Origin of the sequence: Aphanothece stagnina RSMan2012 (assembly GCF_046764815.1) — a bacterium.
Lineage (GTDB): Bacteria > Cyanobacteriota > Cyanobacteriia > PCC-6307 > Cyanobiaceae > NIES-981.
This window is the reverse complement of record NZ_JBKOUC010000008.1, coordinates 1-109,215: the sequence shown is the minus strand read 5'-3', so window position 1 is coordinate 109,215 and position 109,215 is coordinate 1. Positions and strand designations below refer to the sequence as shown.

Genomic DNA, 109,215 nt, shown 5'->3' with positions numbered 1-109,215 from the left:
CTCCATCCATGAGCATTCGTCTCTACGTCGGCAACCTGCCGCAAACCTTTGATGCCAAGGAGCTCGAAGCTCTGTTCACCGCTGTGGGCGAGGGGGTGCGCTTCAAGGCGGTCAACGACCGGGAAACGGGTGCCTGCCGGGGCTTCGGCTTCGCCAACGTGGATGACCAGAAGCTGGCCGAGGCCGTGATCGCCCAGCTCAACGGCCGCGACTTCGGCGGCAACAGCCTGCGCATCGAGATCTCCGAGCGCAAGGATGCCCGTGGCGGCGCCCAGCCGGATCGCCGCGGGCCCGGCGGCTCCGCTCCGCTGCGCAAGGCCGTCAACAAGGTCGTCCATGCCGACGAGGTCGACAGCCAGGCTCCGGATCCCCGCTGGGCCGGTGAGCTGGCCAAGCTGAAGCAGCTGCTGGACAACCAGAAAGCGGCGGTCTGAGCTGCCCGCCCGGCCACACCGATGGCTCACGGGAGGGAGGGCCATCGGGGGCGCCCCTCCCCCTCGCCGGGGGAGGCGTGGATCGCTCGCCCAGCCGGAACCCCCGTGATCCGATCCCATGACCCTCTACCCCTATCCAGCCGACTGGCTGGGTGCCTACCGCTGGCAGGGTCTGGATGTCAGCTTCATGGCCGCACCGGGCCCCTGCCTGGGCGATGCCGAGCCTGCTGAGGATCCAGGAGATCCCCGGCCCGCTGCCGTGGTCCTGATCCACGGCTTCGGGGCCTGCAAGGAGCACTGGCGCCACAACGTGGCAGCGCTGCGCCGTACACGGGCGGTCTACGCCCTCGATCTGATCGGCTTCGGCGCCAGCAGCAAACCCCGCTCCTGCCTGCCCCACGAACTCCCCGAAGCTGGGAGCCTCTGCTATGGCATCGACCTCTGGGCAGCCCAGGTAGTCGCCTTTCTCACCGCCCAGCAGACCGGCGCGGTGCAGCTGGTGGGCAACTCGATCGGGGGTGTGGTCGCCCTGGCAGCGGCCAGCCGACTGGAGGCGGAAGGCCGGCCCTGCCGGGGCGTGGTCCTGGTCGACTGTGCCCAGCGGGCGCTGGATGAGAAGCGCCTGGCCGAACAACCCACCCTGCTCCGCTGGGCACGCCCCGGGCTCAGAACCCTGGTGCGTCAACGCTGGCTCACCCAGCTGCTGTTTCGATCCCTGGCCAGACCGGGCGTGATCCGCCGGGTGCTGCTCCAGGCCTATCCCTCCGGGGCCAACGTGGATGATCAGCTGGTGGAGCTGCTGCTGCGGCCTGCCCTCCAGCCGGGTGCCAGCGAGGCCTTCCGCGGATTCATCAACCTGTTCGAGGACCGGCTCGCCCCCGATCTGCTGGCCACCCTCTCCACGCCGGTGAGGATGATCTGGGGGCAACAGGACCCCTGGGAACCCATCGCCGAGGCGCGCCGGTGGACGCACTTTCCCTGTGTGCGGGAGTTGCATGAACTGCCCGGCCTGGGCCACTGTCCCCACGACGAAGCGCCGGCGCTGGTGAATCCCCTGCTGGCCAGCGCCCTGGCCGAGGCCGACACGATCAGCTGAGCGGTTTGCTGAACCGAACTGAACTCAACTGAACTGAACTCAACTGAACTGAACTCAACCGAACCGAACCGCCGGGCCTGGGGCCTCGACGGCCGACGAGTCAGCGCACCTGGGCCACCACGAAGCTCAGGGGAAGATCGAGCAGCTTGCCGCTCCGGGGCACGAAGGCCCGTTTGTTGAAGACGTCGTAGTCGTGCTGTTCGATCACATCGAGGATGCCGCGATAGAGGCGCAACGAGGCCCAGACGGGCCAGCGGGCATCCGGAGCCAGCCAGCGCACACCCTCCTCAGCGCGGGCGAACCACCGGCGGGCGCGCTCCACCTGGAAACGCATCAGGGCACGCCAGTTGTCATTCAGCAGACCCGCCATCAACGCATCCTCGCCGTAATCGAAACGGGCCAGGTCTTCCTGGGGCAGGTAGATGCGCCCGCGGCTGCGGTCCTCCCCCACGTCCCGAAGGATGTTGGTGAGCTGGTTGGCGATCCCGAGGGCAACGGCGGCATCGGAGGTGTCCGGCGCGTCGCTCCAGGGGGCGGATGTGTAAGCCGCGTCCCGCCCCATGACTTCCTGCGTCATCAGACCCACGGTGCCTGCCACCCGGTAGCAGTAGAGCGCCAGCTCCTTGAAGGTGCCGTAGCGGTGCTGACGCAGATCCATGCGCTGCCCCTCGATCATGTCGAGGTAGGGCTGCAGCGGCTGGGGGTAGCGCTGCAGTGTGTCCTGCATGACCAGATCGAGACCATCGCGGACCACCCCGTCGAAGAGGTCCCGGGTGCGCCGTTCCCACTGGTCGAGCCGGGCAGCCAGCTCCTCCACCGGCCGGGCCTGGGCCTCGGCACTGTCCATCAGCTCATCGGTCCGGCGACACCAGACATAGATGGCCCAGATCGCCCGGCGCTTGGCCGGTGGCATCAGCAGCGTGCCGAGATAGAAGGTCTTGGCCCACTGGGCGGTCTCCTGCCGGCATTGCTCGTAGGCCTGGTCGAGGCTGGGCAGCACGACGGGGTGACCGGGGCGTTGGCCATGCTGGCAGAGCAGGGTGTCCATCATCCAGACACCTGGCTCAGCGGGGCCGGACCGCTGGGGCCTCGGCGGGATCCATCGCTCGAACGGTGGGGCGGGATTCGGTGGGGACGGATGACGATGGCGCTGTCCTGGGGGTGACGTTGGCTGGCCGGGTGTCGAGCCCCCGAGGGAGCCCCCACGCCGTGGCTGGAGTGCCATCCTGACCCAGATCCAGAGGCTCAAGCGCCTGAGCTGGGCCAGGGGAGTGGAGACAGGGGAGGAGCGGGAGGCGGGCCGGGATCAGCCGGCCGGGGTGAGCACCAGCTCGGCCGGGGTGGGTCCGAGCCGCTCCGCTGCCGCGGCCACCGCCTTGGCGCACTGCTTGCCACTCAGCACAGCCCCCTCCATCGACGCCAGGTAGCGCTGCATCGTGTAGTCACCGGCCAGGAAGAAGTTGGCGATCGGTGAGGTCTGATCCGGCCGCAGTTGCTGGCAGCCGGGCACGGTCTTGTAGACCGAGAGGGGTGTCTTGACGACGATGGCCTTGCGCAGCTGGGCCTGATCCTCCCCGGTGAAATGCATCGGGAAGAGGCGCTTGAGTTCCTCCAGGGTGGCCGCCACGATCTCGTCATCGGATCGGCCGATCCAGTCCTTGGCCGGGGCGAACACCAGTTCGAGCATGGAACGCTCGGGATCGTGGTATTCGCGGCAGGTGTTGCTCATGTCGGCATAGACGCTGAGCAGGGGACTGCGGCTGAACAGGAGGTGGTCGATGTCGGTGAGCTTGCGATCAAACCACAGGTGGATGTTGATCACCGGTACGCCGTTGAGACCCTCGAGCTTCTGGAAGTAGGGCATGGACTTCCAGGGCTGGGGCAGCAGTCGCTTGAAGGGGTCAACCGGCAAGGCGCTGACGTAGGCATCGGCGTTCAGGGTGAATCCCTCCTTGCCCTTGATGCCACCGATGCGGAAGCCGCGCACGGTGCCGTCGGCGTTGAGCTCGATCTCGCGCAGGGGAGCCTCGAGGTGCACCTCACCGCCACGGGCGGTGACGTAGTCGACGATCGGCTGGCACAACCGCTGGGGCGGGTTGCCGTCGAGGAAGGCCATCTTGGAGCCGTCCGCCTCCTGCAGGAAGCGGTTGAGGGCCGTCAGCAGGACGGTGCTGGAAATCTCGTCGGGATCGATGAAGTTGAGGGCCTTGGCCATGGCGATGAACACCTCGTCGTTCACCCGCTCCGGGATGTTGTGGAGACGCAGCCATTCGGTCCAGGAGTACTGGTCGCACTCCTCCACGTACTGCTGGCCGCGCAGCATGGCAGGCACCAGACCCAGTCCGAAGGCGATCTTCTCCGGCCAGGTCAACATGTCGTTGTTGCCCAGGATCGCCGCCACGCCATTGAAGGGGGCCGGCAGGTCGGGGAAATCGAAGCGGCTGTAGGTGCCGGGATGGTCCTTCTGGTTGAAGATCATCGAGTGGCTCTTCCACTGCAGCCGGTCCTCGATGCCCAGCTCCTTGAACAGCTGGCGCATGTTGCGGTAGGCACCGAAGAAGATGTGCAGGCCGGTCTCGTACCAGTCACCCTCCTCGTCCTGCCAGGCGGCGACCTTGCCGCCGAGCACGTCCCGCGCTTCGACCACCACCGGGGTATGACCGGCGTCGCACAGGTACTTGGCACAGGCCAGTCCGGCCAGTCCGGCACCGGCGATCGCGACGCGCATGGCCACTCTGAAAAGGAAAGGCAACCTTAAAGCTGGCCTCCCCATCGGCGCGAGGGGAGCCGGCCGCGGGGCTACCGCCGGCTGGTTCCGCTGTGCTGTTCCTAAAGTCCCGGTGACGGGTGATCTCCACGCCAAACCATGGCTGACTCCAGCGCTGCTGCGACCCTTCTCAAGTCCACCACCCGCCACGTGCGCCTGTTCACCGCCCGGGTGGAGGGTGCCGAGCTGGTCCCCGACCGCGACCAGCTCACCATGGACATCGATCCCGACAACGAATTCCTCTGGGACCAGCCGGTTCTGGAGAAGGTTCAGCAGCGCTTCCAGGACCTGGTGAACGCCCATGCCGGAGCGGACCTCAGCGAGTACAACCTGCGCCGCATCGGCTCGGAACTGGAAGGCCTGATCCGGGAACTGCTGCAGGCGGGTGAGCTTCGCTACAACCCGGACTGCCGCGTGCTCAATTACTCCATGGGCCTGCCCCGGACCCCGGAAACCCTGTGAGCCGTTCGCGCAGTCCCTACGACGACCCCCGCCCCAGCGGCTACCGGGGTGGGCGCGGCCGCTCCGAGACCGGCTACGACCGGGGCGACGACGGCCGTTCGGAGCGCTACAGCCGTGCGGAGGGCTATGGCCGCTATGCCGAGCCCCCCCGCCGCCGGGGGGGACCCGGCGGCGGGGGCCCGACTGATCCCGGCGGACCGGGAGGGCCGATCTCCTTCAACATCGGCACCCTGGCCATCCTGGCCGGCGTGCTGGTGGTGGGCATCGGCATCGGCACCGCCATCTCGAGCACCACCCAGGGCAACCAGGGCAACATCGCCAGCTCCCAGCAGCTGGACATGGCCGTGCCAGACCCCGAGTTCTGCCGGCAGTGGGGGGCGAGCGCCTTCGTGATGGACATCGAGCTCTACACCACGATGAACCCCAGTTCCAGCTTCGTGACCCAGCCCTCCCTCAAGCCGGGCTGCGTGATCCGCCGCGAGAACTGGAGTGTGCTGCAGCAGCAGGGCGCGGTCACCTCCGAACAGATGCGCCAGTGCAAGCAGCGCATGAACACCTTTGCCTACATCGGCTCGGTGAAGGACAAACCGATCGTGCGCTGCGTCTACCAGACGGACATCACCGAGAACAAGTTCATCACCAAGGGCATCGCCGACGACAGCGTGGGCATCACCCCCGAGGCCGACCAGTTCTGAGCTGGATCCTCCCAGGACCGTGATCGCTGGTGACCCTGCCGATGGGGGTGCCGGGAGGAGGTGCCGACAGACCCTCAGCGCTGGGGGTTCTCCACAGGGGCGGGCGGGGCTTCCGCCGCGGCTTGCTGCAGGGGACGGCGCAGCGGACTGTCGGGGCTGGCGAAGACCGGCAGCACCTCGCGCCGGAAGGCATCGGACGCCCGTGAGCAGTAGCGGGCCGGATGGCTGATCAGCTTCAGCTGACGGCGCACCAGCAGATCGGCCACCTGGGGGCGGTGCAGGCTGCCGGCAGCGAGCTCCCGCTCGATCGAGACCACCGGCAGGAAGGCGGCGCCCAGGCCGGACTGCACGGCATTCTTGATCGCCTCGAAGGAGTTGAGCTCCATCTCGATCTTGAGCCTGCCCAGGTCCAGCCCGGAGCGGGCCAGCAGCTGGTCGACCATCTTGCGCGTGGTCGACTGGGCATCCAGGCAGACGAAGGAGAGGCGGTAGAGGTCCTCCTTGGTGAGTTCAGCCAGGCGGGCCAGGGGATGCTTGGTGGGGAGCACCAGAGCCAGCTCGTCACTGGCATAGGGCACCACCTGCAGCAGCTCGGCCAGCTCAGGTGGCAGCTCCCCGCCGATGATGGCCAGATCCAGTTGACCGTTGGCGACGCTCCAGCTGGTGCGGCGGGTGCTGTGCACCTGGAGCTGCACGGCCACATCCGGGTACTTCTGCCGGAACAGACCGATCATCCGGGGCATCAGATAGGTGCCCGTGGTCTGACTGGCCCCCACGAGCAGCGAGCCCCCCTTGAGATTGTGGAGGTCCTCAAGGGCGCGACAGGCCTCCTGGCACTGGCTCAGGATCCGATCGCAGTAGCTCAGCAGCAGGTGGCCGGCCTCGGTGAGCTGGGCCTTGCGGCCACCGCGGTCGAACAGGGAGACACTGAGCTGCTTCTCCAGGTTCTGGATCTGCAGGCTGACGGCGGGCTGGGTGACGTAGAGGCTGTCGGCAGCCTTCTTGAAACTCCCTTCGCTGGCGATCGCCCGCAGGATCCGCAGCTGGTCAAGGGTGAAGGGCAGATCTGCCATAGGGCCCGCTGGCCAGCACCGGGGTGCAAGCCCAGACTCTAGGGGGACCGGCCGGGGCCAGAATCCGGTGCTTCACAACTTCGTTCTGGCCTTGCCCTCCGGCTCCCTCCACCACAGCAGCTGGGTGATGCTCGGCCTGCTGCTGGCCTTCGCCGTGGTTCACAGCGGTGGTGCCTCCCTGCGGTCCTGGGGGGCCGCGCGCCTCGGCGAGCGGGCCTGGCGGCTCCTGTTCGCCGGCATCAGCATCCCCGCGGCCATCGTGGTGATCGGCTATTTCCTCGCCCACCGGTACGACGGCATCCGGCTCTGGAACCTGCAGGAGCAGGGCTGGATCGTGCCCGTGGTGTGGGTGGGCACGGCCATCAGCTTCCTGTTCCTCTATCCGGCCACCTACAACCTGCTCGAGATTCCAGCGGTGCTGAAACCCCAGGTGCGTCTGTACGCCACGGGCATCATCCGGATCAGCCGCCATCCCCAGGCGGTGGGGCAGGTGCTCTGGTGTGCGACCCACCTGCTCTGGATCGGCAGCAGCTTCATGGTCGTCACCAGCGCCGGCCTGATCGCCCACCACCTCTTCGCCGTGTGGAACGGCGATCGGCGCCTGGCCAACCGCTTCGGCCAGGCCTTCGAGGAACTGCGGGCCAGCACCTCGGTGCTGCCGTTCCGGGCCGTGCTCGACGGCCGCCAGCAGCTCGTCGCCAGCGAGTTTCTCAGGCCCGCCCAGCTGGGCATCGCCATCGCCGTGGGGGTGTTCTGGTGGGCCCACCGCTACATCGGTCTCGCCGCCACCACCTTCTCCCGCACGGCCCTGGCCCACTGGCTGGGGTAGGCCTGCTGGCTGGGTGAGCCCTGCTGGCAATTCCCCATCTGGGACAGGGGGGATGGGTGGATCTGCCTACACTCGGCCCAGCCCGCCCCTGCCGGATGCCCTCAACCGCTGAACTCGCCTGGTTGATCCCGGTGCTGCCCCTGGCGGGGGCCTGTCTGGTGGGCCTGGGGCTCATCAGCTTCAACCGCACCGTCAACCGCCTGCGCAAACCCGTGGCGCTGCTGCTGATCAGCTGCGTCGGCGCCGCCGCGGTGCTGAGCTACGCGGTGCTGTTCCAGCAGCTGGCAGGGGCCGGGCCCACCGAGGTGCTGTTCAACTGGGCCAGCGCCGGCAGCTTCAACCTGCAGATGGGCTTCCGTGTCGATGCCCTCGGCGCCGTGATGCTGGCCCTGGTCACCACCATTGCCCTGCTGGTGATGGTGTACTCCGATGGCTACATGGCCCACGACAAGGGCTACGTGCGCTTCTTCACCTACCTGGCCCTGTTCAGCAGTTCGATGCTGGGCCTGGTGATCAGCCCCAACCTGCTCGAGATCTACGTCTTCTGGGAGCTGGTGGGCATGTGTTCCTACCTGCTGGTGGGCTTCTGGTACGACCGCGACGGCGCCGCCAATGCCGCCCAGAAGGCCTTCGTGGTGAACCGGGTCGGCGACTTCGGCCTGCTGCTGGGCATCCTGGGGCTGTTCTGGGCCACGGGCAGCTTCGGCTTCGAGGAGATCGGCACCAGGCTCAGCGAGGCCGTGGCCGGCGGCAGCCTCAGCAGCACCGTGGCCGTGATCCTCTGCCTGCTGGTGTTCATGGGGCCGATGGCCAAATCGGCCCAGTTCCCCCTTCACGTCTGGCTTCCCGACGCCATGGAGGGGCCCACGCCGATCTCCGCCCTGATCCATGCGGCCACGATGGTGGCGGCCGGGGTGTTCCTTGTGGCGCGGCTGCAGCCGGTCTATGAGCCCTTCGCGGCGGTGCAGCTCACGATCGCGGTGATCGGCACGATCACCCTCTTCCTGGGGGCCTCGATCGCCCTCACCCAGATGGACCTCAAGAAGGGTCTGGCCTACAGCACCGTCAGCCAGCTCGGCTACATGATGCTGGCGATGGGCTGCGGCGCCCCGGTGGCCGGCATGTTCCACCTGGTGACCCATGCCTTCTTCAAGGCCATGCTCTTCCTCGGCTCCGGCTCGGTGATCCACGCCATGGAGGAGGTGGTGGGCCACGAACCCGTCCTGGCCCAGGACATGCGGCTGATGGGAGGTCTGCGGCGTTACATGCCCGTGACCAGCGCCACCTTCCTGATCGGCTGCGTGGCGATCAGCGGCATCCCGCCCCTGGCCGGCTTCTGGAGCAAGGACGAGATTCTCGGCCAGGCTTTCGGGTCCTTCCCCGTGCTCTGGGCCGCCGGCTTCGTCACCGCCGGCATGACCGCGTTCTACATGTTCCGGCTCTATTTCCTCACCTTCGAGGGCGAGTTCCGCGGCAACGACCAGGCCATCCAGGCCGAACTTCTGGCGTCCGCCGGCAAGGTCGGCGGGGACGACCAGGGCGACGAGCATGCCCACGGCCACGCCGACCATCCGCACGAGTCCGGCTGGCAGATGGCCATGCCCCTGGCGGTGCTCGCCGTTCCCTCCGTGCTGATCGGGCTGCTGGGCACCCCCTGGAACAGCCGCTTCGCCGCGCTGCTCGATCCGGCCGAAGCGGCCCACATGGCCAAGCATTTCAGCTGGTCCGAGTTCCTGCCCCTCGCCGGAGCCTCCGTGGCGATCTCCGTGGCCGGCATCAGCCTCGCCGTGATGGCCTATGCCCTCCACCGGATCGACCTGGGCGCGGCGGTGGCGGGACGGTTCCCCACCCTGAACGCCTTCCTGGCGAACAAGTGGTATCTCGATGCCATCAACGACAAGCTCTTCGTGCAGGGCAGCCGCAAGCTGGCCCGCTCGGTGCTCGAGGTGGACTCGAAGGTGGTCGATGGCGTCGTCAACCTCACCGGCCTGGTGACCCTCGGCAGCGGCGAAGGCCTCAAGTACTTCGAGACCGGTCGCGCCCAGTTCTATGCCCTGATCGTGTTCGGCGGCGTGATCGCCCTGGTGGTGCTCTTCGGCTCGCTGGGGTGAGCCCTACGGACTGTGTGCCTCCCCCCACCGTAAGAGTGTTTACCTAGCGGGGATTTCTACACTCCGGCCAACGGAGCCTCTTGGATTCAGTGCCTTTCCCCTGGCTGAGCGCCGCGATCCTCTTCCCGATCGGTGCGGCCCTGCTCATCCCCTTCGTGCCCGACAAGGGCGATGGCAAGCAGGTGCGTTGGTACGCCCTCGGGATCGCCCTGGTCACCTTCCTGTTCACCGTCGGCGGGTACCTCAACGGCTACGACCCCTCCGTGGAGGGACTGCAGCTGGTGGAGCGGGTGACATGGCTGCCGGATCTGGGCCTGGCCTGGTCGGTGGGCGCCGATGGCCTCTCGATGCCCCTGATCCTGCTCACCAGCTTCATCACGGCCCTGGCGGCCCTGGCGGCCTGGCCGGTGAGCTTCAAGCCGAAGCTGTTCTATTTCCTGCTGCTGGCCATGGACGGCGGCCAGATCGCCGTGTTCGCCGTGCAGGACATGCTGCTCTTCTTCCTGGCCTGGGAGCTGGAGCTGATCCCGGTGTATCTGCTGCTGGCCATCTGGGGCGGCAAGAAACGGCAGTACGCCGCCACCAAATTCATCCTCTACACGGCCGGCAGCTCGCTGTTCATCCTGATCGTGGGCCTGGCGATGGCCTTCTACGGGGGTGACACGAGCTTCGAATACACGGCCCTGATGGCCAAGGAGTTCGGCACCAGGTTCCAGGTGATCTGCTACGCCGGCCTGCTGATCGCCTTCGGCGTGAAGCTGCCGATCGTTCCCCTCCACACCTGGCTGCCGGACGCCCACGGAGAAGCCACGGCGCCGGTGCACATGCTGCTGGCCGGCATCCTGCTGAAGATGGGCGGCTACGCGCTGCTGCGCTTCAACGTGCAGCTGCTGCCGGAAGCCCACGCCCAGTTCGCCCCCCTGCTGGTGGTGCTCGGGGTGGTGAACATCATCTACGCCGCCCTCACCTCCTTCGCCCAGCGCAACCTCAAGCGCAAGATTGCCTACAGCTCGATCAGCCACATGGGCTTCGTGCTGATCGGCATCGGCAGCTTCAGCGACCTGGGCACCAGCGGCGCCATGCTCCAGATGATCAGCCATGGCCTGATCGGCGCCAGCCTGTTCTTCCTGGTGGGCGCGACCTACGACCGCACCCACACCCTGCAGCTCGATGAGATGGGGGGCGTGGGCCAGAAGATGCGCAAGATGTTCGCCCTCTGGACCATCTGCTCGCTGGCCTCCCTGGCCCTGCCCGGCATGAGCGGCTTCGTGAGCGAGCTGATGGTGTTCGTGGGCTTCGTCACCAGCGAGGCCTACACCCTCAGCTTCCGGGTGGTGATGGCGATCCTGGCCGCCGTTGGGGTGATCCTCACACCGATCTACCTGCTCTCGATGCTGCGGGAGATCTTCTTCGGCAAGGAGAACGCCGAACTGGCCTCCCACACCCATCTGGTCGATGCCGAACCCCGCGAGATCTACGTGATCAGCTGCCTGCTCGTGCCGATCGTGGGCATCGGCCTCTACCCCCGGATCATGACCGACAGCTACCGCGCCTCGATCGAGGCCCTGGTTCAGCGGGAGACCACCGCCATGGCCCGGGTGATCAACCCACCGGCCGGAGACCTGATCCGTCAGCCCCTGCTCAGCGCCCCGGCCCTCCCCGTCTGAATCCCGATCGCTGGGCGTGGTGCTCGGCCTTGCCGCAGCCGTAACAGAACCCTGCGGATGGCGGCCCCGATCGACGTCCCAGCGCCCTTCTGCCTACGCTCCTGATCCCTGTGCTGGGGTGCCCCTGATGAAACAGCTGAACTTCCTGCTGATCTTCAGCTTCGGTCTCGCCACGGTGATGTTCACCCTGGAGAACACCGCCCCCACGACCGTGCACTTCCTGCCCGGCCTGAGCGCCACCATGCCCCTGGCGGCCCTGCTGCTCGTGGTGGGCGGTGTGGGAGCGACCGCGGCCTGGGTGTTCGCGGTCTGGACCGGTGTGGTGCGCAAGGTGGAGGCCATCCAGAACCAGAGCGACTACGACGCCCAGCAGGTTCGGATCCAGGAACTCGAGAACGACCTGCAGCGCTACCGCGCCACCGTGGATGCCCAGCTCGGTCTGCTGCCGGCGGCGGGTCAGAGTTCAGCCCAGCCGCGACCGGACGACAGCGGGTCCGTGATCGTCGAAGACGCCGATGCCGTTCCGAGCTGAGCGGCTGCTCCCAGCAAGCCGCGCCATGGCCACCCGAGGGATGTCCCATCATCGGTGGGATATGCGATCGAGACTGGTGGCCGCGGATTGAGACCGCGGATTGAGAGTGGTGGCCACGGGCCGTCACCGTTACTTTGACCCTACGGATCCTTGGAGCGTTCGGGAAGGATTGGCTGAAGCGGGCGCCAGGCTGGCCATCCGGTTGCTGCAGGATGCAGCGGAGCGGGGGGATCTCGACCCCTGGGACGTCGATGTGATCGCCGTGATCGACGGGTTCCTGGATCAGTTGCGTCAGCGCATCACGGTGCCGCGGCTGGTGGCAGAGGCCCGGCCGGGCAGGGGCGGAAGCTACGAACAGGATCTGGCGGAGGCCAGCGAGGCCTTCCTGGCCGCGTCCGTGCTGGTGAGCCTGAAGGCGGAGGTGCTCGAGGCCAGCACCTTCCCCCCGGAGGTCGCCCTGGAGGACGCCGAGGAGTTCGGTTTCGAGGCTGACGGCCAGGGCTGGCTGATCGGAACGGCGCTGGAACTGCCACGGCGCCCCGAACGGCACCTCTGGCGACGGCCCGTCGCCCCACCGCCGCTGCAACGCCCGGTCACCCTGGGGGAACTGATCCGCCAGCTCGAGGACATCGCCGAACGGCTCGAGCAGGAGGAAGGGCGCCGACAGGTGCGCCAGCGCCCCCGCCGCTACAGCGACCGGGCGGCCATCGAGCAGGTGGCGACCCTGGCGCACCGGGAGAAGCTTCCGGAAACCACGGCGGCCCTCAGCCAGTTCCTGCTCAGCTGGGATCCGGCCCAGGACTGGGTGGGTTTCGAAGGTCTGGTGGAGGCCTGGGCCGTCACCGTCGAGACACGGCAGGCGGAGGCGGACCTGGATCGCGATCGCGTCGGGGTCTTCTGGGCCCTGCTGTTTCTCTGCCACCAGGGCAAGGTGGAGCTGGAGCAGCCGGGCGGCCTGTTCGGCCCCCTCAGCCTGCGGCGTCTGCTCGACAGCGGCGAAAGCCGTCAGCTGCCCCTGGTGGCCACGGCGGGGTCAGCTCCCCTAGCGGCCGTCGAACGGCTTGCCGCCTGAGTTGGCGCCTAGGCTGGAGGCTCCGACCAATGTGAGTAAACGCCGATGAAGGCGATGATCCTGGCGGCCGGGAAGGGTACGCGGGTGCGTCCGATCACGCACACCATCCCCAAGCCGATGATCCCGATCCTGCAGAAACCCGTGATGGAGTTTCTGCTCGAGCTGCTCCGCCAGCATGGATTCACCGAGGTCATGGTGAATGTGTCCCACCTGGCCGAGGAGATCGAGAACTATTTTCGGGATGGTCAGCGCTTCGGTGTCGAGATCGCCTACAGCTTCGAAGGCCGGATCGAGGATGGTGAGCTGATCGGCGATGCCCTCGGCTCCGCCGGGGGCCTGAAGAAGATCCAGAACTTCCAACCCTTCTTCGACGACACCTTCGTGGTGCTGTGCGGGGATGCCCTGATCGACCTGGATCTCACCGAGGCCGTGCGGCGCCACCGCGAGAAGGGCGCCATGGCGAGCCTGGTCACCAAGCGGGTTCCCAGCGATCAGGTCAGCAGCTACGGGGTCGTGGTGACCGACCCGGAAGGGCGGGTGCTCTCGTTCCAGGAGAAGCCGGCGGTGACCGAAGCCGCCAGCGACATGATCAACACGGGCATCTACATCTTCGAGCCGGAGGTGCTGGATTTCATCCCGAGCGGTCAGCCGTTCGACATCGGCTCGGATCTGTTTCCGAAGCTGGTGGCCGCCGGGGCACCGTTCTATGCGCTGCCGATGGAGTTCGAGTGGGTGGACATCGGCAAGGTGCCGGACTACTGGCAGGCGATCCGCAGCGTGCTGCAGGGTCAGGTGCGCCAGGTGCAGATCCCTGGCAAGGAGGTGAGGCCCGGCATCTACACGGGTCTGAACGTCGCCGCCAACTGGGACAAGATCCACGTGGAAGGGCCGATCTACGTGGGGGGGATGACCCGGATCGAGGACGGCGCCACGATCATCGGACCCGCGATGATCGGCCCGAGCTGCCTGATCGGGGAAGGGGCCACGATCGACAACTCGATCATCTTTGATTACTCCCGGATCGGCCCCGGGGTGCGCCTGGTGGAAAAGCTGGTGTTCGGCCGTTACTGCGTGGACCGCAACGGCGACCACTTCGATCTCCAGGAAGCCGCCCTCGACTGGTTGATCACCGACGTGCGGCGGCAGGACATCGTGGCACCGTCCCCCCAGCAGAAGGCGATGGCCGAACTGCTCGGCAGCGACCTGAGCCTCAGCCAGCCAGGCTCCTAGGCCGGAGCTGGGGCTCGGCTGGGACAACCCCGGCCGCGCGCAGGATCTGGGGGATGCGCTCCTCCGCCTTGATCGCCATGAGGTGCACCCCCTGGGCCACCTCCAGGTAGCGGGCCACCTGCTCGGCCGCGATCGCCACCCCTTCCCGCGCCGGGTCCGCAGCGGCCGCGAGACGGTCGATCAGGGCCTGGGGAATGTTGGCCCCGGGCACCACCCGGTTGATGAACGCCGCGTTCCTGGCCGACTTCAGCAGAAACACCCCGGCCAGAACCGGCAGGTCCAGGGGGGCGGCGATCTCCTCCACAAAGCGGCGCAGGGCCTCCGCGTCGGTGACCATCTGGGTCTGCACGAAGCGTGCGCCGGCCTGCTGCTTGCGGCGCAGCCGGGCCTTGAGACCACTCCAGCTCGAACTCTGGGGATCGGCCGCAGCACCGGCGAAGAATGCCGTGCCGCCATCGGGCAGGGAGCCCTGCACGGGATCCTCGCCCTGGTTGAGCTGACGCACCAGCTGCAGCAGCCGCACCGCCTCGAACTCGTTGACCGGGCGGGCGCCGGGCTGGTCGCCGGCCCTCACCGGATCGCCCGTGAGACAGAGGAGATTGCGCAGACCGAGGGCATGGGCGCCGAGCAGATCGGCCTGCAGGGCAATGCGGTTGCGGTCGCGGCAGGCCATCTGCAGCACCGGTTCGACGCCCTCGTCCAGCAGCAGCCTGCACACCGCCAGGCTGCACATGCGCATGACGGCTCTGCTGCCGTCGGTGACATTGACGGCATGGACCCAGCCGCGCAGGGCTCGTGCCGCCTCCAGGGTGCGGGCAGGATCTCCGCCCCGGGGCGGGGTCACCTCGGCGGTGATGGCCGGTCTTCCACTGGCCAGAACCTGTTGGAGCAGCAAGCCGACCCTTCCCGTGTCAGGCCCCATCATGCGGCAAGGCCCTGCATAGAGTGGAGAGACCCCGAGGGGCCAGGCCGATGGTCAGAGAGCTCCATGCCCATGAGCCGCCGGAGCGCCATCTGTCCGAGCGGGAAATCGAGATCATCGGCTTGGTCGCCGAGGGGCTCACCAACCAGGAGATTGCTGAATCGCTCACGATCAGCAAGCGCACGGTGGACAACCACGTCAGCAACATCTTCACCAAAACGGGCGCGAAGAACCGCGTGGCCCTGCTGAACTGGGCGATGGACCACGGCAAGATCTGCCGGGATGGGTTCAACTGCTGTGCGCTGGATCCCGCCCTCAAGCGGGAGCATCCACACCAGCGCTAGACGCGGAAGGGAGTCGGCTGAGCCAGCGCCTGAACCGCGACCGTGAGACTCTCGAGGCTGTAGGAGCCCTCGCTGAGTTCGAAGAGTTCGGCATAGGCCAGGCAATCCTGACTGTCACGCCCTGCGAAGCGGAGGACGCCCTGGCTGTCGTAGAGGCCGGTCAAACCCCGCTCCTTAAGGATTTCCTCAGATTGTATCGGATGTGACGTCCGCCTCCCCCAACCAGGCGAGGAGGGACTGGCGACGTTCGACGCTCCAGCGGCTCAGCGGCTCCCGGGCCAGGGCGGCATTGCTGAGTTCCGGACGCCCCGTGACCTCGTGGACGCACCAGGAGGGAAGCGGCACAGGCTGCTCCGCCGAGGCCAGTTCCACCTCTGCGAGAACCAGCGGGGCGTTCTCCCCCTCAAACACATCCAGCACCCAGTCGCCACCGGGCAGTTCAAGCCCATGGCGCCACTTGGCGAGGCGATGGGGCGCCAGCGCCATCAGCGCCGCCGCATCCTCCAGGGGGATGGCATACTCGAATTCCTGGCGCACCAGGCCGTCGCGGCCCCCGGGGGCCGGGGCCTTGAGGGTCAGCCAGGCCTGGCCACCCGGCTCCCCATCGGCCTGGAGCGCTTGGGCTCGATCGGAGCGGCGCACCCGCACGGTGAGGCCGTCCCGAGACCCCACCAGGTAGGCCTGCTCGAGGTGGGCACGCCAGCCCACGTGCTGGCGCCAGCCCTCGCCCCGCACCAGGAAGCGGCGCTCGATCTCCAGGCCCACAGGCTCATCCCGGCAAGACTCGACTCAATTGTGCGACGGCTCGGCGGCGATCAGGCTGCCGGCCCAGTGGAGCTTGTGGGTGAGGGTGCGGTAGTAGGAGGGGCTGTGCTCCAGGGCCACCATCAGGGCCGGATGACCGGAACGCCGGACCAGGGCCCGATCACCGGGCTCCAGCGTGGTGGCATGGGCACCGTCCTTCCAGAGCTTCACCCGCCGGCTCGACTCGCCGAGGGGCCAGACCGAGAGCTGGGCCCGGGGCGGCACCACCACCGCCCGACTGGAGAGGCTGATCGGACAGATCGGGTTGACCACGATCGCCTCGATCCCCGGATGGAGGATCGGGCCTCCGGCCGCCATGGCGTAACCGGTGGAGCCGGTGGGGGTGGCGATGATCAGGCCATCACCGCGGTACTGGTCGACCACTTCGCCATCGATCTCCAGTTCGAGCACGCAGGTGGGCGAGAGTTCCTCGAGACCCGGGCGGAAGTAGAAGTCGTTGAGCGCCAGGTGTTCGGGATCCGCGGAATCCTCCACCCCATCGCCGCGATCGATGCGGGCCTCGAGCATCATCCGGCTCTCGAGGGCGAAGCGATCATCCCGCAACCGCTGCCAGAGGCTGCGGTCATCCTCGAGGCTGCTGCCGCGGGGTGGGGCCTCACCGCTGAGCCTCAGCAGGCGACGGTCGTGGGTGAGGAAGCCGAGATGCCCGCCGACGTTGAAACAGAGGATGGGAACACCCAGGGGGGCCAGGTGACGGGCCGCCCCGAGCACGGTGCCATCGCCGCCGAGCACGATCGCCAGGTCGGGAAGCTCCGCCTCGGTGGCGAGAAGTCCCGGATAGGGATCGGCGGCCAGCCCACTGGTGGCGGTCACGACCACCACCCCCTGGGAGCGCAGATCCGCGGCACAGCGGCTGCCCTGCCGCTGGGCGGCCTGGCTGCCTGAGCGTGCGATCAGCCAGACCCGCTCCAGGCGCATCGAATCGACGCCCTACCAGCGGAGCAGGTTGAAGCGCTCCATGTCGACCGTTTCGCGGTTGCGGTACAGGGAGAGCAGGATGGCCAGACCCACGGCCGCCTCGGCCGCCGCCACGGTGATCACGAAGATGGCGAACACCTGGCCGCGAATGAGCTGGCCATCCAGATAGCTGGAGAAGGCCATCAGGTTGATGTTCACGGCATTCAGCATCAGCTCGATGCTCATCAGCACCCGTACGGCGTTGCGGCTGTTGATCAGGCCCCAGACCCCGCTGCAGAACAGCACCGCCGCCAGCACCAGGTAGGCCTGCAGAGGGATGGCGGAGGGAAGGTCGAGGTCCATGACGTCAGCGAGGGGGATGGCAGCAAGGCGGAGGGGGACAGGGGATCAGGCACGGTGGCCCGGCTGATCAACGGGCCGTCTTGTCGATCAGGAGGGGGGTGCGGGCCTTCTCGATCAGCCCCTGATCCACGGCCTCGCCGGTGACGATGTCGGAGCTGAAGACATCCCGGCGGGCCAGCACAATGGCGCCGATCATGGCCATGAGCAGCAGCACCGAAGCGAGCTCGAAGGGCAGGAGATAGTCGGAGAAGAGGTGTTCACCGATGCGGATGGTGGCCTCCTCGCCGATCGGCATCGGCCCGGGCAGGGCCCAGGGCGTGGTGAAGGCCACCCGGATCAGCAGAACGAACAGCCCACCGCAGACCAGGCCGGAAAGCAGGCGACGGACAGCCAGGCCGGGAATGGCGGAGAGGTCCTCGCGCTTGTTCACGAGCATGATCGCGAACAGGATCAGCACGTTGACCGCACCCACGTAGACCAGCACCTGGGCCGCGGCCACGAAGCTGGCATTGAGCATCAGGTACAGGCCGGCGACGGAGAGGAACACCCCGGCAAGCAGGAAGGCCGAATAGACGATGTTGGGGAGCAGCACCACCCCCAGCGCTCCGAGCACCAGGGTGGTGGAGAGCACGGCAAAGCAGATCTGCTGGGTGCTGGAGGCAATGGTCATCAGGCGTCTCCCTGGGACTCGGCAGTGGAGGTCTCGGCGGAAGCGGACTCGGGCATGGCGGCGAGCACCTGCTCGGGCAGCTGACCGGCCCTGGGGGCCGTGTCCGGCACCCCATGGGGATCCACGGCGCCCTTGGGCAGGTAGGCGAGCTCGCGCAGGGCGACCACCGCCGGATCGCTGGTGACGCTGGTGGGCAGGCGACCCAGGGCGATGTTGTCGTAGTTGAGGCTGTGGCGATCGAAGGCGGCCAGCTCGTACTCCTCGGTCATCGAGAGGCAGTTGGTGGGGCAGTACTCCACGCAGTTGCCACAGAAGATGCAGACGCCGAAATCGATCGAGTAATTGCGCAGCTCCTTCTTCTTGGTGGCCTTGTTCATCACCCAGTCGACCACCGGCAGGTTGATCGGGCAGACCCTCACGCACACCTCACAGGCGATGCACTTGTCGAACTCGTAGTGGATGCGGCCCCGGTAGCGCTCGGAGGGGATGAGCTTCTCGTAGGGATACTGAACCGTCACCGGGCGTCGCCGCAGGTGATCGAAGGTCACCGCCAGACCCTGGGTCATGTACTGGGCGGCGCCGACGGCATCGCGCGTGTAGTCGGTGACTTTCTTGAGAAACCCGAACATGAGCTGGTACTTGGGACGGAGCGTGGGAGACCAGAGTCAGGCCGGAACCATGATGGCTCAGCCGGTCGGAAGCTGAAGGGTCAGCCGCCGAAGAAGGCAGGGAAGGCGAGCTTGAGGCCGGCGGTGACGAGCAGGTTGACCAGGGCAATCGGCAACAGGAACTTCCAGCCCAGATCAAGGAGTTGGTCGATCCGCACCCGGGGGGTGGTCCAGCGGAGAAGGATCGCCAGGAACACCAGCAGGTAGGCCTTCAATACCGTCATGACGATGCCCACGCACGCGGTGATCACCTGCACGAGCGGGGCATCGATGGGCTGGCCCAGCCAGCCGGCCAGCCATTCCACCGGCAGGGGGAAGCCCCAGCCGCCGAGGTAGAGCACCGACACCAACAGGGCCGAGAGCACCAGGTTGATGTAGCTGCCCAGGTAGAAGAGGGCGAACTTCATGCCGGCGTACTCCGTCTGGTAGCCGGCCACCAGCTCCTCCTCGGCCTCGGGGAGGTCGAAGGGAAGGCGCTCACATTCGGCCAGGGCACAGATCCAGAAGATCACGAAACCGACGGGCTGGCGCCAGATGTTCCAGCTGAGGATGCCGGCACCGGTCTGCTGATCGACGATGTCGACGGTGCTGAGCGAGTTGCTCATCATCACCACCGCCAGCACGGCCAGGGCCAGGGGGATCTCGTAGCTGATCGACTGGGCTGCGGCGCGCAGGCCCCCGAGCAGCGAGTACTTGTTGTTGGAGGCGTAGCCGCTCATCAGCAGACCGATCGGCTGGATCGAGCTGAGGGCGATCCACAGGAAGATGCCGATGCCCACATTGCTGATCAGCAGGTGCTGGCCGAAGGGCACCACCAGCCAGCTGAGGATCACCGGGATCAGCACCAGCACCGGGCCGAGGGTGAACAGCAGGCCATCCGCCCGGGCCGGAATGATGTCCTCCTTGAAGAGCAGCTTCAGACCGTCCGCCATGGGCTGCAGGATCCCGAGGGCGCCGGCGTATTCGGGTCCGATGCGCTGCTGCACGGCCGCGGAGATCTTGCGCTCCAGCCAGACGTTGACCAGAACGCCCACCACGGCGGCGACCAGCACCAGCAGCATGGGCAGCGGCAGCCAGAGCAGATGGGCGGCACCATGGCTCAGGCCCAGGCCCTGGAGGGCCTCCACGAAGCTGGACTGGAGGTCCAGACCAACAGCCCGGTCCAGACCGACGGCCGGATCGCTCAGCATGACGGCAGCTCAGATGGGGGAAACTTAGCGGGCTTCCAGCGGCACCCACTCGCGAGGCTCGGCACCGGTGTAGATCTGCGAGGGGCGGAAGATGCGGTTGGCTCCCAGCTGCTCCTTCCAGTGGGCCAGCCAGCCGGCGGTGCGGGCGATGGCGAAGATCGGCGTGAACAGATCCCGGGGGATGCCGAGCTTGCGGTACACGAGGCCGGAATAGAAGTCGACGTTGGGGTAGATGCCCTTCGGGCCCAGCCGCACCGCTGCCGCCTCCTCCACCCGGCGGGCCAGGTCGTAGAGGGGATCGTGGCCGAACCGATCGAACAGCTGCTCGGCCAGGCCCTGCAGGATCACGGCCCTGGGGTCCTTGACCTTGTACTCGCGGTGGCCGAATCCCATGATCTTCTGCTTTTCGGCGATGGCCTGATCCAGCCAGGGCTCCACCTGGTCCTCGCTGCCGATGGCCTCGAGCATGGCCAGCACATCCTCGTTGGCGCCCCCGTGCAGCGGGCCCGCCAGGGTGCCCACCGCCGAAGCCACCACGGCGTAGGGATCGGTGAGAGTGCTGGCGGTGACGCGGGCGCTGAAGGTGCTGGCGTTGAGGCTGTGCTCGGCGTGCAGGATCAGACAGGCATCGAAGATGCGGGCCGCCAGGGGATCAGGCTCCCGCTCCGTGAGCATGTACAGGAAGTTCGACGCGAACGGCAGGTCGTCGCGGGGCTGGATCGGATCCTGTCCTTTGCGGATGAGCTGGAACGCCGCGACCATCGTGGGGATCTTGGCGATCAGCCGCACCACCGCCTCGTAGATGTATTCGGGGTTGTCGAGGGCGCGGCGGGAGTAGAAGAGGCCGAGGGAAGCGGCACTGCTCTGCAGCGCGTCCATCGGATGGCCGGAGGCCGGGAAGCACTTCATCATGTCCCGGATGCGGAAGCTCACCCGCCGGTGCATCTGCACCTCCTGCTCGAACTCCCGCAGCTGCGCCGCGGTCGGCAGCGCGCCCCAGATCAGCAGGTAGGTGGTTTCGAGAAAGGTGCTGTTGGCCGCGAGCACATCGGCGCCATAGCCCCGGTAGGTGAGCAGACCCCGCTGGCCGTCGATGTCGCAGATGGCCGACTGGGTCGCCGGCACCCCCTCCAGCCCCGGCCGGAAGGGGGGGACGGACGCCGCTCCATGGGCGCCATCGACGCTGCCCTGGACACTGCCACTGACCCTGCCTGCCATGCCAACGGAGACCACTGGGCCAGAACCTACGGCTGGAGCCGCCCGTCCCGCCGTAGCGCTAGTTGCCGCCCAGCAGCTGGCGGGGGGCCAGCAACAGCCGCAGGCAGGCCTGGCCAGGGGTGCGCGGCGTGGGCAGGTCCAGCACCGCCAGACCGGCCTTCTTGAGGGCGATGCTGCCCGGCGGGGCACCGATCAGCCGCGCGGCCAGGTCCCCCAGGTCGGGCTCATGGCCGACCAGCAGCAGACGCCCGCCGGCGGCCAGATCGGCCAGCAGAGGCAGGGGATCGCCCCCCGGTGCGAGGGCATCGGTGAGGGTCACGGCCGGCGCCAGGCCCGCCGCCACGGCCAGCTCGGCCGTCTGGCGCGCCCGGACCAGGGGGCTGCTCAGCAGCCGGTCGGCGCCGACCCCGAGGCGGTGCAACTGGCTCAGCACGGCCGCCGTGCGCTGGCGTCCTTCAGGCGTGAGCGCGCGGGCCTGGTCCGGGTGATCGGGGCGGCGCTCCGCCGCGATGCCATGACGCAACAGCAACAGCTCAGCCATTGGGTTCATCCGTAATGGATCCTGGCCTGGAGATGCAGCCCGCCGGCATCGGGTTCGAGAGCCAGGGCCAGGCCCTCGACGTCCTCGGCCAGGGGCTGGCCCGCCAGAGCGGAGAGCAGCCGCCAGGACGACCAGCTCCGCAGCAGGGCGCGGGCCGGATCGGCGGCGACCGCCCACTGCAGGGGCGCCTCCGGCAGGCCGAGCTCGTCGAGGGCCCGGCGCAGCGGCCGCGGCCCGCTGCCGGCACTGCGCCGCTCCTCGAGCACAGCCAGGGTCTGGCCCCACCAGGCCCGCTCGCCATCGGCAGCCCGGGCACCGGCCAGGCTGACCTCCAGCTGGGAAGTCGCGTCGCCCCTGCGTCGCGACGCGCTCGTGGCCTCCAGATGGGTCCACACCTGCAGGCCCTGGCCCGCGGCGGGTGCGGCCAGGGTGGAGGCCACCAACCCCAGGTCCTCCAGGGCGGGCTGGAGGGCGGCCGGCGCGGGCTGGTCGGCGCGGGTGCCCAGCAGCCAGCCCAGGGGGCCCTCACTCCACAGCAGCGGGCCTGCATCCAGGGAGGCCACCAGGGTGGGCAGTCCCCCCCCCTGCCCCAGCAGGGCCTGCTCCAGCAGGGGGCGCCAGGCGTCGGGCCAGTGGGCCGGATCCTGCAGCAGGGCGAGGCGGACGACCTCACCACGAAGACCATCGAGCAGGGCCTCGGCCTCGGAGGGATCAAGCCGCGGTGTCCAGGGTCCGCTCGGATCGTCCGCCGCGGTGGACGCCTCCTCGCCCGGCGGGATGGCGTCGGACTGGATCGACTGGATCAGGGCCTCGACGGCCAGCTGCCGTCCCTGGGGGCGCAGGGAGGCCACGAGGGAGCGCAGTCCGCCAGGGGCTCCACCCGGAAAGCCCAGCCAGGGCTCCAGGCCGGACGGACGCAGGGTGAGCAGCACGGCCCCCTGCTCGAGCCTGGCCAGGGCCTGGCGAAAGGGGGGGTCGGCGGCCTGGTTGAGCTCATCGATCTGGGAGACGTCCAGGGCCTGCTCGAGCACGCCGCGGCCCGAGGCGAGCAGCACGAGGTCATCGTCGATCAGGGCGGTGGCGACCGGTACGGGCTCCTGACCCACCAGGGCCGCCCGGCCGCTGATCAGGCCCATGCCCCGGTAGCTGCTGACCTGCAGCCCGGTGCCGGCCAGGCTGCGGGTCTGCCAGAAGCGCTGCAGGAAACGGCGAGCGCCGTCTCCATCACGGCTCTGCAGGGCCAGCAGCCACCCCCTGGGCTCGCCGGCCCCATCGGCAGCGAACAGGGCCAGGCCCGTCTCGGGCCCGAGCCAGCCGGCCAGCTCGTCGCGGTAGTCGAGACCCGCCGCGGCGAAGGCCCCGTCCCGCAGCCGCGCCACGGCGTCGGCCGCCTGCCGGCGCTGGCGGGTGGGGGCCACCGCCCGGGCATAGCGCACCGGCTCCTCCGCATCGGTCAGCAGAAACAGGCTGAGGGCGGCCTGCCGGGGCACGAAACGGGCCGACCGGGGCAGGATCAGACCCTGATGCTGCAACTGCAGGGGAGAGCGCTGCCACACCAGCCACCAGCCTCCGAGGGCCAGACCCAGAAGCAACAACGTCGCCGCCAGCACCACCGCCACGAATCGGCGGGCCTTCATGCGCCCAAAGCAGGATGGGTCCATCCTGCCCCGAAGCCCCACCCGTGCAAACGCCCGAGAGCCTCCCCAAGAGCATCACGGCCCGTGAGCTGCAGCAGCGCCTCAGCGACGGGGAGGCGATCCAGCTGGTGGATGTGCGCGAAGCCATGGAACTGGAACTGGCCCGCCTGCCCCATGAGGTCATCCACCTGCCGCTGAGCTGCTCCAGCGCATGGCTCCCCACGCTGGAGCAGCGGCTGGAGCGCGACCGGCCCGTGGCGGTGATCTGCCACGCGGGGGTACGCAGCTGGCAGTTCGGCTGCTGGCTGATGGAGCAGCAGGGCTACGGGCAGGTGTGGAACCTGCTGGGGGGCATCGACGCCTGGAGCGTGCAGGTGGACCCGTCGGTGCCGCGCTACTGAAGACGGGCCACGAGCCTTGGGACGAGCTGTGCCACGAACCGTGCGGCGTGAAGACCCCGTGACTCCGCCGCTGGGTCACCGGCGCAAACGTGGCGGCTGCTCTTACCATCCGGCCTAGCCTTCCGGGCAGCTGCCTTGGCGCAGAACCTCTCCCAACGACAGCAGGAGGTGCTGCAGCTGGCCGTGCGCCACTACGTCGACACGGTGGAACCCGTGGGCAGCAAGACCCTGGTGCGGCGCTTCGGCCTACCGGCCAGTTCAGCGACGGTGCGCTCGGCCATGGGGGCTCTGGAACAGCGCGGCCTGCTGACCCAGCCCCACACCTCCGCCGGCCGCATCCCCAGCCAGCAGGGATACCGGGTCTATGTGGACCGGCTGCTGCCGGCCCCGGGCGCGGCGGCCCAGCAACTGGAACGGGAACTCACTGGGCTCAGCCTGCATTGGTCGGCCCTCGATGACCTGCTGCTCCATCTCAGCCGGCGCCTGGGGGACTTCACCGGCCTGCTCAGCCTGATCACCCGGCCCCAGAAGCGTCAGCAGCGCCTGCAGGAACTGCGTCTGGTGGCCAGCGGCGATCGGCTGCTGGTCTTCCTCGTGGCGGGCTCGGCCGGGGCCGGCAGTCTCAACCTGCGCCGACCGCCCGTCGCCCCCCAGGAGATCGAGCGACTCGAGCGCTGGACCAACCACCAGCTCCGCGCCCATCCCGACCATCCGATCCCGTGGCAGCAGCTGCCGCAGGAACTGCGCCATGGCGGCGATCTGCTACGCCAGGCCCTGGAGCGCCGCCAGCCCCTCGCCCAGGAGAACCTGCAGGCCGTGGCCAGCGGCCTGGGGGGCCTGCTGGCCCAGCCGGAATTCAGCCAGACCGCCAGCCTGCGCCCGCTGCTGCAGCTGGTGGAGGACACCCCCCAGCAGGTGCTCGGTCCCCGGGCCGACGCGATCTGGATCGGCCGGGAGCACCCGCACGGGGCCCTGGAGCGCTGTGCGGTGGTGCAGGCCAGCTACACCACAGGCGATGGGGCCCAGGGCCAGGTGGCCCTGGTGGGACCGATGCGCATGGCCTACGCCACCGCCAGGGCCGCCGTGCACTCGGTGGCGGCGACCCTGTCCAGGCTGCTGAGCTGAACTGATGGAGCACCCAGGGCCGACCGGTGGGGTGATCGTTCAGGATTCCTTCCAGGGAGGCTTGGAACGGACATGACCTACTGCGTCGCATTCCTGCTCGATGCGGGCCTGGTGTTCGCCTCCGATTCGCGCACCAATGCCGGGGTCGACTACATCTCGACCTACAGCAAGATGCATGTCTTCCAGCCGGCGCCGGACCGCATGTTCGTGCTCCTGGCGGCCGGCAACCTGGGCACGACCCAGGCGGTGCTGAACCAGATCCAGCGGGAACTGCGCCGCCAGGGGGTGGCGCCGACCGGGCCAGCCCGGCCCGGCACACCGGTGGGCAGTGGCCCCGGCCTGAGCGGCGAAGCGGGCAACCCGCCGCTGCAGACCTCGGTGTTCGTGGGGGTGCCCGAGGCAGGTCAGCCCCAGAGGTCCACCATGCTCGGCTGCGATCCGGCCGCCGCCCCGGCCAGGGGCGCTGTGGCGGGCGATGCCCGACACGCCACCCAACACGCCAAGGACCGCAAGGAGGAGGAGAAGCAGCTGCCCAATCTGCTCACCGCCGAGTATCTGTTCGAAGCCGCCGACTATGTCGGACGGATGAGCGTGGCGGTCCAGGACCAGCACCGGGCCACGCTGCACCAGTCGGGAGCGAGTGCGGAGGCGACCTTCATCCTGGGGGGCCAGATCGAGGGAGATCGCCATGGCCTGTACCTGATCTACCCGCAGGGCAACGCGGTGATGGCCACCCGCGAGACCCCGTTTCTGCAGATCGGGGAAAGCAAATACGGCAAACCCCCGCTCGACTTCGTGGGCCACTGCGGCCTGTCCCTGGAGGATGCGGCCCGGCTTTGCCTGATCTCCCAGATCATCACGCGACGGTCCAACCTCTCGGTGGGTCCGCCGTTCGAACTGGCGCTGATGCCGGCCAACGAGCTGCGCATCTCCCGGCGGATCAAGCTGGGGAAGGGAGCGCCGGAAATCAGCCGTTCGATGCAAGTGTGGGCAGGGTGCATGCAGGAGGGCCTGCGGCGACTGCCGCGCTTTGCCTGGGAGGAGGATCCGCTCTGAGCCGGGCGGATCCACGGGGGGTCACCGGGCCAGACGGCCCCCCAGCTGGTCCCCCAGGCGATCGGCCACCGTGTTCACGTCCTTGTCGCCACGGCCCGAGAGGTTGAGCACCACCTCGGTGCCGGGGGGCAGGGTGGGGCAGAGCTGGTCGAGGGCGGCGAAGGCGTGGGCCGTTTCCAGAGCGGGAATGATCCCCTCCAGTTCGCTCACCAGCCGCAGGGCCTGGAGGGCCTGCTCGTCGGTGACGGCCAGATAGTCGGCGCGGCCGATCTCGCGCAGGTAGCTGTGCTCCGGACCGACGCCGGGGTAGTCGAGGCCGGCGCTGATCGAATGGGCCTCCTGCACCTGGCCCTCGGCGTCCTGCAGCAGCAGGCTCATGGCACCGTGCAGCACACCGACGCGGCCCTCGGTGATCGTGGCGGCGTGGCGGCCGCTGGGAACGCCCTCCCCGGCCGCTTCGACCCCCACCAACCGCACGCCGGTGTCCTGCACGAAGGGGTGAAACAGCCCCATGGCGTTGGAGCCGCCGCCCACACAGGCCACGAGCACATCCGGCAGGCGGCCGAAGGCCTCCTGGCACTGGGCCCTGGCCTCCTTGCCGATGCAGGCGTGGAAGTCCCGCACCAGCATCGGGTAGGGGTGGGGGCCGGCCACCGAGCCGAGGATGTAGTGGGTGCTCTCCACGTTGGTCACCCAGTCGCGGATGGCCTCGCTGGTGGCGTCCTTGAGGGTGGCTGTACCGGCGGTGACGGGCTGCACCGTGGCACCCAGCAGGCGCATGCGGAACACGTTGAGGGCCTGACGGCGCATGTCCTCGGCGCCCATGTACACCACGCACTCCAGGCCGAAGCGGGCGCAGACGGTGGCGGTGGCCACGCCGTGCTGGCCGGCGCCGGTCTCGGCGATCACCCGCTTCTTGCCCATGCGCAGGGCCAGCAGGGCCTGACCCAGGGCGTTGTTGATCTTGTGGGCGCCGGTGTGGTTGAGGTCCTCGCGCTTCAGCCAGAGGCGCGGTCCACCCTCCGGACGGGCGTAGTGGGCCGTGAGCCGCTCGGCCTCATAGAGGGGCGTGGGGCGGCCCACGTAGGTGCGCAGCAGGTGATCCAGCCGCCCGGTGAAGGCGGGATCGGCCCAGGCCTCGGCGGCGGCGACCTCCAGCTCGGCCAGGGCCGGCATCAGGGTTTCCGGCACGTACTGGCCGCCGAAACGTCCGAAGCGACCAGCCGGGTTCGGACGCACCTCGGGCTGGAGGGAGGCGGGATCGGGCTGCCCGGGGGCCGGGTTCGCCGCGGGAAGGGTGCTGGTCACCGGGGACTGGGCAGGGTGTGCTCAGGGTAGGAACCTGGGCGCCTCAGGGCCGGCCGCAGGGGCGGTGCGGGATGATCCTGGAAGGTTCGGGCGCATCACGATGCAGCGGCAGCGCGGCTGGCAGGAGTTCAGCCCGCTCGCCCGGCCCGCCAGCGCGTCGAGCCCGCAGCAGGAGCCGACCCCCAGAGCCCAGCAGCGCGTGCGGGTGCAACGCAGCAAAGCCGGCAAGGGCGGCAAGCTGGTCACGGCCATCACCGGCCTGGAAGCTGAGGAGGGTGAGCTCAAGGCCCTGCTGAAGCAGCTCAAGGCGGCCGCCGGCACCGGCGGCACCCTCAAGGCGGGGGTGATCGAACTCCAGGGGGATCAGGTGGCCGCCGCCCTGACGGCCCTCCAGCAGGCGGGCTACCGGCCCAGGCAGGCCGGGGGGTAGGCCCCGCGGGGCTCCAGGGCTAAGCCACCCGCGTCTCGATCAGATGGCTGGCTGAGACCCACTCGCCACGGTCGTTGTAGCGGCGGATCAGGCGCTGGCGTTCGGTGGGGGAGCTGAGCCAGCCGGCCTCGACGCTGAACGCCTCCCGGTGGCTCACCTGCAGCGGCACCCGGCTGGATCCGCCGTCGGGCAGGAGGTTCAGCAGCTCGGGGGCGGGACCGTCGAAGCGGATGGTGCGGCCCTGCAGCGAACCCTGGCGTTCAGTCTGATCGCTCCCGATGGTGGTGAGGATCCGCACCTGATCGCCGCCGCAGCGCTCGATCCGGCTGGCGCAGGGGCTGAGGGTGGGTTCGGGCCAGTCGGCCTCCACCGTGGCGGCCTGGCCCTGCCAGGTGCCGACCAGCTGATCGAGCTCCAGCGGTGGGCGCTCCGGTGCGTTGCCGCCGGCCCGGAACTCACGGATCAGCACCAGGGACTCGAAGCGACCATCCTCGCCGTGGAGCTGCACCAGCCGCAGCCGACGGTCGGGACCCACGAAACCGTATTCGGCCCCGGAGCGGGTGCGGGGCGCGATCTGGAGAGACCCCTTGGCGAAGGCGCCGGTCTCGAAGAACACCACCTGCCGGCCGAGGGAGCGGTAGTCCTGGCGGTGGTCGCTGGTGGGCGGGGTGTCGGTGCCGCCCTGGCCGAAGCGCCGCAACCGGAAATGGACGCAGCGCCCCTCCTCGCTGGCCTCGAGGCTCAGGATCGAGGGGGTGGAGCGCAGCACGGAGCCCTGGATGTCCAGGTCGGCAAAGGAACCGTGCCACTCACCCAGGTTCCTCAGGAAGTTGTCCCACTGGCTGGACATGGGTCGGCGGACGGTCGGTGGGAGGGCGCGGATGCTAACGATGGGTTCCGGGGGCACCGCAGCCGATGGCCAGGGTCCAGCGCCTGCGGCGCCAGCACGGTCTGCTCACCGCCCAGGAACGGACTGGCGGCTGGCGCCACTGGCGGGAGCCCTACCTGCTGGCGCTGGCGCTCTCCTGGCCGCTGTTCCTGGGGCTGCTGGCCCTGGTGTACCTGGCGATCAACCTGCTGTTCGCCCTGCTCTACCGCCTCGATCCCGGCGGGCTGGCCGGGACCGTCGGCGGCCGGGCCAGCTTTGCCGAGGCGTTCTTCTTCAGCGTGCAGACGCTGGGCTCGATCGGCTACGGGGCCCTGCATCCGGTGGGCCTCGTCACCAACCTGCTGGTGACGGCCGAGTCCCTGGTCGGGCTGCTGTTCATCGCCCTCTCCACCGGTCTGGCCTTCGCCCGCTTCTCGCGCAGCAGCGCCCGGATCCGCTTTTCGGCGCTGGCGGTGGTGCACCCCTGGGACGGCACCCCCACGCTCAGCTTCCGGCTGGCCAACGAGCGCGGCAACCACATCCTGGAGGCCCGGGTGAGGGCCTACCTGGCGGAGGATGAGATCAGCGCTGAGGGCCATCGGATGCGCCGGCTGCGGCCCCTGCCGCTGGAACGCGACCAGGGCATCGCCTTCCTGCTGATCTGGACGGCCCAGCACCGCATCGACGCCAGCAGCCCGCTGCACGGTCTGGGGCCCGACGAGCTGCTCGCGCGCAACGCGGAGCTCGTGGTGGCGTTCAGCGGCATCGACGAGACGATCGAACGGCCGGTGCACAGCCGCTCGAGCTGGCCGGTGCAGCGGATCGGCTTCGGGCTGTGCTTCGTGGACATGGTGGAGACGGAGGGTGACAGCCACCGGATCGACTGGTCGGCCTTCGACCGCACCCGTCGCTGCCCGCTGGCTCCGCCTCGGCCGGACCCTGGGGCATGAAAAAGGGCGGTTGCAACCGCCCTCGTACACCCTTTCCCCCCTTCAGGAGGTGGGAGAGTTGTAGCGGCTTGAACTCCGCGACACTGTTCGGATCGAACGGTTTTCTAGCCTGAACCCCAGGCGTACACAGGCAGGCGATGGGCATTCACGGTCCAGGGCGGTGGGCGGGCTGCCTGGTCGGATCCCTGACGGCCCTGCTGATGACAGGAACCAGTGCCCCAGGCCAGGCCCAGGGCCGTGACGACGGCCTACCGGCGGCCCTCGCCGGCAGCCACTGGGAGCTGATGGAGATCCAGTCGATGGACGACGCGATCGGCAGCCGCCGTCCGGAGCAGCCGGGCCTGTACACGTTGGCCCTGGGGGCCGATGGCCGGGCCGCACTGCGGCTGAACTGCAACCGGGCGATGGGTCGCTGGTCCGCCAGCCTGGCCGGGGATGGCCGCAGCGGCAGCCTCCAGTTCGGCCCCCTGGCGATGACGCGGGCTCTCTGCCCACCCCCGAGCCTCGACACGCAGCTAGGGCGTGATCTCGGCGCCGTGCGCGGCTTCGCCCTCCAGGAGGATCGGCTGACCCTGAGCCTGATGGCGGACGGTGGCCTCCTGGTCTGGCGGCGCCTGGATGGGGAACCGCCCAACTGAGGAGGCCCGGACGACCCTGCTCACTTCGCCAGGGGGGACCAGGCCATGGTGGCGTTGAACTGCTCGCACCAGATGATCACCGAGCCCTTGTCGGCCAGCTCGATCCCCTTGGGCAGCACGTAGGTCTGGCCTCCTCGGGCAGCCCGCAGCGGGGCGATCACGGTGTAAGTGCCCTCCCGAAGCGCATAGGCCGGGGGCTTGCTCCCGGCGATCGGGTTGGCGGCCTTGCCGATGGCGAGCTTGAGGTCAGGCGCCTTGGGATTGGTGCTGAAGTCATCGCTGAGCACCAGCAGGGTGCGCTGGCCATCGCGGCGGATGGTGTAGCTGCCCTGCACGGGGGCCTCGGCCTGGCGGAAGGCGCCGCGGTAGAGCACCCCCTTGTCCATGGCGACGGTCATGGCCGGGGGCGAGGCCAGGGCAGGGGCGGGAGCCAGGGCGGTGGCGGGGGCCTGAGGGTCTTGGGTGGCCATGGCCAGGCCCACGCCACCGGAGGCCAGAAGGAGGGTGAGCAGGACGCCGGTTCGGGAGACGGAAGGCACCGCGAGATAGCGGAGAACAGTGGGAATACCGGCCAGCGTGTCGACTGGATCCCCGGGCTCCGGATCGACGGGCTCTGGATCGAGGGGCTCTGGCTCGCCGGGATCAGTAGGAACTTTCCTCACCGAGCAGCTGATCCACGAAGTTCTCGGCGGCCTCCTGGGCCTGCTCGAGGCTGGGGAAGGGGTTGAGGTCGAGCTGCTCCTGGAGCACCACGTCGGCCACATGGCCGGCAGGGTCCTCGATCCTGGCTTCCCACCCTTCGGCACAGGGCTCGACCACCAGGCCGTAGCCGCGGTGACTGGTGCGTTCAGGTGCGGGGCTGGCGGATTCCGGGTTGGTGGATGCTGGGCTGGCAGATGCGTCCATGGCAGTCTCCAGGGCTCTCTGTCTCCAGGGTGCACCCGTCAGCCCGAAGCTGCCCAGGGGGTCGCTCGCAGACCATCGCCCTCCTCGTCACTCCCGGTCACTCCCGGTCTGTACGTTCCGGTCTCTGCGAGGCTTCCCGACAGCCCTGTCGGAGGGTGGGGACGGCGGGAGTGCTCCCTGGTGCAGGCGCTCGGTGTAGGCAGGGTCTTCGGTGCCGAAGAGGCGATCCCAGAAGGTGAAGTAGAGCCCGTAGTGCATCTGATGGCGGCGGTGATGCACCGAATGGTGCGCCGGACCGATCACCCAGTGACCGAGCCAATGGTGGGGAAAACGCAGCGGCAGATGGTCGAGCCCCAGGTGGTTCACCATTGCCCACACCGTCATCGTGCTCAGCACCGCCAGCAGGGTCCCCCGATGCAGGGGCAGCAGCACCACCACGGCGACGAGGAACACCGCCTGCACCACGGCCTCGAGGGGATCGAAGGCGAACGAGGTCCACGGGGTGGGCTGGCGCGAGCGATGGTGACCCTGGTGGAACCAGCCGTAGAGGGCGCGGTGGTGGAAGAGGCGGTGGGTGGCATAGAAGAAGCCGTCCTGCAGCAGCAGCACCGCCAGATAACTGAACGCGAGGTACCACCAGCCGTACTGCTGGGGCTGGCTGTAGAGACGCGTGAGGCCGAACCCCTCGAGCGTCAGGCCGCCGGCCGTGGCCAGGGCGAACACGCCGGCCGAGAGCACCGAGAGGCGGATGTCGTACCGGATGCCCTCCCCGAGCCGGCCTGAACGGGCGTAGAGCAGCCACCAGGAGCCTCCGGCCACGAGGAAATAGCGGGCCAGGATGATCACAAAGAACGGAAGGCCGGAGACGACCAGGGACGAGGGGATCCCAAGCCAGGGAAGCGCCGCCAGGGGGTTGGTCCAGACCTGGCCCATGGCGCTCTCTTCCCTTGACCACGTCCTAGGAAGCAACCTAGGGGGTGCGACGGGGCATCGACCGAACCCATCCAGGCCGGCCCGCGCGGCACCTGCCTCAGCGGGGCTCGCCCGGTGGCACTGCCTCCGGCCAGAGCCGCGTGATCGCCAGCGCCACGCCGATGCCGATCGCCACATCCACGAACCGGAACAGCGCCATTCGCCAGACCGCATCGCCCGGTGCGGCGGTGACCACGATCGTGAGGGCGATGCCACCGAAGCGGTAGGCGCTCTGGTGGATGCGGCTGAAGCCACACACCAACCCCAGCAACAGGATCGCCAGGGCGTAGGACAGCACCCCCTTGGGGAGCAGCAGCACCTGCAGCGCACCGATGGTCACCCCCAGCAGGGTGCCAAGCAGGCGGCGGCGGGAGATCAACCAGGAGTCGGCCACGCCCGACTGGGTGACGATGATCGTGGTGATGGGCGACCAGTAGGGATCCGGCACCCCCAGGGCCGTCGCCAGCGCCATCGACAGCCCTGCGGCCAGCGCCGTACGGACCGCATGCAGCGTCCAGGATCGGCCGCTGGGTGCTGGTTGCTGGGGACGAGCTGGCCGTGGCTCTGGAGCTGGAATCATCTCAGCGCCCCAGCAGCCAGCGCAGGGCCGACAGGCCGATGATCAGGCCGACGCCGCTGTTCCAGAGCACCGCCTGGTGGCGCCGCAGACGTTCGAGCCAGGCGGGCAGAGGGCGCTCACTGCGGAGCAGCAACGCCGTGGCCAGCACCAGCAGGGCCAGAGGAAGTCCGAGGGCCAGGAGCAGATCGGCAGCCATGGGAAGCGGACCTGGGGATCGGGCCGCTGCGCTCGCACCAGCATCGCGTCCAGGACCGCCAGCCGCCACAGCCCGGAGCCGTGGGCACACCCACTGGGAGAATGAATGGCCTTGCCCGTCGTTGCCGCGCCGCCATGACCGCTTCCCCTGCGTCCAACCCCGCCTACGGCGCGCTCACCAACCAGGGGAACTCCACCAACATCGTCTGGCACCACTCCACCGTCACCCGCGAGGCGCGGGCTTACCAGCGCGGCCACCGCAGCGCCATCCTCTGGTTCACGGGGCTGAGCGGCTCGGGCAAGAGCACCCTGGCCAATGCGGTGAACTCCGCCCTGTTCGAGCAGGGCATGGCCTGCTACGTGCTCGATGGCGACAACATCCGCCACGGCCTGTGCAAGGACCTGGGCTTCTCCGATAGCGATCGGGAGGAGAACATCCGGCGGATCGGCGAGGTGGCCAAGCTGTTCCTCGACGCCGGTGTGGTGGTGCTCACCGCCTTCGTGTCGCCGTTCAAGGCCGACCGGGATCGGGCCCGGGCTCTTGTGGGCGAAGGCGACTTCATCGAGATCCACTGTGCCGCCGACCTGGGGGTGTGCGAGGAGCGGGACACCAAGGGGCTGTACGCCAAGGCCCGGGCTGGGGAGATCAAGGAGTTCACGGGGATTTCCAGCCCCTATGAGGAGCCTGAGTTACCGGAACTAAGGGTGGATACAGGTGGGCAGGGCCTGGAGGAATGTGTGACGCATATCATTGGATATCTGCAAGGCCAAGGCATCATCCCAGAGCTGTCATGAGCCAGGGCCTATTTGTAAGTTTCCCCTAGTACGTCTAGCGGTAGCGCCACGCGTAATGTGACGTGCGCGGAACACGCTTCCGCCCCTTGACCTAATAACGCCGCAACCACGCCTGCTGCTGCAAGCGATCTGATCAGCATCCTCAAGGCGCTGCCGGACCGCCGGATGCGCCGGGGCATGCGCTTATCCACTTTACCTAGTGGTGAATGCTGCTGGTGTCGATCCTGGCCATCCTCAGCGGGCAGGGCTCCCTGGTGGGCATGGAGCGGGTTACCCAACCGCACCGCCTGACGCTCAACGAGCTGCAGGGCACTGCTTTCGGCAAGTCGCCGTCAGATTCCACATGCCAGCTGCTGCTGGCCCAGCTGGATCTAGCGGGCTTTGAAACCCTGCTGCAGGACTTGATGGCGGCTCAGCCCGGTGTGGCCGCAGAGCTCGACCGCCTGGTGTGTGACGGCAAGACGCTGCGGGGCTCCATCGATGAAACTGCTACTGGCGCAGCGCGCTTCATCGCCCAGGCGAGCCTCTACTCCCAGAGCCTGGGTGTGGCGATCGCCCAGACCATCTACGCCACCGATGCCAGCGGCGAAATCCAGGCCCTATGCAAGCTACTGGAGGCGGTGGAGCTCGAGGGTGTGCTGGTGAAGGCCCACGCGCTGCACGCCAACCGCCCTTTTCCCTCTACCTCGCCCAGCGGAGCACCGACTTCCTGATCGCAGTCAAACACTATCGCCGCATGAGATTTTGGCTGATTCGCGACCGGCTCACCTACGGCCGGAGGAGCCGATGGCGCAGAAGCAAACGGGACGTGCATCTGGGCCGTGACATCACCTGGACCCTGCGGGCGATGCCGGCGCCGGAATGGGTGGTGGAATAGTGGCCGGGCAGTGCCACGATCATCGCCGTGCGCAGCCATGGCTACCGCGAGGGCAAGCCGACCGACGAGACGAGACCCGACACTACGTCATGAGTTTGTGAACTCGAGCCGATGCCCTGCTGAGCCATGTGCGCCAGTGCTGGTCGATCGAGAACAGCTGGCACTGGGTGCGTGGCGTGCCGCTGCGGGAAGACGCCCACCGCTCCCGAGAGAACAACGGCATCCAGATCTTGGCCATCCTCCACAGCCTGGCGATCAATGCGCTGCGACTCGATGGGATCTAGTCGATCAGCGGGGCCTCGCCGCCCTGGCTCACCACATCAAGGGCCTGCTGAGGCCGTTGGGTGGCGGGAACCTGCGGCGAAACAACCCTCAGGATAACTTCTAATAGACCCTGAGTCTTGAGCGGGGTTCAGGGAAAGGGCCAAGCACTATAGTGGATGAAACCGACAATCAGGATGGCAAGGGGAGGGGAGGTGCACCCTGCCATGCTTCCCAGGATCAATCGAAATGTCATTTTCGTGCGTAGCAGTTCTTTGTGTGCGCAACGAACTTGCCCACCTGCCGCGAGTGCTCGGCGACTTTTACTCGCAAGGCATTGATGTCGCCATTATTGACCACGAATCAGACGATGGAACCCAAGAATACCTGAGATCTCAACTTGGCACACAGCTATTTCATCTCGAGTCGCTGGCATGGCGCGGCGAGTTTGATCTAACTGCACAGCTACATGCCAAGCATGCACTAATCCAAAAACTTCAGCATGACTGGGTAATCCATAGCGACGCTGACGAGTGGATGCAAAGTCCGCGCCCTAATGAATCCCTCAAAGAAGGACTGGCGCGACTCGACAAAGAAGGCTTTAATGTCGCAAACTTCAACGAATTTGTGTTCGTGCCATCGCCCAAACAGCATGCGAAAGACTGCCGACGAGAGTTGCTCCACTACTATTTTTTTGAACCGAAGCCAATGCGCTTGATGCGGGCATGGAAACGGGAAGCCAACCTATCTAGCGTAGAGCACGGCGGACATATACTTAAGGGGCCGCATATGAAGGTGGCCCACGAAGACTTTATCCTTAGGCATTACATTGTCCTGTCACAAGCCCATGCAATATCGAAATATACTGGCAGGGTGTTCTCCAACCGAGACATAAAGCGCGGTTGGCATGGCAACCGCATGGGCCTGAACCCCGAAAGCCTGCGACTGCCAGACAATAGCTTGTTAAAGGTTTTGCCTAACTGGTCTAGCGTAGAGTTTGACAAGACAAGCCGAAGAGATTTACACTTTTGGCATTGGATTGCTGATTGGCCCGACAGAGCGACAGAAGATGCGTACGTTAATCAGGAGGATTACTAACACCTTTTGGTTCCTTCGGGCTATGGCCGGCTTCAGGCCTTACTGTGAAACGCTAGTCTGCATCTACACCTGTGAGGCCCATCGCGGTATCTTACGTGAATTCCACCTCTCTCCGCTCGGACGCTTTCTAAAACAGTGGAAGGGCGCACAAATCATCGAGGTGTATGCCGACGATTCGCTTTATAGACCACATGCCAGCAGCCGCCGAGTCATTCTCAACTGCCGGGAAGATTACACTCAACTGAGCTTCAAGACGCTATTGATGATGCGCTATTGCGTAAAGCAGTTCAAGTTTACCCGGCTACTCAAAATCGATGTCACTACCGTTATGACCGACCTGAGCGCACCTGAGTATGCTGGACGAAAGCCATTAAGCCAACCAGCCCTAATTGCTTTTCTGCGAGATGCAGACACAGCAACAGATTATAACGGATTCATCTGTCATACAAGCGCCGACCGCAATGGCGCAGAAAGTTGGGCCGCAAAAAAAGGACTCTGCATTGATTACGAAAGTCTATTTGGAGACTCTTGCATGCCCGCTTTCTACAGTGGTAAGTGCTATTTTGTCGGAATCCATTTTGCTAAATACATTGCCATACATGGCTATGATTACGCAGAAGAGCACTCTCGCCTATTGGCTGGGGCGGAGGATGTCATGGTGGGTCGATTATTCAGAGAGTTTCAATGCAGAACGAGCTCTCGTGAAAATTCTTAATGTTACATGGACAAGGCCACGCCACCAATGACATTATTAGAGATGCGGGACTGTCGCTATGTCGATCCGCAATCCCAACGCATCATTATTGGAGTCTTGACATGTAACAAACACGCTGGGCGCGCTAATGGGGTGCGGGTGACATGGGCACGACAGCTTCCGGAGACATACAGACTACTTTTCCTATTCGGGCGACCCGGCCAGCCTCCCCAAATGGTAGGCGATCAACTTTTTCTCGACTGCCCTGAAGCCTACGAGGCTCTGCCGCAAAAGGTTCACGCATTCCTGCAATATTGCCATGAGCATTTTGACTTCGACTATATTTTCAAGACGGATGACGACACATTCCTCGATCTGGAACGCTTCATCGGGTTTGACAAGCAGGGTGGTGACTACATCGGGCAATTTCTAAGTCTTGAGAATGTGAACTCAGCGATTGCCAGAACCTGGCATTACGGTAAATGCGAAGATAAAACCTTTGAGAAGCCTTATCAACGACAATTCCTTTGCCCCTGGGCTACCGGTGGAGGCTATTTCCTGAGTCGAAAGGCAGCCCAACGAGCTGTATCCAGGACCAAAGCGAATCACCTTGAGCACATCTTTGAAGATCTCATGATTGGTGAGGCGCTGACGCGTGACGCCGAATTGAACGTGGTGAACCTGCGCTTCGCCGAAATGGGCATCGTGAATCCACTGCTGCCCAAGGATATGTGTTACCTGAGAGATATCCTGCTTGAAAAGCGTTTATTGGCCGAGCAGGTAGTAGCGCTTGAACGACAGAGGAAAGTGCATAAATGAGCCTGGTCAGCATTGTGATGCCGGTACACAACGCTGCGGCCTGGCTGCCACGCAGCGTCTCCTCAGTGATCGGTCAAAGCTATAAAGACTGGGAACTAGTTGCTGTTGACGACGGTTCAAGTGATGCGTCACTATCCGTACTGAAGCACTACGCCAGTATGGAGCCTAGAGTAAGAGTACTAAGTCATGATTGCAATACAGGGGCCGGCGCGGCACGCAACACTGCCTTGGCGGTCTGCCGCGGTCAATACGTGAGTTTTCTGGATGCAGATGATGAGTTACCAATCAAATCCATTGAATGGCTTTTACAGGCAGCTGAAGAGTCGACATGTCCACTCGTCACAGCTCGCTATGATTGGAGGAGAATTTCATCTCAGAAACCCATAGATCAAGGCAGTGGACATCTACAGCAAGAATATTTCAGGTCCTCGCAACACTTGCAGAGCATACCTGGAAGTCATTGTTGTAACTTATATGCGATGTCATTGATCACAGTCAACAATCTAAGCTATCCCGATGATCTAGCCATAGGGGAAGATCAAGTTTGGCAAGTCAATGCTCTGCTGGCGGCAGAGAGGATTGCCGTTCTGGATCGCATTGTATACATCTACCATCACTATAATGATGCCTCGTTGACCCGTGGGGCGGTGAGCGTGAGCCGAACACTTGATGACATTGAGCACCAGCGTCGAATCGCCCATTCACTTCAGAGTAATGGTCTTAGAGGAGTAGCCTTAGCTAGGCTTGAGGCATGGTCCTATTCAATCAAGGAATATTGGCATCAATTACCCCATGAGCATTCGCTTCCAGACGTATTACCGGTATTCAAAGCGATGCGAGATTTAGCTGATGAGTTCAATGTTCTTCCCTGGAATGAGCACACACCAACTGAGCACAAGCAACTTTTGTCGCATATCCTAAATAAGGAAGATGAGGTCAGCTGGCAACTGCTGACTGAACTTTCCAATAACCAATCAATCTGAAGTTTACTTAATGTTGCCTAGCCATTCAAAGGAAACCCTTCCGCTCGGCTCCTTAAAATGGGGCCAATTGCGTGACATGAAGCCGGCCAGCGATCGATGGGGCTTCGACCGCGGGATGCCGGTAGATCGCCATTACATTGAGCACTTTCTCCACAAGCACCACAAGGCCATTTCAGGGGTGTGCCTTGAAGTCTTGAACTCGGACTACACCCATCACTTCGGTGGCGACCAAGTAACTCAGGCTGACGTACTTGATATCAATGCTGAAAATCCTAGGGCCACTATTATTGGTGATATCACCGATCCCAGCACCCTTAAGCACGATCATTATGATTGCTTCATCCTGACACAAACCCTACAAGTGGTAGTGGACAGCGAAGCCTTACTTCGCAACGCATTTGCCGCGATGAAACCGGGCGGCGTGATACTCATCACCACATCTTTTGTTTGCAGTTATAGTCCGCATCCCATTGACCTGTGGCGCTTCACAGATGCATCTCTACGAATCTTGATCGAGCGCGCGACAGGAACAATTCCTTCGGATTTACAGTGCTTTGGTAATCTCGTCGCTACAATTGCCTTTCTGAAGGGATTAGCTGCCTGCGAATTATCCTCGGCAGAGTTGGATCATTTCGACAAGCGATATCCTATCATTATTGCGGCAAGAATTGACAAGCCGGTCGACGAAGGAGCTTGACGATGAGGCACGAATCCGTAGCAGCGCTACTGATGTATCACCGAGTTGCGAACTCAGAATTCGACCCGTGGAAGCTCTGCGTTTCTGAAGAGAATTTCCATGCCCAGTTAGTGGCAATAACAAAAGCTGCTACGACTATGGGCATTTCTGATTATGTTGAGGCAAATAAAGCTGGATATCCTCTCCCCAAACGCATAGCAGTCGTGACCTTTGACGATGGTTACGTCGACAATCTTCACACAGCATTGCCTTTATTGGCAAGGCATAAGGTGCCGGCCACCTTCTACATCACAACTGGATATGTTGGCAGTCCCCGAGAGTTCTGGTGGGATTGGCTGGAGACACTCCTAATTGTGCCCAATGAACTGCCTGCGGTTCTGGAATTGCACTTACCAGACTGCAAGCGTGAGTGGAAGCTCGGTGATGCACGAATCTACAACCACTTTGCACGCGCTGCAGATTGGGATGTTAATCCTTGGAGCGCGCCTGTTGGGACACGCCTTAATTTTTTCTACGATGTCTGGAAGACTTTGTGGCCCTTGCAGGATAAATTCCGTTGGAGCGTCTTGCAAGATATTGCCGATTGGAGCGGCCACCCTGAACCGACTAATCTAGAACGACGGCCAATGACTCATGATGAGCTTCGCAGGCTAGCCCAACAGGATTTTATCGAGGTGGGCGCCCACAGTGTGGATCACCCGCCGCTGCCCGCCCATCCAGAGTTTGAACAGCGGCGGCAGATCACGTTAAGTCGTGATTTTCTACAAGAGGTGTCGCCTAAGCCCGTACGCAGCTTCGCTTATCCGCATGGCGAGTTTTCTGCTCAAACAATCACGCTCTTGCAAGAAGCGGGTTTTGACAGTGCTGTTACGGTCGAGCAAAAGCTTGCGGGACCCAATTGCAACGCCATGGTCTTGCCTCGATTCGGCGTGCGAGACATGAGTGGCGATGATCTCGGTTTACGACTTCAGAAATGGTTCGACCACGTGCCGGCCGCTAATGGGTAGACGCGAGACTATTCTTGCGTGTGGTGGTGCTGGCTTTATCGGCTCTCATGCTTGTGTAGTGCTCCTCTTAAAAGGATATGACGTGATAGTGCTCGACAACTTCGCGAACGCGCGCCGCGACGTGTTGAAACACATTTCCAAAATTTGCGGCAGGAAGCCTCACTTGATCCAAGGAGACATCCGCAATCGCGCTTGCATGCATGATGTCTTCGCCAACTACCGCATCGATGCAGTCATGCACTTTGCAGGATTGAAGAGTGTTAGCGAGTCGGTGTCGCTGCCTTGGCTGTACTACGACATCAATGTGCATGGTACGTTGAATCTTCTTACAGCGATGCGCGAGGCGGAGGTTTTCCGACTGATTTATTCCTCATCATGCACAGTCTACGGCAACGCCGAGCACATGCCCTTGACTGAAGATTGCGCTCGGGGGTTCACTAGTCCGTACGGCCATACAAAACTAGTAGTTGAGGACATTTTGCATGAGTTTGCAAAAGCCGATACGCGCTGGGCTATCTCTTGTTTACGCTATTTCAATCCGTTGGGTGCCCATAAAAGTGGCACGATTGGTGAGCGTCAGCTAGGGACGCCATCCAACCTAATGCCATTGATAGTACAAGTGGCCGCAGGTGAGAGAGATTTCCTACGAGTGTACGGCAATGATTACCCTACGGCTGATGGCACTGCAGTGCGCGATTACATTCACGTGATGGATTTAGTTGAAGGCCACTTGGCGGCACTCGTATACATTCAGGAAAACGAGGGCTGGCATGCAGTGAATCTTGGTAGAGGCAAGGGCACTTCCGTACTTCAACTAATAGGCACATTTGAAACAGCCGTGAACAGATCGGTGCCATGGGAGTTTGCACCGCGCCGCTTTGGAGATATACCCGTGTGTTGGGCAGATCCCACATTGGCTTCAAGACTATACGGCTGGGCAGCACACCGCTCGCTTGAGCAGATGTGTTTAGACGCATGGCATTGGCAGTGCTCTTACCTTCCATGACTACGCAAGTACCACTTGTATCGGCTATAATCATCTTCTTTAATGGTGAGCGATTCCTAGGAGAGGCAATCGAGAGCGTGTTGGCACAAAGTTACGACAACCTTGAGCTGCTTCTAGTTGACGACGGTTCCAGCGATGACAGTGTGGAGATTTCGACCCACTACATCACTAAATACCCTCGAAAGGTCAAGTACCTGTGCCACGCTGATGGCCACAACCACGGGATGAGCGCTGCGCGCAATCTGGGTGTACTCCACGCAACCGGAAAGTATATAGCGTTTCTAGATGCTGATGACGTCTGGCTACCAGACAAGATTACCGAGCAAGTCTTACTCATAGAAGCCAACCCAGGAGTTGCCATGATTTACGGGCGTACGCAGATCTGGCATAGCTGGAACCCTCTCAATAACACCAAGGACTTCTTCTACCCGTTGGGAGTAAAACCCGATTGTATTTATCACGGTAGGCGCATGCTTGGCCAGCTGCTTGAAAATCGCTTTCAGTCTCCAACCACCTGCAATTCTATGCTGCTGCGTCGTGCCTTTTTAGAAGTTGGAGGCTGCGAAATAGCATTTCGCAACCAGTATGAAGACCAGGTGTTTTACTTCAAGCTGTATTTACAGCATGATGTGTACATAGCGAATGACTATTGGGCGCGCTACAGACAGCACGAAGACAACTCCGGCAACCATTTCGATCCAGATAGCTACTTTCGCGAGCGTGCTGCTTTCCTTGATGTAGTGATGCGCTTGGCATGCGCACAGTGGTCACAGCTTGATGGGGTCACCCAAAGGATTCTATTACGTGAGTATCTGTATACGCGATGGCCACGCGGCACGACTTGGGCTCAGAAGACGAGGAGGCTGCTGAAAAAGTTCATCAGCCGCAAGCTAACCGTCCAACGGCACTGAGCGGATGTGCGGCCCACAAGAGGTGGCCGGTCCGATTTTTCTTCCATGTCGCCTCAGAGGAGCGTATTCCGCGGTCACCTGGAGGCTCCGTGCCAAACAGGTCCCAGAGCAAATCGCCCAGCAGGGCCTATTAGGAGTTTGCAGAAAAACCATGCCGTGAGGCGTCTTTCTCCTCCCAAGCAGAGCTGGCCATGGCGGGGACTTGATGGGATGGGCTCAGACTCGCTATCCAACCATGAGCATCTGGATGGGGCCCTTGGCTGGCGTTGATGCTCCCTGCGGGCCCCTCCTTCTGGAGAACATCCCGTTCATGCTGTCGCCTCCAACGGTTTGAGCAGGTTGCCCAGTCGGATCAGGTTGTAGGCGATCACATGCAGTCCGAACACGGCAGTGACATTGCCCTGACCCCGCAGCTTGAACTGGCGCAATCCACCGAACTCCTTGATCCAGCCGAACACCTTTTCGATCCCGCGGCGTGCATGGATGGATTTGGCGTAGCCCTCATGGCGGGTGGTGCGGCCATCGATCGCGGAACCACCGGAGCGGCCGGAGTTCTGGGCCACATGTGGAGTGACGCAGAGCCGCCGCATCTCTGCGACGAATCCTCTGGTGTCGTAGTTCTTGTCGGCTCCGATGGTTTTCTGGTGAGCTCCCGGTAGATCCGCTGCCATCGCTTTGGCGGCCTCCCGTTCGCCGTAGCCATCGGCCTGCGTCACCCGGCAATTCACCCCCAGGGCATGACGGTTGTCCATGAGCACGTGGCCCCGATAGCTGGGCAGGGCCGGATGAACGTTGGACTTGCGGGCCAGCAGAGCGTCGGGATCGGTGCCGGAGCGGTGGGTCTTGTTGCTGAGCCTGAACCCGCGGAAATCGCCCTTGGCCCGCGTCTTACCGGTCTTGGCCTCCCCGAATCCCTCGCCCGGTCCGGATGGCGGAGGCGGCGGATCATCGTCCCCGTCGATGCGCTCCAGGGAGGTGTGAGAAGCCCAGGCCTGCAGCAGGGTGCCATCGACGGAGAAGTGCTCGTTGCTGAGCAGCGGTTTCACCTCCGGCGAGGCCATCAGCTTCTCCAGGAACCTGCCCATGACCTGGTCGTTGAGCAGCCGCTCGCGATTCTTGGTGAATGTCGTGGGATGCCAGATCGGATCGTCAGGGCTCAGACCCACAAACCAGCGAAACAGCAGGTTGTAGTGGAGCTGCTCCAGCAGCAGACGCTCCGATCGGATCCCGTAGAACGCCTGCAGCAACGAGGCCAGCAGCAACTGCTCCGGCGGCACCGAGGGCCTTCCTTCTGAGGCATAAAGCTCACAGAAGGTGGGATTGAGGCGATCGAGAGCCTGATCGGCCAGCTTGCGGATCCGCCGCAGCGGATGACTGGCCGGGATCCGCTCCTCGATCGAGACGCAGGAGAACAGCGAGCCGGTGCGCTCCTGTTGACCTCGCATCAAGGGATGGGCAGTTGCCCCATTGTCGCAGGGGTGGCCGGGTTTTTCAGCGAACTCTTAGAAGTCTGTCTCAGTAGGCCTGGCATGTGCGCCCTGCCTGCTGCGTCGTGTGCGGGAGCCGCATCTGACCCTTGGACTCTGAGCCCGCCAACGCCCCTGCTGCCGCAAGCGATCTGATCAGTTTCCTCCAGACGCTGCCGGACTGCCGGATGCGCCGGGGCATCCGCTATTCCCGGTGGTGGATGCTGCTGGTGGCGATCCTCTCGATCCAGAGCGGCCAGGGCTCGCTGGTGGGCATGGAGTGGGAATGAATCGCCTGGAGATCCAGCTCGGCTGCGAGATCGAGCGGGAAGAATAACAGATGGTTCTCCGGCAGCCACTCCACCGGTGAAGGCGGCAGCAGGGTTTCCTCGGGGCTCCAGGGGCGGAAGGCCTTGGGCTTGACCATGCCCCATTCTCCTGCCCAGAACCCTTGCTGTCACTAGGATCTGGGCAGATTCAGCGGCGGCTGTGCAAGGTGCGGGCGCGGATCTATGTGCGACAGCTAGGGGGATCTCCAAGCAATAGTGGCTCGATGCACCCAAAGAATCGCCAATGGTCGGACTGCAGATTGGCGGACTGAGCCTCACTAATGTCCCGAGATGGATTTTCGATTTTTACTGACAGTATCACAATGGCAAATGAATGATACAAACTCTCAATTAGCATCGGCCTAGATTTGTCATGTCTAAAAAGATGAGCCTTGGGTTTCGGCCAAACCAAACCAAACCTCATGGTCAGGACTCAACGTCAATCTAGCTGCATCTCACCCCGCAACCGCATCCCCCACGCATCCAGAAACGTCTTCCCACAGCTCGCCACCGGCACCGCCAGCAACAACCCCAGCAACTCCCCCAGCCCCAGCAGGCTGCCCAACCGGGCGCCGATCGGCAGGCTGATCAGCAGCCAGGCCGGCTGCAGCCCCACGATGCTGCCCATCAGCCGCGGCTGGATCACCTGATCCACCAGCTGGCCCACGGTGATCGCCGCCACCAGCACCTCGAGCCCCGTGCGGGGATCGTTGAGGGCCAGCAGGGCACTCACCAGCACGATCGTGAGGGCGCTGGCATAGGGCACCAGGGTGGTGAAGCCGATGGTCACGGCAAAGAGCACCCCATAGGGAATCCCCAGCAGCGTGAACACCAGGATCTGCAGGCCGCTCAGGATCAGCGCCAGCACCACCTGGCCGCCGAAATAACCCCGGAAGGTGCGGCTGAGCGTCTCCACCACCAGGGGCCGCACATCCGTCGGGAGCCACTGGGCCAGCCCCGCCGTGATCCGCTCGCCGCCCAACAGCAGGAACACCGAGAGCACCAGCACGATCACGGTGTTGACCGTGATGCCCACCGTGGCGCCCAGCAGCCCCAGCAGCCGTTGGCTGAGCTGACTGGCCAGCTTGCTCAGCCGCGTCAGCAGATCGCTGCTGAGATTGCCGAAATCGGTGGGAATCCCCTGCTCCTCGGCCCAGGCTTCCAGGGCATCCAGCCACACCTCTCCCTGGGCCAGCCATCCCGGCAGGGCCGCCACCAGTTCCGCCAGCTGGTCGATCAGGCGAGGCACCAGCCAGATCAGGGCCAGGACCAGCAACCCCAGGGCCAGTCCCAGCACCAGCACGATCGCCAGGGGCCGGGGCAGACCGCGCTGGCGTAGCCAGCGGCTGGGGATATCCAGCAGGAAGGCGATCAGCGCCGCCGCCACGAACAGGGCCGGGAAAGGTGCCAGGGGCACCAGCAGCTGCCGCAGCACCCAGAGGTTGAGCACCAGCAGCGGCAGCGCTAGGCCGACCTTCAACCAGGGGGGGAGCACCAGGCGTTCGAGCATCGCGGGGCAGGCGGAGGTACCGAGAACGCTTCAGCCCATCTGGGCCAGGTAGGCGGCACTGCCCAGCTCCACCAGGCGCCCATCCTTGGCCCGCACCTGAGCGTGCAGCTCGGCCCGGTAGGCAGCCACCGCCTCGGCCAGGGCCGGATCAGCCGTGGCCAGGATCTGCACTGCCAGCAGGCCGGCGTTGGTGCCGTTGCCGATCGCCACCGTCGCCACCGGGATGCCCGCCGGCATCTGCACGATCGAATGGAGGGAATCCACCCCCGAGAGAGCCCGGCTCTGCACCGGCACCCCGATCACCGGCAGGGTGGTGAGCGCTGCCACCATGCCGGGCAGGTGGGCGGCACCGCCGGCACCGGCGATGATCACCCGAAGGCCGCGGCCTGCGGCCTCCTGGGCGAACGCCACCATTTCCAGAGGGGTGCGATGGGCCGAGAGCACCCGCACCTCGGACGCGACCCCGAAGCGCTCCAGCACCGTCACAGCCGGCTGCATGGTGGGCAGGTCGGAGTCGCTGCCCATCACCACCGCCACCCGCGGGCCTGCAGCCGAGCTGGCAGCGGCAGAAGCGGCGGGGGCGGCACTGGGGCTCAAGAGCTGGCGGCGGAGGATGGAGCCATTCTCCCGTGTGCACCTCAGATGCGCTGGATCAGCAACGTGCGGCTGCCCCGTGCTGCCCGCTGCAGCCACGGCGCCGACCAGCGCTGGCGGGTGGGGGTGGATGCTGAAGGCTGGATCGCGGCGGTGGAGCGGATCGATGCGGGCAGCTCCGCCGCCGGCGACGACTGGCAGGGCGACTGGCTCAGTCCGGCGGGTGTCGACCTGCAGATCAACGGCGGCCTGGGGCTGGCCTTCCCCGAACTCAGCCCGGCCGATCTGCCCCGCCTGCTGGAACTGCTGGAGCTGCTCTGGCGCGATGGGGTGGAGGCGATCTGCCCCACCCTGGTGACCTGTGGCATCGAGCCCCTGCGCCAGGCTCTCGCCGTGCTGGAGCAGGCCCGCCAGCAGCACCGTCCGGGACGCTGCCAGCTGCTCGGCGCCCACCTGGAGGGGCCCTTCCTGCATCCGGACCGCCGCGGCGCCCACCCGGCGCACCACCTCGCAGCCCCGAGCCCGGCAGCCCTGGCCGAACGCATCGGCGGCTTCGAGGAGCAGATCGACCTGGTCACCCTGGCGCCCGAACTGGAGGGGGCCGAAGGCGTGATCCAGGCGCTGCGCGAGCGGGGTGTGGTGGTGAGCCTGGGCCACAGCACCGCCAACGAAGGCCAGGCCGCCGCCGCCTTCGAGGCCGGGGTGGCCATGGTGACCCATGCCTTCAACGCCATGCCGGGACTGCAGCACCGCGACCCCGGTCCGATCGCCGCGGCGGTGCTGCAGGGCGACGTGGCCCTCGGCCTGATCGCCGACGGCGTGCATGTGGCCCCCTCGATGGCCCTGCTGCTGCTGCGCCTGGCCCCGGAGCAGGTGGTGCTGGTGAGCGATGCCCTGGCTCCCTACGGGCTGGGTGAGGGACGCCACCGCTGGGATGAACGCCTGCTGCTGGTGCAGGACGGCAGCTGCCGGCTGGAGGACGGCACCCTGGCCGGGGTGACCCTGCCCCTGCTGGAGGGGGTGCGCCGCCTGGTGCGCTGGGGGGGGCTAGCGGAGCGGGCGATCGCGGCCGCCACGGTGACACCGCGCCGGGTGCTGGGGGATCAGCGGGATCCGGCCACCATGCTGGTGGGCACACCCCTGGGCGAAACCCTCCGCTGGCGGCTGGCGCCCGACCAGGGCAGCAGCCCGGAGCTCACCTGGCGGCGGGCGGCCTGAGCCCGGGGCCTGCTCCCTAGGATCCGCGCCAGTTGGTAGACGACTCCATGGCCGCTGAGCAGCTGCTGGACCCCTCCCAGGCAGGCACCGCGGCCGAGGGCACGGCAGGCAAGGCAGCCGAGAAGGCCGAGGTGAAGGGCTACTTCGAGACCACCGGCTTCGAGCGCTGGAACCGCATCTACAGCGAGAGCGAAGACGTCAACAAGGTGCAGCGGAACATCCGCCTCGGCCACCAGAAGACCGTCGACAACGTGCTGGCCTGGCTGCAGGAGCAGGGCAACCTGGCGCACCGCAGTTTCTGTGATGCCGGCTGTGGCGTGGGCAGCCTCAGCCTGCCCCTGGCCCAGCTGGGCGCTGGCTCGATCGCCGCCAGCGATCTCTCCGAGGCCATGGTGGCCGAAGCGGCCCGCCGGGCCAGCGAGGCCGGCATCCCCGCCAGCCGGCTGACCTTCTCCGCCTCCGACCTGGAGAGCCTCAGCGGCCGCTACGACACGGTGATCTGCCTGGATGTGTTCATCCACTACCCCCAGGCCGCGGCTGAGGAGATGGTGCGCCATCTGGCCGCCATGGCGGAAAGGCACCTGATCGTGAGCTTCGCGCCCTACACGCCGCTGCTCGCCCTGCTCAAGGGCATCGGCCAGCTGTTCCCCGGCCCCAGCAAGACCACCCGCGCCTACACGCTGCGCGAGGACGGCATCGTGAAGGCCGCGGCGGAGGCCGGATTCGTGCCCGTACGCCGCAACCTGAACCAGGCCCCCTTCTACTTCTCCAGGCTGATCGCCTTCGAGCGGCGGGAGGGTTCAGACCCCGGCCGGGGTTGAGTCCCCAGCGGCCAGGGGCTCCAGGATCAGGGCCTGGCTGTCGGCCAGGGTGAAGGCCTCCCCCTCCAGATGGGCCGCATCGATCGCCAGCCCCGGGGAGGCGAGCAGCAGCGTCCAGCCGCCGGTATGGGTGGGGAAGAGCTCGGGAAGACGCACCGCCATCGGTTCACCGCCCATGTGGGCCACCAGCGCCACGGCCCCGGACCCTTGAGGATCACGGCGCAGGCCGTAGAAGATGGTGGTGCAGGGGGTTGTGAGCAGGTCGAGGCGCTCGTCACTGACCCCCTCGCTCACCCGCAGGTTGTGACGTAGCCAGGGCCGCTCCCGGCGCAGCTGCCGCAGCGCCAGGTTGTGGGCCGCCCGTTCGGGCTCAACGCGGTCGGCATGCAGCCAGACGTTGCAGGCGGCATGCATGTCCTCCATGAACCGGCGGGCGAACGCCTTGAGCCAGGCCACATCCACCGTGGGGACCGCACCGGAGGGCTCGGCAGGGGCCGCGCCCTGGCACGCCGTGGCGGTGAGCTCGAGGTCGTAGTCGGTGGCTTTGATCGCCTCGGTGAGCGCCGTGAGGAAACCGCGCAGGTCCTCCAGGGTGGCGAAGCCGAGCCGCTTCAGACCGCTGAACAGGGCCCCGTCGCCGTACAGCTCAGGGGTGACCTGCCAGTCGAGGAAACCAGGCGCCTCCTCCGCCACCACCTTCACGCCGAAGCGATCATCGGTGTTGCGGAAGAACCCCCACGGCGCTCGCATCAGGCAGTGGATGAAGTCCATCGGCAGGCCGGGCGAGAAACCATAGGTGAGGGCCCCGATGGAAGGGTTGTCATAGGCATTGGCCAGCACCTCGGGCAAGGTCGCGCCGAGGTTGAGGTTGATGGGCTCACTGGCCGCCACCTGGGTGCCGCGACGCAGGGTGTCGTGATTGCCGCAGCCGGTGATCCAGCCGGCTCCGAACTGCATCTTTTCGCAGACGCGCCGCCATTTACGCGCCCAGAATCCCTGCAGAGCCGGGGTGTTGTGGGCGAAGATCAAGGGGCCCCACTGAAATGAATCGGGACGCAGCTCCACCAGATCGCGGTAGGTGGAGACCTCCTCCCATCCTTCGGCAGGCCAGGGGCGGCCATCCTCGTAGATCACGAACGGGCGCCAGCGGGCTGGTCCGATCTCCTGGACCAGATCCCCCATCGCCAGCAGGTAGGGGTCGTCGTAGTCCACCTTCTCGGTGAGGGGGTTGAAGTATTTGAAGTCCTGACCGCCGTCGATCCGGATCCCATCCGCACCGGTGCTCACCTTGCGGCGCTGCATCTCCAGCAGGATGGCCCGCACACCAGGGTTCTGATGGTTCACATCCTGGCCATACATGTTGGGCCCCTTCAGAAAACTGACATTCAGGAGGTCCAGGGCCTGGTTGTCGGCATGGCCGTAGACGAGGTCATAGATCAGCCGGATCGGGCCGGTGGGAAAGTTGTGGAGCTCGGCCACGAAGTCCACCAGTTCATCGGGCCGCAGGGTTTCCAGCAGGGCGGGGTTGGTGGCCGCACTGCCGAAGATCACCACGTCGTAGCCCCAGTTCTGCAGATCGGGCCGCCGCAGCCTCACCCGCACCTCGTTGGGATCCCGGAAGAGACCCTCGGTTTCCGAATCGAGCATCGCCCCGTCCTCGGCGCAGATGCTGAAGAAGTCGTCCTCCGCCTGGCCGGCGCGCACCTCCACCGTGGGCTCGATCGGCAGGAGCTGCACGGCGTCGTAACCGATCAGGTTGGTTTCCGCCGGCGTCAGGGGCTCGCCGTGGCGCAGCTTTCGGGCCAGCTCGCGGTAGAGCGCCGTGAGGCCGGAGACATAGCCGTTGGGCGAGGCCGTGCGCACATGCAGCTGCAGAATGTTGCTGGGAGCCGGCACCGTGAAGGGACACGGCGGCTCGTTCTCCGCAGCGTCGCGCAACACCGCCGCGGCCATGGCTTCGTAATAGGGCAGATCGGCCCGCCGCCGCTGCAGGGCGTCGACGTCGTACACCTCTGCCGGGGCGTACACCCCGAAGGGATAGGAGCTGCCCATCGGATCGCCCACCCTGAGCACGCCGTTGGTGTCCGGGCAGAGGTAACGCAGCCAGTACAGGGAGCCGATCGCCTGCGTGGTGCCGGCCTGCAGGCCGTTCAGCACACCCCACTGGTAGTCACCCTGCTTCTCGAGCTGCACATAGTCGCGGCGGAAGCGCACGGTCTGCTCGTCCCGGCCGGGATCGATGGGTTCGATCGGGGTGAACACCTCCAGGAGAATGTTCTTGGGCTGGATCACATCCCCGGAGAGTTCGGGCGTCCAGAAACCGATCTGGGTGAGTCCGTCCGCTCCCGGCCGGGCCCCCAGCCCCGTGGCCAGCTGACGGGCCTTCTCAAGGGTGGAGGCATCACTGGCCTCGATGGCCGCGGCCCAGGCGAGGAGCTCGGCGGTGGGCTCCGCCTCCAGCCGGATCGCGGGCTGGGCAGCTTGCAGGACAGCTCGTTGGCTCACGGCATCCTCTCCAATCACAGCAGCGGGAACGGCGGGCCATGGCCCACCCCCGGACCTCACGGTGCCATGCCAAGGCCATCGCCGAGGCGGCGGAGCCGGGGCGGCAGGGGCGCTTCGAGCTCGAGACGCCGGCCCTCGGGTGCGGTGAGGCTGAGCCGATGGGCATGCAGGTGGTAGCCCCCCTGCCCAGGCAGGACCAGCGGCTCCACATCCCCGCCAGGCCGGTAGAGGGGATCCCCCAGCAGGGGGGCGCCGGCGGCGGCCGTGTGGATGCGGATCTGGTGGGGCCGCCCGCTGGCGATCGCCACCTCCACCAGCCAGCCGGCCTCGCGGCGCTCCAGCAGGGTGAGGGTGCTGGCAGCCGGCAAGGGCCGTTCCCCGCCGGCCGCCCAGATCGCACCCAGCCGCCCATGGGGCCGCCGGCCGATCGGGGTGGTGATGGTGAGGCTCTCCCCGGGGAGCAGGCCCGCGAGGGCGCTGGCCGGTCCCACGGCGATCAGGGCCCGGTACCGCTTGCGGCAGCCCGCCGGCTGGGCCGGGCCCGGGGTGGCTGCGGTGCTGTCCCGCAGCAGGGCACTGAGCCAGGCCCTGCTGGAACGGCACCGGGCGCACACCAGCAGGCCGGAGGTGAAGCGGCCCAGCCGGTGCACCGGCCGGGGCAGGCCGGCTCCGTCCTCCAGGTCCCCGGCAGCCACCCGACGCTCGATCTGACGCAGCACCGTGTGCTCGAGGAACCCCCCGGCCGGCAGCACCGGCAGGCCGCTGGGCTTGTCGAAGACCACCAGGTCGCCGTCATCCCACAGGGGGGCCGGCAGCCGCGGCACGGCGGGCTCCTCCCACGGGGGCCGCCGCCAGGCGAGGCGATCCCCCGGAACCAGCGGCCCATCGGCCCGCAGGACCTGCCCATTCCGACTGATCTCGCCGGCGGCGAGGCGCTGCAACCACAGCAGGCGGGACGAATGGGGATAGCGGGCGGCGTAGAACCCGCTCACGCTGGGCACGGCATCCACTGGCAGCCCTGCTCTCGGCTGCAGAGCGGCAGCGTCCACCCGGTCGCGGTAGGTGTGGCCCGTGTTGGGGGCGGCGGGCAGCCAGGCGTCCTCCATCAGCAGGGCAGGGCGCGGTGCTCGGGCGGCAGGCGACTCAGTCGACCAGCCCGTGCTCCAGGGCGTAGCGCACCAGCTCAGTGCGGCTGGCGGTGCCGGTCTTGATGAACAGCCGGCTCACGTACTTCTCGACGTTGCGGATGGAGGTTTCCAGGCGCCGGGCGATCTCCTTGTTCATCATCCCCTCGGCCACGAGCTGCAGCACCGAGGCCTCCCGGGGGGTGAAGACGAGTTCGCTGCTGCCGGGCGCCTTCTTCGCCGGCCCCCCCGTGGCCAGGAGGGAGCGGATCTCGGTGATCTGCTTCGCCATCTGGCCGATGTCGGCATCGGCGAAGCGGGCCGCCTCGGCCAGCAGGCGTTCCTGGCGGCGCACCGCGTTGCGCACCCGGGCCACCAGCTCATCCGGATCGAACGGTTTGGGGATGTAGTCGTCGCATCCCGCCTGGAAACCGGCGATGCGGTCGGCCGTCATCCCCTTGGCGGTGAGGAAGATCACCGGGGTGCCGCCCAGCCGTTCATCGGCCCGCAGCTTCTTCAACAGCCCGTAGCCATCGCAGCGGGGCATCATCACGTCGCTGATCACCAGATCCGGCAGCAGCTCCTGGGCCTTCTCCCAGCCCTCTTCGCCGTCAGTCGCGGTGCTCACCTGGAAGCCCTCATCCTCCAGATAGGCCTTCACCGCCGAGCGCAGGCCGGGCTCATCGTCCACCAGCAGCAGGCGCACCGGTGGTCGCGGCTGGGTCTCGGCGCCGGGATCCTGGGGCTGATCGGCGACCTGATCAGCAGCCCGATCAGCGGTTGGATCGCTCAGCTGGGCAGCGGTGCTGCCGGAGTCAGCGGCGGGGGAAGGGTCGATCGTCATGGGGTTCAGTCTGCAGATCCTCAGCGGGAGCGTCCAGGCAGCACCTGCTCGGATTCCCGCAGGGTGGTGCTGTAGCCGAGCTGGCGGGCCACGGCCGTCAGACCGCTGGGATCCTGCCCGGCCCGCTCGGGATGGCAGACCGCCCACCACACCAGGTGATCCGCCCGGTTCGCCGGGGTGATCACCCCGCCGGGGTTGAGCGAACGGATCAGCCGACGGCCGTTCTCCGCCGTCAGCCGCATCGGCGCCTCCGGGGTGCAGCCCACCGTGTCGGTCTGAATCGTGACGTTCGTTCCCTGCTGGCGCCACAGCTGCGCCCGCCACAGGCCAGGACTGTCCGCATCCGCCACCGGTCCGTAGACCCCGAGCACCTGCAACCCCTCAAGGCTGGGGCGTTCTTCCAGCACCACCAGCCCCGGCGGCCGGTCGACGGCGTTCGCCCGCGCCGGCCGCGGCACCATCCCAACGGCCGGCAGCAGGGCCGTGCCCCCCAGCAGGATCACAGCCAGGTTCCTTGGCAGGGTTCTTGGCAGGGAGCCGCCCAGACGTGGCCTCGGCAGCGGCCCCCACGGGGTTGGCAGCATGGCGGCAGGCACGACCTTCCATGCTCGCCTACCTCGATCACCACGCCAGCACCCCCTGTGATCCGGCGGTCGTGGACGCGATGGCGCCCTGGTGGAGCGAGCAGTGCGCCAATCCCTCCAGCCGCGGCCACCGCCCCGGGCTGGCCGCCGCCGCCGCCGTGGAGCAGGCCCGGGCCCGGGTGACCGAGGCGCTGGGGGGCGGGCCGGCGGAGGTGGTGTTCACCAGCGGCGCCACCGAAGCCAACAACCTGGCCCTCAAGGGTGTGGCCGAGGCGGCCCTCGAACGGGGGGAGCCGCGGCGGCGGCTGGTGAGTGTGGTGACCGAGCACCGGGCCGTTCTGGATCCGCTCCGCTACCTCGAACGCCACGGTTTTCCCCTCACCCTGCTGCCGGTGGGATCCGACGGCCTGGTGGATCCGCAGCGGCTGGAGGAGGCCCTCACCCCGGAGGTGCTGCTGCTCTCGGTGATGGCCGCCAACAACGAGATCGGCGTGCTGCAGCCGATCACGGCGATGGCCGAGCGCTGCCGGCGGCAGGGCGTGCTGCTGCACGTGGACGCCGCCCAGGCGGCCGGCCACATCCCGCTGAGCCTGGCGGTCCTGGGGGCCGACCTGCTCAGCGTGAGCGGCCACAAGTGCTACGGGCCCAAGGGGGTGGGGGCGCTGCTGCGGCGCCCGGGGCTGGCCCTGGCCCCCCAGCTGCACGGCGGCGGTCAGGAGGGGGGGCTGCGCGGGGGCACCGTGGCCGTGCCGCTGGTGGTGGGCCTGGGCGAGGCCCTCCGCCGGGCCGAAGCAGACCGGCCGGCCCGGGCCAGCCGACTCGGTGCCCTGCGCGACCAGCTGTGGAGCGGGTTGGAGGCGCTGGGCGGCATCCGCTGCAACGGCGCCGGGGCTCCCCGTCTGCCCCACAACCTCAACGTCACCGTGGACGGGGTGGATGGGGCCGCCCTCCACCGGCTGCTGCGCCGCCGCCTCGCCGTGAGCAGCGGATCCGCCTGCAGCCAGGGCTCCCCCTCCCACGTGCTGGCGGCCCTGGGCCACAGCCGCGCCGAAGCCGCCGCCTCGATCCGCTTCGGCCTGGGCCGGGGCACCACGGCGGCGGAGGTGGCCGTGGCGATCGATGCCGTGGCCGAAGCCCTGCGGCAGCTGCGGGGCTGAGCCGAGCGGCACTCAGGCGAACACCGTGGTGAGCAGCAGGAAACCCACAGCCCCCAGCAGGGCCAGCACGGCCTGGGCCAGCTTGCTCACCAGCATGCCGGCCACCACCGCCAGGCCCACCACCAGCGAACGCCGCAGCCGCAGCAGCCCCATGGGCCCCAGGGCGGTGGGGGCCGTGATCAGCTCCCCCAGGCTGGCCCCCAGCAGCGGGCCCACCAGCGCCCCGAGCAGCGGTCCCCCCACCGGCAGGGCCGGCAGCAGGCCCACCAACCCCACCAGCAGTCCCAGCCCGGCCCCGATGTAGGCCCAGCGGGTGGCCTTGAGCCGGGCCGGGCCGAGCACCAGCCCCAGGGCGTCGGCGCCCCAGCCCAGCAGCAGCAGGACACAGGCCAGCAGAAAGGGCGCCCAGCCGGCGGCCCAGCCCACGGCCCAGAGCCACAGGCCCGCCCCCACCGGCAGCAGGGCCAGGCCGGGCAGCAGCGGCAGCAGGGTGCCCGGGATGGCCAGCAGCTGGATCAGCAGGGCCGCCCACCAGAGGCCATCGAGGGCGGTCATCACGGGCAGGGCGAGGTGGGGGAGGTGGGGGAGGTGGGGGAGGTGGAACCTGAAGCCGTTCATGGCCGCCGCCGCGCCACGCGGAACTTGGCCGAGCGGCTGCGGGGGTTGGCCTCCGCCTCCTCGGCGGCGGCCACCAGGGGCTTGCGGGTCACCCGTTCGAGCCGCTCATCACGGAGGAAGGCCGTCTTGACGCGGCGATCCTCCAGAGAATGGAAACTGATCACCCCGAGCAGCCCTCCGGGCCGGAGCCAATGGGGCACCTGCTCCAGCCAGCGCTCGAGCACCCCGAGCTCATCATTCACCGCGATGCGCAGGGCCTGGAAGGTGCGGGTTGCCGGATGGATGCGGCCGCGCCGGGCCGCCGGCGGATAGCAGCCCCCCACCAGCCAGGCCAGCTCGGCGGTGCTGCGGGGCTGGCCTGGCTGGCTCCACGGCCCCTGCTCCTTGATCCGCCGGGCGATGCGACGGGACAGGCGCTCCTCCCCGTAGGCATAGATCAGGTCGGCCAGTTCGCCCTCTTCGAGCCGATCGAGCAGCTCGGCGGCGGTCTCCCCCCCTTCCGGATTCATGCGCATGTCCAGGGGGCCCTCGGCGCGGAAACTGAAGCCCCGCTCGGCCACATCCAGCTGGGGGCTGCTCACCCCCAGATCGGCCAGCACCGCCAGCGCCGGCTGCGGCGGCCGGAAGTCGGCGAAGTTGGTCGCCACGATCGTGACCCGATCGCCGAAGGGGGCGAGGTGCTCGGCGGCGGCGGCGCGGGCGGTCGGATCCTGATCCAGCCCGATCAGGCGCAGGCCGGGATGGGCCTGCAGCAGCAGCGCGCTGTGGCCGCCGCCGCCGAGGGTGCAGTCGATCAGCAGGCCGCCACCGCCCCCCTCGGCCAGCAGGGCTTCCAGGGGCTCGAAACTGGCCAGCACCGCCTGGGCCAGCACCGGCTGGTGGACGAAGGGGGGAGCGGCCGCGGCATCGCAGCCGGTCTCACCGGCAGCCTCGGAAGGTGGCAGGGGAACAGAGGGGGGCACGAAACCTTCCTAAGATCCCGCCATTCGCCCACAGCCCACGGCCCCATGACGCAGCTGGAGACGCGCACGGAGCCGATGGTGGTCAACTTCGGCCCCCACCACCCCTCGATGCACGGGGTGCTGCGGCTGGTGGTGACCCTCGACGGCGAGGACGTGGTGGACTGCGAGCCGGTGATCGGCTACCTGCACCGCGGCATGGAGAAGATCGCCGAGAACCGCACGAACGTCATGTACGTGCCGTACGTGAGCCGCATGGACTATGCGGCCGGCATGTTCTACGAGGCGATCGTGGTGAATGCCCCCGAGCGCCTCGCTGACGTGCCGGTGCCCCGGCGGGCCAGCTACATCCGGGTGCTGATGCTGGAACTCAACCGCATCGCCAACCACCTGCTCTGGCTTGGCCCCTTCCTGGCCGACGTGGGCGCCCAGACACCGTTCTTCTACATCTTCCGGGAGCGGGAGATGATCTACGACCTCTGGGAGGCGGCCACCGGCCAGCGCCTGATCAACAACAACTACTTCCGCATCGGTGGGGTGGCCGCCGATCTGCCCTACGGCTGGCTCGAGAAGTGTCTCGACTTCTGCGACTGGTTCGGCCCCAAGATCGATGAATACGAGAAGCTGATCACCAACAACCCGATCTTCCGCCGCCGGATCGAGGGGCTGGGCATCGTGACCCGCGACCAGGCGATCAACTGGAGCCTCTCCGGGCCGATGCTGCGGGCCTCCGGCGTGCCCTGGGACCTGCGCAAGGTCGACCACTACGAGTGCTACGACGACTTCGACTGGGCTGTGGCCTGGGAGCAGGAGGGCGACTGCTTCGCCCGCTACCGGGTGCGGATCCAGGAGATGCGCGAGTCGCTCAAGATCCTGCGCCAGGCCTGCGCCATGATTCCCGGCGGCCCCACTGAAAACCTCGAAGCCAAGCGCATGGCCGAGGGCAAGGGGGGTGAAGCCAGCGGCTTCGATTACCAGTACGTGGCCAAGAAGGTGGCCCCCACCTTCAAGATCCCCAGCGGCGAGCTCTACACGCGGCTGGAGTCCGGCAAGGGGGAGATCGGCGTGTTCATCCAGGGCAACGACGACGTCACCCCCTGGCGCTTCAAGATCCGCGCCGCCGATCAGAACAACCTGCAGATCCTGCCCCACATCCTCAAGGGCCACAAGGTGGCCGACATCATGGCGATCCTCGGCTCGATCGACGTGATCATGGGCTCGGTGGATCGCTGAAACCTGCGGCCCAACAGAAGCCACCACTTAGGCCCAGGTTTCTGGCGCGACTGCGGCAGGCCGGCTGCCTGGTGCCCGCCGCCCTCACGGGCTACCTCTCGCTCAAGGGCGCCCACCCGGACCTGCCCGGCTTTGCCTGCCCGCTGAGGTCCCTCACCGGCGTTCCGTGCCCCACCTGCTTCCTCACCCGGGCCACCGCGGCCAGCCTCCACGGCCGCTGGAGCGAAGCCCTGGATCAGCACGCGCTCGGGCCACTGGCCGCCGCGGCCCTGCTGGTGTGGTCGGTCCAGGCGATCCGGCAGCGCAGGCTGGTGCCCCGGGGGCTGCTGCGCGCCTGGCACGGAGCCGTGGCCCTGGCGGTGCTGCTGGGCTACTGGGGGGTTCGGCTGCTGCTGCAGTTCGGTCTCGGACTTCCGGCCTTCCCCTCCGGCTGAGGACAGCGCGGGGCGGGGCTCCTCAGCTCAGCACTCCGCGGTGGTAGGCCACGTTCTGGATGTAGAAGCTGGACACCGGCACGGCCACCAGGGCGCCGAGGCCACAGGTGACCAGCGTCACCACGCCCACCACCAGGCCGGTGAGGATCTCGATCCCCACGAACTCCCAGCCCTTGGGCGAGCGGTACACCGCCTGGAAGGAGGCGCCGAGGGCATCCAGCACCGGCTGATCGGTGGTGAACACCCTGTTCACATACACCGGGCCCACCAGGGCCACGGCGATGCCCGGCAGGATGCAGAGCACGATCCCCACAACGGTGGCGAGGCTGAACAGCAGCCCGGCGAGCAGATAACGCCACGGCCGGCGGAACAGGGCCTGGAAGGCCGCCTCGATCCCGATGGTCTCACCAGTGGCGTAGTGGAGCGCCGGCACCGCGGTGAACAGCACCCCCACCAGACTCGAGAGGATCGAGAACGGCAGCTGGCCGAGCTGGCCCAGGGCCATGGTGGTGCCCGCGACGGCATCGGACATGGCCTCACCGCCCGCGGCCAGGTAGGCGATCACATGGATCACCATGTAGATGATGAACCCCATCGCGCTGATCACCGCCGTGGCCACCCAGATCAGCAGCATCGTGGGGACATGGGCCAGGAACACCTGCCAGGCTTTCGTCAGGCTGGGCGGCTCGTAGGCAGCGGAGGAAGCCAAGCAAGAATCGGGGAGGGCGGCCCACGGAATGTAGGCAGCCTGTTCGAGGCGAACAACCAGGAGCCACGACCCAGAGGCGCTACGACCCAGAGGCGCTGCGACCCCGAGGGGCTACAACGCAGAGGGCCTCCAACCCAGGCCCACCGCCCTGCGACACTCCAGGCCGCCATGGATCCTTCAAGCTGGCTGCTGCTCTGCCGCAGCGTGCGCTTCGGTGACACCGACGCCGCTGGTGTGATGCATTTCGCGCGGCTGCTGGAGTGGTGTCACCAGGCCTACGAGGAGAGCCTCGAGCGCTACGGCATCGCCGCGGCCGCTGTGTTCCCGACGCCCGGGACCGCCTTGCCGGTGGCCCTGCCGGTGGTGCACTGCCATGCCGACTTCCGGCGACCGCTGGTGTGCGGCGATCCGCTGGCGATCCGCCTCGCGCCGCAGCGTCTCGACCCCGGCAGCTTCGAAGTGGACTTCACGCTGAGCTGCCAGGGAGACACCGCCGCCACGGCGCTGATCCGCCATGTGGCGATCGACAGCCGGCAGCGCCGCCGCTGCGACCTGCCGGAGCCTCTCAACCGCTGGCTGGAGGCCTCGAGCCTGGGGGGCGTGCGACCGCTGTAGCCCAGAACAGGGCTGCCAGCTGGAGCGGCAGCAGGCTCGCCAGCAGCGCCATCGGATGGAGAGCGCCGTCCTGGGGGATGGCGCCGAAGGCCGTGACACTGGCCCCGGCAGCCGCCAGCAACGGCAGCAGGCCGAGGCGGCCCCTGGAGACGAGCCGGCCCGGCCGTGGCGGCTCGGTGGACATCAGAACCAGTCCTTCACGGCGTCGATGTAGGTGGCCTGGAACTCCTCGTTGGTTTTGGTGAGGTAGAGAATCCCCTCGATCAGACCGATCACGCCCATCACGAAGCTGGCCAGACCACAGGTCACCACCCCACCGGCCAGGGACACCACCAACATGATGATGCCGGGCTTGGTGTAGCCCAGGATGAACTTGTGCACCCCGAAGGCCCCCAGGAAGATGCCGGTCAGCCCCGCCGCGAGCTTCTTGTTGCTCAGTTCGGCATCACTCAGCGTGGACATCGCGGGGCAGGCTCGGGCGGGGGGATCCACCCGCTTCTAGCGATCTCAGCCACTCCTGCCAAGCGGCCCGTTGCCACTTGCCCATCGAGCCGGGCGCCAGGCTGGGGCAGCCCAGCCAGCGGCAGGGACGCTCCGCCGGTGGCCAGGCAGCCGTGGCCTGACGCAGCAGCTCCCGCAGGGCCTGGCCATCGGCCCCGCTGCGCTCCCGCACCAGGGCCACCAGGCGCTGGCCCCACTCGGGATCGTCCACTCCCAGCAGCAGCAGCTCCTGGAGCGGCCAGCGCCGCGCCACGGCCAGCTCCCGCAGCCGCGCCTCAAGCTGCTCGGGGAACACCGTCTCGCCGCCGCTGAGGATCGCCCCGTCCAGCCGGCCGAGCACCACAAGCCCCCCCGCCCCGAGCCGGGCCCCGTCGCCGCTGCGCCACCAGCCATCGGCGCTGCGCGGCAAGGGGGCGAGGCGGCCGTGCCGCAGCACCCCGGGACTGAGCCGATCCGTGCACACCTCCAGGGCCGTGCCTTCTGCGGCAAGCCGCAGGGCCACCCCCGCCAGCGGGGGGCCGCAGCCCTCCTCCCCCGCCAGGAAGGCCTCCGGGGCCAGGGCGGTCACCATCGCGGCCGTCTCGGTGGCGCCGTAGCAGGGTGCGAGCCTCAGGCCCGCCTCCCGGGCCCGGCGGGCCAGCCAGGACGGCAGCGGAGCCCCTCCCACCCAGATCACCGCCAGCCGTTGCAACCAGGCCAGGCCGGCCGGCTCGGCCACCAGCCGGGCCAGCTGGGTGGGCACCAGGGAGATCAGCGCGGCCCGATCGCCGGGGAGAACGGGGAGATCCGCAGGGTCCTGGGGGCGCCGCAGAACCTCGGGCGCAATGGCGACATGGCCGCCCCCCCACTGGCGGGCGCGGATCCAGGGCAGCAGGCCGCTCACATGGTGCAGCGGCAGGGGGTTGAGGTGCACGCAGGCGGCCGGCTCGAGCCCCAGCTCCACCAGCCACCGGCCCGTCGCCGCCGCCGAGGCCTCCAGATGGGCCAGGGGCTGCAGGCACCAGCGCCGCCCCCCACGGCTGCCGCCGCTGCCCACCACCACCCCGGGGCCCCAGTCGGCGGCCAGAACCTCGAGGGTGGCCCTACCAGTGGCGGTGGGGGAGGTGGGAGCCGGGGAGGCGAGGGCCGCAGCCAGGCCAGCGGTCTCCTGGGGGGCGGCCAGGGGAACCACCCGACCGGCCCGCCAGGCCCGCTCCAGCTCCGCAGGGGTCATGCCGCCGCCTCCCACACCCCTTCGGGATCGGGGCTGGCCAGGCCGCCGCCGGGCTGCCAGTCGCCGGCGAGGCCCGGGGCGGTCGGGGTTGGCCCCTGCCCCTGGAGGGCCGCCAGATGCTCCAACCAGCGCCGGCCGATGCCCGTTTCAAAGGCCGTGCTGAGCACCATCCGGGGCGTGCCGCGCTGCAGGGCCGCCAGCAGGGGCCGGGGATCGCCCTCCTGGCTGGGGCGGCGCACCTGCCAGCCGGGCCAGCGATCGGCCTGGGTCGGGTCGTGCCGCAGGGATTCGTCCAGGGCCACCGGCAGCCGCAGCGCCAGCGCCGTCAGGCCAGCCTGGTCGGCCGGATCCAGGGGCTGCTCCAGCCACTGCAGCCGCGGCTCGTCGGCCAGCCGTTCCGCCCAGGCCCAGGCCGTGGCACGGCTCCAGCCCCCGTTGGCGTCCAGGCGCAGCTGGGCCGTGGCGGGCAGGCGGCTGAGGAGCTGCTCGAGCACCCGCCGCTCCCGGGCGTCCTCCCCGGCCGCCACCTTCCATTTGAGCGTCAGCCCTGGCCGGCGCCACACGTCCGGCGGCAACTGGTCGATGGCCCCCAGGGCGGCCTCCCCCGCCGGCAGCAGCACGGCCCCGGCGGGGGCCGGCAGCCAGCGCTGCGGCGGCAGGCCGTCCAGCTCGGCCAGGGCGGCCCCGAGCGCAAAGGCCAGGCTGGCGGGGCAGGTCTGCCGGGCGAGCCACTGCTCCAGCTCCGGCCGGGATCGCAGGCTCCCCAGCGCAGCGATGGCCCGGTCCAGCGGCTCCGGATTCCCCTCCAGCGGGGCTGCCTCCCCCCAACCCAGCGCCCCCTCCGGAGTTTCCAGGCGGAGCAGCCAGCCGTCCTTGCCGTCGAGGCAGCCGCGGGCCGTGATCAGGGGCCGGGGCAGCTCCAGCCGGAAACGGCGCCAGGCGAGGCGGATCGGGCCGGCCCACGGCCGCTCCTGACCCGATCGGAGGGGAGCACCGGCCATGGATCAGATCCAGCGGCCCAGGGCCAGGCCCAGGGCCAGCCCCAGGCCATTGAGCGCCTGAAACCGCAGGGCCAGGAACTTGCTGCCGGCCACCCGCTCCGGCAGGTCATGGTGGCAGCCCAGCAGGGTGATCAGCCGGCGGGCGGGGGGCAGTCCGATCGCCCCGAGCAGGGCCGTGAGCGGCCATCGCCCCAGCACCACCGGCGCCCACTCCAGCGCCAGGGCCAGGGCCACGATCCAGGGCACCAGGGCGGCGGCGGTCGCGGTGCCCAGCTGCACGACGGGGGAGTGCTTGCCATGGGCACGGTCCTCCGCCACCTGGTGGAAATGGGAGCAGAACAGCACCAGCGTGGTGGCCAGGGCGGGGCCCGACCCCAGCACCAGGGCGGCGCCCCAGGGCACGGTCGCCGGGCCGGTCGGGGTCGGGGCCAGGGCCAGCAACCCGGCCGCCGTGGCCAGGGGACCGAAGGCCAGCCAGCAGAGCGGTTCGCCCAGACCGCGATAGCCGAGCCGGAACGGCGGACCCTGGTAGAGGTAGCCGAGGGCGCAGCAGGCCAGCACCAGGGCGAGCACCAGCGGGGTGCTGCCCCAGGCCACCAGCGCCATCAGGGCCAGCCCTGTCCCCAGGCAGGCGTTCGCCCACAGGGCCACCCGGTCGCGGCGACCGGTGAGGTTCACCACCGAGTGGGGCTTGCCGTGGGTGTCCACCCCCGTGTCGGCATCGAAGACATCGTTGGTCAGGTTCTCCCAGGCCAGCAGCAGCACGGCCGCGGCCAGGAAGAGCAGCAGCTGGTCCAGGCGCACCACCTCCGCGCGGCCCCAGCGCCAGCCCGCGGCGAGCAGCACCGGCATCACCGCCACGGCGTACATCGGCCACTTGATGGCCGCCTTCCAGAGCCGGCGGCGGTCGCAATGGGCGGCGGGGGGTTCCGGGGCGGTGGGTTCCGGGGGGGCAGCGGGAGCGGTGGCGTAACGGCTTGCGACGACCTCGGGCTCAGGCATGGGGACCGAAGGCTGCAACCGTGGTGGGACCCATACATTTGAGCAGCTCTTCGCGGTGGCTCCAGGCCCCAGCAGGTGCTGGCTCCCGATTCCTTCACCGATCTGCTGGCCCTGGCCAGCGAGGGCGCCCGCCACGTCGAGGAGGAGGGTGTGCTCAGCCTGGCCATTCCGATGGCCGGAGGGGACCCGATGGCCCTGCTGCCGCGGCTGGACGGGGGCGACAGCTTCCGCTTCCTCTGGGACGGCGCCCCGGGCCTCTGCATCGCCGCCAGCGGCCGCACCAACAGCCTGGAACTGAGCGGCCCGCGCCGCTTCGAACTGGCGCAGCGCTTCGCCAGCGCCAGCCTCAACCGGCTGGCCGGCCATGGCCCCTGTCCCCCCCTGGCCCGGCCGCGGGTGCTGCTGGCCTTCGGCTTCTTCGACGCCCCCCTGGAGGCCGCCCCCGCCGCCGTGCCTGGGGTGCAGGCGGTGCTGCCCCGCTGGCAGCTCAGCCGCCATGGCCGCCATTGCTGGCTGCGGCTGCAGCGGCCCCTCGGGGGGGGAATCACCGCCCGCAGCCTGGCGGAGGAGCTCTGGGAGACCGCCCGCCACCTGGAGCGGCTCAGCGCCGAACCGCCGCAGTTCCAGCCCGTCGGCGTGGCCCTGCGCTCCCCCTGGCAGGAGCACTACCGCCGGGTGGCGGCCCAGGCCCTGGAACTGGTGCAGGCCGACGCCCTGCAGAAGCTGGTGCTGGCCGTGCGCCAGCAGCTCACCCTGACCACCCTTCCCGACCCCCTGGCCCTGCTGGCCCCGCTGCGCCGGCACCAGGGGGGGAGCTGCCGCCTGCTCTGGCAGCGCAGTGCCGGTTCAGCGCTGATCGGAGCCTCCCCGGAGCGGCTGCTGACGATCCGCCAGGGGCAGCTGCGCAGCGATGCCCTGGCCGGCACCGCCCCCGCCGGGGCCAGCGCCGCGGCCCTGCTCCAGTCCGCCAAGGACAGGCTCGAACATGAACTGGTGGTGGACACGATCACCGCCGTGCTCGCCCGGGCCGGCCTTTCCCCCCGACGGCCGCGCCACCCGCGCCTGGCCCGGCACGGCCAGCTGGTCCACCTCCACAGCCCCATCAGCGCCGCCCTGGGCCACCACCAGCCCCTGGCGATCGCGGCGGCCCTCCACCCCACCCCCGCCGTGGCCGGACTGCCGCGGCGGGAGGCCATGGCCTGGCTGCGCAGCCTGGAGCCGTTCGAGCGAGGCCACTACGCCGCGCCGATCGGCTGGGTCGACAGCGCCGGGGATGCCGATCTGCGGGTGGCCATCCGCAGCGGCACCCTGGAGGGTCGCCATCTGGAACTCACCGCCGGCGCCGGCCTCGTGCCCGGCTCGGCCGTGGACCGGGAGCTGCAGGAGGTGACCCTCAAACTGGGCGTCCTGCAGCAGCAGCTCAACCTGCCCCAGCCGCCCCCGATCGCCGCCGGGCTCAGCCTCTGAAGCCCTGGCGGGCCTGGGCTCAGCCCTGAGCCAGGCGTTCGAGGGTGAGGTCGGCCAGGGGGATCCCGCCCAGCCGCTCCACCTCGCGGATGCCGGTCGGACTGGTGACGTTGATCTCGCTCAGGCGACCGTCGATCACATCGATGCCGACGAAGAACAGTCCCTCATCCCGCAGGGCCGGCGCCAGCTCACGGCAGATGCGGCGTTCCTGATCGGTGAGCTCCGTGGCCTGGGGGGCCCCGCCCACCGCCAGGTTGCTGCGGAACTCCCCCCCGCTGGGGATGCGGTTGACGGCGCCCAGGGGCTCGCCGTCGACCAGAAGAATGCGCTTGTCACCGGCCTTCACACCCGGCAGGAAGGCCTGAACCATCACCGGCAACGTCTCCAGGGCGGTGACCAGCTCGAGCAACGCCCGCAGCCCGGGGGTCGCCGCCGCGGCGAACACCACCCCCTGGCCGGCCCGACCGCCCAGGGGCTTGAGCACCACCTCCCCGTGCTGGGCCGTGAAGGTGGCCAGCTGGTCGACCCGGCTGGCCACCAGGGTGGGGGCCATCAGGTGACTCCAGCGCAGGGCACTGAGCTTCTCGTTCCAGGCCCGCAGCGAAGCCGGCCGGTTGAGCACCCGCACCCCCTGGCGCTCGGCCAGGTCGAGCAGATGGGTGGCATAGAGGTAGGCCTCGTCCACGGGGGGGTCCTTGCGCATCCAGACGTGCGCGAAGGCCACCAGGGGGAGCTGCCGGGCCTCGCCGAGCTCGAACCAGGGGGTCGGCACCGACCAGCCATCCGTCAGCGCCTCCATCGGCGCCAGGCGGACGGGCTGGGCCAGCACCCAGGCCCCGTGGCCCTCGGTGCCCCCCTGCCCCTGGGCGCCGGGGCCACCCTCCCGGGCCGAGAGGTCGGCGGGGGTGGCGACCCAGACCGGGTGGCCGGCCCGCTGGGCCGCCTGCATCAGGGCGACGCTGGAATCCTTGGCGGGGTTCAGCCGGGTGATCGGGTCGATCACGAAGAGCTGGGCCCGCTCACCCGGTGCGAAGCCCTGGGAGGAGAGGCTCACCGCTCAGCTCGCCAGCAGGGCGTCCAGCTCACCGCGACGCTCCAGGGCATGGAGGTCGTCGCAGCCGCCCACATGCACGCCGTTGATGAACGTCTGCGGCACGCTGCGACGGCCGCCACTGATCTCGGCCATGGCCGCGCGGGCCCGCTCATCACCGTCGATGGCGTACTCCGTGTAGGCGACCCCCTTGCGGTCGAGCAGGGCCTTGGCCCGGATGCAGAAGGGACAGGCCCGCCAGGTGTAGATCTCGACGTTGGCGGCCATCGGAGCAGGCGAGCAGGCAGGGGGGATCCTAAAAGCGGGCTCCCAGCCAGCTCCGGGGGCGGCGGGACGGTTTGCCGGCCTCGCTGATACGGTCGATCGAACGTCTCGACCTCCCCGGTGCTCGACCTCACCGACTTCAAGCGCGACCTCTCCGAGCTCACTGACCGCCTGGGCGATGCCCAGGACTGTCTTTGACGTACCGGCCCTGAAAGCCCGCCAGCAGGACCTCGAGCAACTCGCCTCCCAACCGGACTTCTGGGACGACCAGCAGGCCGCCCAGAAGCAGATGCGCCTGCTGGACGACGTGAAGGCCCAGCTGGAGCAGCTGCAGCGCTGGCAGGGCGCGGTGGGCGACGCCGAGGCCACCCTGGAGCTCTACGAGCAGGAGGCCGACGGCGAGCTGCTCGAGGAGGCCAACGGTGGTCTGGCCCAGCTGCGCAGCGAGCTCGACCGCTGGGAACTGGAGCGGCTGCTCTCGGGGCCCTACGACAAGGAGGGGGCCGTGCTCACGATCAACGCCGGTGCCGGCGGCACCGATGCCCAGGACTGGGCCCAGATGCTGCTGCGCATGTACACCCGCTGGGCGGAGGACCACGGCATGAAGGTGACCGTGGACGAACTGAGCGAGGGAGAGGAGGCCGGCATCAAGAGCGCCACGATCGAGATCGACGGCCGCTACGCCTACGGCTATCTGCGCAACGAGAAGGGCACCCACCGGCTGGTGCGCATCTCGCCGTTCAACGCCAACGACAAGCGCCAGACCAGCTTTGCGGGCGTGGAGGTCATGCCCAAGATCGAGGAGGAGGTCAAGCTCGACATCCCCGACAAGGACCTGGAGATCACCACCTCCCGCTCCGGCGGCGCCGGGGGCCAGAACGTGAACAAGGTGGAAACCGCGGTGCGCATCCTGCACATCCCCACCGGCCTGTTCGTGCGCTGCACCCAGGAGCGCTCCCAGCTCCAGAACAAGGAGAAGGCGATGGCGCTGCTGATGGCCAAGCTGCTGGTGATCGCCCAGGAGCAGCGGGCCGCCGAGATCGCCGACATCCGCGGCGACATCGTGGAAGCCGCCTGGGGCAACCAGATCCGCAACTACGTGTTCCACCCCTACCAGATGGTGAAGGACCTGCGCACCCAGCACGAGACCACCGATGTGCAGGGCGTGATGGACGGCGACCTCGATCCCTTCATCCAGAGCCTGCTGCACGCCGGCGTCGCCGCCGGGAGCCCCAGCGATGACTGAGCCCGACCCCGCGGCCGATCCCCAGACCCCACCCCCCAGCTTCATCAAGCTGGCCATGCGCAACATGGTGCGCAAGGGTCGCCAGAGCCTGGTGCACTTCGGCCTCACCGCCCTGGGCCTCAGCGCCTTCCTGCTGCTGCTCGCCTGGCTGGGCCGGCCCCAGCTGCCCGGGGGCTGAACCATGCCGCCCCAGGGGCCACTGCCTGAGCTCGATCTGGCCTTCAGTGTCGACGCCGCCCTCCCGGAGGCCCTGCTGAGCGCCGGCGGGGACCTGACGGACCCCGAGGCCGGCAGCAGCCGCTGGCATCTCCGGCTGCTCGCCTGGCTGGAGCAGCTGGGCCCCGAGCTGCCGCCGGACCTGAGGGCAGCGGCCTACAGCCTGGGCCTGGCCCTGGTGACGGATGCGGAGATCGCCGCCCTCAACCAGGACTGGCGGGAGAAGGCCGGGCCCACCGACGTGCTGGCCTTCGCCGCCCAGGACGCCCCGTGCGAGGGGACCCCGCCGATGCCCCTGCCCGCCCCGCAGAGCGGACAGGGACTGGCCGAGGAGGCCGGGACGCTGGAGCTCGGGGACATCGTGATCTCCGTGGAGACCGCAGGCCGCCAGGCCCGCGACCATGGTCACGAGCTGGAGCAGGAGCTGCTGTTCCTGGCCAGCCATGGCCTGCTGCATCTGCTGGGCTGGGATCACCCGGACGACGACGCCCTGACCGTCATGCTGGCCCGCCAGGACGCGCTGCTCGCCGCCCCTGTTCAGCCCGGATAACGGCGGTATGGTGCGGCTGACCCCAGGTGCGGCTGAAGCCATGACCAGCCCCCTCCCCCTCCCGGAACCCCGTCCGCTGCTGATGGAGGCGCCAACCCCGCCCACACCCCGACGGCGCAGGAGCTTTCAGCCTGGACAAGCCCGGTTGGGTGCCTGGGCCGTGGCGGGCGACCTGCCCTCAAGCTTCCGCTACGCCGCCCAGGGGCTGGCCTACGGCTTCCGCAGCCAGCGCAACTTCCGCATCCATGTGTGCACCGGTCTGGTGGTGTTCGGCCTGGGACTCTGGCTGCAGCTGAGCGCCGATCGCCTCGCCCTGCTGGTGCTCACCGTCGCGGCCGTGCTCGTGCTGGAGCTGCTCAACACGGCCACCGAGGCCGTGGTGGATCTGGCCATCGGTCGCCAGTTCCACCCCCTGGCCCGCATCGCCAAGGACTGTGCGGCCGCCGCGGTGCTGGTGGCGGCCCTCTCCTCCATGCTGATTGCCCTGCTGCTGCTGGTTCCCCCCCTGGTGACCCGGCTCGGTCGTTGAATGGGGCCTGGCCCCGGGCGGCAATGCTCCTCGTTCTCGACAACTACGACAGCTTCACCTTCAACCTCGTGCAGTACCTGGGGGAGCTGGCCGACCGCCATCCCCTGGCCGCCGAGCTGCGGGTGGAGCGCAACGACGCCCTCAGCCTGGAGGAGATCCGCGCCCTGGACCCCGCCGCGATCCTGATCTCCCCGGGGCCCGGGGATCCCGACCAGTCCGGAGTCTGCCTCGAGGTGCTGCGGGAACTGAGTCCCACGGTCCCCACCCTGGGGGTGTGCCTCGGACACCAGTCGATCGCCCAGGTGTACGGCGGTCGGGTGGTGCGGGCGCGGGAGCTGATGCACGGCAAGACCTCGCCAGTGCTGCACCAGGGCGCCGGCGTGTTCGAGGGTCTGCCCAACCCCCTCACCGCCACCCGCTACCACAGCCTGATCGCCGAGCGCGACTCGCTGCCCGACTGCCTGGAGATCACCGCCTGGCTGGAGGACGGCACGATCATGGGGTTGCGCCACCGAGCCTTCCCCCACCTGCAGGGGGTGCAGTTCCATCCGGAGAGCGTGCTCACCCAGAGCGGCCATGACCTGCTGGCCAACTTCCTGCGCCAGGCGGCAGGCTGAACCCCCCACCGGGGCAGCACCGAGCAACGCTGCTAGCTTCGCGCCACCCGAGTGGGCCCGCACCGAATGGCCAGCGCCGCCAGCCTCCGCCCTGAACGCCCCGCCCGGCGCCCCCCCCGGCTGACGGTGGCGTGGGCCGCCCTGACCGGCGGAGCCACCCTGGTCGGCGCAGCAACCCTGATCGGCAGCCTGGCGCTGAGCGGCCTGCCGGCCCGGGCGGGCAGCGGCGTGACGATCACCAGCTATGGCCACAGTGCCCTGATGATCCGCGGTGGCGGAGCCAGCGTGCTGGTCAACCCGTTCAAGGCCGTGGGCTGCGCCGCCGGCCTGGCGGAACCACGGGTGGGCGCCTCGGTGATCCTGGCCAGCAGCCGCCTGCTGGACGAGGGGGCTCCGGTCGCGAGCGGCAAGTTTCTGGCGGATCCGGGTTCCTACCGGGTGGCCGGCCTGAAGATCGAGGGCATCGCCGCTCCCCACGACCGGGTGGGGGGGCGCCGCTTCGGCCTGTCCACCCTCTGGCGCTGGGAGCAGGGCGGACTGAGCTTTGCCCATCTCGGTGGCACCGCCGCCCGCCTGAGCCCCTCCGACAAGGTCATGCTGGGCCGCCCGGATGTGCTGATCCTCGGCGTCGGTGGCGGGGCGAAGGTCTACGACGCGAGCGAAGCCGCCGAGATCGTGCGCGAACTGCAGCCCCGGGTGGTCATCCCCGTGCAGTACACCGCGGGCTCCGCACCCCAGGACTGTGACCAGGGCGGGGTCGAGCCCTTTCTGCAGGCCATGGGGGGCACGCCGGTGCGGCGGCCGGGCCGCAGCCTGAGCCTGCCCGGCCAGCTGGCCGACGGCCCGGTGATCGAGGTCATGCGCTGAGTTCCGCGCCGCTGAGCCCCTCGATGGCGGCGTAGGCCTCCCAGAAGCGCTGCATCTGCTCGATGGTGCCGATGCTCACCCGCAGTGAGCCCTCGATCAGCGGCTTGCCCGCCATGGAGCGCACCAGGATGCGGGCCTTCCGGAGGCGCCGCTCCACCTCCAGAGCCGGGCTTTCGGGCCAGAGCAGGAAGTAGTTGCCGCCGGCGGCATGGTGCCGCACCCCGGCGGCGGCCAGCTGCGCCAGGATCCAGCCGCGGGCCCGCAGCACCTCGGCCACATAGCCATCGATGTAGGCCTGGTCGGCCAGGGCCGCGAGGGCGGCGGTCACCGCAAAGCTGTTGATGTCGTAGGGCCCGGTGACCCGGGCGAGGCGATCCACCACCGAGGGAGCACCGATGGCGAAGCCGATGCGCAGCCCGGCCAGGCCGGCCGTCTTGGCCAGGGAGCGCAGCACCAGCAGATTGGGGGTGGCGGCGAAATCGACCAGCGGCAGCACGCTGTCGCCGGTGAAGGCCTCGTAGAGCTCATCCACCACCACCAGGGTGTGGGGCGCCGCGGCAGCCAGCTCGAGGATGGGCTCCGGCGCCAGACGGGTGCCGGTGGGGTTGTTGGGATTGCAGATCAGCAGAATGCGCGGGCGGGGCACATCGAGCAGGATCCGGCGGATCTCCTCGAGCGGGAAGGCGAACTCGGGGCCCTCGTAGGGCACCGCCTCGATCGCCATGCCCTGCATGCGGGCACAGGGGCCGTAGTAGCCGAAGGTCGGACGCGTGGTGAGCAGGATGTGGCCGAGTTCACCGAAGGCGTGAAAGACGGCATGGATCGCGGCATCCACCCCGTTGAACAGGCCGATCTGGGCCGGGACCAGGGGCCGGGCGAGGCCGGGTGTGGTGGCCATCAGGTTGGCCACCACCGCCTCCCGCAGGCCGTTGTATTCGGGATAGATGGCGTAGTGCTCCGCCGGAATGGCCCGGATGGCCTCCACCACCAGGGGACTCGGCCCCAGGGTGTTCTCGTTGAAGTCCAGTCGCAGCAGCCCGCGCCGGCCCTCGAGCGGAGCGCTGTAGGCCTGCAGGATCTCCACCTCCATACGGGCCTGGGGGAAGGGCGGCTGGGTCACGGGGGCGATGGCGCACCGGCGGTGCCATCATCCCGCGCCCCCAGCAGCACGGGCGGCCGCTGCAGCCGACCGGCCGCTGCGCGGCAGGAGCTGCCGGGGTGGGGCTGGCTGTCCACGCTGCCAAGGCTGCCCAGGCTGCCCAGGAGGTTCAGCGCTGGGCTGGGCGACCCGGCACGGCGCCCGGGGCCCCGGCATAGGTGCGCCCCTTCCAGGCCCCTCCTCTACCGGCCCAGTGGCGCCGGGCGGAATCGAGCGTCATCAGCGTGTAGAGCAGGGCGACAGCAGGCAGGGCAGGGGCATGCCAGCGGGACTGGCGATAGAAGCGGAGCATGGGCGCGTAGGCGGCCGCCATCAGCAGCCAGGCCGCCAGACCCAGGGCGCTCAGCAACGGGTTGCCCAACACCATCCCCAGGCCGAGCCCCAGGGGCGGCATGGCATAGATCAACCCCATCGCCAGCACGGTGCCCAGCAGCCCCAGGGGGGAATGGTGCAACTGGCTGAAGGCGGTACGGGCCACCATGGTCCAGATCGATGCCAGATCCGGATAGGGCCGCAGGCTCACCGTGGTGTCGCTGAGGCCCAGCCAGATCCGTCCCTCGCCGTTCAGCGCCCGCTCGCTGTCCTTCACCGAGCGCGCCAGGCTGCAGTCGTCGATCAGCGCCTGCCGGATCGTCTCCAGCCCGCCGCTGCGGCGCAGGGCGTCGGTGCGGATCAGGATGCAGCCGCCGGCCGCCGCCGCGGTGGTGCGCCGCGGGTCATTGACCCAGCGGAAGGGATACAGCTTGCAGAAGAAGAACACGAAGGCGGGAATCAGCCAGCGCTCCCAGACACTCGTGCAGCGCAGCCGCACCATCTGCGACACCAGCGCCAGCCGCTCGGCTTCCGCCCGCGCCACCAGGCGGGCGAGGTTGCCGGGATCGTGGGCGATGTCCGCGTCGCTGAACAGCAGGTAGGTGGGGGACGGCTGCAGCGCCTCGGCCCGGCGCACCCCCTGGGCCAGGGCCCAGAGCTTGCCGCTCCAGCCCACCGGCAGGGGAGCCCCCGGCAGGATTTCCAGCTGATCGCCGCAGCCCAGGCGCTCGGCCGTGATCCGGGCCGCGTCGGCGGTGCCGTCGTCGCTCTGGTCATCGACCAGCAGCACCCGCAGCGGTCCGCCATAGGACTGGCCCAGCAACGAAGCCAGGGCGCGGGGCAGCACATCGACCTCGTTGCGGGCCGGAATCACCACACACACCGGCGGCAGCCCCCCACCCTCGGCGGCTCCGGGCGGAGCGCCGCCCTCCTGGTGGGCCTCGACCCGCCAGAACTGGCCGCGCCCCACCAGCAGAATCACCCAGATCAGCAGGGAGAGTGCGGCGAGGATCTGCAGGGTCGCGACCATGCTCATGCCGAGGCGTGCATCGGTGGGTGAGGCAGGTGCCGTTTGGTTTGCGGATTGCTCCGCAGTGTGCTGCTTGTTGTCTTGCGGCCAGAATTCCTCACAACTCGCCCCACAATCTTGTCGATGATAAAGTCTGTGACTTCATTCTGAAATCGCCACAAGCTGTCCCGTGCAAGACATAATCACACCCTCAGCCTTGCATAGGACCATTCAGGCCAGCCAAAATCATCTGCTGTCGATTCAACATTCTGACGGCTACTGGTGGTCTGAGCTCGAGTCGAACGTCACCATGACGGCCGAAGCGGTGCTGCTCCACAGGATCTGGAACAGCGGCGACAGCCGCCCGCTGCACAAGGCGGAGCCCTACCTCCGCGCCCAGCAGCGGGAGCATGGGGGATGGGAGCTTTTTCATGGCGATGGCGGCGACCTGAGCACGTCGGTGGAGGCCTACATGGCCCTGCGCCTGCTGGGGGTGGCGGCCGGAGATCCGGCCCTGGTGGCAGCAAAAACATTCATCCTTTCCAGGGGAGGAATCGAGCGCTGCCGCATCTTCACCAAGCTCCATCTTGCGCTGATCGGCTGTTACCCATGGGCAGGGGTGCCCTCCATTCCCGCCTGGGTGATGCTCTTCCCCACCTGGTTTCCGTTCACCATCTATGAGCTGTCCAGCTGGGCCCGTGGCAGCACCGTGCCGCTGCTGATCGTGTTTGATCAGAAGCCCGTCTTCCAGATGAATCCCTCCATTCAGCTGGATGAGCTGTATGCCGATCCGCGTGCCAGATCGCGGCCGTCTCTGCCGCGCAGCGGCGGTCTGGGCGATGTCTTCGTGCTGCTCGATTCGGTGTTCAAGCTGATGGAACGGCTCCGCCTGGTGCCGTTCCGCCGCAGGGGCCTCCGCGCCGCCGAGCGCTGGATGCTGGAGCGGCAGGAGACCAGCGGCGACTGGGGCGGGATCATCCCCGCCATGCTCAATTCCCTGCTTGCCCTGCGCTGCCTCGACTATGACGTCCACGATCCGATCGTGGTGCGTGGCCTCGAAGCGGTGGATCGCTTCACGATCGAGACGGCCGATCAGTGGCGGGTCCAACCCTGCGTGTCACCGGTGTGGGACACGGCCCTGGCGATGCGCGCCCTGCGTGCCTCCGGCCTGGCCGCCCAGCATCCGGCCCTGGTGCGTGGCGGGGAATGGCTGCTGGGCAAACAGATCCTCGACTACGGCGACTGGGCGATCAAGAACCGCAGGGGGCAACCCGGCGCCTGGGCGTTCGAGTTCGAAAACCGCTTCTATCCCGATGTGGACGACACGGCCGTGGTGGTGATGGCCCTGGCCACCGTGTCGCTGGCCGATGAGGGGCTGAGGCAACAGGCGATGCGCCGCGGCGTGGCCTGGATCCTCACGATGCAGTGCCGCCAGGGGGGCTGGGCTGCCTTCGACCTCAACAACAACCAGAACTGGCTCAATGCCCTGCCCTACGCCGACCTCAAGGCGATGATCGACCCCAACACCGCTGACGTCACGGCCCGGGTGCTGGAGATGCTGGGCCGCCTCGGCCACCGTTCCCCAGGCAGCGCCGCAAGCCCTGCAATCGAGCGGGCCCTTGCCTATCTGCTCGGGGAGCAGGAAGCCGAGGGGTGCTGGTTCGGCCGCTGGGGGGTCAACTACATCTATGGCACCAGCGGCGCGCTGGCGGCCCTGGCGGCGATCGCCCCGGATCGCGCCGCGGGGGCGATCGCACGGGGCGCCCGCTGGCTGCTGGGCTGTCAGAACGCCGATGGGGGCTGGGGGGAGAGCTGCCGCAGCTATGGGGATCCGCTGCTCAAGGGGGTGGGCCTCAGCACCGCCTCCCAGACCGCCTGGGCCATGATCGGCCTGCTGGCCTGCGCGGGCCTGGATACCGCGCACGCCGCCGAGGTGCGCGACGCCCTGGGACGCGCGGCGAGCTACCTGGTGAGCAGCCAGGGGGCGGATGGAACCTGGGAGGAAGCGGAGTTCACCGGCACCGGCTTTCCAGGTCACTTCTACCTGAAGTACCACCTCTACCAACAGCACTTTCCGCTCACCGCGCTGAGCGGCTACGCCGCACTCGGCGACGCGGTGCCCAGCAGTTGATGGGTCAGCCCGGCGAGAGCCCGCAAGGCCCGTACCGATCCAAGCATCAGGCGCACGGCCGGCAGGGGGCGTTTCAGCAGCGCCAGCAGCAGCGGGCCCGTCAGCAGCACCCCTGAGGAGGACACGGCGCCTGAAATGTCCGGTAGGTCATGGCGCCGGTCATCGCTCACGACCCGAACAATCGCCAGCTGGTGGCCAGCCGCCGTGAGCATCTCCAGGGCGGTGAAGCCCTCCATGTCCACCACGTCGGCCCCCGTCTGGGCATGGAGCTGGAGCTTCTCGCGGCGGCTGCACACCACAGCTGCACTGGTGAACAGCCGCGCCCGCTGGAGCTGGGCCGGGGTGGCCCCGAGGACGGCGGTCAGCGCAGGGTCGCAGGGCAACCAGCGGATCTGGCCAGCACCGCCCAGCTGAGCGCAAAGCTCCACAAGCACCCCATCGCCCACCTGCAGCCGCTCACCGAGTGCACCAGCGAGGCCCATCAGCAGGATGCGGGAGCCTGGTTTCAGGGTGGGGTCGCTGGCGAGCCACTGGCTCAGGTGAGCCGACAGGGCTGCGGGACCCAGCGGGATGGCCTGCACCGCTGGAGCAGCAGAACCGCCGCGGCTGACAGCCGCCCTGACGACGCGATGTTCGATGCCGCTGGGAACAAGGATCAGATCCACGGCGCCGTTCTGCGCGGAGGGTGGTTGCATCACCTCAGCGAAGGTGGACTCACAAACACGACAGGCCATCGCGCCGATTGGAATGCACGCTAGTGACACCTGTGCCTGTGCACAGGGGAAGGCGGCGCACGGAAACAAATGAGGGCGCAGAATGGGTTTAAGATCACGCCTCCATGGAGATCAGGCAAGCGTGGCCAGTGTGCAATCTCCGGGCGAGACAACATCAGTCCGCCAGAGGTTGAACATCTCACGCCTGGCGATCAGGTATCCGCGGATCACGATCGGCTTCTGGATTGCCGTCGTCATCGCCGGCCTGGTGGCCTTCGGCTCACTGCGCTATGCCCTGTTCCCGGACATCACCTTTCCCGTGGTGGTGGTACATGCCACGGTCCAACCCACACCATCAACCCTGGCCACGGAAACCGCTCTCACCATCCCGATTGAAGCGAAGCTACGGAATCTTGCGGATCTCGATGATGTGACCTCCACCACCTCAGCTGGACGGGTGACGGCAAGAGTCTCCTTCCAGGTGGGCAAGAGCCTGGAGGAGGCCACCCAGGAAACCCTGGCGGCCCTGGGGTCCGCCGGCCTGCCTGAGAACACGATCCTGGACACGGTGCCGCTGAACCTGAATGAATCGGCAGCAGTCAGCTATGTGATCCAGAGCTCCACGCGACCACCCTCGCAACTCGTCAGCCTGGTCGAGAAGCAGATCACACCGATGATCCAGGAGGTGAACGGTGTCCTCAGAGTCCGACAGATCGGAGCTCTGGAGCGGAGCATGGCGACCTCGGACGCCATCGCGGATGGGGCCTCCGCCCCGATGCTGGCGCGATGGGATGGAAGGAACGCGCTCGCCCTCGAAGTGGTGAAGACGGGTGACGCCAACACACTCGAGCTGGTTCAGCGTCTTGACCTTGTGATGGAGAAGGCCCGTCGCACAATTCCCGACATCGAGATCATTCAGGCCGCGACCCAGGCCAACTACATCAGGGAGGCGAATCTGGCCACGCTGGAATCGATCGCCATAGCCGTGGCACTATCGGTCATTGTCATCTACCCGTTTCTCTGGAACTGGAAGGCCACCCTCATTGCCGCCCTGGCGATTCCAACATCACTGTTCGGAACGTTCATCGTGATGGCCGTCAGTGGCTTCGACCTCGAGACGATCACCCTGCTGGCCATTGCTCTGGTTGTAGGCATCATCGTCGACGACGCCATTGTGGATGTGGAGAACATCTCGCGTCATCTCGACCTTGGGAAGTCGCCGCGCGAGGCGGCAATCACCGCCACCGATGAAGTGAGCCTCACGGTGACGTCGTCCACGCTCACGATCGCCGCCGTCTTCCTGCCGGTCGGCCTGATGGGCGGGGTGGTGGGCCAGTTCTTCCGCCCCTTCGGTCTCACCGTTTCGGCAGCGGTTCTGATTTCACTCCTGGTGGCCCGCACCCTGTCGCCCGTGCTGGCGATGTACTGGCTGAGAAGCTCCCCCCAGCGCTCTGAAGGGCAGCCTTGGCAGGCCGTGCTGAACCGGTATCGAGCCGGGCTGCACTGGGCCTTGAGGCATCGAGGCCTGGTGGTGGCGTTGACCTTCTCCAGCCTGCTGCTGGGCGTGGCCCTGGTGGGCCAGGTGGACAAAGGCTTCATCCCAAGGCTGGATCGTGGTGAATTCATCGTGCGGTTCGCCTCCCAACCGCAGCCGTCAGCCTCGCCGCAGGCATCTGCGGATCCGTCGCCCAGCCAGGCTCAGGCGATGCAAGCCCAGCTTCTGGACACCCAGAAGGCTGCTGAAAGGATCGAAGCGCTGATCAGGAGCAACCCGGATGTCAAGGAGGTCTACACAACGGTCGGCAGTCGCTGGGGACAGACGGATACGGGGGAACTGCTGGTGCGGCTGAAACCGAAGCGTGAGAACTCCACCCTGGAGATTCAGGATGCCATTCGTACCAAGCTGGCAAGCCTCGACGCGGTGAAACTCAGCGTGGAGGACATTCCCTTCGTGGACACCGGCAGTGAGCAACCGATCCAGGTCAGGCTCTTCGGTGAGGACATCGCGACCCTGGAGCAGACGGCAACCGTCCTGGAACGACGCCTCAGCCGTCTGCCCGGCCTCGTGGATGTGTCCACGACCGCCAACACTCCCACAGCAGATGCCGCCGAGGCGGCGCAGGAACATCGCGATGGTCGGCGTGTTCGCTATGTGCGCGCCAACCTGTTGCCCGGCACGTCAGTGGAGCTGGCAACGTCTCAGATCCGCGCCGCCGCGAAGGGTTCACTCCCCAATGGCGTGACCATGGAGCTCGGCGGTGACTCGGCACGGATCCGGGAGATCCTTTCGAGTTTTGCGCTCACCCTGGGCCTGGGCATTGGCTGCATGCTGGCAGTGCTGGTGGTCCTCTACAGGAGCTGGAGCGATCCCCTGATCATCATGGTTTCATTGCCCCTTTCATTCTGTGGGGCCATGGTGTCGCTGCTGTTGACAGGCCAGGAGTTTGGCATGATCTCCGTGATCGGTGTGATTTTCCTGATGGGCCTCACGGACAAGAATGCCATCATCATGATCGACTACATCAATCAGCTCCGCGCGTGCGGGCAGGGGTCAACCGAGGCCATCATCAGCGGCGCCACCGTGCGGCTTCGGCCGATCCTGATGACCTCCGCGGCCACGGTTCTTGGGATGCTGCCGGTGGCGCTGGGGCTGGGAGCAGGTTCAGAACTGCGGGCACCGATGGCCATCGCCATCATTGGGGGTCTGATCACATCGACGCTGCTGAGTCTTATCGTGATTCCTGTGATGGTGAGCCTCCTGGATAGGTTCAAACGACGGGTCTCAGCAGAGGTCGTCTCCGTCAACTGAGCCATGGAATGTTCCACGGAATGGACCATGGTGCCTCGGAAGGTCTTCGTGACAGGGGGATCTGGTTTCATCGGCACCAATTTGATTCGTCTTCTCCTGGACCAGGGCTACCACGTGAAGGCACTGGTGCGCTCTGCGGCGGACAGTGAACACCTGGAGAGGCTTCAGCCCGGCAGCGGCACCATGGAAAGCGTGGAGGGCGACCTGAATGATCCTGAGAATTGGTCAGCGATGAAAGGATGTGATGCCCTCTTTCATGTAGCAGCGCACTACTCTCTCTGGCAATCGGATCGAGAACAGCTACGGCGCAGCAATGTTCTCGGCACACGCAACATTCTTGCAGCGGCCAGAAGGGCCGAAGTCAGCAGGGTCGTGTACACCAGCTCGGTGGCCGCCATCGGGGCGGGCAAAGAGGGGCAGACACTCAATGAAAGCCACCAGACGCCGGTGGATCAGTTGGTTGGGGAGTACAAGCAATCAAAATACTGGGCGGAGATGGAGGCAAGACAGGCCATTGATGCCGGCCAGGACATCGTGATCGTGAACCCCACCACCCCGATTGGGCCCTGGGACCGCAAGCCCACCCCCACCGGAGACATCATCCTTCGATTTCTGCGGGGCAACATGCCTTTCTACCTTGATACCGGCCTCAATATCATTGATGTGGATGACGTGTGCTGGGGACACCTGTTGGCCCTCACAAGGGGAAAGACCGGGCGCCGCTATATCCTTGGCCATCGGAATATGACGCTCAAGACCCTGCTCGACCTGCTGTCCAAGCACACTGGCATCGCCAGTCCATCGCGCCGTATCCCGTACTGGATTCCGCTGTTGACCGCGCGCGTGCAGGAAGACATTCTTGCAAAGTTTGGGGTCACGCCATCGATAGCGGTGGATGGTGTGCGCATGTCCAGGCAGTGGATGCACTACGACAGTTCCCGGGCTGTGCACGAACTGGGTCTGCCGCAGTCGGATCTGTCAGCGGCGGTCGAGAGAGCGATTGGATGGTTCAAACAGCATGGCTATGTTCAGAAGTCATGAATCGGGATCAGCCCACAGATCCCCAGGCTTCCACTGAACACCCAGCAGCGTGGAAGCGAGCCCAGAATTGGAATTCAGCAAATGGCCGCCCCAAGCAACGATGCTAAAATGTCCAGTGAAAGGCCTGCGACACCGTTGCAAGCACTGACCCATCGGTTCCTGTCATGGCGGTCCACCTAAAGCAGGCTCTTGAGGTCGGCAAATACTTGATGCTCCAGCGCATCAGCGGGCGAAAGCATTATCCGCTCGTACTGATGCTTGAACCGCTGTTCCGTTGCAACCTGGCCTGCACAGGATGCGGCAAGATTCAGCATCCTGCCGAGATCCTTCGACAGAATTTGAGCCCGGAACAGTGCTTTGCCGCCGTGGAGGAGTGTGGCGCCCCTGTTGTTTCCATACCCGGGGGAGAACCGCTTCTGCACCCGCAGATTGACGCCATTGTGGAGGGCTTGGTAGCTCGCAAGAAATTTGTCTACCTCTGCACCAATGGCCTGATGCTCGAGAAGAGCCTTCACAAGTTCAAACCATCGCCATACTTCACCCTCAGTGTTCATCTTGACGGCATGCAGGCCCTGCATGACCGCTGTGTGGACCGACAAGGAGTCTTTGAAACGGCCGTCTCCGCCATCAAGGCTGCCAAACAGAAAGGCTTCAGGGTCACCACCAATACCACCACGTTCAAGGGGACTGACCCGGCAGATATTCAGGCCCTCTTCGACTTTCTCGAAGAACTCGGCGTTGACGGCATGATGGTATCCCCTGGTTACAACTATGAGTGGGCCCCAGATCAAGACCACTTTCTCGCCAGAGAACAAACCAAGCAACTGTTCAAGGCCATCCTGGCACCGTTCCGATCAGGCGAGAAGCACTGGAACTTCAATCACAACCCTCTCTTCCTCGACTTCCTGACGGGGGATAAAGACTACGAATGTACCCCTTGGGGCAGTCCGAGCTACAGCGTCCTGGGCTGGCAGAAGCCTTGCTACTTGCTCAACGAAGGCCATTATGAAACATTCCAGGAATTAATTGATTCTACTGATTGGGATCAGTACGGCCATGCCAGTGGCAATCCAAAGTGCGCCGACTGCATGGTCCATTGCGGCTACGAGCCCACAGCAGCTGTGGATGCCATGCAACCAGCCAATATGAAGCGGGCCTTGGGCAGCGTGCTTGGCCTCGCTCGCTGAGGGGCCACTGCTTCAAGGCCATCTCTCAATCCATGCCTTCAGCCGTTCCGTATCTCCCCCTCCTGAGCTGACCGTGTCATGACCCTGCGTTCCGAGGCCCTGGAGACACTGAAAGAGACCAGCCGCACCTTCTACATCCCGATCCGCCGCCTGCCGGACGGTCTGCTTGAGGCGGTGTGTGCAGCCTACCTCTGTCTGCGGGCCATCGATGAAATTGAAGATCACCCTGAGCTCGATAACGCGACCAAGGCCCTGCTGCTGCGTCGGATCAGCCTCAACGTCCAGGCGGGAGTCGATGAACACAGCGCCGCATCCTTTGGCCAAGGTCTCGAACAGCATGACGCGGAACTTCCTGAGGTTTCCCTCAGGATTGGCGAGTGGGCTTCGCTGGCTCCGCCCTCCATCGCCCCCCGAATCTGGGACTCCACGGCTGCCATGGCCGATCGCATGGCCCACTGGGCAGAATGCAACTGGAGGATCGAAACCGAATCCGAGCTGAATCAATACACCTTCAGCGTGGCGGGCTCCGTGGGTCTGCTGCTTTCCGATCTTTGGGGATGGCATGACGGAACCCAGACTGACCGCTCTCTGGCGATCGGGTTCGGGCGGGGACTCCAGGCCGTGAATATTCTCCGGAATCAACATGACGACATCAGCCGTGGTGCGAACTTCTTTCCCCATGGCTGGGACCGAAGCCTCATGAATGCCTACGCCAATCGTAATCTTTCTCTGGCTGATGCCTACACACGCCAGCTTCCCACTGGCCCTGTCCTGGATTTCTGCAAGATTCCACTGACTCTCGCCCACGGCACGCTTCAGGCGATGGCCCTCGGCGACCTCAAGCTAAGCCGAGCACGTGTGATGCAGCTGATCGAAGAGGTGATGGGTTCCAAAGCCCTGGACCAGGAGTAGCCCACCATGCTTCGCACCCTCTTTCTGAGTCCCCCATCCTTCAATGGCTTTGATGGTGGCGCCGGCGCCCGCTACCAAGCGAAACGGGAGATCACCTCGTTCTGGTATCCCACATGGTTGGCACAGCCTGCCGCGATGGTTCCTGGGAGCAGGCTTGTGGATGCTCCTCCGCACGACCTGAGTGTTGAGGATGTCCTGGCGATCGCCAAGGATTATGACCTGGTGATCATGCACACCAGCACACCATCGATCGCCAATGATGTTGCATGTGCGAAAGCGATCAAAGAACGACGACCCCATACCAGGATCGGCTTCATCGGAGCGCATGTGGCCGTTCTTCCAGACCAGACGCTCCGCGATCACCCTGTCATCGACTTCGTCTGTCGCCATGAATTTGATTACACTTGCCAGGAGCTCGCCCAGGCCTTGCCCTGGCAGCAGATTACTGGGCTGAGTTATCGCGACAGCTCTGGTGAGGTCATCCACAACCCCGATCGCGAGCTCATCCATGACTGGGACAGCATGCCCAGCGTGCTGCCAACCTATGGGCGCGATTTAGATATCCAGAAGTATTTTATCGGCTATCTCCTGCATCCCTACGTTTCCTTCTACACCGGCCGTGGCTGCCCAGCCAAGTGCAGCTTCTGCCTCTGGCCGCAGACGATCGGAGGGCACCAGTACCGAGCGAAGAGCCCTGAGGTTGTCGGCAGAGAGATGGAGGAAGCCAAAGCGATCTTTGGTGATCGTGTCCGCGAGTACATGTTCGATGATGACACCTTCACGATCGACAAGCAGCGGGCCATTGAGATCAGCAAGCACATGAAACGGCTGAAGCTCACCTGGAGTTGCAACGCACGAGCCAATCTCGACTACGACACCCTCAAAACCCTCAGGGACAATGGCCTTCGGCTTCTGCTGGTGGGTTTTGAATCGGGCAACCAGCAGATCCTCGACAACATCAACAAAGGGGTAAAGCTCGAGGTGGCGCGCAAGTTCATGGAAAACTGCAAACGCCTCGGGATCCTGGTTCATGGCACGTTCATCATCGGCCTGCCGATCGAAACGCCAGAAACCGTTGAAGAAACGATTCGCTTCGCCTGCGACATCAGCCCCCATACCATTCAGGTTTCCATCGCTGCACCCTATCCCGGTACCCAGCTCTATTCCGAGGCCCAGCAGAATGGCTGGTTCTCCGACGACTCACTCGTGGCCGAATCCGGCATCCAGACCTCCACATTGAGTTATCCATCCCTGTCTGGCACCCAGATCGAAGATTCGGTCGAACAGATGTATCGTCGCTTCTATTTCAGACCCAAGGCGATCCTTCCTATCGTTCGCGAGATGGTCACCGATCGCCAGATGCTGATCCGACGTCTACGGGAAGGCCGGGAATTCTTTGCCTACCTGCGGGAGCGACGCAACCAGCAGTCGGCTGCCCATCTGGCAGCGACAGCCCGCTGAGGGGGCCTCGCCTCGCGGTGCCGTTGCCCACAGCTGCAGCACATCCAGCCCGGCTCACAGTCGGTCGCAGGATGGTGATCAATGGGGATGACTTCGGTCATTCCCACGCCGTCAACCAGGCCATCATCCAGGCCCACACCAACGGCGTACTCACCAGTGCCAGCCTGATGGTGACTGGAGACGCCTTCGCCGAAGCCGTCGAGCTGGCCCGACAGCATCCCTCCCTCGGCGTTGGCCTCCACCTGGTGGTGGGCACGGGACGGGCCGTTCTGCCGCCGGCACACATCCCCCATCTGGTGGATGCCAACGGTCGGTTCCCGGATCAGCCCGTGCGGGTGGGTCTGCGCTATCAGTTCAGCCGGGCCGCTCGGCGTGAGCTGCTGCTGGAGATCCGGGCCCAGCTGCAGCGCTTCAAGGACACCGGTCTGCCGCTCACCCATGTGGATGGCCACCTGCACAACCATGTGCACCCGTATGTGCTGCAATGCCTGATCGCGCTCGCCGAGGAGTTCGGGATCCGGTTCATCCGCCTGCCTTTCGAGGAGCTCTCCGTACATCGCGCCACCGGCTCGCGCACCGGCCCTGGCGCCCTGCTGCTGTGGGGCATTTTCCGGCTCCTGCGTGCCCATGGTGTGACGCAGCTGTCGGCCCATGGAATCGGTTATGCCGATCGGGTCTATGGCTGGTTGCATTCCGGCCGGATCACTGAGGCCTATCTCAGCCGCCTGATTCCGCTGATCCGGGCCAACAGGGTGGAAATCTATGCCCATCCCAGCCTGGAGGAGGCGGGGGCATCGGCATCCGACAGTGGCGGAGATGGTCCGCTGGAGCTGCAGGCCCTCACCAGCCCCTCCATCCGACACCTGCTTGCATCCTGCCGTTTTCAGGGCGTCCGCTTCCCCGAGCTCTGAATGCTGGCCTCCGACGCCCTGCTGGAGAACCGCTCGTCCGTGCTGTTGGGGTTGGCCCTGGCCCCATCCCTGCTGATCACCGTGACGGCCATCGTCTACTACCTCCTGGCGCTCTCGGCCGCCGTTCGGTTCCTGCAGCCCGCACCCCCGCCCAACCGTCGGTTCGAGCCTCCGGTGACCATCGTGAAACCGCTGCACGGGGTGGAACCCAGCACAGATGAGGCCCTGTCGAGCTTCTGTGAGCTCACCTATCCCTGTCTGCAGATCATCTTCGCGGTGCGTTCGGCGGCGGATCCGGCTGTCGCCCTGGTGGAGCAGCTGATCCGGCGCTACCCCGAGCGGGATCTTGCCCTTGTGATCAGCGACCACCGCGATGGCACCACTCACGGTGGTGCCAATCACGGTGGTGCCAATCCCAAGGTGAACAACATGGCCCATGCCCTGGCGCAGGCCAAGCATTCGATCCTGGTGTTTGCCGACAGTGACATCTGGGTGGCACCGGATTATCTCCATCGGGTGGTGCAGCCACTGCAGGATCCAGGGGTAGGTCTGGTGACCACGATGTACCGCACCCGCCCCGCCACGTGGATCGCCGCCTTTGAAGCCTTGGCCACCTCCACCGAATTCTTTCCCTCCGTTCTGGTGGCGCGGCAACTCGAGGGCATGGCCTTCGCCTTCGGTGCCACGATCGTGATCCGCCGCCGGGTGCTGGATGGCTTCGGTGGGCTGCCGCTGGTGTCCCACTATCTGGCGGACGACTTCAAGCTGGGCCAGTGCACCGCCCGCTCCGGATTCCAGGTGGTGCTCTCCGAGCATGTGGTGGACCATGCCCTCCGCACGGCCAGCTTCAGAGAGATGCTGCAGCACCAGCTGCGCTGGGCGCGCGGCAACCGCTTCTCACGTCCCTGGGGAACGCTGGGGCTGGTGTTCACCTACGGAACCCTCTCCAGCTTTGTGGTGCTGCTGCTCGCAGGGGCGACATCACCAGCGGTGGCGTTGCTGCTGCTCACCTGGGGGCTCCGGTATGCGCTCGGATGGGTGGTGGGTGTTCGCCTGCTGCAGGACGCTGCTGCCATGCGGCTGCTCTGGTTGGCCCCCGTGCGTGATCTGGTGAGCGCCCTGGTGTGGCTGGTGAGCTGGTTCGGTGCCGACGTGACCTGGGGCGGCCGGCGGCTGATCCTCACCAGCGGCGGCCGGATCAGGGAATCTCGCTCATGAGTGCTGGCCCCCCGCCGTGGGGTGGCCTGCGGCTGGTGTCGCTGAGGATCCTGCCCTCCTCGAGCTTCACGAGGCGGTCAGCGCTGTCGAAGTAGCGGTCGTCATGGCTGATCACGATCACGGTTTTTCCCTTGCTCTGCAGGTCCGGCAGAATCTCCCGGTAAAACAGGTCCTTGAACAGTGGATCCTGGTCGGCCGCCCACTCATCAAACAGACAGATCGGCCGGTCTTCCAGGTAGGCGGTGAGCAGCGCCAGCCGCTTGCGCTGCCCCTGGGACAGCTCGAGGGTGGAGAGCCTGCCGTTCTCCACCCTCACCTTCTGCGTGAGCCGCAGCTTGTGCAGATAGTGGGCCGCCTGGCGGTCCAGCTGCCGATGCTCCAGTCCCAGCAATTGCTCAAAGAGGTGGAAGTCAGCGAACACGGCGGAGAAATGCTGTCGGTACCACTCACGGTTGGCGTCATCGATCAGGAGGCCATCGATGCGCACCTCTCCCCGCTCAGGCGCATACAGGCCGGTGATCAGCTTCGCCAGGGTGGACTTGCCACTGCCATTGCCTCCGATCAGGAACAGCACCTCCCCGCGTCTGATCGTCAGATCCAGCGGACCGAGGGTGAACGTGTCCTCATCCTCGCCGCTGCGGTAGGGGTACACCACGCCGTCGAGCCGAAGCACCCGCCAGGCCTCCTGCTGCGGCTCGCTGCCGGCCAAAGGTTCCGGGTGCAACGAAAGCGAGAGACCGAGGGCATTGATTTTCCTCAGGGCCACATTCGAGCGTGAGAGATAGGGAAGGTTGTTCACAATGTTGTCAACAGGCAACATCATGAAGGTGAAGGTGAGGATGTAGCTGGAGATCAGCTCGCGGCTGGATGCGACCAACTGAGGAAGGGCGAAGAGGATGATCCCCGCCGCCACAAAGAAGATCAGCTTGCCCACGCTCGATGACACGGCAAACCAGTTGAGCCCGCGGATGCTGAGATCCCTGAAGTGCTGCGCGGTGGGCTCCACCTGCTCGTCCAGAAACGCCATGCGCCTGCGCTGATGGAGCTTCAGCTCCTTGATGCCCTCGGTGGTGCTCCGGAAGTGGCGGAACAGGTGGTCCTCTTCGTCACGGGCGCGCATCAGCCAGCGCTCGCCCCATCGCACGAACCGGATGCAAGTGAATCCGGCAAGGCTGCAGAGCGCCACCATCAGCGCCAGGCCGGCCCAGGAGAGCCAGGTGATGTAGGCCAGGCAACCCACCGCGGTGGCCAGGTCGATGCAGACGAATGGGATGCGTTCGATCGCATCGGTGATGGCATGCACATCCTGGGTGAGGCTGGCCATCAGGCGTGGGCTGCCGAGTTGCTCCAGGCGACTCAGCTCAGAGTTCAGGATCTGGCGCACCAGCCTCACCCGGATCTGGTACACCGCCCCCTGGGAGAGACGCACCAGCACCAGCTGGGAGACGATGCTGGTGGCCAGGGCCACCAGGACCAGGCCGACAAAGCCAGCCACCAGCCAGCCACCGGCAGGCGACTCCTGTTGATGGAGGGAACGACTGATCAGGGCAATCAACCCTGCTGAGCTGACTCCACTCACCATGCCGGTGACGATGGCGATCGCCATGCGGCGCCCGGATGTGCGCAGCAGAAACCGGATCAGCTCCATCCCAGAACCAGCCGGTGCAGACGTTGCCCTGATGCAGCCCTGAACATGGCCATCCCGTTAGCAGGGCCAACCTAAACGTTCTGCTTCAGGGGCTCCCGAAGCGATCCCCTCAGCGAGGAGGCCGAGTCGAGACTCTCACATCTGGGGGCTACATCTGCGGCCACTCTGCTGAACCCTGGCCGCTGCCTCCAGACAGCTCAGCGACACCTGGATGAGGAGGTGCGTCACCCCAACCCCCAAAGCGTATGCAGACGAACAGGTGGATAGCGGATCCGCAAAAGAACCCGGGACAACATCGGCTTGCAGGCAAGAACAGAGTTGTAGCAGTGGCTCTAGCGCCAATTGCGCCGCACGGCCAGACTGCTTAGGCTGACCAGGAAACAGAGGGGACGTGGTTAGCGGATCCGCCTATACAGCGTTAGCCTAGTGGAGGCCAAATGGGGACATTCATCCGCGTCAACTCCTCAAAATTTCCGATTCTTCCTGGCGAGTCTGACGAACTTGTCAATGAAGGTATGTATGGCAAGGCACTCGCGGAGTATCTGGTCAGCAGGCTGCGGGAGTACGGGTACGACGCACCGTTTTGCTGCTGCGAGGATTGGGGTTGGTGGGTCGAGTTGGCAGGGTTCCCATGCACCTTCGGTGTATGCATCTACGGGCGAGAGTGTGATGATGGACACTTGGATCTGTACGTGACAGATGGAGCAGGTCAAGACCGCGTTTGGAGTTGGCGGAAATTTCGGTTCATCGACACTGGAGTCCGCGAAGCGGCAGTCAAGTTACATGGTGACCTCATAGCAATATTTAATGCCGATCCCGAGGTGCGGGTGCTGGCGACTGACTTGGATTCGCCGTTTGTTGACTGAAAGATGTTATGGGCCGATCGGCTAACAACCGGTTGCAGCGGACGATCCGCTGCGCGGTCCGCCGCTGAACCGGAGCGTTAGACAGGCCAAGCAGCGGGTTGCGCCCGTCGTATCCGGTGGGATACAGTGGGAGCATGCTCGAAATCCGGGAGACATCTGCCTATGCCGAATGGTTCTCTGCATTGCGTGATCGGACGGCCAAAGCTCGCATCGACATTCGGATCAGGCGTCTCTCCTTAGGCAATCCAGGCGATGTTCGGCCTGTAGGGGGGAGGGCGTATCAGAGCTACGAATCCACTACGGACCTGGCTATCGAATTTATTTTGCACAACAAGGAGAGACCATCGTCGTCCTCCTTGCAGGCGGGGACAAGGGCTCCCAAGACCAGGATATTCGCCTCGCCAAACATCTTGCACGAAATCTCTAGGAAGCTTCGATGACCAAAACAACCACTAGTGTCTGGGACCCAGCCACACACCTAACCACTGCCGATGATGTCGCGGCATATTTGGAGGCTGCGCTTCAAGATGGAGATCCTCAGGTTGTAGCCGCTGCCCTTGGAGATATTGCTAAAGCCAAAGGAATGACTCATGTCGCACGTGAGGCGGGTCTAGGCAGGGAGAGCCTGTACAAGTCCCTGTCCTCTGCGGGGAACCCAGAACTGGCAACCATATTGAAGGTTATCTCGGCACTGGGTTTGCAACTTCATGTCAGCGCAACTGACAAGGCGAAGATGGCTGTCTAACCAGCCCCTCGAGTGGACAGGCCACCAAGATGAATCAGCTGTGTCCCAATTATTCTTGCCTGCCACTCAGGGACAGCGTTCAAAAGATCTGGAAGTCGCCCTGGATGCCCTTCACCTGCCGAGTCCCGGGTGAGGCCAGCAGCTGAGAAACCTTTGCGTCTCGTGCTGAAGAGTTGGTTTTTGGACCCGCACTCCATGTCCACTACGGGGATACTGACATCACCCCCGGCCGCTGCGGGGGCCTTTTCTTCGGCTCGAGGTCAGCGCAACCCAAAGCCCAATCCCTGGCCCATCCAGCGGTACAGCAGGGCACCAGCGCCTGTCGCGGCTTCTCCTGCAGCGCGGACGTTCCACAGACGAATGCGGAACGTCCGCGCTCCGTCAACCCTGGTTAACGTCAGAGAGGCGTAGCGGATTAAGCCCTGCCAAGGGAGTGACCGCGGCTGCGACAACTTGTTGGGTGGCCTGCCTGCGAAGCGTGCTGTCCAGCACTGGACAGCACGCCCAAAGATCAATCGACCTTGACGACGTTTCCTTTACCGTCGACTTCGCAAGTGCCGCGCAGCGCTGAGCCGTCGGAGAATGGGCGCTGCCAATTGTAGATTAGTCCGTATTTCTTGATGTCCTTCAGTGTCATCTCTCCGGCGTCAATATTAGTGCGGGTTGTTGCGCTCAGGCTGACTTCAATATCGGCCATGGAAGTATTGGAACCCTGCGCCTGAACAATGGCGTTCTTGCAATTACGCCCCCACTTTTCGATGCGTGCTTCAATCTGTGCCTCCTGATTGGCACTGGCTGCTGGAATCTACGTTACAGCACAGGCTCCAAGTGCCACTGCAGACAGGAGAAGCAGCGCTGTTTTGGATTGTTTCATCATAAGTAGTTTACCGAACCTATGTTAGCACGCCGTCCATCAGCTGGTTCAATTACGCCCTGGAATGAGAGCCAGTTGCGAAAGCCTATCCACGTGTGTGGAGGTGGACAATCCCGCACGGTGCGTGCGCCCCCGGCCGCCCAAAGTCGATTGCCCACCTCAGAGGCCGGGGGAGGCTTCTGGCCAGGATCGAGCGCCTCATCGGCGGCAATCCTGGTGACGTCAAGCCCATCGGGGCAGACCTGTCGGCGTTGCGGATCCACGATGGCCCTGGATACAGGGTCTGTTTCCTGAAGAGGGAAAGCGCCCTGATCAACCTGTTGGCTGGCGAAGACAAGAGCTCCCAGGCGAAAGCCTTTGATGAGCCCTTTCTGTTGGATCCAACCTGACCGAGGAGACCAGATGAAAACGACAACCAGCCCGTATGCCGTTGCCGAGCATCTCCGAACACCGGAGGAGATGGGGGCCTACCTGGAAGCCTGCATCAAGGAGGCGGATGGAGATGCTGCCTTCATGGCCAAGGCCCTGGGCGACATGGCAAGGGCCCAGGGGATGACTCAGGTGGTCAGAGATTCCGGGCATTCCAGGGAGAGCCTCGACAAGGCATGATCTGGTGAGCGCAGCCCGAGCTTTGACACCATCCTGAAGGTCGTCACGGCCCTTGGGCTGAAGTTGAGCGCCCGTGGGAGAAACGAAGCGGAGGTGACCTGAGCTCAGCTGGCGGGGTGTAGGCCAGTCAAAGCTGCCTTTGGAGATACGACACCTTCACTCGTGCCCCTGGCCCGCCAGCTGCGGATGGCCAGGTAGCCGGGCCGACCCCGAGGATCGACAGCCCCATTCATCTCTGGGATGTCCTGAAGGTCCGCGGGCAACGAGGCCCTGCTGCGGCAGGGCTCCCGGTCACATCCGCTCCAGCGTGGGAATCCCCAGCAACCCCAGACCCAACCGCAGCGTGTCGGCCGTGAGCCGGCACAGCGCCAGCCGCCCGGGGCGGGCTTCCGGCTGCGCCTTCAGCACCGGCACCTGATCGTAGAAGCGGTTGAACACCTGGCTGAGTTCGAACAGGTAACTGCAGAGCCGGTTGGGCAGCAGCTCTTCCTCCACCTCGGCCACCACGGCGTCGAACTTGAGCAGCTCCCGCACCAGGGCCCACTCCTGCGGCTCGCTGAACTGCAGGCTGGACGCCTCCACAGAGCCCTCCAGATCACCCCCCTTGCGCGCGATGCCGGCGATCCGCACCACGGCATAGAGCAGATAGGGCGCCGTGTTGCCCTGCAGGGCCAGCATCCGATCGAAGCTGAACTGGTAGTTGGTGATCCGGTTCTGGCTGAGGTCCGCATACTTCACCGCCGCCAGGCCCACCGTGGTGGCCACCTGGGCGATGAAGGCCTCGTCTTCCTGGCGGCCCTCCTCCTCCAGCCGGCGGCGCAGATCGGCCTCGGCCCGCTCCACCGCCTCATCGAGCAGGTCCCGCAGCCGCACCGTGTCGCCGGCGCGGGTCTTGAGTTTCTTGCCGTCGTCCCCCTGCACCAGCCCGAAGGGCACGTGCTCCAGCCGCGCCCCCTGCGGCAGCCAGCCGGCCCGGCGGGCCACCTGGAACACGCCGGCGAAATGGCTGGCCTGGCCGGCATCGGTCACGTAGATCACGCGGCGCGCCCCATCCCCCTCCGGCGGCGGGGCAAAGCGGTAGCGGATCGCCGCCAGATCGGTGGTGGCGTAGTTGAAGCCGCCGTCGCGTTTCTGCACGATCACCGGCAGGGCCTGGCCGTCCTTGCCGCTCACCCCCTCGAGGAACACGCAGCGGGCGCCGGCATCGGTGACCAGCAGGCCGGCGGCCTCCAGATCGGCCACCACGCCTTCCAGGTAGGGGTTGTAGAAGGACTCGCCCCGCTCATTGAGGCGGATGTCGAGCCGGTCGTAGATCTTCTGGAATTCGCGGCGGCTCTGCTCGCACAGCAGCCCCCAGGCCTTCAGCGACACCGGATCGCCCCCCTGGAGCTTCACCACCTCCTCGCGGGAGGTGGCCTGGAAGGTCTCGTCGGCGTCGAAGCGGGCCTTCGCCTGGCGGTAGAAGGCCACCAGATCGCCCAGATCCACCGCATCGGCGGTGGTGAGGGCCTCGGGCGCCACCTGCTTGAGGTGGGTGATCAGCATGCCGAACTGGGTGCCCCAGTCGCCCACGTGGTTGAGGCGCAGCACCGGGTGGCCGCGGAACTCCAGCACCCGCGCCAGCGCGTCGCCGATGATCGTGGAGCGCAGGTGCCCCACGTGCATCTCCTTGGCGATGTTGGGGCTGGAGAAATCCACCACCACCGGCGCCGGCGCGCCACCGCCGGGCCCCTCTGAGCTGGGCACCCCCAGGCGCGGATCGCCCAGCCGCCCGGCCACCTCCGCCGCCAACCGCTCCGGCCGCAGGGTGAGGTTGATGAAGCCCGGCCCGGCGATCTGGGGCTCGCCGCAGAGGTCGGCGAAGGCCGGATCGGCCTTGAGCTGCTCCACGATCGCCGTGGCGATCGCCCGGGGCGGTTGTTTCAGGGGCCTGGCCAGCGGCAGGGCACCGTTGGCCTGGAAGTCGCCGAACTCCGGCTTGCTGGCCGGTGCCAGCTGGGGGTCCAGGGGGGTGCCCGCCTCCCGTGCCGAGGCGGCCGCCTCGGGGAACGCCCGCTCCAGGGCCGCCACGAGCTGGGCTTCAAGGGCTTGGGCGATACGCAGCATGGAAGGCGGCGGCGGCTCGTTGGCCGGGGCGAGGGAGCGGTCCGCCTCCGATCATCCCTCCCCAGCCTCGCGCTGCCCTGATGCATCAGCGGGGAAGGAACAAGGTGGAGCCTGCCTGCCCAGCGTCAGACCCGAAGGCGACGACCCAAGCCACGCCCAAAACCACAGGCCAGCCTGGGCGATCAGAAGATATTCACACTTCCGCCGTAATCCCTGAGAATCACGAGCAGATCCTTGCCAACATCAACACCTGAGGATCCTCGGTTGTAGTACAAAACCTTTGATTTTGGCCAACCTCCGCCCGCCTTCAAGGTGAACACACCGGCTTCGCCCACCCTCAGGTTTGCCGCGATGGAGCGGGAGAGAGAGTCACGGAAAGAGGCCGTGAACAGGCTGCCCCTGATCGTGGCTCCATTGCCGCCCGCCCCCCAGGATCCGGGCAGATCAATCCAATCGTTGGATCGGTAATTGATGATGCTATCGGCATCCCTGAACTTTGCTCCCCTCAATGAAGCCACAAACACATCAGCCTTGGACGTGGCCCGCAAAGCGTTCTGCCCTGGCGTGAAAAACTTCGTAGCCATTGGCACCCTCCCTCGCGAGATATGGTTGCCTTAAGGCTAGGCGCGAAGGGCCAATCCCCTTTCCCAAGGGGCTTGCCGACATCGTTTTGCAAACCTTCTTCATCGGAAATCCCAGGCCGGCGACCGGACCAGCGGCAAGCAGCAAAGCCCCCACGCCGTCCCCCTGCATCCCCAGCGCAGCAGCCGGAGCAAAACCCTGCCGCATCAAGGTCTTTTCTGCCTGCATCAGCAACCCGACAATTCACACGCCGATCGATTGAATCCCCGACAGATCGAAACAAGTTTGACAAACTAGGCCCTAATGAGTTAATATCAGAAAGCTTTCGCACGTCTGCTTACACAAACTGCCCGCAAACTTCGGATCCATTTCCCGGCCCAATTCCTGGCCAGGCATGAGGCTTTCAAGCTTTCGCCAGTAGTCCTCGGCTCTCAGCGCCCTTACCGGTTCGCGCTGCCCGCTCTCCGGTCGTTCCGGCACCAGCGTTGAGGATTCTCCTGGCCAGACGGCATCCAGCCGGGCGTGCAGATCCGCTGCAATCGGCGCAACCGGCGCAGCCGTTCCACCGATCTCTGAGGTCCTCCGCCATGCCAGCGCATCCCACCACGGTCGCCACCGAGTCCCGGTCAGTCCCGGGTTCCCGCTTCGGCAGCAGCAGCTTCGTGCTGGTGTACCACCGCTCCCCCTACGACCTGAAGCCGTCGGCCGATGGCAGCGTGGAGTTCGTGGACCAGAAGAGTCCCAACGGCATCATCCCCACCCTGCGCAACCTCTTCCAGGAGGAGCGTTCCGGCACCTGGATCTCCTGGCGGGAAGACGCCGAGGCCGCCACCGCGCCCGACGAACGCCTCACGGTTCCCTCCACCAATCCGTTCACGCTGCGGCGCCTGCCGCTCACCAAAGAGCAGATCTCCAGCTTCTATCACGTCACCTCGAAGGAGTCCTTCTGGCCGATCCTGCACAGCTTCCCGGGGCTGTTCAGTGTGGACAACTCCGACTGGGCCACCTTCGAGGAGGTGAACCAGTCCTTCGCCCGCGCCGCCTGCGAGGAAGCCGCCGAGGGCGCCACCATCTGGGTGCACGACTACAACCTCTGGCTGGTGCCGGCCCAGATCCGGGCGCTGAGGCCCGATGTGCGCATCGCCTTCTTCCACCACACGCCGTTCCCCTCCAACGACGTGTTCAGCATCCTGCCCTGGCGGGATGAAATTCTCGACAGCCTGCTCTGCTGCGACCTGGTGGGCTTCCACATCCCCCGCTACGCCGACAACTTCTCCCGCACCGCCATCAACCTGCGCGGCGCCCGCTGCGGCGAGCCGGTGCCGGTGGCCCAGAAGTTCCGCCACTTCGGCAGCGCCCTGGCCCAACCCACCGTGATGCCCTGGCTGGAGCACAACGGCCGCCGCGTTCACATCCAGGCTTCGCCGGTGGGCACCTCGCCCGACGTGATCCGCGAGATCGTCGCTTCCGAGGAGGTGCGCGTCATGGCGGCCCAGATCGCCGAGCAGCACGCCGGTCGCAAGCTGATCATCTCGGCCTCCCGGGTGGACTACACCAAGGGCAACGAGGACATGCTGCTCTCCTACGAGCGCGTGCTGGAGAACAACCCCGAATGGCACGGCCGGGTGGAGCTGTTCCTCGCCTGCGTGGCCGCCGCCAGCGGCATGCGCATCTACGAGGACATCCAGCGCTCGGTGGAGGAGATCACCGGCCGGATCAACGGCCGCTTCGGCCGCATCGACTGGACCCCCGTGCGCCTCTCCACCCGCCGCACCCCCTACAACGAGCTGGTGGCCTGGTTCACCCAGTCGGACGTGTGCTGGATCACGCCGCTGCGCGATGGCCTCAACCTGGTGGCCAAGGAATACGTGGCCGCCCGCCAGGGCCGTGACGGCGTGCTGGTGCTCTCGGAATTCTCCGGCGCCTCGGTGGAACTGGAGGACGCGGTGATCACCAACCCCTACTCCCACAGGAGCATGGACGAAGCCATCCTCACCGCCCTGACCATGCCGAAGGACGAGCAGGTGCGCCGCATGGCCTCGATGTCGGAGGCCGTGGAGGAATTCACGGTGCAGCACTGGGCCGAGCAGGAACTCGGCGCCCTGCGGGCGATTTGATCCCGGCCGGCCGGCGGACACGGCGGGCCCGCCGCCTGGGGCAGGTGCTGGCCCTCGGCCTGGCCTTCGCCCTCATGGGAGCAGGCCTGATCTGGGGCGGCCGGGTGTGGGCCCGCTCCCCGGTGACGGTGCAGGTGCTGATGCCGGCTCCCTTCGCCGATGCCACCGCCGAGCTGGTGAGCGCCTTCAACCGCGAGCACCGCGACGTGCGCATCGCCGTGACCCGCGGCCCCTTCGAGACGGAATCGGTGTCGGACCTGGCGATCAGCAGCCTGCTGCTGGGCGACAGCCCCTACGACCTGCTGCTGATGGACGTGACCTGGACGGCCAAGTACGCCGCCGCCGGCTGGTTGCTGCCCCTCGACGACAGGCTCGGCCCCGACGCCCTGGCTCCGCTGGCCCCCGGCGCCCGCGAGGGCAACCGCATCGACGGCCAGCTCTGGCGCCTCCCCCTGGTGGCCGACATGGGCCTGCTCTACTGGCGCACCGACCTGATGGACGCCCCGCCCCGCACCCCCGCCGAACTGGTGGCCACCTCGCAGGAGCTGCAGCGCCAGGGCCAGGTGCGCTGGGGCTACGTGTGGCAGGGCCGCCAGTACGAGGGCCTCAGCTGCGTGTTCCTCGAGGTGCTGCACGGCTTCGGGGGCGCCTGGGGGCCCGTCGGGCCCGGCTTCGGGCTCGACACCGCCGCGGCCAGCGAAGCGGCGGCCTGGCTGCGCGGCCTGGTCGACAGTGGCGTGAGCCCGCCGGCGGTGGCCAACTTCGCCGAGCCGGAAGCGCTGCAGAGCTTCGAGGCCGGTGAGGCCGCCTTCCTGCGCAACTGGCCCTATGCCTGGCAGGAACTGCAGGGCCCGGGCAGCCGCGTGGCCGGCCGGGTGGGGGTCACCACGATGGTGGCCCAGCCCGGCGAGCCCCACGGCGCCACCCAGGGCAGCTGGGGGCTCTCGGTGCTCGCCGGCAGCCGCCACCCGGCCGAGGCCGTGCAGGTGCTGCAGGCCCTCACCGGCGAGGCCAGCCAGCGGCAGCTGGTGGAGCGCTGGGGCTACACCCCCACCCTCACCGCCCTGTTCGACGATCCAGAACTGGTGGAGCGCCGCCCGCTGCTGCCGGTGCTGCGCGCCGCCCTGGAGGAGGCCGTGCTGCGGCCGATCAACCCCGGCTATGCCCAGCTCAGCGACATCGTGCAGCGCCAGCTCAGCGGCGTGATCACCGGCGACACGCCCCCCGAGCGGGCCATGGCCCGCGCCGGCCGCTCCAGCCGGCAGCTGCTGGAAGCCAGCGGCCAGCGCCAGCCAGAGGATCTGTCAGAGAAGCAGCCAGAAAAGCAGGAGGTGGCGCCATGAACCCGCTGCTGAGCCTGGCCCTGATGGCCCCCGCCCTGCTGCTGCTGCTGGCGGTGTTCCTCTGGCCGATCCTCGACTACGCCGGCCTGAGCCTGCAGGCCCAGTCGGTGTTCACCGGCCTCAAGCCCGTGCCGGTGGGCCTGGCCAACTGGGAGCGGCTGCTGGGCGACGGGCGCTTCTGGCAGGACGCCCTCCAGACCGTGCGCTTCGCGGGTGTGTCGGTGGGGCTGGAACTGGTGCTCGGCCTGGGCATCGCCCTGCTGCTGCACCAGCGCTGGCGCGGCCGGGGCGTGGTGCGCAGCCTCACCCTGCTGCCCTGGGCCCTGCCCACCACGGTGATGGCCCTGGGCTGGCGCTGGATCTTCAACGACCCCAACGGCCCGATCAACGGCCTGCTGCAGCTGCTGGGCCTGCCGACCGTGCCGTTTCTCGCCTCCCCCCAGCTGGCCTGGCTGGCGGTGGTGTTCGCCGACGTGTGGAAGACCACGCCGTTCGTGGCCCTGCTGCTGCTGGCCGGCCTGCAGATGATCCCGGCCGATCTCTACGAGGCCTTCGCCCTGGAGGGCGGCTCTCCCTGGCAGGCCCTGCGCCGCATCACCCTGCCGCTGCTGCAGCCCTACATCTTCATCGTGCTGCTGTTCCGCCTGGCCCAGGCGCTCGGGGTGTTCGATCTGGTGGTGGTGCTCACAGGCGGCGGCCCGGCCAGCAGCACCGAGAGCCTGGCGCTCTACGCCTACCTCAATGCCATGCGCTTCCTCGATTTCGGCTACAGCGCCACCGTGATGCTCGGCATGTTCGTGCTGCTGCTGGCCGGCGCCGCCCTGCTGGTGCTCAGCCAGCGCCGACCCGGGAGCTCGCCGTCATGACTCCGTCCCATCCCTCCGCATCACAACCCGCGTCCGCATCCACGACCGGATCCCTCGGCCGCAGCGCCCTGGTGGCCCTGCTGCTGCTCTGGAGCCTCGGGCCGATGCTCTGGCAGCTCTACACCTCCCTGCGCACCCCGGAAGCGCTGCTGGCCGGCGCCGGCGGCCTCGCCCGCGGCTGGACCCTGGCCAACTACGGCGCCGTGCTCAGCGGCGATCCCCCCTTCTGGCGCTACCTGCTCAACAGCACGGTGGTGGGGGCTCTCAGCACCCTGCTCACCCTGGTGCTCGCCATCCCCTGCGCCTATGCCCTCAGCCGCCGTCAGGGGGTGCTGCGGCTGCTGATCGGCGGCGGCCTGCTGGCGGCGGCCGTGTTCCCCTACGTGCTGCTGTTCCTCGCCCTGCTGGAGGTGGCGCGGCAGTTCGGCCTGGCCAACAACCTGCTGGCCCTCTGCCTGCCCTACGCCGGCCTCTCCCTGCCCCTGGCCCTGCTGCTGCTGCAGGCGGCCTTCGCCGAGCTGCCGCAGGAGCTGGAGGAGAACGCGGTGCTGGAGGGCTTCAGCCTGCCGCAGCGGCTGCGCTGGATCCTGCTGCCCCTGATGGGGCCCTCCGTGGTGAGCACGGGCCTGCTGGTGTTCCTGTTCAGCTGGAACGAGTTCCCGATCGCCCTCACCTGGCTGAGCCGCAGCGACCTGCTCACCCTGGCGCCGGCGATGGCCCGGATCGCCGGGTCTTCGGTGTTCACCGTGCCCTACGGCGCCTTCGCCGCCGCCACCGTGCTCGGCAGCGTGCCGCTGCTGGCCCTGCTGCTGCTGTTCCAGCGCCAGATCGTGGCGGGCCTGACCCAGGGAGCGATCAAAGGATGAAGAGCACCGGGTTGAGCAACGCCGTCGCCAGCGCCGCCGCTGCGGCCGCCCCCGCCCTGCGCCTGGAGGGCCTGGAACGCCGCCTCGGGGAGCGGCTGATCCTGGCGGGCATCGACCTGACGGTGGCGGCCGGTGAATGCCTGGCCCTGCTGGGGCCGAGCGGCTGCGGCAAGAGCACGATCCTGCGCCTGATCGCCGGGCTCGACCGGCCCGATGGCGGAAGGATCCTCATCGGCGGCCGCGACATGACGTGCGTGCCGGCCGGCCGCCGCCAGGTGGCGATGGTGTTCCAGAGCTACGCGCTCTATCCCCACCTCAGCGTGGCGCGCAACCTCTCGCTGGGCATGGAGCTGCGGGGCGTGCCTCGGCAGCGGCGGGAGGAGTCGGTGGCCCGGGTGCTGGCGATGCTGCAGCTCGAAGGCTTCAGCGATCGCCGGCCGGCCGACCTCTCCGGCGGCCAGCGCCAGCGGGTGGCGTTGGCCCGGGCCCTGCTGCGGGAACCGCGGGTGTTCCTGCTCGACGAGCCGATGAGCAACCTCGATGCCCAGCTGCGCGAGGAGCTGCGGCCCCAGCTGCGCGCGATCCTCTGCGGCGGCCAGGCGCCGGTGGTGTACGTGACCCACGACCAGCAGGAGGCGATGGGCATCGCCGACCGCATCGCCGTGCTGCAGGACGGACGGCTGCAGCAGTGCGGCACCCCCCAGGAGCTCTACGGCAGGCCGGCGAACGTGGTGGTGGCCAGCTTCATCGGCCGCCCCCAGATCAACCTGCTGCCGATGGACGACGGCACCGTGCTCGGCATCCGGCCCGAACACCTCCATCCGGTGGCCGAGGGGGGACTGCCGGTGCAGGTGCTGAGCCGGGAGTGGCACGGGGCGAGCCAGCAGCTCACCCTGGCCAGCCGCCACGGCGAGCTGCGCTGGACCACCGACGGCAGCCAGGTGATCGGCGATGCGCTGCAGCTGGGCTGGGAGCCCCGCCATGAACACCGCTTCCGCCAGGCCACCGGAGAGCGCTGCTGACACCGGCCTTCTGACACCGACCTGCCTGCACGGCGCTCTTGGCGCCGCCCGGCGGAGCCGCCTAGACCCGATGCAGAGAGCCAAGACGCCGTTCCCGGATGCCCGATCCCCAGGTGCGTTGGTGGGAAGGCTGCGTGATCTACCAGGTGATGCCCCGCAGCTTCGCCGACGCCGACGGTGACGGCATCGGCGATCTGGCCGGCATCACCGGCAAGCTGCCCTACCTGGAGTGGCTGGGGGTGGATGCCATCTGGCTCACCCCGCTCTACCCCTCCCCGCTGAAGGACGGCGGCTACGACATCACCGACTTCACGGCGATCCACCCGGACCTGGGCAGCCTCGAGGACCTGAACCGGCTGCTGGCGGAGGCCCATGCCAAGGGCATCCGGGTGGTGCTCGATCTGGTTCTGAACCACACCAGCGTGCTGCACCCCTGGTTCCAGCGGGCCCGCTGGGCCGCCAAGGGCAGCCCCGAGCGCGACTTCTACGTGTGGCGCGACGACGACCGCTGCTACGCCGAGGCGCCCGTGCTGTTCCGCCACTTCGAAACGTCGAACTGGGAGTGGGACGCGGTGGCCGGCCAGTACTACCTGCACCGCTTCCTGCGCCACCAGCCCGACCTCAACTACGCCAATCCGGCCGTGCAGGAGGAGATGCTGGCGGTGGTGGACTTCTGGCTGGCCCAGGGGGTGGACGGCTTCCGCCTCGATGCCGTGCCCTTCCTGTTCGAGCAGGAGGGCAGCCGCTGCGAGGGCCTGCCCGACACCCACGCCTTCCTGCAGCGGCTGCGCCGGCGGGTGGAGGCTTGCGGCCGCGACGTGCTGCTGCTGGCCGAAGCCATCCAGCCCGTGCAGGAGTCGGCGCCCTACCTGGCGGAGGGGGAACTGCACGCGGCCTTCGAGTTCGGGCTCACGGCCCACCTGTTCGCGGCGGTGGCCCGGGGCCGCTGCGATCAGCTGCACCAGTGCCTGCGCGAGGCCCAGGCCACCGTGCCGGGCTGCCGCTGGGCCCTGCCGCTGCGCAACCACGACGAGCTCTGGCTGGGGGACGGCCACCTGGTGGACGCGAGCGTGATCGAGGCGGTGCGCACCGGCTTCCCCAATGCCGCGGGGCACTGGCTCAACTGGGGCATCAACCGGCGGCTGGCGCCCCTGCTCAACGGCGACCCGCGCCCCAACACCCTGCTGCACGCCCTGATCTACAGCCTTCCCGGCATCCCCTGCCTCTACTACGGCGACGAACTGGGCATGGGCGACTGGCCCGGCCTGCGGGACCGGGATGCCAACCGCACGCCGATGGCCTGGACCCCGGAGCGCAACGGCGGTTTCTCCACCGCACCCGATCCCCTGCTGGTGCTGCCCCCCATCACCGCACCCGGCTACGACTACCGGGTGGTGAACGTGGCGGTGCAGCAGCAGCTCTCCGGCTCCCTGCTCAACTGGCACCACCGCATGCTCACCAGCCGCCGGCAGCTGACGGCCCTGCGCTCGGGCGACTTCCAGCTGCTGGAGAGCGGCCACCCGAGTGTGCTCTGCTACGCGCGCCGCACGGCGGACATGACCGTGGTGGTGGCCGCGAACCTCTCGGCGGCCGGGGCCTCCACCCAGCTCGACCTGGAGCGCTGGCGCGGCAGCCGCATGCGGGAGGTGTTCTGGGGCTGTGAGTTTCCAGCCGCCAGCGATGCCTGGTACGTCTACCTGCCCGCCTACGGGTTCTTCTGGTGGCTGGTGGGCGAACCGGAGGTCGTGGCCGCTGCCAGCTCCTGATCCAGCAGCTCCTGCACCCTGGGGGTGAGGCGCTCGGCCTCGGCCGTGTCCACGAAGCTGAGCCGGCAGCGGCGGGCCAGCACATCCTCGGGGCTGCGGGCCCACTCGTGGCGGGCCGCATGGCGCACTTCAGCGGCGGTGAGCGGGATCACGGCGCTCAGGGGCTCGCACTCCTGCGGCGTGGCGGCGCAGGCCAGCACCGCCTCCGCCTCCAACCCATGGCTGGCCAGCAGGTGCCGCACCAGGGCCTGGGGATGGTGCTCCAGCAGCCGCTGCTCGAGGGCCATGAGCTCCCGCCGGGTGGCCTCGGGGGTGGCGGCGGAGCCCAGGATCGGCGCCGGCCCCGCCGGCTCGCCCAGGGGGCGACCCAGCTGGGCGGCCACGGCCTCGAGGCCGTCGAGGGCCATCGGACGGCAGGTGGTCCACTTGCCCCCCATCACACTGATCAGGCCCGAGGGGAGGGTCTCCACCTCGTGCTCCCGCACCACCGTGGCGGTGTTCCCGGTGGCCGTGTCGCCAGTGGCGGCAGCCGCGGGCCGCAGCAGCGGCCGGGCACCGGCCCAGCGGCTGGCCACCTCGGGTTCGCCGTGCTCGGGGAACCAGCGGCGCACGTAGCTGAGCAGGTAGGCCTCCTCCTCGGCGCTGGAGCGGTTGGCCTCCTCCAGCGGACAGGGCGTATCGGTGGTGCCCACCAGGGTGCGGCCGAAGAACGGCAGCATGAACAGCACCCGGCCGTCTTCGGTGGAGGGGATCAGCAGGCCGGTGCCGCCGGGGCAGAGGTTGGCCTTGAGCACCACGTGCATGCCACGGCTGGCCTGCAGCCGGGGGGGCTGGTCGGGATCGGCCAGGCGCCGGATCGCGTCGGCGCCGATGCCGGTGGCATTGAGCACCACCCGCGCCGGCAGCTCGCGCCGTTCACAGCTGCGGGCGTCCTCCACCACGGCACCGGCGAGGCGATCGCCCTGGCGCAGCAGCTCCACCACCCGGGTGCGGGTGTGCACGGTGACCCCCAGAGCCGCGGCCGTGCGGACGATCAGCAGGTTCAGGCGGGCGTCGTCGAACTGGCCGTCGCTGTAGGCCACGCCGCTGAAGCCGTGCGCCAGCTCCGGCAGCTGCTGCCGCACCGCCTCGCGGCCCAGCCAGCGGCTGGCCCCGATGCCGCGGCGGCCGGCCAGGAGGTCGTAAAGACTGAGGCCCACGCCGTAGTAGGCCTGCTGCAGGAACCCTGCCGTGGGCAGCAGCAGTTCCAGGCGGTGGGCCAGGAACGGCACCGCCTCCAGCCAGAAGCCCCGCTCGCCGAGGGCTTCGCGCACCAGCTGCAGCTGGCGCCAGTCGAGCCGCTTGAAGGCGAGCTCCAGATAGCGCACGCCGCCGTGCAGCAGCTTGGTGCTGCGGCTGCTGGTGCCCCGGGCGATGTCGCCCGCCTCCACCAGGGTCACCGAGAGGCCGCGGCGCACGGCCTCCAGCGCCACGGTGGCCCCGGTGGCGCCGCCTCCGATCACGAGCAGATCCACGGTCATTCAGGCGGCTCCGGTGAGGGTTGTGGTGGTGGTCGTCGTGTTGCCTGGGGTGGTGGAGCTCTCCTGCCAGTGCAGGCTGCGCTCCACCGCCCCGTGCCAGCGCCGGCTCCAGGCCTGGCGCTGCAGCGGCCCCAGCGTGGGCTCGAAACGCCGGGCCCCGGGCGCGCTGGCCAGGGCGCTCCAGGCCTCGAGGCCCGGCAGCAGGCCGGCCTGCACCCCCGCCAGCAGGGCCACGCCGCGGCTGGTGCTCTCGAGATCGGCGCGGCGCCGCACCGGCACCCCGGTGGCATCCGCCTGGGCCTGCAGCAACAGATCGGCCGCCGCGGCGCCGCCGTCGGCGGCGAGCTCCTGGAGGGGAGCTCCCAGAGCCCGCTCGGCCAGCTCCACCAGGGTGGCCACCGCCAGGGCGATGCCTTCGAGGGTGGCGCGGGCGATCTGGGCCGGGCCCGTGTCGCGGGTGAGGCCGATCAGCAGGCCCCGGGCGTAGGGGTCCCAGTGGGGCGTGCCCCAGCCGGTGAAGGCGGGCACCAGCATCACGCCGCCGCTGCTGCTGCACGCCGCCGCCAGGCCATTCACCTGGTCGGAGCGCTCGATCAGGTGCAGGCCGTCGCGCAGCCACTGGATCGCCGTGCCGGCATTGAACAGGCTGCCCTCGAGGCAGTAGGTGGGCTTGCCGGCCGCGTCGGTCCAGCCCACGGTGCTGAGCAGGCCGGCGGAGGAGCGCTGGATCGTGGCGCCGGTGTTGATCACCAGGAAGGCGCCGGTGCCGTAGGTGCACTTCCCTTCACCGACCTGCAGACAGCTCTGGCCCAGGGTCGCGGCCTGCTGATCGCCCAGCATCGCCGTGATCGGCACACCGGCGAAGGGCAGGCCGGCGGCGATGCTTCCGAAGGGTGCCTGGCTCGGCAGCAGCTCCGGCAGGGCCTGCTCCGGCACGCCCAGCGCCGCGGCGAGGTCGCCGGCCCACTGGAGCTGCTCCAGATCCATCAGCAGGGTGCGGCTGGCGTTGCTGCAGTCGGTGGCGTGGCGGCCGCAGAGGCGCCACAGCAGCCAGCTGTCCACCGTGCCGAAGCACAGCTGCCCGGCGGTGGCCGCCGCCGCCACCGCCGGATGCTCCCGCAGCGACCAGACGATCTTGCTGGCACTGAAGTACGGATCCACCAGCAGGCCGGTGCGCTGCCGCAGGGCCTCCTCCAGGCCCTGCCGCTTCCACTCGGTGCAGAGGGCGGCGGTGCGGCCGTCCTGCCAGACGATCGCCGGCGCCAGCGGTTCGCCGCTGCCGCGTCGCCACAGAACGGTGGTTTCGCGCTGGTTGGCGATCCCGCAGGCCGCCACCGCCCGGCGCTGCTCCTCGCTGATCGAGCCCTCCAGCTGGTGCAGCGCCGCGAGCTGGCTCTGCCAGATCGCCTCGGGGTCCTGCTCCACCCAGCCATCGGCGGGGTAGCGGCACTCCAGGGGGGCTCCGCAACAGGCCACCTGGTGACCGGAGGTGTCGTAGAGAGCCGCCCTTGAACTGGTGGTGCCCTGGTCGATGCTCAGAAAAAGCGCTGAACCCATGCAGTCATTTCTTTCAAGTTTGGTAGCACACAAGAGCTAGATAGCGGCTCTGAATTTCAAAAGAGAAAGAAATCGAAGACCTTTCGGCTCGCGCCCGATGCTGCAGCCTGAGGTCGGCCTCCAACGCTGCAACCCGCCACCAGCCCACTGCGCCGCCCCCTGAGTCCATGCCCCTCTCCTCCCATCCCCTGAGCCCGGACGACCTGCTCGAGGATCTGGCCGGACCGGCCGATCTGCTGATCGTGCAGGACCTCGACGGGGTGTGCATGGAGCTGGTGCACGATCCGCGCCACAGGCGGCTGGAGCCGGCCTACCTGCGGGCAGCCCGGCGGCTGGAGGGGCAGTTCGCGGTGCTCACCAATGGCGAGCACGAGGGCAGCCGCGGCGTGAACCGGGTGGTGGAGGCGGCCCTGGCGGGCCAGGCCGATCCAGCGGCCGAAGGGCTCTATCTGCCCGGGCTGGCGGCGGGCGGCGTGCAGCTGCAGGACCGCTTCGCCCGGGTGAGTCACCCAGGGGTGAGCGCCGGCGAGATCGCCTTCCTCGCCGCCACCCCGGATCAGCTGCGCCGAGCCCTGCTGGAGCGGCTGCCAACCGTTCTGCCGCAGTTGACAGCGGAGGAGCGTGCCGCCCGGGTGGAGGCGGCCGTGCTCGACAACCCCCTGTCCCCCAGCCTCAATCTCAACGGCCTGTTCGCCGCCAGCGGGGGCTCGGTGGAACGCCAGCAGGATCTGCAGGCCCTGGCTCTGGAGCTGATGCAGGGGCTGCTCGAGCAGGCCAGGGCAGCGGGTCTGGGGCGGTCGTTCTTCCTGCACCTGGCGCCGAACCTGGGCAGCCGGGATGGGATGGAGCAGCTCAAACCCGCCAGCACCTCCGGCACCGGCACCACCGATGTCCAGCTGATGCTGCGCGGTGCCCTCAAGGAGGTGGGCCTGCTGGTGCTGCTCAACCAGGCCATTGCGCGCCGCACTGGCAGCGCCCCCCTCGGCGCCGACTTCAACGTGCGCACCGCCCCCCACGACCACCCCAGCCTGCTGGAGCTGGCCCGTTCGGCGATCCCGCCGGCGCTGATGCCCCGCCTGGTGGGGGTGGGCGACACGATCACCTCGATGCCGGCCCCGGGCGGGGGCTGGCTGCGGGGGGGCAGCGACCGCGGCTTCCTCACCCTGCTGCAGGAGCTGGGGGAGGTGTTCGGCACCGCCAACCGGGTGGTGCTGGTGGACAGCAGCGGCGGGGCGGTGGATCGGCCCTCCCATGCCGATGGCGAACTGGCCGGTCTCACCGACCCGGAGGATCCCCTCCGCATCGACGCCAGCCTCGCCGGGGGACCTGCCCAGTACGTGGCGCTGTTCCAGCAGCTGGCCGAACGCAGGAGCTGAGCAGCAGGGCAGGCGAGCCGGCTCAGGGCTCAGGGTTCAGGGCTCAGGGCTCAGGTTTCAGGGCGCCAGCCCCAGCTCCCGCTCCATGCCGGCCAGCACCACGTCGGCCACCAGCTGGATGCGGAAGCGGCAGTGCTGGGTCACGCTGCAGTCGAAGCTGCCGTGCTCCCAGTACTTGTTGCTGCCGGCGCCGCCGCCGCAGAGGCCGAAGTACTCGCAGCTGCTGCGGCAGCGCTCCACCCCCGAGCGGATCTCACGATGCACCCGCTGGAATTTGGGGGTGGCGGCCAGGGCTTCGAGGCTGTGGGTGAGCACGTTGCCGAAGGCGAAATCGCCATAGGCCTCGGTCTTCACGGACAGCAGCTCGGGGTCAAAGGTGGACACGTTGCCGCGGGCGTCCACGTTGACGATCGCGAACGGGGTGTTCATGTCGGTCTGGCTGAGGCGGGCATCACTGCAGGCCAGGCTGGTGATGCCCTCGAATTCCCGGATGCAGAGGTCGTCGGGATGGTCGAGGCTGCGGCTCCAGACCCGCTCCATGAACGCCACATAGCGGCTCTCCAGGGCTGAGCGTTCCGCCACGGCCACATCGAGGCTGGACTGGGCGTTCTCCCCCTCGGTTTCTTCCATGTTGAAGCCCACGTCCGTGATGCCGTGCTCCAGGAAGAAATCGACCATGGCATCGGCGTGCTCGAGGCCATCGGCCGTGAGCACGCAGATCACCTCGAACGGGATGCCCCGCCGCTGCAGCCAGTCGATGCCGCGCATCACCGCCGCGTGGGTGGGCAGGCCGGTGCGGGTGACCCGGTGTGCGTCATGCAGGAAGGCCGGGCCATCCATGCTCACGCCCACGTGGATGTCGTTGCGCTCGAAGCAATCACACCAGGCCCCATCGATCACCGTGGCGTTGGTCTGCAGCGACTGCACCACGGTGGAAGGGGGCAGGCCATGGCGCTCCAGCGCGCGCCGGATCCGCTGGGTGGCCTCGTCGTAGAAGGCAATCGGCATGGTGAGGGGCTCCCCCGCATGCCAGAGCAGGGTGAAGCCGCCATCGAGGAACGGGCTCTCCAGCACCCGCTCGAGCGCGGCCTCGAGGATCTCGAACGACAGCCGGCTGCGGTCGTCGCGGTGGGGGAGATAGCAGTAGTCGCAGTCGAGGTTGCAGAACGGGGTGGGCTGCAGCACCAGCAGCTGCAGCGGACCGAACGGCTGGGGGCCAGGTTGGCTCACAGGACCGCGCCCTCAACGTCGTCCGCCATTGCGGAAACCCCCGTTGCGGAAGCCCCCTCCGCCATTGCGGAAGCCACCGTTGCGGAAACCACCGCCTCCATTGCGGAAGCCAGCATTCCGCCAGCCACCACCATTGCGGAAGCCGCCGTTGCGGAAGCCCCCATTGCGGAAACCACCGTTGTAGAAGCCACCGTTGCGGAAACCGCCGTTGTAGAAGCCGCCATTGCGGAAGCCGCCGTTTCCCCAGCCGATGGCCGGGCCGTTGACCCAGGCGAGGGCCAGCAGGCTGCCATCCAGCTCAGCGTTCTCGAGCTCGGCGTTCTCGGGCTCGGCGTTCTCGGGGGGTTCTCCGGCGTCAGCACGCCGACCATCCGGGTGACCAACCCGATCCTCGCCTTCGTTCTGCTCCTGCACCGCCAGAGCAATCCGGCGCAGCCGCTCTTCCACCCCCCGGGGCTGCGCGGTTGCGGGCCCATCTCCGACTCCACCAGCCTGCTGGGCTGCCGCCGTCGCCAGGGCCGCCGCGCAGTCCAGGGGCAGGGAGGCCAGCAGCAGCAGGCCCAGCAGTCGTGAACGGATCAGGAAGGCCATCAGAAGGGGACGAACGGGAGAAGAACAGAACGAAGAACAAAGGCCGTCAGGGATTCGATGGGATAGCGCTGTCCGCGCTGGCCGCAGGCAAGGGCCGGATCGCTTCGACTCCCAGCATCGAGGCCTCGAACCAGCTCTGGATCTGCTCCCGGGAGAGGTTGAGGCGGCTCCCGGGACCGATCCAGCGATCCACGGCGGCCACCGCCTCGGGCTGGCCGTCCAGATAGCCCTGGAGCAGGCGGGCAATGGTGAGATTCACCAGATCCCGGAAGGCCGAGTCGTTCTGCGGCACGAGGCAGGCGACGCCGTAGGTGTCGAACGGGCGCTCCGGGGTGAAGGCCATCCCTGCCAGGCGCCGGTCACGCACCTGCGCCTCCAGCAGGACCGAGTCGCCAATCACCCCATCGACCTGGCCGTCGCTGAGCGCATCCACGGCCTCGCTGAGGTTCGCGAAGGGCCTCACCGCGGCGGCGGGCTGGAAACCTCGGGTGAAGGTGTCGCCGAGGGAGGCCTTCTGAACGCCGATCGAGCGGCCAGCGAGGCCGGCCGCCGACCCGTCAAACCGCCCCTCCGGTGCCAGCAACTTCAGACCGGAGACCGCGATCGGCAGGGAGAAATCAACGAACAGGTCCCGTTCCCAGGAAAAGGACACACCGCAGACCAGATCCGCCTTGCCGCTGGCCAGATTCGCAAAGACCGTGACGGGGTTGCTCTCTGGCGCCAGCTTCAGGCGCACAGGGCGTCCAATGGCAGTGGCCACGGCTGCCGCGATCCTCTGTGCGAACTCCATCGCATAACCCTGAGGCTGCCCTGCGGCGTCCAGGCTCAGGATCGACGGCATGTCCGCCGGACCTGTCACCACCAGTTCTCCCGTGCGAGCGGCCCGCTCGATCACGCCATCAGCGCGGGCAGGAGAGGACGCACCCACCAGGGCCAGCACGGTCAGGGAGGCTGACAGAACGCGATGGACCATGGCGCAAGCGTCAGAACCCCTTCAACCATGGCCCGTGGCTCTCGCCCCGCATCACTCAGGCGAGGAAGGGGATACAGATCGACAACATGACTTCTCGACAACTTGACTTCTCGACAACTTGACTTGTCAGGAACTTGAACGTGCTCTGGCCCCCGGAGACGAGGGTCCGAAGCGTTCAGATCCAGGCTGGGTCGAACCGCATGCTGAGATCGAGCCAGGGACTGCGGGTGACCGGCGCACTGGTGGAGATCAGGTCGATGCCGGTGGCGGCGTAGGCACGCAGCTGCTCCGGCTGCACACCGGAGGCTTCCAGCACCACGGCCTGGCCGCGCTGCTGCGCCAGCCGACGCAGGGCCGGCACGACCGGCACCAGGGCCTCCGGCGCGAAGCCATCCAGCAGCACCGCATCGGCCCCGGCCTGCACGGCCGCCTCCGCCTCGGCGGCGGTTTCAGCCTCCACGATCACCCGGGCCGGCCAGGGCGCCTGGGCGCGCACCGCCGCCACCGCCGCCGCCACCCCGCCCGCCCAGGCCAGATGGTTCTCCTTGAGCATCGCCGCATCGTCGAGCCCCATCCGGTGGTTCAGCCCACCGCCGCAGCGCACCGCGTACTTCTCCAGGCCGCGCAGCCCAGGGGTGGTCTTGCGGGTATCGGCCAGTCTCACGCCCGTGCCCTCCAGCTCCGCCACCAGGCCGGCTGTGGCCGTGGCGATGCCACTCAGACGCATCGCGAGGTTGAGGGCCGTGCGCTCCCCCGCCACCAGCGCCGGCGCCGGGCCCTCCAGCTCCAGCAGGCGCTGGCCAGGGTCCACCGCCTCCCCGTCGGCCACCAGCAGGCGCACCTGCACAGCCGGATCCAGCAGGCGGAACAGGGGCTCCACCAGCACGCCGCCGCAGAACACACCGGCCTGGCGGGTGAGCCAATGGGCCCGGCCGCCCGCACCGGCCAGCGCCGGCAGGGTGAGGTCGCCACGGCCCAGATCCTCCACCAGCCAGGCACGCAGCATCGGCTCCAGCTGCAGGGGGAACAGCGACGGCATGGCAAGGCGGGGCCTGGATCAGAGCACGATCGCAGCAGGACGCCGCCCGCGTCCCACAGCCACCCTCACTTACCGATGCAGAAGCGGGCGAACACCCGATCCAGCACCGCCTCGCTCACCTCTTCGCCGGTGATCTCCCCGAGACAGCGCACCGCGGCGCGCAGATCGATGGTCCAGAAATCCCAGGGGAGCTGCTGGGCCGCCGCCTCGAGGCTGCCGGCCAGGGCTTCGGACGCCCGGGCGGCGAGATCGCGCTGGCGGGCATTGAGGGCCACCTGCACCCCCTGCACGTCGGCGGCGCCACAGCGCTGCAGCAGCGCCTGCACCAGGGCGTCGCTGCCGGAGCCGGTGAGGGCGCTGATCGCCACATCCGCCAAAGCAACGGCAGGTGCCTCCACCAGATCCGCCTTGTTGCCCACCAGCAGCAGCGGCACCCCCTCGGGCACCAGGGCGCGCAGCTCCGCGTCGGCCGGCGTCCAGCCCGCCGCCAGATCGAACACCAGCACCACCGCGTCCGCGGTGGCCAGGGCCTCGCGGCTGCGGGCGATGCCGAGCCGCTCCACGGCGTCGTCGGTGGGACGGATGCCGGCGGTGTCGAGCAGGGTGAGCGGCACGCCGTCGAGCACCAGCTCGCTCTCCAGCAGGTCGCGGGTGGTGCCGGGCAGGTCGGTCACGATCGCCCGCTCACGGCGGCTGAGCCGGTTGAGCAGGCTGCTCTTGCCCACGTTGGGGCGACCCACGATCGCCACCCGCAGCCCCTCGCGCAGCAGGGCACCCTGGCGTGCCTCGGCCACCAGCTGCTCCAGCTCCCGGCGCACCGCCGTGAGGGCCGCCACCAGCGCCGCGCTGTCCAGGGGGGGCAGATCCTCCTCGAAATCCACCCTGGCCTCCAGCTCGGCCAGCTGATCCAGCAGCCGCTCGCGCAGGGCACCGATGCGGCGCTGCAGGCCGCCATCCAGGCCCGCCATGGCCAGCTGGGCAGCGCGACGGCTGCGGGCCGTCACCAGCTCACTGATGGCCTCGGCCCGGGTGAGATCGAGCCGGCCATGCAGAAAGGCCCGCTGGCTGAATTCCCCCGGCAGGGCCCGCCGGGCCCCGGCCGCCAGCACCAGCTCGAGCACCCGCTGCACCGCCACCAGCCCCCCGTGGCCATGGAATTCCACCACGGTTTCGCGCGTGAAGCTGCGGGGCGCCCGCATCAGCAGCAGCAGGGCCTCATCCACCGGCTCCCCGGTGGCCGGGTCCACCACGTGGCCATACAGCACCCGATGGCTGTCCCACACCTGCTGGCCTGGGGCCCGGAACAGCCGGGCGCCGATGGCCTCGGCCTGGGGCCCGGAAATTCTTACGATCGCCACACTTCCCTGACCCGGCGCGATGGCCGTGGCCACGGCGGCGATCGTGTCAGACGCGGTGGCCAGGGAGGACTCCCCCGCTTCGCCGTTGTCCAGCTCCAACTCGCCTCTCACCCCACCCCATGGCGCTGCGTCCGTTCCAGTTTCGACCGCATGTCCCCGTGGTGCGGTCCATCCGGCGGGCCATCCAGTGGCTCTGGCACCAGGAGGGCAACCCCGGCCAGCGGGCCCGGGGCC

Annotated in this window: 114 protein-coding genes and 1 pseudogene; 62 read left to right on the top strand and 53 right to left on the bottom strand. The window is 67.3% G+C overall.

Annotated elements, in window-relative coordinates; translation table 11 throughout:
* Positions 1–8 precede the first annotated feature (8 nt).
* Together ACLNEE_RS07330 and ACLNEE_RS07325 are read left to right on the top strand one after the other, a co-directional pair.
* Positions 9–434: an RNA recognition motif domain-containing protein gene (locus tag ACLNEE_RS07330; protein ID WP_412006942.1), complete on the top strand. Its 426-nt coding sequence runs from the start codon at positions 9–11 to the stop codon at positions 432–434.
* Positions 435–552: 118 nt separating this feature from the next.
* A complete protein-coding gene (locus ACLNEE_RS07325; RefSeq protein ID WP_411423812.1) occupies positions 553–1,530 on the top strand; it encodes an alpha/beta fold hydrolase in 978 nt (325 codons plus the stop codon).
* A 100-nt stretch (positions 1,531–1,630) separates the two neighbouring features.
* On the opposite strand, the gene ACLNEE_RS07320 is transcribed toward ACLNEE_RS07325, so the two are convergent.
* Both ACLNEE_RS07320 and pds read right to left on the bottom strand, forming a co-directional pair.
* Positions 1,631–2,581 (bottom strand): phytoene synthase, encoded by a 951-nt coding sequence (locus tag ACLNEE_RS07320; RefSeq protein ID WP_412006941.1) that lies wholly within the window; start codon positions 2,579–2,581, stop codon positions 1,631–1,633.
* 255 nt (positions 2,582–2,836) lie between these two features.
* Positions 2,837–4,258 carry a 15-cis-phytoene desaturase gene (gene pds, locus ACLNEE_RS07315; RefSeq protein ID WP_411423811.1) on the bottom strand — a complete coding sequence of 474 codons (1,422 nt, stop codon included), beginning with the start codon at positions 4,256–4,258 and terminating at the stop codon, positions 2,837–2,839.
* A 138-nt stretch (positions 4,259–4,396) separates the two neighbouring features.
* Between pds and ACLNEE_RS07310 the strand changes: the two genes are divergently transcribed.
* Together ACLNEE_RS07310 and ACLNEE_RS07305 are read left to right on the top strand one after the other, a co-directional pair.
* Positions 4,397–4,759 (top strand): NAD(P)H-quinone oxidoreductase subunit M, encoded by a 363-nt coding sequence (locus tag ACLNEE_RS07310; protein WP_411423810.1) that lies wholly within the window; start codon positions 4,397–4,399, stop codon positions 4,757–4,759.
* Positions 4,756–5,454, top strand: coding sequence for a DUF3172 domain-containing protein (locus ACLNEE_RS07305; protein ID WP_411423809.1), 699 nt, complete (start codon positions 4,756–4,758; stop codon positions 5,452–5,454). Before ACLNEE_RS07310 ends, ACLNEE_RS07305 begins: the two co-directional genes overlap by 4 nt.
* A gap of 74 nt (positions 5,455–5,528) precedes the next feature.
* On the opposite strand, the gene ACLNEE_RS07300 is transcribed toward ACLNEE_RS07305, so the two are convergent.
* Positions 5,529–6,527 carry a LysR family transcriptional regulator gene (locus ACLNEE_RS07300; protein ID WP_411423808.1) on the bottom strand — a complete coding sequence of 333 codons (999 nt, stop codon included), beginning with the start codon at positions 6,525–6,527 and terminating at the stop codon, positions 5,529–5,531.
* A 127-nt stretch (positions 6,528–6,654) separates the two neighbouring features.
* Between ACLNEE_RS07300 and ACLNEE_RS07295 the strand changes: the two genes are divergently transcribed.
* The 6 genes from ACLNEE_RS07295 (at position 6,655) to ACLNEE_RS07270 (ending at position 13,968) form a co-directional block, all read left to right on the top strand.
* Entirely contained in the window at positions 6,655–7,356 is a 702-nt protein-coding gene (locus ACLNEE_RS07295; RefSeq protein WP_411423828.1) for an NnrU family protein, read from the top strand.
* Between the two features lie 95 nt (positions 7,357–7,451).
* On the top strand, positions 7,452–9,467 hold the full coding sequence (locus tag ACLNEE_RS07290) for an NAD(P)H-quinone oxidoreductase subunit 5 (protein WP_412006940.1): 2,016 nt from the start codon (positions 7,452–7,454) through the stop codon (positions 9,465–9,467).
* Between the two features lie 80 nt (positions 9,468–9,547).
* Positions 9,548–11,134, top strand: a complete 1,587-nt coding sequence (locus ACLNEE_RS07285; RefSeq protein WP_412006939.1) for an NAD(P)H-quinone oxidoreductase subunit 4 — start codon at positions 9,548–9,550, stop codon at positions 11,132–11,134.
* Positions 11,135–11,261: 127 nt separating this feature from the next.
* A complete protein-coding gene (locus ACLNEE_RS07280; RefSeq protein WP_412006938.1) occupies positions 11,262–11,666 on the top strand; it encodes a LapA family protein in 405 nt (134 codons plus the stop codon).
* A gap of 169 nt (positions 11,667–11,835) precedes the next feature.
* Positions 11,836–12,738 carry a segregation/condensation protein A gene (locus ACLNEE_RS07275; RefSeq protein ID WP_412006937.1) on the top strand — a complete coding sequence of 301 codons (903 nt, stop codon included), beginning with the start codon at positions 11,836–11,838 and terminating at the stop codon, positions 12,736–12,738.
* A gap of 45 nt (positions 12,739–12,783) precedes the next feature.
* The gene (locus ACLNEE_RS07270) at positions 12,784–13,968 is read left to right on the top strand and encodes a sugar phosphate nucleotidyltransferase (RefSeq protein WP_411423522.1); all 1,185 of its coding nucleotides are present in this window, start codon (positions 12,784–12,786) and stop codon (positions 13,966–13,968) included.
* Here the strand turns inward: ACLNEE_RS07270 and ACLNEE_RS07265 are convergent.
* Positions 13,949–14,863: a methylenetetrahydrofolate reductase gene (locus ACLNEE_RS07265; protein ID WP_411423523.1), complete on the bottom strand. Its 915-nt coding sequence runs from the start codon at positions 14,861–14,863 to the stop codon at positions 13,949–13,951. The genes ACLNEE_RS07270 and ACLNEE_RS07265 overlap by 20 nt on opposite strands.
* Positions 14,864–14,940: 77 nt before the next feature.
* Here ACLNEE_RS07265 and pedR point away from each other — a divergent pair, with 77 nt between their 5' ends.
* Positions 14,941–15,234 carry a photosynthetic electron transport-dependent transcriptional regulator PedR gene (pedR, locus tag ACLNEE_RS07260; RefSeq protein WP_411423524.1) on the top strand — a complete coding sequence of 98 codons (294 nt, stop codon included), beginning with the start codon at positions 14,941–14,943 and terminating at the stop codon, positions 15,232–15,234.
* Here the strand turns inward: pedR and ACLNEE_RS07255 are convergent.
* From ACLNEE_RS07255 to ACLNEE_RS07210, 10 genes are all read right to left on the bottom strand, one after another.
* Positions 15,231–15,398 carry a hypothetical protein gene (locus ACLNEE_RS07255; protein ID WP_411423525.1) on the bottom strand — a complete coding sequence of 56 codons (168 nt, stop codon included), beginning with the start codon at positions 15,396–15,398 and terminating at the stop codon, positions 15,231–15,233. The genes pedR and ACLNEE_RS07255 overlap by 4 nt on opposite strands.
* Before the next feature lie 22 nt (positions 15,399–15,420).
* The gene (locus ACLNEE_RS07250; protein ID WP_411423526.1) at positions 15,421–15,999 is read right to left on the bottom strand and encodes a CYTH domain-containing protein; all 579 of its coding nucleotides are present in this window, start codon (positions 15,997–15,999) and stop codon (positions 15,421–15,423) included.
* 24 nt (positions 16,000–16,023) lie between these two features.
* Positions 16,024–16,977, bottom strand: coding sequence for an NAD(+) kinase (locus tag ACLNEE_RS07245; RefSeq protein ID WP_411423527.1), 954 nt, complete (start codon positions 16,975–16,977; stop codon positions 16,024–16,026).
* 12 nt (positions 16,978–16,989) lie between these two features.
* Positions 16,990–17,319, bottom strand: a complete 330-nt coding sequence (nuoK, locus tag ACLNEE_RS07240) for an NADH-quinone oxidoreductase subunit NuoK (protein ID WP_411423528.1) — start codon at positions 17,317–17,319, stop codon at positions 16,990–16,992.
* Positions 17,320–17,386: 67 nt separating this feature from the next.
* Positions 17,387–17,989 (bottom strand): NADH-quinone oxidoreductase subunit J, encoded by a 603-nt coding sequence (locus ACLNEE_RS07235; RefSeq protein WP_411423529.1) that lies wholly within the window; start codon positions 17,987–17,989, stop codon positions 17,387–17,389.
* Positions 17,989–18,618 (bottom strand): NAD(P)H-quinone oxidoreductase subunit I, encoded by a 630-nt coding sequence (ndhI, locus tag ACLNEE_RS07230; protein WP_411423530.1) that lies wholly within the window; start codon positions 18,616–18,618, stop codon positions 17,989–17,991. Before ndhI ends, ACLNEE_RS07235 begins: the two co-directional genes overlap by 1 nt.
* A gap of 80 nt (positions 18,619–18,698) precedes the next feature.
* Complete coding sequence (nuoH, locus tag ACLNEE_RS07225) at positions 18,699–19,847, bottom strand: NADH-quinone oxidoreductase subunit NuoH (protein WP_411423531.1); 1,149 nt, start codon at positions 19,845–19,847, stop codon at positions 18,699–18,701.
* Positions 19,848–19,871: 24 nt separating this feature from the next.
* Positions 19,872–21,065, bottom strand: a complete 1,194-nt coding sequence (locus ACLNEE_RS07220; RefSeq protein ID WP_411423555.1) for a citrate synthase — start codon at positions 21,063–21,065, stop codon at positions 19,872–19,874.
* 58 nt (positions 21,066–21,123) lie between these two features.
* Positions 21,124–21,606, bottom strand: coding sequence for a phosphohistidine phosphatase SixA (gene sixA / locus ACLNEE_RS07215; RefSeq protein WP_411423532.1), 483 nt, complete (start codon positions 21,604–21,606; stop codon positions 21,124–21,126).
* Between the two features lie 5 nt (positions 21,607–21,611).
* Entirely contained in the window at positions 21,612–23,243 is a 1,632-nt protein-coding gene (locus tag ACLNEE_RS07210) for a DUF3352 domain-containing protein (RefSeq protein ID WP_411423533.1), read from the bottom strand.
* 44 nt (positions 23,244–23,287) lie between these two features.
* On the opposite strand from ACLNEE_RS07210, the gene ACLNEE_RS07205 reads away from it, so the two are divergent.
* The 3 genes from ACLNEE_RS07205 to ACLNEE_RS07195 all read left to right on the top strand — a co-directional run bounded on the left by ACLNEE_RS07205 (position 23,288) and on the right by ACLNEE_RS07195 (position 25,825).
* The gene (locus tag ACLNEE_RS07205) at positions 23,288–23,644 is read left to right on the top strand and encodes a rhodanese-like domain-containing protein (protein ID WP_412006936.1); all 357 of its coding nucleotides are present in this window, start codon (positions 23,288–23,290) and stop codon (positions 23,642–23,644) included.
* A gap of 135 nt (positions 23,645–23,779) precedes the next feature.
* A complete protein-coding gene (locus ACLNEE_RS07200) occupies positions 23,780–24,769 on the top strand; it encodes an HrcA family transcriptional regulator (protein ID WP_411423535.1) in 990 nt (329 codons plus the stop codon).
* A 72-nt stretch (positions 24,770–24,841) separates the two neighbouring features.
* Positions 24,842–25,825 (top strand): 20S proteasome subunit A/B, encoded by a 984-nt coding sequence (locus ACLNEE_RS07195; RefSeq protein ID WP_411423536.1) that lies wholly within the window; start codon positions 24,842–24,844, stop codon positions 25,823–25,825.
* A gap of 21 nt (positions 25,826–25,846) precedes the next feature.
* Here ACLNEE_RS07195 and trpB read toward each other — a convergent pair whose 3' ends face one another.
* Entirely contained in the window at positions 25,847–27,064 is a 1,218-nt protein-coding gene (gene trpB / locus ACLNEE_RS07190) for a tryptophan synthase subunit beta (RefSeq protein WP_411423556.1), read from the bottom strand.
* A gap of 169 nt (positions 27,065–27,233) precedes the next feature.
* Here trpB and ACLNEE_RS07185 point away from each other — a divergent pair, with 169 nt between their 5' ends.
* On the top strand, positions 27,234–27,563 hold the full coding sequence (locus ACLNEE_RS07185; RefSeq protein ID WP_411423537.1) for a translation initiation factor: 330 nt from the start codon (positions 27,234–27,236) through the stop codon (positions 27,561–27,563).
* A 19-nt stretch (positions 27,564–27,582) separates the two neighbouring features.
* Here ACLNEE_RS07185 and ACLNEE_RS07180 read toward each other — a convergent pair whose 3' ends face one another.
* A complete protein-coding gene (locus ACLNEE_RS07180) occupies positions 27,583–28,413 on the bottom strand; it encodes a DUF3598 family protein (protein WP_412006935.1) in 831 nt (276 codons plus the stop codon).
* Between the two features lie 65 nt (positions 28,414–28,478).
* Between ACLNEE_RS07180 and ACLNEE_RS07175 the strand changes: the two genes are divergently transcribed.
* Positions 28,479–29,381 (top strand): ion channel, encoded by a 903-nt coding sequence (locus ACLNEE_RS07175; protein WP_411423539.1) that lies wholly within the window; start codon positions 28,479–28,481, stop codon positions 29,379–29,381.
* 137 nt (positions 29,382–29,518) lie between these two features.
* Positions 29,519–30,019: an META domain-containing protein gene (locus tag ACLNEE_RS07170; RefSeq protein ID WP_411423540.1), complete on the top strand. Its 501-nt coding sequence runs from the start codon at positions 29,519–29,521 to the stop codon at positions 30,017–30,019.
* A 20-nt stretch (positions 30,020–30,039) separates the two neighbouring features.
* Here the strand turns inward: ACLNEE_RS07170 and ACLNEE_RS07165 are convergent, their stop codons facing one another.
* From ACLNEE_RS07165 to ACLNEE_RS07145, 5 genes are all read right to left on the bottom strand, one after another.
* Positions 30,040–30,558: a DM13 domain-containing protein gene (locus tag ACLNEE_RS07165; protein ID WP_412006934.1), complete on the bottom strand. Its 519-nt coding sequence runs from the start codon at positions 30,556–30,558 to the stop codon at positions 30,040–30,042.
* Positions 30,559–30,661: 103 nt separating this feature from the next.
* On the bottom strand, positions 30,662–30,925 hold the full coding sequence (locus ACLNEE_RS07160) for a hypothetical protein (RefSeq protein WP_411423542.1): 264 nt from the start codon (positions 30,923–30,925) through the stop codon (positions 30,662–30,664).
* Positions 30,926–31,012: 87 nt separating this feature from the next.
* Positions 31,013–31,858 (bottom strand): sterol desaturase family protein, encoded by an 846-nt coding sequence (locus tag ACLNEE_RS07155; RefSeq protein WP_411423543.1) that lies wholly within the window; start codon positions 31,856–31,858, stop codon positions 31,013–31,015.
* Positions 31,859–31,955: 97 nt separating this feature from the next.
* Complete coding sequence (locus ACLNEE_RS07150; RefSeq protein WP_411423544.1) at positions 31,956–32,477, bottom strand: FUSC family protein; 522 nt, start codon at positions 32,475–32,477, stop codon at positions 31,956–31,958.
* Position 32,478: 1 nt separating this feature from the next.
* Positions 32,479–32,673 carry a hypothetical protein gene (locus ACLNEE_RS07145; protein ID WP_411423545.1) on the bottom strand — a complete coding sequence of 65 codons (195 nt, stop codon included), beginning with the start codon at positions 32,671–32,673 and terminating at the stop codon, positions 32,479–32,481.
* 134 nt (positions 32,674–32,807) lie between these two features.
* Here ACLNEE_RS07145 and cysC point away from each other — a divergent pair, with 134 nt between their 5' ends.
* From cysC to ACLNEE_RS07085, 12 genes are all read left to right on the top strand, one after another.
* Positions 32,808–33,467, top strand: a complete 660-nt coding sequence (gene cysC, locus ACLNEE_RS07140; RefSeq protein ID WP_411423557.1) for an adenylyl-sulfate kinase — start codon at positions 32,808–32,810, stop codon at positions 33,465–33,467.
* Between the two features lie 215 nt (positions 33,468–33,682).
* Complete coding sequence (locus ACLNEE_RS07135; protein ID WP_412006933.1) at positions 33,683–34,180, top strand: hypothetical protein; 498 nt, start codon at positions 33,683–33,685, stop codon at positions 34,178–34,180.
* A gap of 23 nt (positions 34,181–34,203) precedes the next feature.
* Positions 34,204–34,344, top strand: a complete 141-nt coding sequence (locus ACLNEE_RS07130) for a hypothetical protein (RefSeq protein ID WP_411423547.1) — start codon at positions 34,204–34,206, stop codon at positions 34,342–34,344.
* A gap of 128 nt (positions 34,345–34,472) precedes the next feature.
* Complete coding sequence (locus tag ACLNEE_RS07125) at positions 34,473–34,628, top strand: hypothetical protein (RefSeq protein ID WP_411423548.1); 156 nt, start codon at positions 34,473–34,475, stop codon at positions 34,626–34,628.
* Positions 34,629–34,884: 256 nt separating this feature from the next.
* A complete protein-coding gene (locus ACLNEE_RS07120) occupies positions 34,885–35,703 on the top strand; it encodes a glycosyltransferase family 2 protein (RefSeq protein WP_411423549.1) in 819 nt (272 codons plus the stop codon).
* Positions 35,704–35,725: 22 nt separating this feature from the next.
* Positions 35,726–36,418 (top strand): hypothetical protein, encoded by a 693-nt coding sequence (locus tag ACLNEE_RS07115; protein WP_411423550.1) that lies wholly within the window; start codon positions 35,726–35,728, stop codon positions 36,416–36,418.
* A 6-nt stretch (positions 36,419–36,424) separates the two neighbouring features.
* Positions 36,425–37,216 (top strand): glycosyltransferase family protein, encoded by a 792-nt coding sequence (locus ACLNEE_RS07110; RefSeq protein WP_411423551.1) that lies wholly within the window; start codon positions 36,425–36,427, stop codon positions 37,214–37,216.
* Positions 37,213–38,199 (top strand): glycosyltransferase family 2 protein, encoded by a 987-nt coding sequence (locus ACLNEE_RS07105; protein ID WP_411423552.1) that lies wholly within the window; start codon positions 37,213–37,215, stop codon positions 38,197–38,199. Before ACLNEE_RS07110 ends, ACLNEE_RS07105 begins: the two co-directional genes overlap by 4 nt.
* A gap of 76 nt (positions 38,200–38,275) precedes the next feature.
* Positions 38,276–38,896, top strand: coding sequence for a methyltransferase domain-containing protein (locus tag ACLNEE_RS07100; RefSeq protein ID WP_411423553.1), 621 nt, complete (start codon positions 38,276–38,278; stop codon positions 38,894–38,896).
* A 32-nt stretch (positions 38,897–38,928) separates the two neighbouring features.
* Complete coding sequence (locus ACLNEE_RS07095; RefSeq protein WP_412006932.1) at positions 38,929–39,903, top strand: polysaccharide deacetylase family protein; 975 nt, start codon at positions 38,929–38,931, stop codon at positions 39,901–39,903.
* The gene (galE, locus tag ACLNEE_RS07090; RefSeq protein ID WP_459382401.1) at positions 39,845–40,909 is read left to right on the top strand and encodes a UDP-glucose 4-epimerase GalE; all 1,065 of its coding nucleotides are present in this window, start codon (positions 39,845–39,847) and stop codon (positions 40,907–40,909) included. Before ACLNEE_RS07095 ends, galE begins: the two co-directional genes overlap by 59 nt.
* Positions 40,879–41,820 carry a glycosyltransferase family 2 protein gene (locus ACLNEE_RS07085; RefSeq protein ID WP_412006931.1) on the top strand — a complete coding sequence of 314 codons (942 nt, stop codon included), beginning with the start codon at positions 40,879–40,881 and terminating at the stop codon, positions 41,818–41,820. Before galE ends, ACLNEE_RS07085 begins: the two co-directional genes overlap by 31 nt.
* Before the next feature lie 308 nt (positions 41,821–42,128).
* Here ACLNEE_RS07085 and ACLNEE_RS07080 read toward each other — a convergent pair whose 3' ends face one another.
* The 4 genes from ACLNEE_RS07080 to purE form a co-directional block, all read right to left on the bottom strand.
* The gene (locus tag ACLNEE_RS07080) at positions 42,129–43,265 is read right to left on the bottom strand and encodes an IS5 family transposase (protein WP_411424179.1); all 1,137 of its coding nucleotides are present in this window, start codon (positions 43,263–43,265) and stop codon (positions 42,129–42,131) included.
* A 226-nt stretch (positions 43,266–43,491) separates the two neighbouring features.
* Positions 43,492–43,713 carry a hypothetical protein gene (locus ACLNEE_RS07075; protein ID WP_411424180.1) on the bottom strand — a complete coding sequence of 74 codons (222 nt, stop codon included), beginning with the start codon at positions 43,711–43,713 and terminating at the stop codon, positions 43,492–43,494.
* Positions 43,714–44,054: 341 nt separating this feature from the next.
* Complete coding sequence (locus ACLNEE_RS07070) at positions 44,055–45,125, bottom strand: AI-2E family transporter (protein WP_411424181.1); 1,071 nt, start codon at positions 45,123–45,125, stop codon at positions 44,055–44,057.
* 30 nt (positions 45,126–45,155) lie between these two features.
* Positions 45,156–45,722: a 5-(carboxyamino)imidazole ribonucleotide mutase gene (gene purE / locus ACLNEE_RS07065; RefSeq protein WP_411424182.1), complete on the bottom strand. Its 567-nt coding sequence runs from the start codon at positions 45,720–45,722 to the stop codon at positions 45,156–45,158.
* A 45-nt stretch (positions 45,723–45,767) separates the two neighbouring features.
* On the opposite strand from purE, the gene ACLNEE_RS07060 reads away from it, so the two are divergent.
* Positions 45,768–46,937 carry an N-acetylglucosamine-6-phosphate deacetylase gene (locus ACLNEE_RS07060; protein ID WP_411424183.1) on the top strand — a complete coding sequence of 390 codons (1,170 nt, stop codon included), beginning with the start codon at positions 45,768–45,770 and terminating at the stop codon, positions 46,935–46,937.
* Between the two features lie 47 nt (positions 46,938–46,984).
* Positions 46,985–47,758, top strand: a complete 774-nt coding sequence (gene bchM / locus ACLNEE_RS07055; RefSeq protein ID WP_411424184.1) for a magnesium protoporphyrin IX methyltransferase — start codon at positions 46,985–46,987, stop codon at positions 47,756–47,758.
* Here bchM and gghA read toward each other — a convergent pair.
* From gghA to ACLNEE_RS07035, 4 genes are read right to left on the bottom strand one after another with little or no spacing between them, the layout of a single operon-like run.
* Positions 47,738–50,263, bottom strand: coding sequence for a glucosylglycerol hydrolase (gene gghA / locus ACLNEE_RS07050; RefSeq protein ID WP_411424185.1), 2,526 nt, complete (start codon positions 50,261–50,263; stop codon positions 47,738–47,740). The two genes, bchM and gghA, sit on opposite strands and share 21 nt — an antisense overlap.
* Positions 50,264–50,319: 56 nt before the next feature.
* Positions 50,320–51,369: a pseudouridine synthase gene (locus ACLNEE_RS07045; protein WP_411424186.1), complete on the bottom strand. Its 1,050-nt coding sequence runs from the start codon at positions 51,367–51,369 to the stop codon at positions 50,320–50,322.
* A gap of 37 nt (positions 51,370–51,406) precedes the next feature.
* Positions 51,407–52,231 (bottom strand): response regulator transcription factor, encoded by an 825-nt coding sequence (locus ACLNEE_RS07040; RefSeq protein WP_411424187.1) that lies wholly within the window; start codon positions 52,229–52,231, stop codon positions 51,407–51,409.
* Between the two features lie 20 nt (positions 52,232–52,251).
* A complete protein-coding gene (locus ACLNEE_RS07035; protein WP_411424188.1) occupies positions 52,252–52,815 on the bottom strand; it encodes a hypothetical protein in 564 nt (187 codons plus the stop codon).
* Positions 52,816–52,835: 20 nt separating this feature from the next.
* On the opposite strand from ACLNEE_RS07035, the gene ACLNEE_RS07030 reads away from it, so the two are divergent.
* Positions 52,836–53,972 carry a cysteine desulfurase family protein gene (locus ACLNEE_RS07030; protein WP_411424189.1) on the top strand — a complete coding sequence of 379 codons (1,137 nt, stop codon included), beginning with the start codon at positions 52,836–52,838 and terminating at the stop codon, positions 53,970–53,972.
* A gap of 12 nt (positions 53,973–53,984) precedes the next feature.
* On the opposite strand, the gene ACLNEE_RS07025 is transcribed toward ACLNEE_RS07030, so the two are convergent.
* Both ACLNEE_RS07025 and rsmH read right to left on the bottom strand, forming a co-directional pair.
* Complete coding sequence (locus tag ACLNEE_RS07025; RefSeq protein WP_411424190.1) at positions 53,985–54,590, bottom strand: DUF456 family protein; 606 nt, start codon at positions 54,588–54,590, stop codon at positions 53,985–53,987.
* Positions 54,587–55,534, bottom strand: coding sequence for a 16S rRNA (cytosine(1402)-N(4))-methyltransferase RsmH (gene rsmH, locus ACLNEE_RS07020; RefSeq protein WP_412006947.1), 948 nt, complete (start codon positions 55,532–55,534; stop codon positions 54,587–54,589). Before rsmH ends, ACLNEE_RS07025 begins: the two co-directional genes overlap by 4 nt.
* 63 nt (positions 55,535–55,597) lie before the next feature.
* Here rsmH and ACLNEE_RS07015 point away from each other — a divergent pair, with 63 nt between their 5' ends.
* Positions 55,598–56,782 (top strand): NAD(P)H-quinone oxidoreductase subunit H, encoded by a 1,185-nt coding sequence (locus tag ACLNEE_RS07015; RefSeq protein ID WP_411424712.1) that lies wholly within the window; start codon positions 55,598–55,600, stop codon positions 56,780–56,782.
* A 71-nt stretch (positions 56,783–56,853) separates the two neighbouring features.
* Positions 56,854–57,216 carry a DUF2752 domain-containing protein gene (locus tag ACLNEE_RS07010; RefSeq protein ID WP_411424713.1) on the top strand — a complete coding sequence of 121 codons (363 nt, stop codon included), beginning with the start codon at positions 56,854–56,856 and terminating at the stop codon, positions 57,214–57,216.
* A gap of 22 nt (positions 57,217–57,238) precedes the next feature.
* On the opposite strand, the gene ACLNEE_RS07005 is transcribed toward ACLNEE_RS07010, so the two are convergent.
* The gene (locus ACLNEE_RS07005) at positions 57,239–57,925 is read right to left on the bottom strand and encodes a hypothetical protein (RefSeq protein WP_412006930.1); all 687 of its coding nucleotides are present in this window, start codon (positions 57,923–57,925) and stop codon (positions 57,239–57,241) included.
* A gap of 168 nt (positions 57,926–58,093) precedes the next feature.
* Here ACLNEE_RS07005 and ACLNEE_RS07000 point away from each other — a divergent pair, with 168 nt between their 5' ends.
* Positions 58,094–58,540: an acyl-CoA thioesterase gene (locus ACLNEE_RS07000; RefSeq protein WP_411424094.1), complete on the top strand. Its 447-nt coding sequence runs from the start codon at positions 58,094–58,096 to the stop codon at positions 58,538–58,540.
* Here the strand turns inward: ACLNEE_RS07000 and ACLNEE_RS06995 are convergent.
* From ACLNEE_RS06995 to menA, 5 genes are read right to left on the bottom strand one after another with little or no spacing between them, the layout of a single operon-like run.
* The gene (locus ACLNEE_RS06995; protein WP_411424093.1) at positions 58,491–58,724 is read right to left on the bottom strand and encodes a hypothetical protein; all 234 of its coding nucleotides are present in this window, start codon (positions 58,722–58,724) and stop codon (positions 58,491–58,493) included. The two genes, ACLNEE_RS07000 and ACLNEE_RS06995, sit on opposite strands and share 50 nt — an antisense overlap.
* Complete coding sequence (locus ACLNEE_RS06990; protein WP_411424092.1) at positions 58,724–59,002, bottom strand: TM2 domain-containing protein; 279 nt, start codon at positions 59,000–59,002, stop codon at positions 58,724–58,726. The genes ACLNEE_RS06995 and ACLNEE_RS06990 overlap by 1 nt, the downstream gene beginning before the upstream one ends.
* Positions 58,986–60,254 (bottom strand): AMP-binding protein, encoded by a 1,269-nt coding sequence (locus tag ACLNEE_RS06985; RefSeq protein ID WP_411424091.1) that lies wholly within the window; start codon positions 60,252–60,254, stop codon positions 58,986–58,988. Before ACLNEE_RS06985 ends, ACLNEE_RS06990 begins: the two co-directional genes overlap by 17 nt.
* Positions 60,251–61,255: an o-succinylbenzoate synthase gene (menC, locus tag ACLNEE_RS06980; RefSeq protein WP_411424090.1), complete on the bottom strand. Its 1,005-nt coding sequence runs from the start codon at positions 61,253–61,255 to the stop codon at positions 60,251–60,253. Before menC ends, ACLNEE_RS06985 begins: the two co-directional genes overlap by 4 nt.
* Positions 61,256–61,258: 3 nt before the next feature.
* Positions 61,259–62,257, bottom strand: coding sequence for a 2-carboxy-1,4-naphthoquinone phytyltransferase (menA, locus tag ACLNEE_RS06975; RefSeq protein WP_411424089.1), 999 nt, complete (start codon positions 62,255–62,257; stop codon positions 61,259–61,261).
* 75 nt (positions 62,258–62,332) lie between these two features.
* On the opposite strand from menA, the gene ACLNEE_RS06970 reads away from it, so the two are divergent.
* The gene (locus tag ACLNEE_RS06970; RefSeq protein ID WP_411424088.1) at positions 62,333–63,724 is read left to right on the top strand and encodes an isochorismate synthase; all 1,392 of its coding nucleotides are present in this window, start codon (positions 62,333–62,335) and stop codon (positions 63,722–63,724) included.
* 19 nt (positions 63,725–63,743) lie between these two features.
* On the opposite strand, the gene gshB is transcribed toward ACLNEE_RS06970, so the two are convergent.
* Together gshB and grxC are read right to left on the bottom strand one after the other, a co-directional pair.
* A complete protein-coding gene (gshB, locus tag ACLNEE_RS06965; RefSeq protein ID WP_411424087.1) occupies positions 63,744–64,778 on the bottom strand; it encodes a glutathione synthase in 1,035 nt (344 codons plus the stop codon).
* A 3-nt stretch (positions 64,779–64,781) separates the two neighbouring features.
* Positions 64,782–65,042, bottom strand: coding sequence for a glutaredoxin 3 (gene grxC / locus ACLNEE_RS06960; protein WP_411424086.1), 261 nt, complete (start codon positions 65,040–65,042; stop codon positions 64,782–64,784).
* Positions 65,043–65,159: 117 nt separating this feature from the next.
* Here grxC and prfB point away from each other — a divergent pair.
* The 6 genes from prfB to ACLNEE_RS06930 all read left to right on the top strand — a co-directional run bounded on the left by prfB (position 65,160) and on the right by ACLNEE_RS06930 (position 69,064).
* Positions 65,160–66,285 (top strand): peptide chain release factor 2 gene (gene prfB, locus ACLNEE_RS06955; protein ID WP_411424085.1). Its coding sequence is split into 2 segments (ribosomal slippage): positions 65,160–65,234 and positions 65,236–66,285, totalling 1,125 coding nucleotides; the frame shifts between segments, so codons are not numbered across the junction.
* Positions 66,278–66,463, top strand: a complete 186-nt coding sequence (locus ACLNEE_RS06950) for a DUF3285 domain-containing protein (RefSeq protein WP_411424084.1) — start codon at positions 66,278–66,280, stop codon at positions 66,461–66,463. Before prfB ends, ACLNEE_RS06950 begins: the two co-directional genes overlap by 8 nt.
* 3 nt (positions 66,464–66,466) lie before the next feature.
* Positions 66,467–67,051 (top strand): rRNA maturation RNase YbeY, encoded by a 585-nt coding sequence (gene ybeY / locus ACLNEE_RS06945; protein WP_411424083.1) that lies wholly within the window; start codon positions 66,467–66,469, stop codon positions 67,049–67,051.
* Between the two features lie 40 nt (positions 67,052–67,091).
* Positions 67,092–67,580: a diacylglycerol kinase family protein gene (locus tag ACLNEE_RS06940; protein WP_411424082.1), complete on the top strand. Its 489-nt coding sequence runs from the start codon at positions 67,092–67,094 to the stop codon at positions 67,578–67,580.
* A 23-nt stretch (positions 67,581–67,603) separates the two neighbouring features.
* Positions 67,604–68,197, top strand: a complete 594-nt coding sequence (locus tag ACLNEE_RS06935) for an anthranilate synthase component II (RefSeq protein WP_411424081.1) — start codon at positions 67,604–67,606, stop codon at positions 68,195–68,197.
* Between the two features lie 66 nt (positions 68,198–68,263).
* Complete coding sequence (locus ACLNEE_RS06930) at positions 68,264–69,064, top strand: MBL fold metallo-hydrolase (protein WP_412006929.1); 801 nt, start codon at positions 68,264–68,266, stop codon at positions 69,062–69,064.
* On the opposite strand, the gene ACLNEE_RS06925 is transcribed toward ACLNEE_RS06930, so the two are convergent.
* Both ACLNEE_RS06925 and ACLNEE_RS06920 read right to left on the bottom strand, forming a co-directional pair.
* A complete protein-coding gene (locus ACLNEE_RS06925) occupies positions 69,054–70,184 on the bottom strand; it encodes a pyridoxal phosphate-dependent aminotransferase (RefSeq protein WP_411424079.1) in 1,131 nt (376 codons plus the stop codon). The genes ACLNEE_RS06930 and ACLNEE_RS06925 overlap by 11 nt on opposite strands.
* A 148-nt stretch (positions 70,185–70,332) precedes the next feature.
* Entirely contained in the window at positions 70,333–71,565 is a 1,233-nt protein-coding gene (locus tag ACLNEE_RS06920; protein WP_411424096.1) for a glycosyltransferase, read from the bottom strand.
* Positions 71,566–71,734: 169 nt separating this feature from the next.
* On the opposite strand from ACLNEE_RS06920, the gene shc reads away from it, so the two are divergent.
* Positions 71,735–73,675, top strand: coding sequence for a squalene--hopene cyclase (shc, locus tag ACLNEE_RS06915; RefSeq protein WP_412006928.1), 1,941 nt, complete (start codon positions 71,735–71,737; stop codon positions 73,673–73,675).
* On the opposite strand, the gene ACLNEE_RS06910 is transcribed toward shc, so the two are convergent.
* Entirely contained in the window at positions 73,639–74,370 is a 732-nt protein-coding gene (locus tag ACLNEE_RS06910) for a phosphorylase family protein (RefSeq protein ID WP_411424077.1), read from the bottom strand. The two genes, shc and ACLNEE_RS06910, sit on opposite strands and share 37 nt — an antisense overlap.
* Positions 74,371–74,578: 208 nt before the next feature.
* Here ACLNEE_RS06910 and ACLNEE_RS06905 point away from each other — a divergent pair, with 208 nt between their 5' ends.
* The 7 genes from ACLNEE_RS06905 to hpnI all read left to right on the top strand — a co-directional run bounded on the left by ACLNEE_RS06905 (position 74,579) and on the right by hpnI (position 83,927).
* Positions 74,579–77,197 (top strand): efflux RND transporter permease subunit, encoded by a 2,619-nt coding sequence (locus ACLNEE_RS06905; RefSeq protein ID WP_411424076.1) that lies wholly within the window; start codon positions 74,579–74,581, stop codon positions 77,195–77,197.
* 3 nt (positions 77,198–77,200) lie between these two features.
* The gene (hpnA, locus tag ACLNEE_RS06900; RefSeq protein WP_412006927.1) at positions 77,201–78,238 is read left to right on the top strand and encodes a hopanoid-associated sugar epimerase; all 1,038 of its coding nucleotides are present in this window, start codon (positions 77,201–77,203) and stop codon (positions 78,236–78,238) included.
* A 164-nt stretch (positions 78,239–78,402) separates the two neighbouring features.
* The gene (hpnH, locus tag ACLNEE_RS06895) at positions 78,403–79,425 is read left to right on the top strand and encodes an adenosyl-hopene transferase HpnH (protein ID WP_411423626.1); all 1,023 of its coding nucleotides are present in this window, start codon (positions 78,403–78,405) and stop codon (positions 79,423–79,425) included.
* A 78-nt stretch (positions 79,426–79,503) separates the two neighbouring features.
* Positions 79,504–80,337: a squalene/phytoene synthase family protein gene (locus ACLNEE_RS06890; RefSeq protein WP_411423625.1), complete on the top strand. Its 834-nt coding sequence runs from the start codon at positions 79,504–79,506 to the stop codon at positions 80,335–80,337.
* Positions 80,338–80,343: 6 nt separating this feature from the next.
* Positions 80,344–81,798 carry a hopanoid biosynthesis associated radical SAM protein HpnJ gene (hpnJ, locus tag ACLNEE_RS06885; RefSeq protein WP_411423624.1) on the top strand — a complete coding sequence of 485 codons (1,455 nt, stop codon included), beginning with the start codon at positions 80,344–80,346 and terminating at the stop codon, positions 81,796–81,798.
* A 71-nt stretch (positions 81,799–81,869) separates the two neighbouring features.
* A complete protein-coding gene (gene hpnK, locus ACLNEE_RS06880) occupies positions 81,870–82,709 on the top strand; it encodes a hopanoid biosynthesis-associated protein HpnK (protein WP_411423623.1) in 840 nt (279 codons plus the stop codon).
* On the top strand, positions 82,710–83,927 hold the full coding sequence (gene hpnI / locus ACLNEE_RS06875; RefSeq protein ID WP_411423622.1) for a bacteriohopanetetrol glucosamine biosynthesis glycosyltransferase HpnI: 1,218 nt from the start codon (positions 82,710–82,712) through the stop codon (positions 83,925–83,927). It abuts the gene before it with no gap.
* Here hpnI and ACLNEE_RS06870 read toward each other — a convergent pair.
* Positions 83,908–85,575 (bottom strand): cyclic peptide export ABC transporter, encoded by a 1,668-nt coding sequence (locus ACLNEE_RS06870; protein WP_411423621.1) that lies wholly within the window; start codon positions 85,573–85,575, stop codon positions 83,908–83,910. The two genes, hpnI and ACLNEE_RS06870, sit on opposite strands and share 20 nt — an antisense overlap.
* 437 nt (positions 85,576–86,012) lie before the next feature.
* Here ACLNEE_RS06870 and ACLNEE_RS06865 point away from each other — a divergent pair, with 437 nt between their 5' ends.
* The 3 genes and pseudogenes from ACLNEE_RS06865 (at position 86,013) to ACLNEE_RS06855 (ending at position 87,186) form a co-directional block, all read left to right on the top strand.
* Entirely contained in the window at positions 86,013–86,441 is a 429-nt protein-coding gene (locus ACLNEE_RS06865) for a hypothetical protein (RefSeq protein WP_411423620.1), read from the top strand.
* A 134-nt stretch (positions 86,442–86,575) separates the two neighbouring features.
* Positions 86,576–86,868, top strand: a pseudogene (locus tag ACLNEE_RS06860) (type II toxin-antitoxin system RelE/ParE family toxin).
* A 9-nt stretch (positions 86,869–86,877) separates the two neighbouring features.
* Positions 86,878–87,186, top strand: coding sequence for an addiction module antidote protein (locus tag ACLNEE_RS06855; RefSeq protein WP_411423619.1), 309 nt, complete (start codon positions 86,878–86,880; stop codon positions 87,184–87,186).
* 511 nt (positions 87,187–87,697) lie between these two features.
* On the opposite strand, the gene ACLNEE_RS06850 is transcribed toward ACLNEE_RS06855, so the two are convergent.
* Positions 87,698–87,883: a hypothetical protein gene (locus ACLNEE_RS06850; protein ID WP_411423618.1), complete on the bottom strand. Its 186-nt coding sequence runs from the start codon at positions 87,881–87,883 to the stop codon at positions 87,698–87,700.
* A 272-nt stretch (positions 87,884–88,155) separates the two neighbouring features.
* Here ACLNEE_RS06850 and ACLNEE_RS06845 point away from each other — a divergent pair, with 272 nt between their 5' ends.
* A complete protein-coding gene (locus ACLNEE_RS06845; RefSeq protein ID WP_411423617.1) occupies positions 88,156–88,449 on the top strand; it encodes a type II toxin-antitoxin system RelE/ParE family toxin in 294 nt (97 codons plus the stop codon).
* A 13-nt stretch (positions 88,450–88,462) separates the two neighbouring features.
* Entirely contained in the window at positions 88,463–88,669 is a 207-nt protein-coding gene (locus ACLNEE_RS06840) for an addiction module antidote protein (protein ID WP_411423616.1), read from the top strand.
* Between the two features lie 291 nt (positions 88,670–88,960).
* Here ACLNEE_RS06840 and argS read toward each other — a convergent pair whose 3' ends face one another.
* Positions 88,961–90,775: an arginine--tRNA ligase gene (gene argS / locus ACLNEE_RS06835; protein WP_411423615.1), complete on the bottom strand. Its 1,815-nt coding sequence runs from the start codon at positions 90,773–90,775 to the stop codon at positions 88,961–88,963.
* Positions 90,776–90,957: 182 nt separating this feature from the next.
* Positions 90,958–91,359, bottom strand: coding sequence for a hypothetical protein (locus ACLNEE_RS06830; protein WP_411423614.1), 402 nt, complete (start codon positions 91,357–91,359; stop codon positions 90,958–90,960).
* 585 nt (positions 91,360–91,944) lie between these two features.
* Here ACLNEE_RS06830 and ggpS point away from each other — a divergent pair.
* The 6 genes from ggpS to ACLNEE_RS06800 all read left to right on the top strand — a co-directional run bounded on the left by ggpS (position 91,945) and on the right by ACLNEE_RS06800 (position 99,337).
* Entirely contained in the window at positions 91,945–93,474 is a 1,530-nt protein-coding gene (ggpS, locus tag ACLNEE_RS06825; RefSeq protein WP_411423613.1) for a glucosylglycerol-phosphate synthase, read from the top strand.
* Complete coding sequence (locus tag ACLNEE_RS06820) at positions 93,471–94,817, top strand: ABC transporter substrate-binding protein (protein ID WP_411423612.1); 1,347 nt, start codon at positions 93,471–93,473, stop codon at positions 94,815–94,817. Before ggpS ends, ACLNEE_RS06820 begins: the two co-directional genes overlap by 4 nt.
* Positions 94,814–95,683 (top strand): carbohydrate ABC transporter permease, encoded by an 870-nt coding sequence (locus ACLNEE_RS06815; protein ID WP_411423611.1) that lies wholly within the window; start codon positions 94,814–94,816, stop codon positions 95,681–95,683. Before ACLNEE_RS06820 ends, ACLNEE_RS06815 begins: the two co-directional genes overlap by 4 nt.
* On the top strand, positions 95,680–96,549 hold the full coding sequence (locus tag ACLNEE_RS06810) for a carbohydrate ABC transporter permease (protein WP_411423610.1): 870 nt from the start codon (positions 95,680–95,682) through the stop codon (positions 96,547–96,549). Before ACLNEE_RS06815 ends, ACLNEE_RS06810 begins: the two co-directional genes overlap by 4 nt.
* A gap of 11 nt (positions 96,550–96,560) precedes the next feature.
* Positions 96,561–97,571, top strand: coding sequence for an ABC transporter ATP-binding protein (locus ACLNEE_RS06805; RefSeq protein WP_412006926.1), 1,011 nt, complete (start codon positions 96,561–96,563; stop codon positions 97,569–97,571).
* Positions 97,572–97,669: 98 nt separating this feature from the next.
* Positions 97,670–99,337, top strand: coding sequence for an alpha-amylase family protein (locus ACLNEE_RS06800; protein WP_411423608.1), 1,668 nt, complete (start codon positions 97,670–97,672; stop codon positions 99,335–99,337).
* Here ACLNEE_RS06800 and ACLNEE_RS06795 read toward each other — a convergent pair.
* Both ACLNEE_RS06795 and ACLNEE_RS06790 read right to left on the bottom strand, forming a co-directional pair.
* A complete protein-coding gene (locus ACLNEE_RS06795; RefSeq protein WP_411423607.1) occupies positions 99,277–100,857 on the bottom strand; it encodes a glycerol-3-phosphate dehydrogenase/oxidase in 1,581 nt (526 codons plus the stop codon). The genes ACLNEE_RS06800 and ACLNEE_RS06795 overlap by 61 nt on opposite strands.
* Complete coding sequence (locus tag ACLNEE_RS06790; RefSeq protein WP_411423606.1) at positions 100,858–102,414, bottom strand: FGGY family carbohydrate kinase; 1,557 nt, start codon at positions 102,412–102,414, stop codon at positions 100,858–100,860.
* Positions 102,415–102,581: 167 nt separating this feature from the next.
* On the opposite strand from ACLNEE_RS06790, the gene stpA reads away from it, so the two are divergent.
* On the top strand, positions 102,582–103,790 hold the full coding sequence (gene stpA / locus ACLNEE_RS06785) for a glucosylglycerol 3-phosphatase (protein WP_411423605.1): 1,209 nt from the start codon (positions 102,582–102,584) through the stop codon (positions 103,788–103,790).
* A 57-nt stretch (positions 103,791–103,847) separates the two neighbouring features.
* On the opposite strand, the gene grrM is transcribed toward stpA, so the two are convergent.
* From grrM to mnmE, 5 genes are all read right to left on the bottom strand, one after another.
* Positions 103,848–105,020, bottom strand: a complete 1,173-nt coding sequence (gene grrM, locus ACLNEE_RS06780; RefSeq protein WP_411423604.1) for a cyclophane-forming radical SAM/SPASM peptide maturase GrrM/OscB — start codon at positions 105,018–105,020, stop codon at positions 103,848–103,850.
* Positions 105,021–105,032: 12 nt separating this feature from the next.
* Positions 105,033–105,611 carry a GrrA/OscA1 family cyclophane-containing rSAM-modified RiPP gene (grrA, locus tag ACLNEE_RS06775; protein WP_412006925.1) on the bottom strand — a complete coding sequence of 193 codons (579 nt, stop codon included), beginning with the start codon at positions 105,609–105,611 and terminating at the stop codon, positions 105,033–105,035.
* A gap of 46 nt (positions 105,612–105,657) precedes the next feature.
* On the bottom strand, positions 105,658–106,584 hold the full coding sequence (gene grrP, locus ACLNEE_RS06770; protein ID WP_411424670.1) for an extracellular substrate binding-like orphan protein GrrP: 927 nt from the start codon (positions 106,582–106,584) through the stop codon (positions 105,658–105,660).
* A gap of 175 nt (positions 106,585–106,759) precedes the next feature.
* Positions 106,760–107,623 (bottom strand): carboxylating nicotinate-nucleotide diphosphorylase, encoded by an 864-nt coding sequence (gene nadC / locus ACLNEE_RS06765; RefSeq protein WP_411424669.1) that lies wholly within the window; start codon positions 107,621–107,623, stop codon positions 106,760–106,762.
* Between the two features lie 65 nt (positions 107,624–107,688).
* Positions 107,689–109,044, bottom strand: coding sequence for a tRNA uridine-5-carboxymethylaminomethyl(34) synthesis GTPase MnmE (mnmE, locus tag ACLNEE_RS06760; protein ID WP_411424672.1), 1,356 nt, complete (start codon positions 109,042–109,044; stop codon positions 107,689–107,691).
* Positions 109,045–109,215: the final 171 nt, after the last annotated feature.

What these genes read in the sequence shown, in the direction of transcription:
- nuoK (WP_411423528.1), bottom strand. Translation starts at nt 17,319, where the DNA reads ATGGACCTCGACCTTCCCTCCGCCATCCCTCTGCAGGCCTACCTGGTG.
- ACLNEE_RS07210 (WP_411423533.1), bottom strand. Translation starts at nt 23,243, where the DNA reads ATGAAGGCCCGCCGATTCGTGGCGGTGGTGCTGGCGGCGACGTTGTTG.
- ybeY (WP_411424083.1), top strand. Translation starts at nt 66,467, where the DNA reads ATGCCGCCCCAGGGGCCACTGCCTGAGCTCGATCTGGCCTTCAGTGTC.
- ACLNEE_RS07150 (WP_411423544.1), bottom strand. Translation starts at nt 32,477, where the DNA reads ATGATTCCAGCTCCAGAGCCACGGCCAGCTCGTCCCCAGCAACCAGCA.
- ACLNEE_RS07025 (WP_411424190.1), bottom strand. Translation starts at nt 54,590, where the DNA reads ATGAACGGCTTCAGGTTCCACCTCCCCCACCTCCCCCACCTCCCCCAC.
- ACLNEE_RS07320 (WP_412006941.1), bottom strand. Translation starts at nt 2,581, where the DNA reads ATGATGGACACCCTGCTCTGCCAGCATGGCCAACGCCCCGGTCACCCC.
- ACLNEE_RS07040 (WP_411424187.1), bottom strand. Translation starts at nt 52,231, where the DNA reads ATGACGATCGACCCTTCCCCCGCCGCTGACTCCGGCAGCACCGCTGCC.
- ACLNEE_RS06990 (WP_411424092.1), bottom strand. Translation starts at nt 59,002, where the DNA reads ATGTCCACGCTGAGTGATGCCGAACTGAGCAACAAGAAGCTCGCGGCG.
- hpnK (WP_411423623.1), top strand. Translation starts at nt 81,870, where the DNA reads ATGGTGATCAATGGGGATGACTTCGGTCATTCCCACGCCGTCAACCAG.
- ACLNEE_RS07000 (WP_411424094.1), top strand. Translation starts at nt 58,094, where the DNA reads ATGGATCCTTCAAGCTGGCTGCTGCTCTGCCGCAGCGTGCGCTTCGGT.
- grrA (WP_412006925.1), bottom strand. Translation starts at nt 105,611, where the DNA reads ATGGCCTTCCTGATCCGTTCACGACTGCTGGGCCTGCTGCTGCTGGCC.
- ACLNEE_RS07035 (WP_411424188.1), bottom strand. Translation starts at nt 52,815, where the DNA reads ATGCTGCCAACCCCGTGGGGGCCGCTGCCGAGGCCACGTCTGGGCGGC.
- ACLNEE_RS07030 (WP_411424189.1), top strand. Translation starts at nt 52,836, where the DNA reads ATGCTCGCCTACCTCGATCACCACGCCAGCACCCCCTGTGATCCGGCG.
- cysC (WP_411423557.1), top strand. Translation starts at nt 32,808, where the DNA reads ATGACCGCTTCCCCTGCGTCCAACCCCGCCTACGGCGCGCTCACCAAC.
- ACLNEE_RS07145 (WP_411423545.1), bottom strand. Translation starts at nt 32,673, where the DNA reads ATGGCTGCCGATCTGCTCCTGGCCCTCGGACTTCCTCTGGCCCTGCTG.
- ACLNEE_RS07170 (WP_411423540.1), top strand. Translation starts at nt 29,519, where the DNA reads ATGGGCATTCACGGTCCAGGGCGGTGGGCGGGCTGCCTGGTCGGATCC.
- ACLNEE_RS07195 (WP_411423536.1), top strand. Translation starts at nt 24,842, where the DNA reads ATGACCTACTGCGTCGCATTCCTGCTCGATGCGGGCCTGGTGTTCGCC.
- ACLNEE_RS06985 (WP_411424091.1), bottom strand. Translation starts at nt 60,254, where the DNA reads ATGACCCCTGCGGAGCTGGAGCGGGCCTGGCGGGCCGGTCGGGTGGTT.
- hpnH (WP_411423626.1), top strand. Translation starts at nt 78,403, where the DNA reads ATGGCGGTCCACCTAAAGCAGGCTCTTGAGGTCGGCAAATACTTGATG.
- ACLNEE_RS07185 (WP_411423537.1), top strand. Translation starts at nt 27,234, where the DNA reads ATGCAGCGGCAGCGCGGCTGGCAGGAGTTCAGCCCGCTCGCCCGGCCC.
- grxC (WP_411424086.1), bottom strand. Translation starts at nt 65,042, where the DNA reads ATGGCCGCCAACGTCGAGATCTACACCTGGCGGGCCTGTCCCTTCTGC.
- nuoH (WP_411423531.1), bottom strand. Translation starts at nt 19,847, where the DNA reads ATGCTGAGCGATCCGGCCGTCGGTCTGGACCGGGCTGTTGGTCTGGAC.
- nadC (WP_411424669.1), bottom strand. Translation starts at nt 107,623, where the DNA reads ATGCCGTCGCTGTTCCCCCTGCAGCTGGAGCCGATGCTGCGTGCCTGG.
- ACLNEE_RS07085 (WP_412006931.1), top strand. Translation starts at nt 40,879, where the DNA reads ATGGCATTGGCAGTGCTCTTACCTTCCATGACTACGCAAGTACCACTT.
- ACLNEE_RS06790 (WP_411423606.1), bottom strand. Translation starts at nt 102,414, where the DNA reads ATGGGTTCAGCGCTTTTTCTGAGCATCGACCAGGGCACCACCAGTTCA.
- ACLNEE_RS07245 (WP_411423527.1), bottom strand. Translation starts at nt 16,977, where the DNA reads ATGCGCCTGGAGCGGGTCTGGCTGATCGCACGCTCAGGCAGCCAGGCC.
- ACLNEE_RS06850 (WP_411423618.1), bottom strand. Translation starts at nt 87,883, where the DNA reads ATGGCCGATATTGAAGTCAGCCTGAGCGCAACAACCCGCACTAATATT.
- ACLNEE_RS07115 (WP_411423550.1), top strand. Translation starts at nt 35,726, where the DNA reads ATGGCCGGCTTCAGGCCTTACTGTGAAACGCTAGTCTGCATCTACACC.
- bchM (WP_411424184.1), top strand. Translation starts at nt 46,985, where the DNA reads ATGGCCGCTGAGCAGCTGCTGGACCCCTCCCAGGCAGGCACCGCGGCC.
- stpA (WP_411423605.1), top strand. Translation starts at nt 102,582, where the DNA reads ATGCCCCTCTCCTCCCATCCCCTGAGCCCGGACGACCTGCTCGAGGAT.
- ndhI (WP_411423530.1), bottom strand. Translation starts at nt 18,618, where the DNA reads ATGTTCGGGTTTCTCAAGAAAGTCACCGACTACACGCGCGATGCCGTC.
- ACLNEE_RS07130 (WP_411423547.1), top strand. Translation starts at nt 34,204, where the DNA reads ATGAGATTTTGGCTGATTCGCGACCGGCTCACCTACGGCCGGAGGAGC.
- ACLNEE_RS07180 (WP_412006935.1), bottom strand. Translation starts at nt 28,413, where the DNA reads ATGTCCAGCCAGTGGGACAACTTCCTGAGGAACCTGGGTGAGTGGCAC.
- ACLNEE_RS07235 (WP_411423529.1), bottom strand. Translation starts at nt 17,989, where the DNA reads ATGACCATTGCCTCCAGCACCCAGCAGATCTGCTTTGCCGTGCTCTCC.
- ACLNEE_RS06830 (WP_411423614.1), bottom strand. Translation starts at nt 91,359, where the DNA reads ATGGCTACGAAGTTTTTCACGCCAGGGCAGAACGCTTTGCGGGCCACG.
- ACLNEE_RS07175 (WP_411423539.1), top strand. Translation starts at nt 28,479, where the DNA reads ATGGCCAGGGTCCAGCGCCTGCGGCGCCAGCACGGTCTGCTCACCGCC.
- ACLNEE_RS06795 (WP_411423607.1), bottom strand. Translation starts at nt 100,857, where the DNA reads ATGACCGTGGATCTGCTCGTGATCGGAGGCGGCGCCACCGGGGCCACC.
- ggpS (WP_411423613.1), top strand. Translation starts at nt 91,945, where the DNA reads ATGCCAGCGCATCCCACCACGGTCGCCACCGAGTCCCGGTCAGTCCCG.
- ACLNEE_RS07295 (WP_411423828.1), top strand. Translation starts at nt 6,655, where the DNA reads ATGCTCGGCCTGCTGCTGGCCTTCGCCGTGGTTCACAGCGGTGGTGCC.
- ACLNEE_RS07310 (WP_411423810.1), top strand. Translation starts at nt 4,397, where the DNA reads ATGGCTGACTCCAGCGCTGCTGCGACCCTTCTCAAGTCCACCACCCGC.
- ACLNEE_RS06800 (WP_411423608.1), top strand. Translation starts at nt 97,670, where the DNA reads ATGCCCGATCCCCAGGTGCGTTGGTGGGAAGGCTGCGTGATCTACCAG.
- menA (WP_411424089.1), bottom strand. Translation starts at nt 62,257, where the DNA reads ATGCCTGAGCCCGAGGTCGTCGCAAGCCGTTACGCCACCGCTCCCGCT.
- ACLNEE_RS06910 (WP_411424077.1), bottom strand. Translation starts at nt 74,370, where the DNA reads ATGCAACCACCCTCCGCGCAGAACGGCGCCGTGGATCTGATCCTTGTT.
- ACLNEE_RS06865 (WP_411423620.1), top strand. Translation starts at nt 86,013, where the DNA reads ATGGGGACATTCATCCGCGTCAACTCCTCAAAATTTCCGATTCTTCCT.
- pedR (WP_411423524.1), top strand. Translation starts at nt 14,941, where the DNA reads ATGGTCAGAGAGCTCCATGCCCATGAGCCGCCGGAGCGCCATCTGTCC.
- ACLNEE_RS06870 (WP_411423621.1), bottom strand. Translation starts at nt 85,575, where the DNA reads ATGGAGCTGATCCGGTTTCTGCTGCGCACATCCGGGCGCCGCATGGCG.
- hpnA (WP_412006927.1), top strand. Translation starts at nt 77,201, where the DNA reads ATGGAATGTTCCACGGAATGGACCATGGTGCCTCGGAAGGTCTTCGTG.
- argS (WP_411423615.1), bottom strand. Translation starts at nt 90,775, where the DNA reads ATGCTGCGTATCGCCCAAGCCCTTGAAGCCCAGCTCGTGGCGGCCCTG.
- ACLNEE_RS07330 (WP_412006942.1), top strand. Translation starts at nt 9, where the DNA reads ATGAGCATTCGTCTCTACGTCGGCAACCTGCCGCAAACCTTTGATGCC.
- ACLNEE_RS07060 (WP_411424183.1), top strand. Translation starts at nt 45,768, where the DNA reads ATGCGCTGGATCAGCAACGTGCGGCTGCCCCGTGCTGCCCGCTGCAGC.
- ACLNEE_RS06920 (WP_411424096.1), bottom strand. Translation starts at nt 71,565, where the DNA reads ATGGTCGCGACCCTGCAGATCCTCGCCGCACTCTCCCTGCTGATCTGG.
- ACLNEE_RS07270 (WP_411423522.1), top strand. Translation starts at nt 12,784, where the DNA reads ATGAAGGCGATGATCCTGGCGGCCGGGAAGGGTACGCGGGTGCGTCCG.
- ACLNEE_RS06840 (WP_411423616.1), top strand. Translation starts at nt 88,463, where the DNA reads ATGAAAACGACAACCAGCCCGTATGCCGTTGCCGAGCATCTCCGAACA.
- ACLNEE_RS07075 (WP_411424180.1), bottom strand. Translation starts at nt 43,713, where the DNA reads ATGGTCAAGCCCAAGGCCTTCCGCCCCTGGAGCCCCGAGGAAACCCTG.
- grrP (WP_411424670.1), bottom strand. Translation starts at nt 106,584, where the DNA reads ATGGTCCATCGCGTTCTGTCAGCCTCCCTGACCGTGCTGGCCCTGGTG.
- ACLNEE_RS07110 (WP_411423551.1), top strand. Translation starts at nt 36,425, where the DNA reads ATGGACAAGGCCACGCCACCAATGACATTATTAGAGATGCGGGACTGT.
- ACLNEE_RS07015 (WP_411424712.1), top strand. Translation starts at nt 55,598, where the DNA reads ATGACGCAGCTGGAGACGCGCACGGAGCCGATGGTGGTCAACTTCGGC.
- sixA (WP_411423532.1), bottom strand. Translation starts at nt 21,606, where the DNA reads ATGGCTGAGCTGTTGCTGTTGCGTCATGGCATCGCGGCGGAGCGCCGC.
- ACLNEE_RS06815 (WP_411423611.1), top strand. Translation starts at nt 94,814, where the DNA reads ATGAACCCGCTGCTGAGCCTGGCCCTGATGGCCCCCGCCCTGCTGCTG.
- ACLNEE_RS07095 (WP_412006932.1), top strand. Translation starts at nt 38,929, where the DNA reads ATGTATCACCGAGTTGCGAACTCAGAATTCGACCCGTGGAAGCTCTGC.
- hpnJ (WP_411423624.1), top strand. Translation starts at nt 80,344, where the DNA reads ATGCTTCGCACCCTCTTTCTGAGTCCCCCATCCTTCAATGGCTTTGAT.
- ACLNEE_RS07280 (WP_412006938.1), top strand. Translation starts at nt 11,262, where the DNA reads ATGAAACAGCTGAACTTCCTGCTGATCTTCAGCTTCGGTCTCGCCACG.
- menC (WP_411424090.1), bottom strand. Translation starts at nt 61,255, where the DNA reads ATGGCCGGTGCTCCCCTCCGATCGGGTCAGGAGCGGCCGTGGGCCGGC.
- ACLNEE_RS07325 (WP_411423812.1), top strand. Translation starts at nt 553, where the DNA reads ATGACCCTCTACCCCTATCCAGCCGACTGGCTGGGTGCCTACCGCTGG.
- ACLNEE_RS06890 (WP_411423625.1), top strand. Translation starts at nt 79,504, where the DNA reads ATGACCCTGCGTTCCGAGGCCCTGGAGACACTGAAAGAGACCAGCCGC.
- ACLNEE_RS06940 (WP_411424082.1), top strand. Translation starts at nt 67,092, where the DNA reads ATGACCAGCCCCCTCCCCCTCCCGGAACCCCGTCCGCTGCTGATGGAG.
- pds (WP_411423811.1), bottom strand. Translation starts at nt 4,258, where the DNA reads ATGCGCGTCGCGATCGCCGGTGCCGGACTGGCCGGACTGGCCTGTGCC.
- ACLNEE_RS07220 (WP_411423555.1), bottom strand. Translation starts at nt 21,065, where the DNA reads ATGGCAGGCAGGGTCAGTGGCAGTGTCCAGGGCAGCGTCGATGGCGCC.
- ACLNEE_RS07045 (WP_411424186.1), bottom strand. Translation starts at nt 51,369, where the DNA reads ATGGAGGACGCCTGGCTGCCCGCCGCCCCCAACACGGGCCACACCTAC.
- ACLNEE_RS07155 (WP_411423543.1), bottom strand. Translation starts at nt 31,858, where the DNA reads ATGGGCCAGGTCTGGACCAACCCCCTGGCGGCGCTTCCCTGGCTTGGG.
- ACLNEE_RS07100 (WP_411423553.1), top strand. Translation starts at nt 38,276, where the DNA reads ATGAAGCCGGCCAGCGATCGATGGGGCTTCGACCGCGGGATGCCGGTA.
- hpnI (WP_411423622.1), top strand. Translation starts at nt 82,710, where the DNA reads ATGCTGGCCTCCGACGCCCTGCTGGAGAACCGCTCGTCCGTGCTGTTG.
- ACLNEE_RS06935 (WP_411424081.1), top strand. Translation starts at nt 67,604, where the DNA reads ATGCTCCTCGTTCTCGACAACTACGACAGCTTCACCTTCAACCTCGTG.
- galE (WP_459382401.1), top strand. Translation starts at nt 39,845, where the DNA reads ATGATCTCGGTTTACGACTTCAGAAATGGTTCGACCACGTGCCGGCCG.
- ACLNEE_RS07105 (WP_411423552.1), top strand. Translation starts at nt 37,213, where the DNA reads ATGAGCCTGGTCAGCATTGTGATGCCGGTACACAACGCTGCGGCCTGG.
- ACLNEE_RS06810 (WP_411423610.1), top strand. Translation starts at nt 95,680, where the DNA reads ATGACTCCGTCCCATCCCTCCGCATCACAACCCGCGTCCGCATCCACG.
- ACLNEE_RS07160 (WP_411423542.1), bottom strand. Translation starts at nt 30,925, where the DNA reads ATGGACGCATCTGCCAGCCCAGCATCCACCAACCCGGAATCCGCCAGC.
- ACLNEE_RS06855 (WP_411423619.1), top strand. Translation starts at nt 86,878, where the DNA reads ATGACCAAAACAACCACTAGTGTCTGGGACCCAGCCACACACCTAACC.
- ACLNEE_RS06950 (WP_411424084.1), top strand. Translation starts at nt 66,278, where the DNA reads ATGACTGAGCCCGACCCCGCGGCCGATCCCCAGACCCCACCCCCCAGC.
- ACLNEE_RS06930 (WP_412006929.1), top strand. Translation starts at nt 68,264, where the DNA reads ATGGCCAGCGCCGCCAGCCTCCGCCCTGAACGCCCCGCCCGGCGCCCC.
- ACLNEE_RS07070 (WP_411424181.1), bottom strand. Translation starts at nt 45,125, where the DNA reads ATGCTCGAACGCCTGGTGCTCCCCCCCTGGTTGAAGGTCGGCCTAGCG.
- ACLNEE_RS06995 (WP_411424093.1), bottom strand. Translation starts at nt 58,724, where the DNA reads ATGTCCACCGAGCCGCCACGGCCGGGCCGGCTCGTCTCCAGGGGCCGC.
- ACLNEE_RS07290 (WP_412006940.1), top strand. Translation starts at nt 7,452, where the DNA reads ATGCCCTCAACCGCTGAACTCGCCTGGTTGATCCCGGTGCTGCCCCTG.
- ACLNEE_RS07300 (WP_411423808.1), bottom strand. Translation starts at nt 6,527, where the DNA reads ATGGCAGATCTGCCCTTCACCCTTGACCAGCTGCGGATCCTGCGGGCG.
- ACLNEE_RS07080 (WP_411424179.1), bottom strand. Translation starts at nt 43,265, where the DNA reads ATGCGAGGTCAACAGGAGCGCACCGGCTCGCTGTTCTCCTGCGTCTCG.